Source organism: Stenotrophomonas sp. 57, assembly GCF_030291075.1.
Classification (GTDB): Bacteria; Pseudomonadota; Gammaproteobacteria; order Xanthomonadales; family Xanthomonadaceae; genus Stenotrophomonas.
Genome location: NZ_CP127407.1, coordinates 4071050 through 4183895, shown reverse-complemented (window position 1 = coordinate 4183895; position 112846 = coordinate 4071050). Strand labels below are relative to the sequence as shown.

The window sequence follows — 112846 nt, the reverse complement described above, 5'->3', positions numbered from 1 at the left end:
CAGTTCACGGCCCAGTGCATTGGCCGGGGTCGCCCACAGCGCGCCCAGCCGCGCACGCTCGGCGGCGACGGCGGCCTGCTTGGTCTCGAACGCGCTCCAGCGGCGGTCATCCACCAGGCCCATCTCGCGGCCGGCCGGGGTCAGGCGCTGGTCGGCATTGTCCTCGCGCAGCTGCAGGCGGTATTCGGCGCGGCTGGTGAACATGCGGTACGGCTCGTTGGTGCCGTGGGTGATCAGGTCATCGACCAGCACGCCCAGGTATGCCTCGTCGCGACGGGGGCACCAACCGTCCAGCCCACGCACCTGGCGTGCGGCGTTCAGGCCGGCCAGCAGGCCCTGCGCGGCGGCCTCTTCATAGCCGGTGGTGCCGTTGATCTGGCCGGCGAAGAACAGGCCGTTGACCAGCTTGGTCTCCAGCGAAGCCTTCAGCCCACGCGGATCGAAGAAGTCGTACTCGATCGCATAGCCGGGGCGGGTGATGTGCGCGTTTTCGAAGCCGCGGATGCTGCGCACCATCTCCAGCTGCACGTCGAATGGCAGCGAGGTGGAAATGCCGTTGGGGTAGATCTCGACGATGCCCAGGCCTTCGGGTTCGACGAAGATCTGGTGGCTGGCCTTCTCGGCGAAGCGCACCACCTTGTCTTCGATGGACGGGCAGTAGCGCGGGCCGATGCCTTCGATCTGGCCGCTGTACAGCGGCGAGCGGTGCAGGGCATCGCGGATGATCTGGTGGGTCTGCTCGGTAGTGTGGGTGATCCAGCAGCTGACCTGCTGCGGATGCTCGTCCACCGAGCCGAGGAAAGACATCACCGGCCGCGGCGAATCGCCCGGCTGCTCGTCCATCACGCTGTAGTCCAGGGAGCGGCCATCGATGCGCGGCGGCGTGCCGGTCTTCAGGCGGTCGACCTGGAACGGACGCTCGCGCAGGCGCGCGGCCAGCGTGGTGGCCGGCGGGTCGCCCATGCGGCCGGCGGCGTACTGGGTCGGGCCGACGTGGATCTTGCCGGCCAGGAAGGTGCCGGCGGTCAGCACCACCGCCTCGGCGTCGAAGCGCAACCCGGTCTGGGTGATGACCCCGCGCACGGCGTCGCCTTCGATCACCAGGTCATCGACCGCGGCCTGGAACACGGTCAGGTTGTCCTGGCCTTCGACGATGGCGCGGATCGCCATGCGGTACAGGTTGCGGTCGGCCTGGCAGCGGGTGGCGCGCACGGCCGGGCCCTTGGACGCATTGAGGGTGCGCCACTGGATGCCGGCGCGGTCGGCGGCATGCGCCATCGCACCACCCAGGGCGTCGATTTCCTTGACCAGATGGCCCTTGCCGATGCCGCCGATGGCCGGGTTGCAGCTCATCGCGCCCACGGTTTCGATGTTGTGGGTCAGCAGCAGGGTGCGCACGCCGGTGCGGGCCGCGGCCAGCGCGGCTTCGGTGCCAGCGTGGCCACCGCCGATGACGATGACGTCGTAACGATGGAAGGACGGGTTCATGGGAGGCTGTTCAGCTGGGGGCGGGCGCGGCCCCGGGGGGGGCGCCGGGGTGGCGATTTTAGCGCCATTCGGGGCCGGGTCGTCGGGGCCGGCCGACCGGTGTCGAAATCAGCCCTAAAGTTGGCAGGATTTTTGCAGATAACCCAATAGCACCCATCGTGGCTGGCGCCGTGGGCGCCCGTGACCGGAATTGGAACAGGGGCCGGTACAGGCGCACGGTGGGGGAGCAGAGGGCCGGCAGTCGGGGGACTGTCCGGCCCTGTTTTTTTTGGAGCTGTCGGGACGGCGCCATCCACGCATGGCGTGGATCTACTGACGCTGGGGCCCTTGCCGGTCGGCGACCCAACAAAACAAACGGCCCCGCATTGCGGGGCCGTCTGCCTTCAGAGGTGCCGACATCCGACAGGGCCGGAACAGGGGGGATCCAGATGTTCCTGTCGGATATCGACGCAGAGCCTTTTGCGGCGGCCCGTGTCGTTTTTGTCACTTTGTGACGCGGGCCGTCACTGTCCGCGTAGAGTGCGGCTTAGACCGTGTGAAATGCAAGACGGTTCAGCGCTCAACTGTGCGCTGCGTCGCACGATCCATGTTGCGCCAAGGGGAACCGTTCATCCTCGGTGCGCTCGGTGCCGGGGCCGGACGGGCCTGCGGCGGCGGCGCCGACGGTTGCATGTTCGACTGCGGCGGGCGACGCATCGAATCCATGTTCCGCCACGGCGAGCCGCCGTTGTACGACGGCCGTGACGGCGGCGGGGGACGGTTCTCGCCGCCGTTGCCGGGCGGGCGCGGCGGCGGGCGGTGGTTGTGCGGCGGACGGTAGATCGGGCGCGAGTAGTACGGGTTGCCGTAGCCGCCGTAATAGCCGCCATAGCCACCGTAGTACGGGTAGCCGTAGTTGTAGGGATAGCCGGCGGGGTAGCGGTACTCCACCGACGGCGCACCGTGGTAGTAGCCGCCACCGCGGCTACCACCTACATAGTCGTAGGTGGTGCAGCCGGTCAGGGCCAGCAGCAGGCCACCGGCAAGCAACAGGCGCATTTTCATGGTGGGTCCCCCCAGAGGACGGGTTGTGCCGCCAGCTTCGGGCGCAGGCGTTGAATCGGCCCTTAATTCCGCTGGCCAGAATGAATGGAGGTGAAGGCCCTCATGCTGGCATGGCCTGTGCCGGGGTCGCCAGCGCGCGGCCATACGTTAATCTTGCGTCATGAGCGATTCACTGTTGCCCCGCGCCGACGACGTCCTGCTTGCTGCTGCGAGGATCGCCCCGCATGCCAGCGTGACCCCGGTGCTGCGCTCGCGCACGCTCGATGCGATGACCGGCGCGCAGCTGGCGTTCAAGGCCGAGCACCTGCAGCGCGGTGGCGCATTCAAGTTCCGCGGTGCCTGCAATGCGGTGTGGTCGCTCGATGCCGATCGCGCCAGTGCCGGTGTGGTGACCCATTCCTCCGGCAACCACGGCGCCGCGCTGGCCCTGGCCGCGCGCACCCGTGGCATTCCCTGCCATGTGGTGGTGCCGGAAGGGGCGGTGGCGGCCAAGCTGGCCAACATCGCCCGCCACGGCGCCACGCTCTGGCGCTGCCCGCCGACCATCGCCGACCGTGAGGCCACCTGCGCCAGGGTGCAGGCCGATACCGGCGCGACCCTGGTCCATCCGTATGCGGACCCGGCGGTGATGGCCGGGCAGGGCACGGCGGCCCTGGAACTGCTGCACAGCGACGGCCCGTTCGATGTGCTGGTAGTGCCGGTGGGTGGTGGTGGCCTGGCCAGCGGTACTGCGCTGGCGCTGCAGCACGCCAGCCCGCAGACCCGCCTGGTGCTGGCCGAGCCAGCCGGAGCCGACGATACCGCGCGCTCGCTGGCCGCTGGCGAGCGGCAGGGCGCGTTCACCCCGGACACGATCTGCGATGGACTGCGTACCCTGATCGGCGCGCCCAATTTCGAACTGCTGCGCGCCGCCGGTGCCGAGGTGATCGTGGTCGATGACACCGCGACGCTGGCAGCGATGCGCCTGCTGTGGGACATCCTCAAGCAGGTGGTCGAGCCGTCCTCGGCCACCGTGCTGGCGGCGGTGCTGGCGCAGCCGCAGCGCTTCGCCGGCCTGCGCGTCGGCCTGGTGCTGTCCGGTGGCAATGTCGATCTGCCCGCCCTGCGCTGGGGGGCGGCGTGAGCCGCGGGCGGCACCGCGAACGCACCGGCCTGCTGGGCTGGTTGTGGCGGCTGTTCGTGCTGCTGGTGATCTGGCTGCTGGGCGTGACCGCCTGGATCGTCTGGGTGGGTGAACGCGACCAGGCCGCCAAGGCCGACGCCATCATCGTGCTGGGTGCCGCCGCCTACGACGCCAAGCCGTCACCGGTGTTCGAAGAGCGCATCCGCCATGGCCTGGATCTGTACGACGCCCGGTACGCGCCGCTGTTGATCTTCACCGGCGGCTATGGCGGCACCGGTGCGCGCTTCTCCGAATCGCAGGTGGCGCGGCGCTATGCGCTGAAGCATGGCGTGCCGGATGAGGCGATCCTGATCGAGACCGCCTCGCGCAATACCGTACAGAACCTGGTGGAAGCCAAGCGCTTGATGGACCAGCGCGACCTGCACCGGGTGATCATCGTCAGCGACCCGCTGCACATGGCGCGCGCGCTGCGCCTGAGCAAGGCACTGGGCATCGATGCGCTGGCCTCGTCGACGCCCAGCACGCGCTTCCGCAGCTTCCACACCAGCTGGCGCTTCCTGGTGCAGGAAATCTATTTCTTCCACCGTGACCTGGTGCGCCCGCCGCTGAGTTCGCCGGCCAACACCTGAGGCGGAAGCCTGCATTGGGTGCGTGCCGACCTTGGTCGGCACAATCTGTCAGATCGCGATGCCGCCGGCATTGTGCCGACCAAGGTCGGCACCTACCAGAGCGGGTTCCGTGCATGAGTCGGTAGCCGCCGACCGTGGTCGGCGCATCACCCGTGATCGATCGATCAGGTCTGCTTGCGCCGGATCGGAATCGCCGATACCGGCACCGAGGCCACGTCATGCCCGCCTTCGCGGATCGGCGCGCCCGGGTCCGGGGCCCAGGCGTGGGCGTAGATCACTTCCCAGCTGCTGGGCAGCTTGCCGTCGGCACGGCGCATCGGCTCGTACGCCGCCGCCGCCGCCGCGAAACGTCCGCGCCCGGTCAGGGTATGGCGGCGGTCTACCCGCGCATTGGTCGCACCCATCGCGCGCAGCTCGCGCATCAGCGAGGGCAGGTCGTCGTAGGTCAGGGTGAACAGATCGCGGTCCAGCACCGGGTCGCGGAAGCCGGCCATCATCAGTGCGTCGCCGAACTGCGCGATCTGCGCGAAGCGGCTCACGTGCGGGCGGTCGTCGGCGGCGGCGAACGCCTCATTGAGTTCGATCAGCGTTTCCGGGCCGAAGGTCGAGCACAGCAGCAGGCCACCTGGCTTGAGCACGCGGCGGAAACCGGCGAACACTGCCGGCAGGTCGTCCACCCACTGCAGGCACAGGTTGCTGAAGATCACGTCCACGCTGTTGTCGGCCAGCGGCAGCGCAGCGGCATCGCCACACAGGCGCTGGAACGGCTTCCACCAGCCGGCCTGGCGCTTGGCCTGGTCCAGCATCGGCAGCGCCACGTCCAGCGCGATCACCTGCGCCTTCGGCCAGCGCTTCTTCATCAGCGCAGTGGCGTGGCCGGTGCCTGCGCCGATGTCCAGCACCACCTCGGGCTTGCGCGCCTCCAGGTAGTCCAGCGACTCGATCAGCCGCGACTGCACCTCGCGCTGCAGGGCGGCGGCAGCGTCGTAGCTGGTGGCGGCACGCGCGAACGCGCGACGGACATGGCGGGCATCGAAGTGGGACGGCATTGCAGAAGTCTCTTAGAACGTACCGGGGTAGGTGCCGCCGTCGATCAGCAGGTTCTGCCCGGTGAGGTAACCGGCCTGTGCACTGCACAGGAAGGCGCAGGCGGCGCCGAACTCGTCCGGCGTGCCAAAGCGGCCGGCGGGAATCTGCTGGCGGCGGCGTTCGGCCACTTCGCCTGCATTGCCGTCCTTGCCCGCACTGTGGGCGAAGTTGGCACGCAGGCGGTCGGTGTCGAACTGGCCGGGCAGCAGATTGTTGATCGTGACGTTGTAGGCCACGGTGCGGCGCGACAGGCCAGCGACGAAACCGGTCAGGCCGCTGCGCGCGCCGTTGGACAGCGCCAGGATGTCGATCGGGGCTTTCACCGCGGACGAGGTGATGTTGACGATGCGGCCGAAGCCGCGTTCCATCATCGCATCCACGGTGGCGCGGATCAGCGCGATCGGCGCCAGCATGTTGGCGTCCAGTGCGGCGATCCAGTCGTCGCGCTCGAAGCTGCGGAAGTCGCCGGGCGGTGGGCCGCCTGCGTTGTTGACCAGGATATCCACCTGCGGGCAGGCGGCCAGCGCGGCAGTACGGCCGGCCTCGGTGGTGACGTCGGCGGCGACGGCGCGCACCTCACCGGCACCTGGCAGTGCACGCAATTCGTCGGCAGCGACCTGCAGTGCAGCCTCGCCACGGGCCACGATCACCACGTTGACGCCCTCGCGCACCAGCGCGCGTGCGCAGCCCAGGCCGAGCCCCTTGCTGGCGCCGCAGACCAGTGCCCAGCGGCCATTGATACCCAGATCCATGCGTCAGTCCTGCGGAATTCGGAGGGGTCTCATTGTCCGCCATCGGCCGGTGACAGGCCGGCAACGAAGTGTTGCAGGGCGGCGGCCACCTCATCGGCATGGCCGAGGAAAGGCGCATGTCCACCGTGGGCAATGGTCAGCGCCTGCGCGCCCGGGGCCAGCGCCGCAGCGGCCTGCATCGCCGCTGGAGACACCAGGCGGTCACGCTGGCCGGCGATCCACAGGCTGGGCTTGCCCAGCGTGGGCAGCGCGCCCCGCAGATCGGTGCCTTCGAGCAGGCGCAGGCCTTCCAGCAGGGCGCGTTCAGTGGGGGCGCCGCGCTCGACCAGGCGCTGGCGCAGCGTGCGCAGCTCCTCGCGGGCGTGCGCCGAGCCCATCACGTCCAGTGCCAGGAAGCGCTCCAGCGTGCCGCCGAAATCGTTGGCCAGCTCTCGCCCGAACTGCTCGAACACTGCCGGCTCCACTGCGTGCGGCCAGTCCTCGCCACGCACGAAGCGCGGCGTGGCGGCGATCATCGCCAGCCCGCGCACCTTCGGCAGCGTGGCCGCCGCGTGCAGTGCGAACAGGCCGCCCAGCGACCAGCCGCACCACACCGCCGGCGGCGTGGCCGCGGCAATGGCACTGACCACGAACGGCAGGCGCAGCGGGGTGGCGTCTTCGCGGCTGTGGCCATGACCGGGCAGGTCGACCCGATGCAGGGTGAACTGGTCCGCAAGTCGCTGCACCAGCGGTGCGAACACGCCGCCCTGCAGGCCCCAACCGTGGATCAACACCAGGTCCGGCCCACGGCCGGTGACTTCAATATGCATGGGCAACGACACGGAACTCAGGCAAAAGCGGGCAGCGGCGGCGGAGCGGCTTCATGCAGGGCAAGATTGACGCGGTCGCGCGCGCTGGCGATGGCCTCGACCAGACCGCGCACCTGTTCCGGCGTGTGCAGCGCGGACAGCGTGACGCGCAACCGTGCCTTGCCTTCCGGCACGGTCGGCGGGCGGATCGCGCCGACCAGCCAGCCGGCCTGTTCCAGGGCCCTGGACATCGCCATTGCGCTGTGGTCATCGCCGCACAGCAGCGGCTGGATCGGCGTTTCCGAGGCCATCAGGTCCAGCCCGCGGCGGCGTGCTTCGCTGCGGAACAGCCCGATCAGGTCAGCCAGCTTGGAACGGCGCCAGTTGTCGCGGCGCGCCAGGCGCACCGCCTCGAGTGCAGCGGCGGCCATCGCCGGTGGCACGGCGGTGGTGTAGATGTACGGGCGCGCGGTTTCGGCCAAGTGCTCGACCAGGTCGTCGCGGCCCAGCACCAACGCACCGGAACCGCCCAAGGCCTTGCCCAGCGTCACCAGCTGCACCGGTACGTCGTCCACGCCCAGGCCGGCGGCAGCAACGGCGCCACGGCCGTCCCCCACCACGCCCACGCCATGTGCGTCATCGACGTAGAACAACGCCTGCTGCAGGCGCGCGACCAGCGACAACGCACGCAGCGGCGCGATGTCGCCATCCATGCTGAAGACACCGTCGGTGGCGAGCATCGCCGCGCCGTCGGGTGCGTGCTTGAGCTGGCGCATCGCGCCTTCCGCGTCCAGGTGCGGGTAGCGGCGCAGGCGTGCACCGGCCAGCCGCGTCGCATCGAGCAGGCTGGCGTGGTTGAGCTTGTCCTGCACGCAGACGTCGTTCTCTTCGCTCAGCAGCGCCTGCTGCACCGCCAGGTTGGCGGCGAAGCCACTGCCGAACAGCAATGCACGCGGGTAACCCAGCCACTCGGCCACCTCGCGTTCGAGTGCGTCGTGCATCGCGTGGTGGCCACAGACCAGATGCGATGCACCGGCACCGGCACCTTCGCGCGCAGCGGCGTCCTGCAGCGCATTGACCACGCTGAACTGCTGCGCCAGGCCCAGATAATCGTTGCTGCAGAAGCCGGTCAGCCACTGGCCGTCCACCTCAAGGCGCACGCCATCGCGACGGGCGACCGTACGTCGCGGGCGGCGACGGCCTTGGGCATCGCGCAGAGCGCGCTGGGCGTGGAGGCGGGCGGTCAGGTCGGGGCGGGCCATGGTGGCTGAATGCGTCGACGGGGCGGCTAGGGTAGCGCGTTGCCGCGGCGCCTGCTTGCCGCCCGTCTCAGGCCGCGTGAGCGCAGCCGCAGCCGGGCGCGTCGGCGCTGATATCGGCGTGCACGGTGCCGCCGTGGTCGTGGCCTTCGGCATCCACCTGCACCGCCATCGGCTGCAGCCCCAGCCGCGCGAACAGGGCCAGGTCGCGTTCGCTTTCCGGGTTGCCGGTGGTCAGCAGCTTGTCGCCGTAGAAGATCGAGTTGGCACCGGCCAGGAAGCACAGCGCCTGCAGTTCGTCACTCATCGCCTCGCGGCCGGCCGACAGCCGCACCATCGAGCGCGGCATGGCGATGCGCGCCACCGCGATCATGCGCACGAACTCGAACGGGTCAAGCTCGGCGCTGCCATGCAGCGGCGTACCCGCCACCTGCACCAGCTTGTTGATCGGCACCGAATCCGGATGCGCCGGCAGCGTGGCCAGCGCCAGCAGCAGGCCGACGCGCTGCGCGCGCGTCTCGCCCATGCCGACGATGCCGCCGCAGCAGGTCTTCAGGCCGGCATCGCGCACGTGTTCCAGTGTATCCAGGCGGTCCTGGTACTGGCGCGTGTGGATGATCGAATCGTAGTAGTCCGGCGCGGTGTCGAGATTGTGATTGTAGTAGTCCAGACCGGCATCCTTCAGCGCACGCGCCTGCTCGCCACTGAGCATCCCGAGCGTGGCGCAGGTCTCCAGGCCCAGCGCCTTCACCCCGGCGATCATCGCCGCCACCTTCGGGATGTCACGGTCCTTCGGCGATCGCCACGCGGCACCCATGCAGAAGCGCGATGCACCGGCGGCCTTGGCCTGGCGTGCCTTGGCCAGTACCGCATCGGTGTCCATCAGCTTCTGCGCGTTCACCCCGGTGCTGTAGCGCTGCGCCTGCGGGCAGTACGCGCAGTCTTCCGGGCAGCCGCCGGTCTTCACCGACAGCAGGGTGGATACCTGCACCTGCGACGGGTCGAAGTGCTCGCGATGGACCGCTGCGGCGCGGAACAGCAGCTCAGGGAGCGGCAGCTCGAACAGCGCTTGCAGCTCGTCCTGTTGCCAGTCGTGGCGGATGGCAGCAGCCATGGCGGGACCTTGGGTACGAATGGAGCGAGGGCGGCAGTGTGGGTGGGTTGATGAACGCTGTCAACCTAAATAGAGTTATGTTGGTTTACGGAAGGCCGCTCCGATCGCGCTTGTCAGAAGCGCCGCATTTCACCGCATCCTGCAAGGGCTTCGGCCAAAGTGGCCGCTGCCCAACGGAAGCGCTGGCGCGCAGACTCTTTCCCATGACCGATCTCCATCGTCTCCGCGGCCGCATCAGCGCGCTGGTCCTCAGCGAGGCCTGGCGCCGCCGCGCCGCGCTCTGGGGCGGTGCCGTGGCCGTGGCGCTGGTGGCGATCCTGTTCGCCAAGGCCAGCGATGCGGCCTTCCATCTGTTCCAGCGCATCACCGCGCACTCGCCGTGGTGGGCCCTGCTGCTTACGCCAGGCATTTTCGCGCTGCTGGCCTGGCTGACCGCTGGCGTGCTGAAGCCTACGCGCGGCAGCGGCATTCCGCAGGTCATCGCTGCGTTGGACAAGGCGGATGAGCCGTTCCGGAAGACCAACCTGTCACCTGCGGTTTCGGCCGGGAAGCTGCTGCTGACCTCGCTGTCGTTGCTGGGGGGCGCATCGGTCGGCCGCGAGGGCCCGACGGTGCATGTGGGCGCCAGCCTGATGTACCTGTTCGGCCGCTGGTTCGGCTTCAAGGATCCCCGCGAGCTCTCGCACTTCCTGTTGGCTGGCGGCGCTGCGGGTATTGCGGCGGCCTTCAACACGCCGCTGGCGGGCATCGTTTTCGCCATCGAAGAGCTTAGCGGCCGTTTCGAACATCGCTTCTCCGGCACCTTGTTGACCGCGGTGATCGTCGGTGGCGTGGTATCGCTCGGTCTGTTGGGCAACTACACCTATTTCGGTCATGTGAGCGCACGCCTGCCGCTGGGCCAGGGCTGGCTGGCGATCCTGCTGTGCGGCGTGGTGGCAGGCCTGCTGGGTGGGCTGTTCGCACGAGCGGTGCTGGCCAGCGCTGCGGGCCGCCCGCGCTGGCTGGGGCAACTGCGGCAGCGCCATCCGGTCCTGCTGGCCGCAGGCTGCGGTCTGGCGGTGGTCGTGCTGGCGATGGTGTTCGGTGAAGGCGCGTTCGGCACCGGCTACGAACAGGCGCGCAGCCTGGTGCAGGGCCAGGCAATGGTCGGCCACGAATTCGGGCTGATGAAGCTGCTGGCCAACCTGGCGTCGTACGTGGCGGGTATTCCCGGTGGTCTGTTCTCGCCGGCGCTGGCGGTCGGCGCGGGACTGGGCCACAACCTGTCAGTGCTGATGCCGGGCGTGGACCCGCGCGCATTCGTGCTGCTGGGCATGTGCGCTTACCTGACCGGCGTCACCCAGGCACCGCTGACCTCGGCGGTGATCTCGCTGGAACTGACCGACAGTGGTGACTTGCTGTTGCCGATCCTGGCCACGGTGCTGCTTGCTCGTGGTGTATCCGGGCTGGTGTGCCGCGTGCCGATCTATCGCGGTCTGGCGGAGCTGTTGATGGTGCCGGCCTTGGCGCCGTCGGATGCAGGGCATCGCGAACGCTCAGCCTGATGGACGGTGCGGCAACGGATAACGCCGACACCGCAGCAGGCATTCCGGTGATGGCGATGCCCGCAGCGCGGCGGAAAACTGGGGCATGCGCATCCCTCTCTGGCATACGGCAACCCGTGTCTCCCGCGCGCTGCTTCGCGTGCTGCTGCCGCTGCGATGCCTGGTCTGCAACGATGACGGCCACGATGGCCTGGATCTCTGCGCGGCGTGTTACGCGGAACTTCCGTGGGCCGGCCGTGCCTGCCTGCGTTGCGCGCTGCCACTGCCCGACAACGCGCTGATCGTCTGCGGTACCTGCCGTGAGGAAGTGCCGCCGCAGGCCGCCACCCATGCCAGCCTGCTGTATCTGCCGCCGGTCGACCAGCTGCTGGTGCGCTACAAGTTCCACCAGGACCTGGCGGCCGGCCGCCTGCTCGTGCAGCTGATGCAGCGCGCACCGCCGCCCTGGTCGTGCGCGCCACTGGTGCCGGTGCCGCTGCACAACCGCCGCCTGCGCCAGCGCGGCTACAACCAGGCCGCCGAACTGTGCCGGTTGCTACCGATGCCGGTCTGGCAGGGCCTGTATCGGCGCCGGCATACGGCACCGCAGTCGGAGCGCAGCGCCGAACAGCGCCGGGACAACCTCTTCGACGCATTCGCCACGCGCGGATCAGCGCCGGTGCGGCTGACGTTGGTGGATGACGTGATGACCACCGGCAGCACGGTGATGGAGATCGCCGAGACCTTGCGTCTGGTAGGGACTGAAGAGGTGCGCGTGTGGGTCTGCGCGCGCGTGCCGTGATCGCCGCTTTCATGCGCAGGGACTAGGATGGGGCCGATTCCGGATCGAAGGAGTGGCCATGAATTCCCCTTTGTCTCCCTTGCTGTCGGGGGTCGGGCGCAGCTGGTGGATCCTGCTGCTGTACGGGTTGGTTGCGCTTGGCTTCGGCATCATCGCCATTGGCTGGCCGCTGTCGGCGGCGATGGCACTGGCCTGGACGCTGGGCGTGATGGCCATTGTCGAGGGCGTGATCAGCCTGTTCGCCCTGGTCAGCGGCGGCAGCGGCGCGTCGCGTGGCTGGCTGGCGCTGTATGTCATCGCCTCGCTGGGCTTCGGCATCCTGGCGGTGATCAATCCGCTGGCAACGGCCAGCGTGCTGGTGCTGTTCCTGGCCGCGTGGCTGCTGGTGGCCGGCATCTATCGCATCGTGTTCGCGATCCGCGTGCGCAGGCAGATCCAGGGTGAGTGGCTGCTGATCCTCAGCGGCGTACTGGCGGTGGTGCTGGGCCTGCTGTTTGCCGCCAACCCGTATGCGGGCGTGGCGGTGACCACGCTGTGGATCGGCATCGGCAGCCTGCTGTACGGCCTGCTGCAGGTACTGGTGGCGTTCAAGCTGCGGAAGCTGAAGTGAGGGCGGCCTGTCCGCTGCTGTTGGCGACGGCGTTGGGCCTGACCGGATGCATGTCAGGCACCACGCCGGGTACGACCGGGGGAGCGGACCGTCCGCCGCTTCCCGGCGTGGACGTCCGCCTGAGTGCGGTTGACGTGGCCGGGAAGGACGCAGGGGTGCCGTGGCAGGACGAGTGGCTGACGCTTCGGCAACCCCCGATCGCGAACAGCGCGGACATCGCCGATGTGCGCGCGGTGCCGGATGGGAATGGTTTGACGGTGCTGCAGATCCGCTATCGTCCCGAGGCGCACCGGCGCATCCATGATGGCACGGCGGCGCTGGTCGGTCAGCGCATCGCCATCAGCGTGGACGGCCGTGTGGTGACGGTGGCAACGGTACAGGGACCATTTTCTGAATCGATGGGTCTGAGCGGGTTGCCGGGCAAGGACGAGGCGCGGGAACTGGCCAGGCACATCACCGGGAAATGACCGGAGGCGGTGGAGTCGACTGACAGTCGACTCTACCCAGTCGGCAGGCCATGCCTATCGGTAGGCCACACCTCGTCGGCAGGCAACATCCCATCGATACCCCACACCCGGTCGTCAGGCGCGCACGGTTGGCATGTCATGTGAGGGCATGGCCGACGCCAGGAACCGGTGCCGTCAGCTCCGCCTTCCCGCGAACCGTGCCTCGATCTCTTCCAGCGACTTGCCCTTGGTTTCCGGCAGCCACAACGCGGCCACCAGGAAGAACACGAAGGTGCACGCCGCCCAGAACACGAACATGCTGGCGTAGCCGTAGTGGCCCACCGTGGGCAGGAAGATCGCGGCGATGGTGGTTGAGACGAACTGGTTGATCAGCAGCGCGATGCTCATGCCGTTGGAGCGGATGCGGTTCGGCATCAGCTCAGACAATGCCAGCCACACGCACACGCCGGGCCCGACGGCGAAGAACGCGACGAACACCAGGATGCAGGTGGCCACCGCCCAGCCGTGTGCGGGCGGCGGCACCGGCCCGATGCGGGCCTGTTCGATGCGCAGCGGCGCCTGCTCGGCGCTGGCCGGGTCGGCGAACGGGTTGAGGTGCAGCTTGCGGAAGAACGCACCGATCACGCTGTCCGGCTGCACGGTGCCGGCGCGCTCGATGCGCAGCTCGCGATCGGTCAGGTTGTCGCTGCGCAGGGCGCGCACATTGGTGAAGTCACCGTAGGCATACGACACGGTCAGCTGCATCGGCCGGCCTTCGCTGTCGATGCCTGCGCCGAGGCGCTGCCACTGTGCGTCATCCAGCACCAGCTGCAGGCCATCGCGGCTGACCGCCGCCTGCAACTGCGGCTGCACATCGGCGCGGCCGCGCTCGGCCTGGAAGAACAGCGTGGCGGCGGCCAGCAGGGCCACGCAGATACCGCCGCTGCCCAGCATCAACAGGAACTTGCGGCCCTTGCGGTCGACCAGCAGCAGCGCGACCACGGTCATCACCGCGTTGAGCAGCTTGATCGCTACGTCGGCGCCGTTGGCCACCGAGCCGGACAGACCGGCCTGGTTGAGGATGTTGACTGCGTAGGCCAGCACCGAATTGATGCCGGTGGCCTGGGTGCAGGCCAGCACCACGCAGGCCAGCAGGAACGGCACCACGTAGCGGCGGCTGAGCAGCGGATCCCGCTTGCCGTCGCTGCTGCTCGATTCCGGGGCCTGGATCTGGGCCAGCGTGGGCTCGATCTCTGCGGCGGGAAGGACGCGCTGCAGGCTGCGGCGCGCTTCGTCGATGCGGCCGCGGCGCACCAGCCAGCGTGGCGATTCGGACAGCCAGAAGATGCCGGCGCAGAACAGCAGTCCTGGCGCCAGGCAGGTCCAGAAGATGGTGCGCCAGGCGTGGTCCTTCACCGTGAACAGTTCCTGCGCCTGCTCCGCGAACGGCAGCGAGCGCACGGCCTCGGCGGCGGCATCCACGGCATGGGCGTGGTACAGGCCGATCAGGGCTGCCAGCACCAGGCCAACGGTCAGCAGCAGCTGGAACATGGCCGCGCCTCGCCCGCGTCGTTCGGGGCTGAGCACTTCGGCCAGGTACAGCGGAATCACGACGCCGATCAAACCGCCACTGATGCCCTGCAGCAGGCGTCCCAGCAGCAGCGGCGTGTAGCCGGAGGCCAGTGCCATGATCGGAATCGAGGCGGTGAACAGCAGGCCGGCCAGCAGCATCGCGCCGCGGCGGCCGATCAGGTCGGCGATCATGCCGGCGAACAGCGAGGACAACACGCTGCCCAGCAGCACCGCTGCCACCACGAAGCCGAGCTGCTGGCTGCTGAGCTGCCAGGCGTGGCTGGCGGTCGCTTCAAGGTAGGGCAGGGCACCGGCGATGATGCCGATGTCGATGCCGTACAGCAGGCCGCCCAGGCCGCCGATGAAGAGCAGGTAGCGTACGGGCCAGCGCGGAGCGGTGCTTGCGGACATCGGCAGTTCCTGTGGTAGCGCCGGGCCACGCCCGGCGGCGGTTCGTCGCAGAGTGCTTTCTGTAGAGCCGAGCCATGCTCGGCTGCTTTCCGTTCCGATATCGAGGTCCCCCATGCCGCGCTTCGCGCGGTGAGCCGAGCATGGCTCGGCTCTACAGGGAGCCCGCGCGGCGTCCGGGCCGCATCGCGTGTGTCAGTTCAGATCAATCACATGCCCGCCGGCAACCACCTGCTGCAGGCGCAGCTCGGCATCCAGCACCACCAGGTCGGCGCGGGCGTCGGGCGCGATGCGGCCGCGATCGCCCAGGCCCAGGTAGTCGGCCGGGAAGGTGGAAACACGTTGCGATGCATCGGCCAGCTCCAGGCCCACCTGCACCAGATTGCGCAGCGCCTGGTCCATGGTCAGAGCACTACCCGCCAGCGAACCGGTTGCCAGGCGCACGCAGCCGCCGCACTTGTGCACGCGCTGTTCGCCCAGCGCGTACTCGCCATCGGGCATGCCAGTGGCGGCGGTGGCGTCGGTCACCGCGTACAGGCGCGGGATCGCGCGCGCGGCCAGCCGGATCACGCCGGGGTGGATGTGCTGCAGGTCGGGAATGATCTCGGCGTACTGCGCGTGCGCCAGGGCCGCCGCGGCGATGCCCGGTCGATAGTGGTCGACACCGGTCATGCCGTTGAACAGGTGGGTGAAACCGGAAGCGCCGGCTTGTAGGGCGGCCACACCGTCCTCGTAAGTGCCAGCGCTGTGGCCGAGCTGCACGCGGATGCCCATCGCGGAAAGCGCGGGAATCAGCGCGGTGTGCTCGCCGATCTCCGGCGCCAGCGTCATCACCCGGATCGGTGCCAGCGCGTGCAGCTGCTGCACCAGCGCCAGTGTTGCTTCGATGGTACGGTTGGGCTGTGCGCCCAGCCGCTGCGGGCTGATGAACGGTCCTTCCAGATGCACACCGGCAATGCAGGCCGCATCGGCATCGGGCGCCGCCATGGTGGCGGCCACGCCCTGCAGCGCATGCTCGATCTCGTCCAGGCCGGCGGTCATGGTGGTCGCCAGCAGCGTAGTGGTGCCGAAGCGCAGATGGGTGCGGGCGATGGTGCGCGCCACGTCACCGCCCTGCATCAGGTCCACGCCCGCCGCACCGTGCACATGCAGGTCGATGAAGCCGGGCAGGATCACCGGCAATTGCAGATCGCCAGCGCCGCTGTGGTCATCCACCTGCAGCTGGCGCACGTGGGAATCGAAGTGGACCTGGCCACGCCGCCAACCCAGCGGCGTGAGGATGCGGCCATGCAGGGAGCGGGTGTCGGTCATGCGGCGGGCTCGGCGATGATCACTTCAATGCCCAGCCGCTGCAGGCCCTCGCGCGAGGCGTCGTCGATGCCGGCATCGGTGATGATGGTGTGGATCTGATCCAGCAGTGCGATGCGGTGCAGGCTGACGCGCCCGAACTTGGAGGCGTCAGTCAGCACCACGATGCGGCGTGCGCGCTCGACCATGCGGTGGTTGAGGCGGGCTTCGGCTTCGTCGTGCGTGGTCAGCCCGAACTGCAGGTCCAGGCCGTCCACGCCCAGGAACAGGGTATCGAAGCTGTAGGAGTTGAGGCTGGCTTCGGCCTGGCTGCCCTGCAGCGACAGCGACTGCTGGCGCAGCAGTCCACCGGTCAGCAGCACGTTGATGCCGGGCGCGTTGGCCAGTTCCCAGGCGATGTTCAGCCCGTTCGTCATCACCGTCACGTCGCGCTGCGTGCGCAGGTGGCGGGCCAGGGTCATCGTGGTCGAGCCGGAGTCGATGATGATGTTGTCACCGGGCCGCACCAGGCGCGCGGCACACGCGCCGATCGATTCCTTCAGCGGCAGGTTCAGTGCGTCCTTTTCGTGGATGTCCTGTTCCTGCGGCGGCGTGCGCACCAGCGTGGCGCCACCGTGGGTACGGTTGGCCAGGCCCTGCGATTCGAAGTGGGTCAGGTCGGCACGGATGGTCACCGCCGACACGCCGAAGCGCTCGACCAGATCGGCCACCTGCACCGAGCCGTGCTCGATCAGCAGCTGCAGGATCTGTTGCCGGCGGGAGCGGGTGTTGCGCATGGCCATTCTCGGTGTCGCGGGGAAAGGTAGAGATTAGCCGTTCGCAGCAGCGGCAGCAGCCGAGCCTGCGTTCTGCGGGCGGGTTCCGGCCTGGTTGGCGCTGCATGCACGGGCGTACTCGTCCAGGCACAGGCCGACGCGATGCTGTGCCAGCGCGGCAGGCGTATTGGCCAGGGTGCCCTCGCGCACGGCGCGGTACTGCTCGGGCAGGTACTGGCTGAGCAGTACCAGCGGCGGCGCGTGTTGTTCCAGGTTGGCGAACAGGGTCTGCACCGCCTGTACCAGCGCCGGCTCGCCCCAGTAGTAGCGGCAGCGGTCGCTGAAGGAATAGCGGCGCAGCAGGCGCAGCGCTGCCTCATCGCCCTGGTAGTAGGACTGCCAGTACTTCGGCTGCGCCACCATCACCTCGTCCAGCACCTGCGGCAGGCGCGAGCACTGCGCTGCGGGCAGCAGTTCGGCTTCGATTGCGGCCAGCGCGAACAGCGCCTCGCGGTAGGCGAAGGTCGCGGCCGGGCCGACTTTGAGGATGGCGAAGTGGTCGCGCACTAGCGCGTGCAGGCCGTTTTCTCGCTGGTAATCGGTGGAATGCGCTTCGAACACGATGCGCGGCTGCTGTTCGAGGAAATCGGCCAGCGCCCCCGCGGCCGCTGCGTCGTACTCGTGCACGCTGCTGTGGTCGAAGTCCACGCCCGGCTGCACCACCATGGCGATCACGCGCTGCCACGCATCGCGCAGTTGCGGTGTATCGAACGCCTGCTGGTGGATGGCCAGGGTCTGCGCCGCAGCAGCGGGCGTGGTCACCTGTAGGCCTTCGGCCAGCGAGGCTTCACCGCCGGGAATCGGCACTTCGGTACCGATCACGTAGACCGGCGGCGGCAGGCCATGATCCGCAGCGGTACGCTCGGCGATCTCGGCCAGTTCCGCCGAACGCGCCGCGACGACGGCATCGGGCAGCGGCACCGGGTCATCGGCGCAGGACATGCTGCAATCGAGGTGGATCTTGTGGAAACCGGCGGCGACGTAGGCTTCGATCAGCACGCGCGCGTGGCTCATCGCCTCGGCGGCCGGGCGCTTCTGCCAGGCATTCGGGCCGAGGTGATCACCGCCCAGAACCAGCCGCTCGCGCGGGAAGCCTTCCTCATCGGCCAGCACGCCGACGTAGTCGCGGTACTGTGGTGGGGTCATGCCGGTGTAGCCGCCGAACTGATCGACCTGGTTGGAGGTGGCCTCGATCAGCAGCATGGTGCCGTGCGCCAGTGCCACGTGCATGGCCGCGCGCAGCACCTGTTCGTTGCTGCAGCAGACGCTGTACAGGCCGACATTGGCACCGGCGCGGTGGGAGGCAAGCAGGGTCTGCAACGGGGACATGGTCAGGCTCCGGTCGATCAGGAAAACGAGGGTTGGCAGGCGAGCAGGGCGGCACCGCGAGCGCCGCCGGCATCGCCGAAACGCGGCGGCACGATCGGCGGTACCTGCACGCCGTTGAACAGATGCGCGGAAATCGCGGCCGGCAGCTGCTGGTACAGCGGCGCGTACTGCGACAGGCCGCCGCCGAGCACGATCACGTGCGGGTCCAGCGCCAGCACCAGCGCGGCCAGGCTGTGGCCAAGCAGGTCGCGATGGATGTCCAGCGCCTTGCGCGCACGTGCATCACCGGTTTCGGCCAGTGCGATCACTGCGCTGGCATCGTTGGCGCTGCCACCGAGGTGACGCTCGATCATTGCCAGCCCGCTGCCGGACACGTAGCGCTCCACGCAGCCCTGCAGGCCGCAGGCGCAGTCGATCAGTGGCAGGCCGTGGCGCTGCAGCAGGTGGCCAGGCACGCTCCAATGGCCCCATTCGCCCGCCAGCCCGTTGAAGCCGGACAGCAGGCGGCCCTGCAGGCAGAAGCCACCGCCAGCGCCGGTGCCGAGGATGGCGCCGAACATGCTGGGGTAACCGGCGGCGGCCCCGCCACGTGCCTCGGACAGGGCGAAGCACTGCAGGTCATTGCCGAAGTGCAGCGGACGCTGCAGGCGAGCCTGCAGGTCGGCGGCCACGCTGTGGCCGGTCAATGCCGGCACATTCGCACTCAGCTGGCGGCCGCTGCGACGATCACGCACACCGGGCAGGGCGATACCGATGGCCGCATCGCTGCGACCCAGCGCGGCATCGGCCTCGGCCACCAGGGTCACCACCGCCTGCAGGAAACCGTCGTAGTCGCCCTGCGGCGTGCTGACCCGGCGGCGCCAGGTGACCTGCGTCGCCGCATCGCACGCCACCAGCTCGATCTTGGTGCCGCCGATGTCGATGCCGTAGCAGGCGTGGGCGATCAGCTCAGCCATGGTGGATGGTGACGCCCTTGACGACGCGGTTGACGGTGCCGTCCGGGAACGGGTTGTCCGGGGTCAGGCCGAGCGCGGCCGAGCGCTGCAGCGCGAACAGCTGCGCAAAGCCCAGCCACACCGGGGCCAGCCACGGGTCGTCCAGTGCCGGTACGGTGAGCGTGTACTCGTCTTCGGCACCGATATCCGAATGCGGGCCGATCGCCAGCACCTGGCCGGCCACGCCATCGCGGCGCAGTTCTTCCAGCAGGTCCTGTTCGTAGCGGCGCGCCAGCGGCTGCACGCTGCGCAGCACCACCACCAGGGTGTTGCCATCCAGCGTCGACTTGGGGCCATGGCGGAAGCCCAGTGGCGTATTGGCCAACGCCAGCACGCGGCCGGCGGTCAGCTCCAGCACCTTCAGCGCGCACTCGCGCGCCAGCGCTTCCAGCGGGCCGCTGCCGAGGTAGATGATGCGGTTGAACGGGCGCTGCGCCAGCTCCGCCACCGGTGCATCCCACTGCGCCAGGCCTTCGCGGGCCAGCGCGGCGATCTGCTTCAGGCGCGCCACGCGCGCATCCCACGGCGAACGATCGAACACGGTCAGTGCGGCCAGCAGCATGCAGGTCAGGCTGCTGGTCATGGCGAAGGCGCGATCGCAGCTGGCCGACGGCATCAGCAGGGTGCAGGTATCGGCGCGGCCGGCGCCACGACGGGCCAGTTCGCCGTCGGCGTTGCAGGTGATGTCGAGGAAGCGCGCGTCATCCACATCGCTGCGCACGCGGTCCACCGCGGCCACGCTTTCCGGGCTGGAACCGCTGCGGCCGAACGAGACCAGCAGGGTGGGGCGGTCGCGCTGCAGGTACAGCGCCGGGTGGGTCAGCAGGCTGGTGGTGTGCACCACGCGCACCTCGGCCGGCCACTGCGCGTTGATCGCGTCGGCCACCATTTCGGCGATGAAGCCGGAGCTGCCGGCGCCGGTGAACAGCACGCGCAGGCTCGGGTCATTGAGGCTGTCGCCGAGGAAGGCCTGCAGGCGGTCGCGGGCACGCGCCAGGTCTTGGGCGAGGGCGTCCCACAGCGCAGGCTGCTGGGCGATTTCGGTAGCGGTATCGGCTCCGCCCAGGCGCTGCCAGGCGGACACATCGGAAAGCAGGGTGACGTCCATTCGGAGGTTCCAGTTGGGCCAGCGCACCATCTGTGTTTTCTTTCGAAATGTCAAATACCGAAAGCAAAAAGAAAGAAAATATGGTGTGCGACTTCCCATGCATTGCCCGTCCATGGAAACGAAAGAAACGTCCGGATGCCGTATCGCACAATGCTTAACAGGCAGCTGCAAGCGATTACGCAAAGTACTGCGACGCACAAACTTTCGTTTCAACAGAATATATCTTCCTTTTTCCTTTCAATTTGTTGACATCTTTCGAATCGCTGCCCTAGAGTCGGCCCAATCGCTTTCGAAACGCCCGGTGAACGGGTTGGGAGTCCGCGTGGAAAACTGCGTTCGTCGCTCGCCGCTGCTGCTGGCCTTGTTGCCGGCGTTGATGCTGGCGTCCACGTCGGCCCATGCCGAGCCGGTCGGCAATCTGCGTTCGGTTGCCGCCAGCGCCAGCCGCGACGGCGTGCAGGGCTGGGACCTGCAGACCGACAAGGGCGCGCGCATCCGCATCGAACTGCCGGCCGCCGACATCATCCGCGTGCAGGCAGGCCGCAATGGCACGCTGACCGGTGCCGGCGACAAGGCTGCACCGATCGTGCTGCCGCAGCCCAAGGCCAACGTGCAGGCGAAGCTGGAAGAAGACGCGCAGGAGGTCCGCGTGCGGACCGAGGCACTGGTGCTGCACGTACAGCGTCAGCCGCTGCGCATGCGCCTGGAGCGCCTGGACAACGGCCAGCCGACCGCCCTGTGGCAGGAGCTTCAGTCGCTGGACCTGGATGCCTCGCAGAGCGTGCAGGTGCTGTCCTCGCAGGCCGATGAAAGCTACTTCGGCGGTGGCCAGCAGAACGGCCGCTACCAGTTCAAGGGCCGCGAGCTGGACGTGTCCTATTCCGGCGGCTGGGAAGAGGGCGACCGCCCCAGCCCGGCGCCGATGCTGCTGAGCAGCCGTGGCTGGGGCATGCTGCGCAATACCTGGAGCGATGGCAGCTACGACCTGCGCCAGAGCGACCAGGCCACGCTGCTGCATCGCGAAGACCGCTTCGATGCCTATTACTTCGTCGGCGCCGATCTGCCGAAACTGATCGAGCGCTACACCCAACTGACCGGCCGCCCGAACATGGTCGCGCGCTGGGCGCTGTCCTACGGCGACGCCGATTGCTACAACGACGGCGACAACAGCAAGAAGCCCGGCACCGTGCCCGAAGGCTGGAGCGACGGCCCGACCGGCACCACGCCCGACGTGATCGACAGCGTGGCCAAGCAGTACCGCGCCCACGACATGCCCGGTGGCTGGATCCTGCCCAACGATGGCTATGGCTGTGGCTACAAGCAGCTGCCGGAAACCGTGAAAGGCCTGGCCGGTTACGGCTTCCGCACCGGCCTTTGGACCGAGAACGGTGTCGACAAGATCGCCTGGGAAGTCGGCAAGGCCGGCAGCCGCGTGCAGAAGCTGGACGTGGCCTGGACCGGCAAGGGCTACCAGTTCGCGATGGACGCCAACCGCCAGGCGTTCAACGGCATCCTCGACAATTCCGATTCGCGCCCGTTCCTGTGGACGGTGATGGGCTGGGCCGGCATCCAGCGCTATGCGGTGGCCTGGACCGGCGACCAGAGCAGCAGCTGGGATTACATCCGCTGGCACGTGCCGACCCTGGTCGGGTCGGGCCTGTCCGGCATGGCCTACGCCAGCGGCGATGTGGATGCGATCTTCGGCGGCAGCGCCGAGACCTTCACCCGCGACCTGCAGTGGAAGGCGTTCACCCCGGTGCTGATGGGCATGAGCGGCTGGTCGTCGAACGCACGCAAGCATCCGTGGTGGTACGACGAGCCCTACCGCAGCATCAACCGCGATTACCTGAAGTTGAAGATGCGCCTGACCCCGTACATGTACGGGCTGGTGCACGAGGCCGCGCAGACCGGTGCGCCGCCGGTGCGTGGCCTGATGTGGGACAACCCGCGCGACCCGCACGCGCAGGATGAAACCTACAAGTACCAGTTCCTGCTCGGTCGCGACCTGCTGGTAGCGCCGGTGTACCGCAGCCAGGCCGCCAGCCGTGGCTGGCGTCGCGACATCCACCTGCCGGCCGGTGGATGGATCGACTACTGGGATGGCCGCCGTGTGCAGGCTGGCGCCGATGGCCGCCAGCTCGACCGCCAGGTGGACCTGGCCACGCTGCCGGTGTTCGTGCGTGCAGGAGCCATCCTGCCGATGTACCCGTCGATGCTGTTCGACGGTGAGAAGCCGCTCGATGAAGTGACCTTCGACCTGTACCCGCAGGGCGAGTCGCAGTACACGCTGTACGAAGACGATGGCAACACGCGCCGCTACCAGCAGGGCGAGTCGAGCACGCAGGTGATCCGCGTGCAGGCGCCAGCGCAGGGCAGTGGCCCGGTGCAGGTGCAGATCGATGCGGTGCAGGGCCAGTACAACGGCCAGCTGCCGCAGCGCCGCTACAGCCTGCGCGTGCTCAGCCGCCAGGCGCCGCGTGCGGTGCAGGCCGCCGGCCGCCCGCTGCCGGCGCTGGCTGATGCCGCTGCGTTCAACGCTGCGGCTGAAGGCTGGTACTTCGATGCCGCTGAACGACGCGGCACGCTGCATGTGCGCACCGCCAGCCAGGACATCCGCCAGCCGCTGCAGCTGCAGCTGGACTTCGCGGTCGCCGCCGCCGCTGCCGACGACGCCTATCCGGCGGCACCGGTGCTCGGCCGCGAACTGCCGGCCGACAGCCTGCTGGTGGTCAACCGCCCGGCCGAAGAGCCCGGCCACGCGCTGGAAAACGCCTTCGATGATGACCCCGGCACCTGGTTCCGCAGTGTGCGCAACCAGGCCGTGCGCACCGGTGCCCACGAATGGGTGATCGGGTTGGGCGAGCGCAGGATGATCGATGGCATCGACATTGCGCCGCGCAATGACAAGAACTGGAAACACGGCCAGGTACGCGACTACGAGGTGTACCTGGGTGACAGCAATGGCGAGTGGGGCGAGCCGATCGCCCGCGGCCGCCTGCAGTTGAAGGAAGGCGTGCAGCGCATCGCGTTCCCGGCCCATGCCGGCCGCCTGCTGCGCTTCCGCGTGCTGAGCGTGCAGAACCCCGAAGGCGACGGCGCCAGCAGCACCGACCCGATGGTCACGGCCGCACAGGGCAGTGCCCGCGCCTTTGATGCGCTGCAGCCGCGCGACGTCGGCCCGATCGCACTGTCCACCTTCCACATCCTCGAACACCAGGAACCGGAGCGACCGGCCCGGCAGCGCTATCTCTCCGAGCTGCCGGTGCCGGCCGCGCTGGCCAGCCAGGTGCGCGCCGACCAGTCGTTCCGTGGCGACGCCGGCATGCGCATGAACGGCCTGCAGTTCCGCCGTGGCCTGGGCGTCGGCGCCAACAGCCGCATCGACCTGCGCCTGCAGGGCGGCTGGCACCTGCTGCGTGCCGACCTAGGCATCGACGATGCCTGCCGCAGCGCCGGTGGCCTGCAGTTCCAGGTCTGGGGTGACAACCGCCTGCTGTACGACAGCGGCCTGGTGAAGGCACCCGGCGTGGTCAAGCCGGAGCTGGACATCCGTGGCCTTTCCAGCCTGAGCCTGCGCACGCTGGGTGCGCAGGGCAGCCAACCCGCCCAGGTCTGTGCCAACTGGGCCAACGCCGTGCTGATCGGCCAGGAGGGCGACTCCGCCAGCATCGTCGCCCCATGACCCCCTCGTAACACCGCTCCTCCCCCGCCCATTCCGACTACGGCCCTCATGGCCGTGGCCCGGGAGCGTTTTGCCCGCCGATTCACCATTCGCGCCGCACCCCTGCCAGGAGAGAACCCCGATGTTGCCCGTCCGCCACCACCGCCCCCCCTGTCGTTCGATCGCTCCGCTGTCGCTGGCCATCGCCGGCGTGCTGCTGTCGGTCGCCGTTCCTGCCTTCGCCCATGAGAGCAAGGACAAGGCCACCGACCTTGCCCGCATCGAGGTCACCGGCTCCAACATCCGCCGCACCGACGTTGAAACCGCCTCCCCGGTACAGGTGATCAGCAAGCAGGACATCCAGAACATGGGTGCGCGCACGTTGCTGCAGGTGCTGGACAACCTCCCAGCCGCACGTCCAGCGCAGCAGGACGCGCGTTCGCTGTTCACCGGTTCCGATGGTGCTTCGCAGGCCAACCTGCGTGGCTTGGGCGCGCAGGGCACGCTGGTGCTGCTGAACGGTCGTCGCCTGTCGTACTACGGCGCACCGGCCGGCTTCCAGACCCAGTTCGTCAACATCGATGCGATTCCGGCCGCGGCCATCGAGCGCATGGAAGTGCTGACCGACGGCGCCTCGGCGGTGTACGGCACCGACGCGGTGGCCGGCGTGATCAACGTGATCACCAAGCGCAACTTCCAGGGTGCCGAGGTCAGCTTCACCAACGACACCTCCTCGCGCATCGACTCCTACGGCGAGCGCCAGGCCAGCATCACCGCCGGTTTCGGTGACCTGGCCGAAAACCGCTTCAACATCTACGGCGCGGTGAACATGTACCGCCGCGACGCGATTCCGCTGAGCGACTTCTACGACAAGCGCCCCGACCAGTACTACGTCAACAACCCGAACTACCTCAACAACCTGCGCCTGGGCGTGGGCAGCAAGCCGGGCGAGTTCAACCCGGGCAGCTACTTCGCCTTCGATCCGGTCACCGGCCGCCGTGTGCAGGAAGCTGCGCCGGGCTGCAAGAACGTGCTGACCAGTGAAGCGGCCGGCCCGCGTTGCGTCTGGGAAACCTGGATGAACAACGAGATCGATGCCGGTGCCAAGTCCGAGCGCAATACCGCCTACCTCAACGGCACTTTCCTGGTGGGTGACAGCACCGAGATCTTCGCCGAGGCGACCTACACCGACATCGACCTGCGCGCCAACGGCGGTACGCCGCGCACCTACGGCACCACCACCGGCAACCCGACCAGCTGGTTCTCGCGCAACACCGGCAACACCGTCAACCAGTTCCTGTACCCGTTCCTGGGCCCGAACAACGAGTACAACCACGCCAGCGCGCAGATGAAGGCAATGATGGGCGGCGTGGTCGGCCTGACCTACCTGCTGCAGGATGCCGGCCCGAGCTACTTCGGCCAGCGCAACACCGACAAGAGCTACCGCGTGCTGGCCGGTGCGCGTGGCAGCCGCGGTGACTGGAACTGGGAGACCGCGTTTGCCAGCGCCGGTACCCACTCCACCACCTACCAGACGATCAACGTCAACACCAAGGGCTTCGAGAAGGCCTTCGGTCCGTACACGATCGATCCGGGCACCGGCCGGGTCATCATCTCCGACCACCCGGCGTACAAGTTCGGCGAGATCAGTGAAGCCAACGCCGCGCTGATCCGCGAAGCGTTCCCGACCTTCGACATCCAGTCGTGGACCCGCCTGCACACCCTCGACGGCAAGATCGAAGGCCCGCTGTTCCAGCTGCCTGCCGGTGAGATGCGTGCGGCCTTCGGCTTCAACGCCAGCCGCGAAACCTTCTACACCCCGGGCAACGCCGACGCCGCCAACGGCCTGATCACCCAGCAGGGTGGTTCGTGGTTCGATGGCAAGCGCAACACCTACGCGCTGTTTGCCGAGACCGTGGCGCCGATCACCGACAAGCTGGAACTGGATGCGGCGGTGCGCGTGGACAAGTACCCGAACTTCAGCGCCAACGTGGCACCGAAGATCGGCTTCAAGTACCAGGCCTTCGACCAGCTGATGCTGCGCGGTACCTACTCGACCGGTTTCCGTGCACCGAGCCTGGCCGAATCCGGCAACGGCGGCGTGTTCGCGCAGCTGGGTGGCTACCGCGACGAGCTGCGCTGCAACGAGACCAACGCCATCGCCAACCTGCTGCTGCGCTCGCAGCGTCCGGGCGATGTCGACCTGGGCAAGAACCTGCTGAACGTCGATTGCAGCCGCACCGTGGCCCGCATGACCCAGCCGAACAAGAACCTGAAGCCGGAGAAGGCCAAGATCGCCACCCTCGGCTTCGTCTACGAGCCGGCCACCTGGCTGTCGGTGTCGGCCGACTACTGGTTCATCTACCGCAACAATGAAATCGTTGCGCCGGACTACCGCCGCATGGAAGACATCATCTCGATGTCGCGCTCGCCGATCACCGACAGCGACCGCGCCAACCTGGCGCAGCTGGCTGCAATGTGTGCCGACCCGGCCAGTGGCGTGAGCTGCCCGTCGGTGCTGCCGGGCTACTCGGCCGGCAACGTGGCCAGCGTGGTGGGCCAGTACAAGAACCGTGGCAAGACGCTGATCGACGGCTTCGACATCGACGCGCGCAGCCGCTTCTCGCTGGGTGACTGGGGCAACCTGAACATCGGTCTGGCCGCCACCATCGCCAACCGCAACCGCTTCTACATGGACGCCGAGAACGGCTGGTACTACGGCGACGTGGTCGGCTACTACAACAACCCGCGCCTGCGTGCCACGCTCAATGCCGACTGGACCTACAAGCAGGTGACCACCAGCATGTTCGTCAACTACGTGGGCGGCACCAAGTGGGCCACCGACCAGGTCGATGAGGCAAGCAACAACAAGGAAACCTGCACCGGCGGCTACCTGGCCCTGCAGAAGAGCAAGTGTGATGGTGCGCCGTCGTGGTGGACCGCCAACATGAGCGTCACCTGGCGTCCGGATGATGCCTGGAACCTGAGCTTCACCGTCAAGAACCTGTTCAATCGCCTGCCGTTCTACGATCCGAACAGCTTCCTGGGTGACTCCAGTGACTACGCCACCATCTTCGGCCGTGGTTACAGTGTGACCATCGGCTACCGTTTCAAGTAATTCCGTTTGCGTGACCCGGCGGGCCGGCTACGGCCGGCTCGCTGCCAAGAGGAGAGATGTTTGCCATGAAGCGTAGGGAATTCATCGCGGCCAGTGCCGCTGTCGCCGCCAGCAGCCTGCTGCCGCAGACCCCGGCATGGGCGCGCGGGCGCACGGTGCGCCTGGCCATGATCGGTACCGGCATGCGTGGCCTGGTGCTGCTGAAGGAGCTGGTGCGCCGCGACGACGTCGAGGTGGTCGCCCTGTGCGACATCGAACCGATCATGCTCGGCCGTGCCATGGAGATGGTGGCCAAGGCCGGCAAGCCGGCCCCGAAGACCTACGGCCAGGACCGCGACACCAATGCGTGGAAGCGCCTGCTGGAACAGAAGGGGATCGATGGCGTGATCATCGCCACGCCGTGGGAGTACCACGCGCCGATGGCGATTGCCGCGATGCAGGCCGGCGTGGCCGTGGGCTGCGAAGTGGTGGCCGGCATCACCCTGCAGGACCACTGGGACGTGCTGAAGACCCAGCTGAGCACCGGCACCCCGTACATGCTGCTGGAGAATGTCTGCTACCGCCGCGACGTGATGGCGGCGCTGCAGATGGTGCGCCAGGGCCTGTTCGGCGAACTGGTACACCTGCAGGCCGGCTACCAGCACGACCTGCGCGGCGTGAAGTTCAATTCCGGCGACCCGAACCAGCCCTACGACAGCGGCGTGGAATTCGGGCCGAAGGGCTGGAGCGAAGCACGCTGGCGCACCGAGCATTCGGTGGAGCGCAACGGCGAGCTGTACCCCAGCCACGGCATCGGCCCGTGCGCGATGTACACCGGCATCAACCGTGGCAACCGCTTCACCCACATCAACGCCTTCGCGACCAAGGCACGCGGCCTGCACGAATACACCGTGGCCAAGAGCGGCGGCACCACCCACCCCAGCACCAAGGTGAAGTTCAAGCTGGGCGATATTGTGACCACCACGCTGGCCTGCGAGAACGGCGAGACCATCCTGCTGCAGCACGACACCTCGCTGCCGCGCCCGTACTCGATGGGCTTCCGTGTGCAGGGCACCAAGGGCCTGTGGATGGACGTGAACCACTCGATCCACATCGAAGGCCGCAGCCCGCCGCACCAGTGGGAAGAGTTCAAGAAGTACCAGGACGAATACGAGCACCCGCTGTGGAAGCAGAATGCCGACACCGCCGCCAGCGCCGGCCACGGTGGCATGGACTGGTTCGTCATCCATGCCTTTGTTGAAGCGCTGAAGGCCAAGGCGCCGATGCCGATCGACATCTACGATGCGGTGACCTGGAGTGCGATCACGCCGCTGAGCGAGCAGTCGATCGCCAACGGTTTCCAGACGCTGGAGTTCCCGGACTTTACCGCTGGTGCGTGGAAGCAGCGCAAGCCGATTTTTGCGTTCGACGGCAGATACTGATCTGCACACCAACGGCAACGCCGGGCCTTGCCCGGCGTTGCTGCATCCGCCGTATGCTTTGGCATCCATCAGGATGTGTAAGGGCAGACAGCGCATGCGATTGATGACCTTCACCTGCCCGCTCTGCGCCGCCGCAGGCCAGCGGTTTCCACTGCACTCCGCAGGGAAACGCCAAGCGAGGACGGCCTGCCGCGGGTGTGGTGTGGTGCTGCGCTCGGACCCACGTCTGGGCATGCACACGCTCTATCTGCTGTACGCACAGTTCATCGCCACGCTGGCTGTATTTCCCTTGATCTGGGCCTCCACCTTGGGTCGATGGTTCTGGCTGGCGGCGGTGCTGTGCTGGCTGCCCGGCATGATCAGGCACGCACGCAGCCGGATCTGCCGCGCCACACCGGATCCGAATCGAAGCTACGCTCGACGTATGCCCTAGGTGCAGGAACGGGGCGGAGCTGGGGAAGATGGCGCGCCCGGAGGGATTCGAACCCCCGACCAATGGCTTCGGAAGCCACTACTCTATCCGGCTGAGCTACGGGCGCGTTGTAGAACCGCCGCGCCGTCGACCTGAGCCGGGGCGGGCATCGCAGCGCCATGAGGCGGTGCGGGACGGGCATTCTATCCAGTTTCGCCGAACAAATCTCCCCCCGCCGGGCAAAGCCCCGCCGGAGGGGCAGGAGTATCCTATCGCCATGGCTGATACCCCCCTCATTTCGCCGCAGTCGCCGGCGACGCCGCGTTGGCGGCATTACTGGAGTCTGATGCGCGCTGATCGCCCGATCGGCACGTTGCTGCTGCTGTGGCCCACCTGGTGGGCGTTGTGGCTGGCCGCGGGCGGCCTGCCGCCGCTGTGGACCCTGTTCGTTTTCACCGCCGGCGTGTGGCTGACCCGCTCGGCCGGATGCGTCATCAACGACTACGCCGACCGCTGGCTCGACCCGCATGTGGAGCGGACCAAGGCGCGCCCGCTGGCCACCGGTGCGATCAGTGGCCGCGCCGCACTGGCGCTGTTCGCGGTGCTGATGCTGGTGGCGTTTGGCCTGGTACTGACCCTGAACGGGCTGACCATCGGCCTGAGCTTCATCGGCGTGTTCCTGGCCGCCAGCTATCCCTACCTGAAGCGCTACACCCATCTGCCACAGGTCTACCTGGGCATGTCGTTCGGCTGGGGCATCCCGATGGCCTTCGCCGCCGTGCAGGGCGAGGTGCCGATGCTGGGTTGGCTGCTGTACGCCGGCAACATCCTGTGGTCCACCGCCTACGACACCTGGTACGCGATGGTCGACCGCGAGGACGACCTGAAGATGGGCTCGCACTCCACCGCGATCCTGTTCGGTGATCTCGATCTGGTCATCCAGGGCGTGCTGTACGCGCTGTTCCTGGCCACCATGGCGCTGGTCGGCGTGCGCGGCGGGCTGGGCGGTTACTACCTGGCTGGCGTGGCCGTGGCCACGGTGCTGGTGGTCTACGAGTTCTGGATCTGCCGCAACCGCGAGCGCGGTCCCTGCTTCAAGGCATTCCTGCACAACAACTGGGTGGGTGCCGCGCTGTTTGCCGGCATCGCGGTGGACCTGGCGCTGCGTTGAGACGCGCAGTCGAGCGTGGGCTCGGCCCTACAGCTGACAGTGCTTCTGTAGCGCCCGAGCCCATGCCCGGGCGGCGTCGCACAGCGCCGGGCCTGTCGCCATCTACGACCAATAGGTGGCAGACAGCCCGCACCCTACCGCCCAGAATCGGGCGATCGAACCTGGGAGGGTAGGCGATGGCCTCGACGGCAGCAGTACAGGACGGCTGGATGGCGCGCGCAGCGTTGCGCTCGGCCGCCTGGGCGGAAAAATGGTTCCCCGATGCGTACGTGTTCGCGGTGCTGGGCGTGGTCATCGTCGCACTTGCTGCGATGAGCTTCGGCTCGACTCCGCAGGCCACCGCCAGTGCCTTCGGCGACGGCTTCTGGAGCCTGATTCCCTTCACCATGCAGATGGCCTTCGTGGTCATCGGTGGCTACGCCGTGGCGACCGCGCCAGTGGTCGCGCGCTTCATCGACTTCCTGGCCCGGGTGCCGCGCACCGGCCGTGGTGCGGTGGTGTACGTGGGCCTGGTCAGCATGCTGGCCTCGTTGCTCAGCTGGGGCTTCTCGCTGGTGTTTGGCGGCCTGCTGGTGCGCGCGCTGGCCCGCCGTACCGAGTTGCGCATGGACTACCGCGCGGCCGGTGCTTCGGCCTATCTGGGGCTGGGCGCGGTGTGGGCGATGGGGCTGAGTTCGTCGGCCGCACAGCTGCAGGCCAACCCGGCCAGCATGCCGCCCGGGCTGGTCGAAATCACTGGCGTGCTGCCGTTCACCGAAACCATTTTCCTGTGGCAGTCGATCGCGCTGACCGCGGTGCTGATCCTGGTCTCGCTGCTGATCGCCTGGCTGACGGCGCCGGCCGCCGGCAGCGCTCGTACCGCCGAAGACTTCCCCGGTGCCGCGCAGGCCGAACCGGAGCCACTGCAGCGCACGCGCCCGGGCGAATGGCTGGAATACAGCCCGCTGCTGACCGTGCTGCTCTCGCTGCTGGCGTTCGGCTGGCTGTTCAACGAGTTCGCCAGCAAGCCGGTGGTCACCGCCATCGCCAACCTCAACACCTACAACTTCCTGTTCATTTCGCTGGGCCTGCTGCTGCACTGGCGGCCGCGCAGCTTCCTCAACGCGGTGGCCAAGGCAGTACCGAGCACCACCGGCGTGCTGATCCAGTTCCCGCTGTACGGCGGCATCGCGATGATCCTCACCCACGCGGCCGGCGGTGATGGCCAGACGCTGGCGCACCGCCTGTCGAGCCTGTTCGTGCACGTGGCCAGCACCGACAGCTTCGCGCTGGTGATGGGGGTCTATTCGGCGGTGCTGGGCTTCTTCGTGCCCTCTGGTGGAGGCAAATGGATCATCGAGGCGCCCTACGTGATGCAGGCCGCCAACGAACTGAAGGCGCACCTGGGCTGGGCGGTGCAGGTCTACAACGCCGCCGAGGCGTTGCCGAACCTGATCAATCCGTTCTGGATGCTGCCGCTGTTGGGCGTGCTCGGCCTGAAGGCACGCGACATCGTCGGCTTCACCTTCATCCAGCTGCTGGTGCACATTCCGCTGGTGCTGGGCCTGTTGTGGTTGCTGGGCATGACCCTGGTGTATGTGCCGCCGGTGATGCCCTGAATGCAGGGCGGGCTTCCCTTCGCGCCCCGGTAAGCCAGCCACCTTCAGCGCGTGTTTCCGCCAGCGAGTGCCATGAATGCGCGCCGTGCTGACCACGGCATGAGCATATGCCGAACCTGCATGAATCCTTCAGGCGCTTGTGCCGCAAGGGTCTGCGCGGGTTCATTCACAGTCGTACACACGAATGTAGCCGGCCACCCACGCGTGATTAACCAATCGCTGCAGACGATGGCCCCGTCCACCGCATTCCGCGAGTGGCTTTCGGAGAACGGACATGGCACAGCAGAACCAGAACCCGAACCAGAAGCAGCAGGGCCAGCAGAACCAGCAGGATCAGCAGCAGGGCCGTGGCCGCGACCAGCAGCAGCAACAGCAGCAGGAACAGCAGAAGCGCAACCAGAACCAGCAGCAGGGCGGCCACGACGAAGAAGAATGACCGCGTTGCGTGTGCAACGTGACCGATGAAGCCCCGCCCCGTGCGGGGCTTCGCTTACTCCAGCACGCCGATGCGTTGCAGTACCGGTGCCGCGGACATGTCGTTCGGGTTGGTGCCGGGCTGGTCCTGTGGGACCTCCATGCCCATGCCGCGGTACAGATCAATCCAGTGCTGGGCGATCTGCCCGGTCTGCACGTTGCGGAAGTTCATCGGCTGCAGCTGGAACACGTGGTGCGCACGGAACGCGCGTTCGATGAAGTCGGAGCAGTAGTAGCTGTCCTCGTTCAATACATACGCCGTGTTGTAGGGTTTGCCCAGCATCGTGCGCGCGGTCGCGACAGCATCCTTGATGGCGGCCTGCTGCGGCGCACGCAGGCGATAGACCACGATCTGCCGCTGCTTGGCACGCGCGTCCTGGCGGAACTCGGCCAGCGACTGCCGGCGCGATCCCTCCTCGTCCGCATGCAGCACCTCCCAGCCCTTCGGCGCCGAAGCCACCAGGGCCACGTGATCGAAACTGGTCGAACCCTGCTTGCCGGTGGCATCGTCGATGGCCGCGCTCAGGCCGCTGCGGCCGGCGGTCACGAACAGCAGGTCGCCTTCGTGGACATCGACGGCCCTCGCCACGGCCGGCCACAGGGCGGGCAGCAGCAGGCCGATCAGGAGCAGGAGGCGATGCATGGACAGTCTCGGACAGGCGGAATGCCGGAATTGTAGGGTGCGCGATAGCATGGGGCGACCGAACCGGATTCAGGATGAGCCCATGCGTCGATACCCCTCTCTCGTCATGCTGATGCTCGCCTGCAGCGTGGCAGTGACTGCCTGCAAGCCCGCGCCGCAGGCCATGCCCGTCGATCCCGAACCCGCTGCGCCGGCCACCACGGCCGCAGCGGCCACGCCGGCTCCGGTGCCTGCGCGCAATGAATGCCCCTACCCGGAATTCGATGCCTTCCTGAAGCACTTCGGGAATGAGATCACGCTGCAGGAAAAGGCCACTGCCGATCCACTGCTGGACAGCTATATCGATGCTGAGGCCGAGCCGGAACCGCGCAAGGTGGAAAGCCGGCTGGCGCTGGCCGATGTCGAGTGGCCGGTGATGCCGGATCCCGCCGCACTGGCCGGGCAGGGCCGCGAGCTGCAGGTCAACACGCTGGCCGATGGCCAGCGGCAGGTGCAGATCCGTACCCCGGACAGCAGCGACCAGCAGACCTATACCTTCGCGCAGGTACCGTGCTGGACCTTGGTCAAGCGTGAGGATGAGTCGATCTGAGGCCTGATCCGGCACAGGCACGGTGGCGGAGCGGCTGCTACGCTCGAGGCCTGAACCAGGCAGGGAGAGGCCGATGCAGATTCGCACGATGCGTACCACCACCACCGCCATTGCCACACTGCTGGCGATGGTGCCTTTCACCAGCCTGCATGCGCACTCGCTGCACGCCGACGATCGCGTCTACTTCGCCAGCGCCGCGGCGGAACAGAGCGCGCGTGATGCGCTGGGCAGGCAGGCGGACGTTCTGCAGCACGCTGCCGGCATGGCGCCCGCGGAACGCTTCCAGCAGGCCGAAACCATGGAGGCGCAGTGCCTGCGCCACCACAGCTACCTGCACCTGCAGGCCGCCCGCAATGCGCGCGATCATCGACCGGCGCAGGCACTGGACCAGGTGATGGGGCTGTGCAGCCGCATTGCCCGCACCGGTCGCGCCGCGCTGCGCGAGGCGCCTGCGGACGCAGCCTGGGCCGCACCGTATGCCTTCCTGCGCACGCGCGCAGTGAAGGAGGCCGCCGCCCCAGCCAATGCCACGCTGGATGAAGCGGTGGATGCATTGGCGGATCCGGCGCTGGACAGTTTCGCGCGCCTGCGCGGGCAGATCCTGCGCACGGCCGCGTACCCGCAGGTCGAGCGCGATGGGCGGCGCTGGGATACGGGGCGCGACAGGCAGGCGCTGGCCCGGCATCCAGACCGTGCCCTGCGCGAGGCGGGCTGGAAGGGGTACTGGCAAGGCCTGCAATCGCGCCGCGAACCGATGGCCTCGGTGCTGCTGGGCCTGGTGCAGGTGAACGACGCCGCCTCGCGCCTGCAGGGGGACGGTCCGGCGCCGGCACGCGGCTATCAGCACATGGGCGTGGAAGCATCAACAGTAGACGCAACGTTGCTGGCGATCGAACTCCATGCAGGAGATCGAAGCGCCTACCAGGACATGCTGCTGCGCCACGCCGCGCGCGCTGGCATCGACGCGCCGCAGATCTGGGATACCACGGTGCCTGATGCCGGTTACGCGCCGCCGGTGCTGTCGCTGGCGCAGCTGCGCGACACCGCCGCCGACGCCATGCAGCACCTGGGGCCGGCGTACGTCGCCGAGCTGCGCGCGTTGCTTGATCCGGCCAGCCACCGCGTGGACCTGGCCACCGAACGTGGTGACCGGAGCCAGGATGCATTCCCGTTGAACGCCCCCGGTACACCCGCGATGTTGTTCGTTGGCGTGCGCAGTGGTGATCTGGAGAGCGATGTCGAGATCGCGCACGAAGCCGGGCACGCCCTGCATGGTGAGTGGATGCAGCGTGGCCATGCCTCGCCGTTGCAGCGCAATGGCAGCCCATGGCTGACCGAGGCGTTCGCCATCTACAACGAGCTGCGTTTCCGTGACCAGCTGTACCAGCAGGCACAGGACCCGCGGGCCAAGGCCTATTACCTGAAGTCGCTGCTGGACGACATGGTGCTGCAACTGTTCACCTCGTCCGAGGAAGCGCAGCTGGAGCAGTCGATCTATCGGGGCGTTGCCGCCGGCACGCTGGGCACGGCCGACGATCTGGATGAGCTGACCGGCCAGGTGCTGGCGCGCTTCGGCCAGCAGCCGGAGCGCTACCCGCAGCTGCGCAACAGCTGGATCGCCAAGCGCCTGATGTATGACGACCCGAACTATCTGGTGAACTACCTGTATGCGGGGCTGCTGGCGGTGCAGCTCTATGTACAGGACCAGCGCGATCCGGAAGGGTTCCGCCAGCGCTATCTGTCCGTGCTGGGTGAAGGCTTCGACCGCGCGCCGAACGAACAGGTGGCGCAGCTGCTGGGGCACACGCCGGACTGGACGGCCCTGGTGGATGCCGATCTGCAGGTGTTCAACCAGGCGGTTGCGCAGTTGCAGGCATTGCATGCGCGGATCGAAGTGGCGCAGAACCTGTCCGCGCCGTAGCGCGCCGTGTCAGATCGCCGCTACCTGCCAGCCCTGCGCCTCGTCGCGCAGCTCCCCTCGGCCGGTCACGTCGCCCACCTGCAGCGTCAGCCCCCGTCCATTGGGTAGATCTTTCTGCTCGGGGAACCAGCGCCTCTCCGCGGCGACCACGATCAGCAGACCCTCGTCATCGCCCATCGGTGCGAACTGCGGCGAAGGCGGACTGATCGGTTGCAGGCCGAAGCGCTGGCTGGCCTGCTCGCGCACTGCATCGACATCGTGGCTGGGCAGGCCGACTTCGCTGAGGCAGGTCAGTTCACTGCCATGGAACACGCCTTCGCGCGTGCTGGTGGGCAGACGGCGACGACCGATCAGTTCCAGGATCAGGCCGTCAGGCCCGGTGAAGTACACCGACTGCGACTGCCAGCTGCTTTCCAGCGCGAAGTAGTCCAGCCCGGCAGGATTGCGCTGCAGGGGCGTGCGTTCGCGCAACCAGGCCATCGCTTCGCCGAAACGGTTGTCCGGTACATTGAAGGCCAGGTGCACGCCACCGACTGGTCGCCCCTCGGCCGGTTGCAGTTGAATCGTGCTCCAGCCGATGTGTACATGGTGGCCGACAACGCGCTGTTGCAGCACGTCGTGGAAATACGCAGCGACCGCGACCACATCGGAAACCGGCAGCGTGAGGTGCAGCAGACGCATGGCCCATCCTCCCTGTATGCATCCACTGTAGCGCTGCACCCTGCCAATCGGCCACTAGCGCAGAGCGTCGCCGAAGAAACGTTCTGTCGCATCAATCGCCTGTGCGTGGGTCTGCGCCTTCGGCACGGCGGTGCTGCACAGCGCCGCCAGTCGTTGCCGGCCGGGCGCAGTGCACTCGGACAGGAAATCGTAGTGGCCAACATCTGGCAGGCGTGTCAGCGTCGCACCCGGAATCACTGCCTGCGCAGCGTCGCCATTGCTCGCCGGTGGGGCAACCTTGTCCGCGTCGCCCAGCAGGATCGACACCGGCTGCTGCAAGGAGGACAGCTGTTCAGGCGCGAATGCCTGCACGATGGCTGGAGCCAGCAGGAACACGGCCCGCACACCGGGAATCGCGCGTGACCTGTCGGCCTCGGCGATCCAGGGAGCGAGCGCGGGCGAAGACGCAGCGGCCAGGCGTGCTTCCATTGTGTGCGTGGCCGCTTCCTGCTGTGGTTGGCACACGCCGTCATCTGGATGCGCGCGACAGAACGCCAGCAGTCGTTGCAAGTCGGGGCGTGCGCCAGCGGCCAGCAGCGCCGTGTAACCGCCGGCGGAGAAGCCGACCACGCCCAGTCGTCCAGCGTCGACATGGGGTCCCAGATTCGGATCGGCCTTCACCGCCGCCAACGCGGTGCGCAGATCGTCCGCGCGCAGCCAGCTCAGCATGCTGCCGGTCAGCGTCATCTCGTCGGCACCGTTGTTGCCGGGATGATCCACCGCGATCACCAGATAGCCTTCCCGCGCCAGCGCCGTGCCCAACCAGCCCATCATGCGTGCACTGCCGCCGTTGCCGTGTGACAGCAGCAGCGTGGGCAGGCGATCACCCGCGACCGGTGCATCCTTGGCCGACCGGCCGACGTCGAAAAGCGGCGCGTCGGGTGGGCCGATGGTCAGCGCAGTCTCCCGGCTGCTGGCCGGTGCCGGATACCAGACCGTGTAGCGAAGCGCGTCGCGCTGCGCTGCGTCGCGCACGGCGGCACTGGCCACCGTCGTGGTGCCATGGCGCTCGCCGGCTGTCCAGCTGCCATCTGCGTGGGCGGAGGACGCCGCTGCCATCAGCAGCAAGCCGGTCATCGCCGTGGTCATGCGCATCTTCAACTCCATGTCAGCAGGGGCATTCGTCCACCGGCAACCAGATCTCCACGCCGCCGTTGCCGGTGTGCTCATCGAAGCGGGTGTCGTAGCGCTCCAGGTCCGGTGCCTCCGCGAGGGTAAGGCCGGAGCCGGGCAGGTAATGGTCCAGCAGCCAGAACCAGGTGGAGCGGATGGCCGAGATGTGCCCACCATGCCAAGCCACCAGGTAGCGCCGCCCGGGTACATCCACGCGCTGCCAGTGCGCAGGCACATGGCGAAGTGAACCGACCGGCAGCGCGGCGACATAGTCGAAGCCACCGTCGTCATCACTGTTGCAGCACACACCGAAACTGATCGGGGCCGGCGCCGGCCATTCGCGATTGAGCTGTGCCCACTGCCCGGGAATCGCACCGCCGCTGTCGCGCGTGTGGCGCCTGCCGATCCCGGCCACCTGGAACGCAGGGGTGTCGAGCAGGCGTGGTGCCTCACCGCAGGCCGCCGGCGCATCGTCCACGCGGATCGCCTGCACCAGGGCCAGTCCACCGGTGCCCTGCTCACGCACCCGCTCGGGCGTCTGCCCGAACTGCTCGCAGAAGGCGCGGGTGAACGCGGCGTGGGTGGTGTAGCCGGCGCCCAGCGCCACCTGCAGGATGTCGCCCGCGCCGCTGGCCAGGCGCTGCGCGGCAGCGGTCAGTCGCCGTCCACGCAGGTAGCGCATCACCGAGGTGCCGGTACGGGCCTGGAACAGGCGCGACAGGTGGAACGGCGACAGCCCGGCCGCTGCCGCGATATCAGCCAGTGCCAACGGCTGCTCCGCATGGGTCTCGATGTACCACAACGCCTTGCCCGCCGCGCTCATCCTGCCGTCCCCCAGTTCCAATGCGGGCACAGTAGCCGATCAGCGGGCGCGGCGTTTAGCAGTTCTTGCGCATGGCTGGCACCCAGCTGTCGCACTGACGTCATGCCTCCTTCACAGATCGCGCCGAGACTGCGCGCCTTGTCCAGCGCCGCACCGTCTGTACCGGCGCTGGCCCTGTCGCGTTCTCCCGGAGCCCTGCCGTGCATCGTTCGAAGCTTTCGCGTTCCATCCTCCTTGCCCTTTCCATGGCCGGCGCAGGAGGCGCGATCGCAGCGGAGGCCGATGCGGTCGATGCCAGCAGCGGCAGCCGCGCCATGCCCACCCAGCTCGATGCGATGCTGGTCACCGGCACCCGCGCGTCCAACCGTACCCAGTTCGAAACGCTGGCACCGGTGGACGTGTTCACCAAGGAAGACATCACGTCCGTTGAATCCACCGACCTGAAGGACGTGCTGGCCCAGCTGGTGCCGTCGTTCGTGGTGCAGCGCCTGCCGATGGCCGATGGCCAGGTGTTCGTGCGCCCGGCCACCCTGCGTGGCCTGTCGCCGGACCAGACCCTGGTGCTGGTCAACGGCCGCCGCTTCCACCGCAGCGCGCTGCTCGGCAACCGTGGCGCGCAGGCCGCCGACCTGGCGCAGATTCCGACCAGTGCAATCAAGCGCATCGAGGTACTGCGTGATGGTGCGTCCGCGCAGTACGGCTCGGATGCCATCGCCGGCGTCATCAACATCATTCTCGAAGACGGCCCGGGCACCGAGATCACCGCCGGTTACTCGCAGTACGCACAGGGCGACGGTGCCTCGCGCAACTTCAGTGCGCGCACCGGCTGGTCGCTGGGCGACTATGGCAGCCTGGTGCTGTTCGCCGAGTCGTTCAATTCCGATGCCACGTCGCGTACCCGCCAGCGCCCGGATGCCATCGCCTTCCAAGCGGCCCATCCGGAGCTGGACGTGCCCAACCCGGTGCAGCGCTGGGGCCAGCCGGACCTGGAAAGCCGCCGCGTCGGCTTCAACGTGAAGGCCAACGCCAGCGAGGCGCTGGAGCTGTACGCGTTCGGACTTTACAGCCACAGTGATGGCGTCAGCGATTTCAACTGGCGCAACCCGGACACCACCACCGGTGCCTACCGCACCACGTCGATCTTCCCGGGCTGGAACCTGCGTTCGCTGTACCCGGTCGGCTTCAGCCCGCAGTACGGCAACGTGCAGAACGATCTGCAGCTGGTCGGCGGCCTGCGTGGCGAGATCACGCCGAAGCTGCGCTGGGATGTCAGTGCTTCGTATGGTCGCAACGCCATCGACTACAACCTGAAGAACTCGATCAATGCCTCGTTGGGTCCGGCCAGCCCGACCGCGTTCGACCTCGGCCGCCTGACCCAGACCGAGAAGAACGCCAACGCCGACTTCAACTACGAATGGGACGTGGCCGCGCTGTCCAAGCCGATCAACGTCGCCTTTGGTGGCGAGTTCCGCCAGGAGACCTACAAGGTGCGTGCCGGTGATCCGGCCTCGTATGCGGTGGGTCCGGGCGCCGTGGCGGGCCTGGAGGCCAATTCCAATGGCGCACCGGGCTTCTCGGCCAGTCAGGCCGGGCAGTGGAGCCAGCGCAGCAAGGCCGCCTACGTGGACATGGAAGTGCCGCTGGGCGAGCGTTGGAGCATCGGCGCGGCCAGCCGCTACGAGGACTTCTCCAGCTTCGGCAGCACGCTGGATGGCAAGCTGTCGGCGCGCTTTGCGATCACCCCGGACGTGGCCCTGCGCGGCACCGTGTCGACCGGCTTCCGCGCACCGACGCCGGCGCAGCTCAACACCACCAGCACCAGCCAGGGCCTGGACACGCGCACGCTGCAGATCTTCACCAGTGGCCGCCTGTCGCCGAACGATCCGCTGGCGCAGCTGCTTGGGGCCAAGCCGTTGAAGCCCGAAGAATCGCGCACCGCCTCGCTGGGCCTGACCTGGCGCAGCGATCTGGGCCTGTCCGGCTCGGTGGATGTCTACCAGATCAAGCTCACCGACCGCTTCAGCCAGTCGGCCAGCTTCGCCATTCCGGCCGGTACGCCCAACCCACTGGGCTACACCTCGGTGAACTACTTCACCAACGACTTCGATACCACCACCACCGGCGTGGACGTGGTCGGCAACTACCTGCGCGATCTCGGCGCCGGCCGCATGACGCTGACCCTGGCCTACAACTACAACCGCACCCGTGTGGACAACGGCAGCACCTCGGTGGCCACCAACGAAACCCAGCGCGTGCTGTTCGAGGACCGCCTGCCCGAGCACAAGGGCAGCCTCACCGGCAGCTGGGACGTCGGCGCCTGGTCGCTGATGGTGCGCATGCGCTACTACGGCGCCTGGACCGATTCCAGCGGCAATGCAGTGGGCGACATCTACCAGCGCTTCGGTGCGATGAGCTTCCTCGACCTGGCTGTTGGCTATCGCATCAACGAGCACCACAGCCTGCGCGTGGGTGCCGACAACGTGTTCGATCGCTACCCGGATGAGGCCACGTTCCAGGCCAGCCGTGGCCTGGTCTACTCGCGCAACGCGCCGTACGACACCGACGGTGCCAACCTGTACGCGCAGTACCGGCTGACCTTCTGATGGACGCTTGTCGTCGCTCCCTGTTGCGCGCCGGTGCATTGCTGCCGGCCGCAGTGGCACTGTCTTCACTGCCAGCCATGGCTGCCACGCGTTACGCTGCGCCGATGGAGATTCCCGCAACGACCGTGGCGCCGGACGTGCTGGCCCGCGATGAAAACTACTGGGCCACCGTGGCCAGCCAGTTCGACATCACCGACGAAGTGAACCATCTGGAGAACGGCTACTGGGGCGCGATGGGGCTTGAGACGCTGGCCAGTTACCAGCGCCACACCGCTGACGTGAACCGTGGCAACGCCTGGTACGGCCGCCGTGAATTCCCGGCGCAGTACATGGCAGTACAGCGGCAGGTGGCCGAGCTGCTGGGCGTGGGTGCGGATGAGATCGCGCTGACGCGGGGCGCCACCGAGGCGATGCTGGCGCTGATCGGTGGCTACAACCGCCTGCAGCCCGGCGACCAGGTGCTGTACGCGGACATCGACTACGACAGCATGATCGGTGCGATGCGCTGGCTGCAGCAGCGCCGTGGCGTGCAGGTGGAGCGCATCGCGCTGCCGGCGGTGCCGGACCACGCGCAGATTCTGCAGGTCTACGAGACTGCGTTCGCGCGGTTGCCACGCCTGAAGCTGGTGTTGTTGACCCAGGTCAGCCATCGCCACGGGCTGGTGCTGCCGGTGGCCGCGATTGCCGAACGTGCACGTGCGCGCGGTATCGAGGTGATCGTCGATGCCGCGCACGGGTTCGGCCAGATCGACTACGCGGTGCCGCAGCTGAAGTCTGATTTCGTCGGCATCAATCTGCACAAGTGGATCGGCGCGCCGGTTGGTGTCGGCGCGATGTACGTACGCAGGGGACGTGTGGCGGACCTCGACCCGTACATGGGCGAGGCCGACGATGGCCGTGTCGGCAGCCGCGTGCACACCGGCACGGTCAACTTCGCCGCCTATCTGGCGCTGCCGGAGGCGATCGCATTGCACCAGCGCATCGGCGTGGCCAACAAGCAGGCGCGCCTGCGCTACCTGCGCGAGCGCTGGACCGTACCCGCGCGGCAGATGACGCACATCGAAGTGCTGTCCTCGCCGGATCCGGCGCTGGCCAGTGCATTGGCCAGTTTCCGCCTGCGCGGCCACACCTCGGTGGAACAGAACCAGGCACTGCAGAAGCGTCTGGTGGATGAACATCGGATTTTCACCACGTACCGCGATGGCCTGGAATCGGGTGCCTGTGTACGGGTGACGCCGTCGGTGTTCACCCGGCCAGCACAGATGGACGCGCTGGTGCAGGCCCTTTCCGTCTTGGCCTGACCCTGCTTCGGTAGGTGCCAACCAAGGTTGGCATCTACCGAAGCGGATCGCGTAGATCCACGCCCTGCGTGGATGCTCTCCACCTACCGTTCGATGGCCGGCAACGCATCCGACAACAGCAATCGGTCAATCCGTCGCAACGCGCTTTCCAGCTGCCTGCGGTCGGCTGCCAGCCCCAGTGACAGGCGCACCCCATTCGGGTGCGACACGCCGGGCGGGCAGAACGCCGATGACGGCGCAATCGCCAAGCCCTGCAGCTGCGCAGTGCGAACCAGGGTCGCGTCGGTCCACGGCGCCGGTATCCGGCACCAGGCATGCAGGCCTTCGGCACGCTGCAGCAGCGACGGTGCCAGCAGATAGCGTGCCATGCGCACGCGCTCGCGTGCTTCGCTGCGCACCTGCGCCAGCAACGATTGCGCCGAGCCATCCAGCAGCAGCTGGCTGGCCAGCGCCGACACCAGCGGATGGCCCATCAACCGCGTTGCCCGCAGCGCGGCCGTCATCGCCTCGGCGCGTGCGGCACTCGGGCAGTGCACGAAGGCAGTGCGCAGGCCGGGGCTGATCACCTTCGACAGCGTCGCCACGTAGAACACATGGCGCGGCGCCAGTGTCGCCAGCGGCGTTGGCGCGTCCTCGGCAAGGTGCCAGTACGGATCATCCTCGATCGCCAGCAGGCCTTCGCGTTCCAGCACCCGCGCCAGCGCCTCGCGCCGCTGCAGGGGCAGGGTAAGCGCGGTCGGGTTCTGGCAGGTGGGGTTGAGATACACCAGCCGCGCGCCGCTGTCGCGTGCCTGCCGCGCCAGCGCCTCGGGGCACATGCCGTGTTCGTCGCCGTCCACCGGCAGCAGCCGACGCCCCAGCGCCGCTGCGGCCTGCAGCAGGCCCGGATAGACCAGCGCATCGCACAGGATCGCATCGCCATCGCGGCCCTGGCTGACCAGGATCGCGGCCAGCGCCACCTGCGCGCCTTCGGTCAGCAGCAGGCAGTTGTCATCCACGGCGCCCAGCATCGGCTGCAGCCAGCGCGCCGCGGCATGGCGATCAGTGGGGTTGCCGCCCCCCAGGTGATAGGTCATCAGGTTCGGTGCGTTGCTGCGCGCAAGCACGGCGGCGGCGCCGCGACGCAGCGTCTCCGCCAGCGCGTCGGCATCGGGCACCGGCGGCACGTTCATGCTCAGGTCCACCACCTGGTCGAAGCCGGCCTTGGGCGGTGCGATGAAGCTGCCCTGTGGTCCACGCGCTTCGATCAGGCCACGCTTGCGTGCTTCATCGAAGGCGCGGGTGACCGTGGTCAGGTCGATGCCCAGCTGCTGCGCCAACGCGCGCTGCGAGGGCAGGCGCTGTCCGGGTGCCAGACCACCACGGCGCACCGTGCGCTCCAGCGAATTGACGATGCGCAGGTAGATCGGACCGCTGTGCGCGAGCACGTCCTGCACCCACTCGCGCGCTGCGACATCCGGTCGCGGCATGTACGGAGCATGTCGGGGCGTATCGTTGCGTCCAACGGCGGGCGCCTGTCCATAACCATCGGTCGGTTCGGACAGGTGACCGCCGTTGTTGTTTGCGGCGGTCGCGCCACCCAGAGCCAGTGATGTCATTGCGCGTCCTCAGCGCTTGGCCTGCCACGGGCAGTAGCAGCCCACGGCAAGCAGTCCTTTGGGGCGCACGGTTTCACCACGCACCAGTCTGTCCAGCAGCGGTTCGACGAAACTGTTGGCCGAGTTGCAGACCATGCCGATGCTGTACGGCCCTGCGTAGGCCAGATGGCCGTGCCGGTCCCAGATCGCCACGGCAGGGCTGGCCGGGATGTTCTCGATGCCGTCGATGGTCGGCAGGTTGATCACCTTGCTGCGCAACGGCTCGGGCAGCTCGCCCTGCGTGCCCGGGCGGCGGATCGCATAGAAGTCGATGCCGGCGCGGCGGTACATGCTGATCAGGTAGCTCAGGTGCGCACCGGTCTCGCGGTTGCACACCCCGCAGGCCGGGTCCCAGAAATGCACCACGCGGATGCGGCCCGTATCTCCGGCCAGATCGGCCGGCAGGCGCAGCTGCGAGTCGTCGAAGACGATGGCCTGTTCGGTGAACGTGGACTGCGCGCTGTAGCCGAAGTACTGCCACAGCGCAGCCGCCACGCCGGCCATGAACAGGCAGGCGAGGGCGATCATCGTCGGCAGCAGCCAGCGGCGACGCGGCGCGGCTGCGCCCATCAGGACGCGTCCCCGCCGAACTTGTGCTCGTACTGCTTGCGCATCTCGCGGCAGGAATCGGCCTGCGCACGGCGCTGGATCTCGCTACGCGACGGATCCTCGCTGCGCTGCACGCACTGCTCGATGGCATGGCGTTCGGCCGCCTGCACATCCACGGTCTGCGGCTGCAGGCAGACCCAGGCCAGCGCGGCCAGCATCAGCACGACAAAGCCACCGCAACCGGCCATCACCACGTGGAATTTCACTTTCTCGGTGCGCATTGACGCACGTCCCTTCATCCATACATTGCATACAAAATATCATCTTGTATGGATCTCGCGCCACGTCGACGACTCAGACGATGGCGCTGTGCCGGGCCTCGGGCGCTTCAGACAGGATCTCGTTCAGCTTGGACAACGCTCCGGCCAGCGCGCCCTGGTCAACCGCACCGCCCAGCGACAGGCGGATCGCGTTGCCCGGCGGCGGCTCTTCCACGCTGAAGGCATCGGAGCTGGCGATGCCCAGGCCTTGTTCCTGTGCGGCCTGGATCAGCCGGTACTGGTCCAGCCGTAGCGGTAGCGGCAGCCACACGTGCAGGCCGGCCGGGTGCGCCTGGGCACGGGACGGCAGGTACTGCGCGGCAATCGCCTGGCGCTCGCGCAGCTCCTGCTGGAAGCGCTGCACCATGTCCTGGGCCTGGCCGCTGCGGATCCACTGTGAAGCCACCGCCACCATCGACTGGGTCGGCATCAGGGCGATCGCGCGCAGGGCGTCCAGCACCGGCTCCATCGGCTCGCCGGCCGGCACCACCAGGTAAGCGGTGCGCAGGCCCGGGGCCAGGCACTTGGACAGGGTGGAGATGTAGTAGACAGGGCAGCCGGCGTCGCGATGCGCGGCCAGCGGCGGCGCGGCGTCCCCAGCCAGCAACCAGTAGGGATCGTCTTCGATCACGGTCAGATCGTGGCGCTTGGCGACGGCCAGCAGAGCCTGCCGGCGTTGTGCCGACATCGTTGCCGTGGTTGGATTCTGGATGGTCGGCACCAGGTAGAGCAGGCGCGGAGGGCGCACCTGGCAGGCTTCTTCCAGCGCATCGGGCAACATGCCTTCGGCGTCCATCGCTACCGGCACCACGCCCCGCTGCAGCACGCGCGAGGCGGCCAGCAGGCCCGGGTAGGTCAGCTGTTCGGCGGCGATCAGTTCGCCCGGCTGTGTGCGGGCCAGGATCAGCGCGCACAGCGCGGTCTGCGCGCCGGGGCAGATCACCACCTGGTCGGCGCCCACCGTGCCCAGCATCGGCGCCAGCCACTGCACCGCGGCGGCGCGGTCCTCGCGGGTACCGGCGCCGACGTGGTAGCTCATCAGTTCACCCTGGCCCAGCTGCTGCCCTACGTGCTGGAAGCCGGCCTCCATGCCCTGCGCGAACGGCGCGCTGCCCAGCAGCGGCGGGATGTTCATGCTCAGGTCCACCGAGGTGCTGCGGTTGCCGGCCGACAGCGCGATGAAGGTGCCGCCGGCGCCCTGCGCGTCGAGCAGGCCGGCCTGGCGCAGTTCGGCAAAGGCCCGGGTAACCGTGGTCAGGTCCACGCCCACCTGCTGGGCCAGGTCGCGCTGCGGCGGCAGCCGGTCGCCCGGGCGCAGCACGCCGTCATCCACCGCCTCGCGCACCTGCTGGGCGATCTGCAGGTACAGCGGGCCGGCGCCCTCGCGGAAGGGGCGAACCCAGGTGCGATTGGGGTGTTTCAGGCGGCGGCCGGCGGCAGGTGGTGTCATCGGTCAGGTTTTTCCATACGTGCAGGTGCACAAGTCCATACAATGATGTATCTTGTATGGGCTTGATTGGAGTCGTTCGCCCTCTTGTAGGCGACCTCGTACCCACAGTGTAGCCGCTCCACGCCCGGGCGCTGCGCGCAGGCGAGCCGATCAAGCGCGCTTCTTCAACAGGGTTGACCTCCAATGAATATCTGCTGGAACCGCATCCGCCTGGCGCTGGTCGCCCTGGCCTGCGTCGGCCTGTCGGGCTGTGACTGGGTGCTGCTGGATTCGAAGGGCATGGTCGGGCTCGCCCAGCGCGACCTGATCCTGATCTGCATCGGCCTGATGCTGATCGTGGTGATACCGGCCATCGTACTGACCTTCGTGTTCGCCTGGCGCTTCCGTGCCGGCAACACCAAGGCGAAATACACGCCGGACTGGTCGCACTCCACCAAGGTGGAGATCGTGGTCTGGGGCGTGCCGCTGCTGATCATTGCCGGCCTGGCGGTGATCGTGTGGAAGTCGACCCACGAACTGGACCCGTACAAGCCGCTGGACGTGGCCGGCGAACCGCTGCACGTGGACGTGATCGCCACCGACTGGAAATGGGTGTTCGTGTACCCGGACCTGGGCATCGCCACGGTCAACCAGCTCAACTTCCCGGCCAACCGCCCGCTGGCGTTCAACATCACCTCCAACTCGACGATGAATACCTTCTTCATCCCGCAGCTGGGTGGGCAGATCTACGCGATGGCCGGCATGCGCACGCAGCTGCACCTGATCGCCAACGAGCCCGGCCAGTTCCGTGGCATGTCCGGCAACTACAGCGGGCATGGCTTCTCGAACATGAAGTTCATCGCCACTGCCAGCAGCAACGAAGACTTCGATCGCTGGGTGGCCGAGGTGCGCAGCGCGCCCGACGCGCTCAGCTTCACGCAGTTCAAGGGGCTGGCCGCGCCGTCGAAGAACGCACCGGTGCAGCACTTCTCCAGTGTTGAACCGCTGCTGTTCAAGAAGGTCATCGACCAGTTCATCGGCGTCGGTGAGAACACCGCTGCTGCTACCCCGGCGGGCGCTGCCGGTGGTGCCCAGGTTTCCCAGGAGTAACGAACATGTTGGGTAAATTGACGTGGGAGGCCGTGCCGCTGCACGAGCCGATCGTCGTGGTCACATTGGCGGCCATGGTGCTGGGTGGCATCGCGCTGCTCGGCGCGGTGACGTACTTCAAGCTGTGGGGCCCGCTGTGGCGTGACTGGTTCACCACCGTGGACCACAAGAAGATCGGCATCATGTACGTGGTGGTGGCGCTGGTCATGCTGGTGCGCGGCTTCGCCGACGCGCTGATGATGCGCGCGCAGCTGGCCGCGGCCGGGCCGGGCAGTGACGGTTTCCTGCCGCCGGAGCACTACGACCAGATCTTCACCGCGCACGGCGTGATCATGATCTTCTTCGTGGCCACCCCGTTCGTGGTCGGTCTGATGAACATCATCGTGCCGCTGCAGATCGGCGCGCGCGACATGGCGTTCCCGTTCCTCAACGCCTTCAGCTTCTGGATCTTCGTGGTCGGCGCCGCGCTGATGATGATCTCGCTCGGCGTGGGCGAATTCGCCATGACCGGCTGGGTGGCCTATCCGCCGCTGTCGGGCATCGAGTTCAGTCCAGGCGTCGGTGTCGATTACTACATCTGGGCGTTGCAGGCTTCGGGCATCGGCACCTTGCTGACCGGCGTCAACCTGTTCATCACCATCCTGCGCATGCGTGCGCCGGGCATGACCCTGATGAAGATGCCGGTGTTCACCTGGACCGTGCTGGTCACCAGCGTGATCATCATCGCCGCCTTCCCGATCCTGACCGTGGCACTGGGTGCGCTCACCCTGGACCGCTACCTGGACTTCAACTTCTACACCAACACATTGGGTGGCAACCCGATGATGTACGTGAACCTGGTGTGGGCCTGGGGCCATCCGGAGGTGTACATCCTGGTGCTGCCGGCGTTCGGCATCTTCTCCGAAGTGACCGCCACGTTCGCGCGCAAGAAGCTGTTCGGCTACAAGTCGATGGTCGGCGCCACGCTGGCGATCGGCATCCTGTCGTTCATCGTCTGGCTGCACCACTTCTTCACCATGGGTTCCGGTGCCAGCGTCAATGCCTTCTTCGGCATCATGACGATGATCATCGCCATTCCCACCGGCGTGAAGATCTTCACCTGGTTGTTCACCATGTACGGTGGCCGCGTGGAGTTCAGCGTGCCGATGCTGTGGACCATCGCCTTCCTGGTCACCTTCACCATCGGTGGCATGACCGGCGTGCTGCTGGCCATCCCGGGCGCGGACTTCCTGCTGCACAACAGCCTGTTCCTGGTCGCGCACTTCCACAACACCATCATCGGCGGCGCGCTGTTCGGTTACCTGGCCGGCTTCGCCTACTGGTTCCCGAAGGTGTTCGGCTTCACCCTCAACGAGCGCCTGGGCAAGTGGTCGTTCGCCTGCTGGGTAATCGGCTTCTACCTGGCCTTCATGCCGCTGTACATGCTGGGCTTCATGGGCATGACCCGCCGCATGAACCAGTACGACAACCCGGCGTGGACGCCGTACCTGATCGCCGCCTTCATCGGCGCGCTGTTCGTGTTCGCGGGCATCATCCTGATGCTGGTGCAGATCTACGTGAGCGTGCGCGACCGCAAGCACAACCTGGACCTGACCGGCGACCCGTGGAATGCACGCACGCTGGAATGGGCCACGCCGTCGCCGCCGCCGTTCTACAACTTCGCCGTGGTGCCCAAGGCCGATGAGCTGGACGCCTTCCACGAAGCGAAGAAGCGTGGCCTGCCGCCGCCGCCGAAGACGTACGCGCCGATCCACATGCCGAAGAACACCGGCGTGCCGCTGATCCTCAACATCTGGATCCTGGTGCTGTGCTTCGCCCTGGTCTGGCACATCTGGTGGATGGCCGCGGCCAGCTTCATCGCGATGATCGTGACCCTGATCGTGCGGTCCTACGACGAGGACGTGGACTACTACGTCAGTTCCGAAGAGGTGGCGCGCACCGAAGCGGCCAACCTGGCCAAGCTGAAGGAGGTACGCGCATGAACCTGTTGACCCGCCCCGAGCTGGCCAGCGACACCCAGGCGCACGAGGACCACCACGCGCACGACCACGCCCACGAGCAGGGCGGCATGAAGGTGTTCGGCATGTGGGTCTACCTCATGTCCGACCTGGTGCTGTTCGGTTCGCTGTTCGCCTCGTATGCGGTGCTCAGCACCGCCTACGCCGGCGGCCCCACCGGCAAGGACCTGTTCTCGCTGCCGTTCGTGATGGCCGAGACCTTCCTGCTGCTGGTGTCCAGCATCACCTACGGCCAGGCCGTGCTGGCGATGCATCGCCACGATGCCTCGGCGGTGCTGCGCTGGCTGGGCGTGACCTTCGTGCTCGGTGCCTCGTTCATCGGCATGGAGATCTATGAGTTCTCGCACCTGATCCACGAAGGTGCCGGCCCGAGCACCAGTGCCTACCTGTCGGCGTTCTTCGCGCTGGTCGCCACCCACGGCCTGCACGTGGCCAGTGGCCTGATCTGGATGGCCGTGGTCATGCACCAGGTCTACCGCCGTGGCCTGACCCCGACCAACATCACCCGCGTTTCGTGCCTGAGCCTGTTCTGGCACTTCCTGGACCTGGTGTGGATCTGCGTCTTCACCTTCGTCTACCTGATCGGAGCCTTCTGACATGGCCCACGTCGAAACTTCGCGCGCCGGCAATGCGCACGGTTCCACCAAGTCCTACCTGATCGGCTTCGTGCTGTGTGCGCTGCTGACCGTGGTGCCGTTCGCGCTGGTGATGAACCCGGTGCTGTCGCGGCCGCTCACGCTGTTCCTGCTGGTCGGCTTCGCGGTGGCGCAGATCCTGGTGCAGCTGGTCTATTTCCTGCACATGGACCGCAAATCCGAAGGTGGCTGGAACCTGGCCAGCTTCGTATTCACCCTGGTGATCCTGTTCATCGTCGTCGCACTGTCGGTCTGGATCATCTGGAGCATGCACTACCACATGATGATCAACTGATCGTGGCCGGGGTGATCGGCATGGACCGCACGATCACCCCGGCACCTCAGCCTTCTTTCCCCACAAGGGCAGGCCTGACCGAGACCCCGCCCGCATCTGCGTTGGTGGTACCCGTGAAGCGTCCTGCTGCTGTTGCCCGTTCGTTGTTCTCTCCCCGTTTCCGTCTGCCGCTGCTGGCAGGCCTGGCCATCGGCCTGCTGGCCGGCTGCAGCGCGCAGTCGCGCATGGACTTCTATTCCAGGGACATCGCCTGCGAAGAACTTGGCCAGCACTGGTCGATGCCCGACAGCCACGGCACCGTGCGTGGCCCGAAGGACCTGCAGGGGCAGGTGACCTACCTGTTCTTCGGCTTCACCAGCTGCCCGGATGTGTGCCCGACCACCATGGTCGAGCTGAGCCAGGTGAAGCACCTGATGGGCAAGGATGCCGACCAGCTGCAGGTGGTGTTCGTCAGCGTCGATCCCGCACGCGACACGCCCGAAGTCGCCCGCACCTATGTGGAAGCGTTCGACCCCAAGGCGATCGCGCTGGTCGGCAACGAAGCGCAGCTGGCCACGATGGCCAGTGACTTCAAGGCGTTCTACGAAAAAGAGCCCGGCCAGGTACCGCATACCTACACCGTGAGCCACATCGCCGGTGGCTACGTGTTCGACCGCCAGGGCCGCCTGCGCCTGTTCGCGCCCTACGGCATGCCGGTGGACGAACTGTTTTCTGACGTGCAGCGCCTGCTGCTGGAACCGGCCCATCCAGCGGCAGGTAACGACGCGCTGGCCAGCTGCAGCCTCAAGCACAGCGACACGATCGCCGCGCGCTGACGCTGGTGTGTGCCGACCACTGCTCCTAGTGGGTTGGCACGTCTGGATCTGCTCTTGGTAGGTGCCAACCTTGGTTGGCACAGCTGTAGAGCCGAGCCCATGCTCGGCTCCGTGCTTACCGCGCAGCCTGCAAACAGCAGCCGAGCATAGGCTCGGCTCTACATGCTCGCCGCCCCGGTGGGTGCCGACCGTTGGTCGGCACATCTCCCCCAGTGTCAATCCCCGGCCGGCCAGGAGAGCCAACCGGCCGGGGCACCACTCAACGCTTTACTTGGTCTCTTCCCACTGCACCACGTCCGGCTCTGTCGCGCGGATACCGGCGGTGGACAGCAGCTTGGTGGTCGCATCCAGCGCCGCGTTCACCGACGGGTACTCCACGATGGCCTGGCCCGAAGCCTTCGACACCTTCACCACGGTGCCACCGGTGGCAGTTGCCGCGCGCTGGGCCGATGCTGCATCGGTGAAGAACACCTTGACCCGCGACGTCGCCACCACCGGCGCTCCGTCACGTGAGACCGCCGCCGCGAACTTGCCGGCGCCGGCATCAGCAGGCGCCGCCGCTGCGCCATCCAGCGAACGCTTGGTGCGCGAGCTGGTGGTCGCCGCCGCCTGCGGGGTGATCGTGAACTGGCCGCCGCTGGCCTGCTTCACGGTGGTCGAGGGAGACAGCTGGAAGCGCGTGCCGCCCACATCGAACGAGCGGCCGGTAGCGGACGCCTTCAGTTCCTGCGCATCCACGGTCGATAGAGTCCTGGCCGGAGGAGTCTGCCCCGAGCTCTGTGCCCAGGCAGGGAAGGTCATCGCCGCGAAGGCGAGCGTGCTCAACAGAATGGTCGTCTTCATCATCAGTGCCCCAGAACGCGGATCTTGAAGAATTCGAGGTTGCCGCGCGATGCTGCGGTCGCGGCCTGCCCCATGTCGGTGACTTCCAGCGTCCAGGTGCCGCTGGCATTCTCATCCAGGAAGGCATTGCTGGACAGCAGGTCCCAGCTGGTGAAATTGCTCTGCGCGCCACCCGTGCCTGAGCCGATCGCGGTGAATGCCGGTTGCACCACGCTGCGGGTACCGCTGGGCGACACCAGCACGAACTGCAGCTGGCGTGTGTTGCGGTGGTTGACCCGGAAGCCCAGTTGCACGCTTTCGATGTTGCGCGCGCCATTGGCCAACTGGAAGGTCAGGCGTGCGGCGGCGGCCGAGGTGTTGCCGATGGCCACGGTGCGCGTGGTGTTGCGCCAGCCGCTGTCGACCAGTGGTCCCAGCGACTGGAAGTTCTCGGCGACCTGCACTGCACGCGCAGCGTTGACCACACCAAAGCCGTACCAGTTGCTATAGGCACGGTTGGCCGCATTCACCGTCCAGCCCGGCACCAGCGTGCGGCCGTCGGCCAGCGTCACCGCCGGCTGGTTCGGATGGTTGCGGGTGGCGGTGGTGGCCAGGATGTACTTCACATCGCGATAGGACAGGTTCGGATTGGCTTCCAGCACCAGTGCCGCCACGCCCGATACCATCGGCGCCGACGCCGAGGTGCCGTTCATCTTGGCGGTGTAGTTGCAGGTGCTGTCGATGGCCGACAAGTTGCTGTCCAGCGTGTTCTGGCGGTTGGTGTTCTTGTTGCTGCCCTGCACGCACCCGGTCACGTCGGTGGTGACGATGGCCGGGTCGTAGGCGCGCGCCACCAGGCCGGGGGCGTACTGCGCCTGCAGGCCGTACTCGCCGCCAAAGGCCGACACCCACAGCGCCGGGCCGGTGGAGGAGTAAGACGAGCGCACGCCATCGGCGCGCACCGCGCCTACGGTGATCACGTTGAACAGGTTGTTGCGTGGATCGCGGCCGGCCGGCACGCAGCCGGTGTTGCGGTTCTTGGTGTCGGTGGTGCAGACATCCTGGGTCTGGCTGATCGAGGCATTGTTGAAGTTGTTGCCGGCCGACTTCACGTAGATGCCGCCGCGGCCACCACGCGTGCCCGACAGTGCCTGCTCGTACGAACGAATCGTGTTTTCGCTGTACGCCAGCGGCAGGTTCGGATTGCCCGGGCCGGCGCCCCAGCTGTTGTTGAACACCTGCACGTCGGCCGATTCCGCGCCGTCCCACCAGGCGTACTCGATGTTGCTCTGCTGGTTGCCCAGGGCCGAGCGCGAAATCGGGTTGAAACCCTTCAGCGTCGCCGCCGGGGCCACACCGCGCACGCCCAGGTTGTTGGCGCCCACCGCGCCGGCGATGCCACCGACCATGGTGCCGTGGTTATCAACGTCCGGGTTGGTCGGGGTAGGGTTGTTCGAGCCATTGGTGAAGTTCTTGCCGGCCACCGCCGCGATGTTGGCGGCCAGGTCCGGGTGGGCGATCTGCAGGCCATCATCGACGATGGCGATGGTGACGCCCTGGCCACGGATGCCATTTCGGAACAGGCCATCCACGTTCAGGTCGTTGCCGGCCACCGGCAGTGTGTCGGCCGGAACCGTCTGCCCGGTGTTGAGCAGGTGCCACTGGATACCCGCCAGCGGATCAGCCTGCTGGGCCTGGACGGTGGCGGCGAGGCTGCCCAGCACCAGGGCAGTGGCCAGGGCCAGGCGCGCGGAGCGCGGTGGCGCAGTGCGTTGCGTGTGTCGCTTCATACACGAATCCTTCTGTTGTGAATCGGCATGGCAGGACGGCGGGGCGGAACTGCCCCATCGCAACGAGCGAAACGCGACACAACGAAGAACCCCCTACCTCTTCACACACCCAATCTGCAGATGTGCCGATTGCGTCACAAACACTTATGCCGTGGGGTAATGACGACTGCGCATTCCTGTAGAGCCGAGCCCTTGCTCGGCTGATCGGACGGTCCCGTGTGTAAAGCAGCCGAGCATGGGCTCGGCTCTACACAAGCGGTGTCATCGCGTGGCTTCACACGCGGCTGTGCTACTACAGCCCGTGCACCCTTCCGCACGGAGCACGATGATGGTCAATCCGCTCGCCCAGGCCCATCGCGGCCTTGGCACCACGCTGTTCAGCCTGTTGAACCCGATACCTTTCGGCTTCTTCGTCGGCGCACTGATCTTCGACGCGATCTATCTCAACAGCGCCGAGGTGATGTGGGGCAAGGCCGCCGCATGGCTGATCACCTTCGGCCTGCTGATCGCCATCATCCCGCGCCTGATCAACCTGTTTGCGGTCTGGCGCCGCAACGGCACGGCCACCCGCATCGACCGCATCGACTTCTTCCTCAACCTGGTGGCGGTGCTGCTGGCGATCTGGAACGCGTTCGTGCACAGCCGCGATGCCTACGCCGTTGCAGTGCCGGGTACCATCCTGTCCGCGCTGACCGTGGCCCTGATCGCCCTGGGCCTGATCCTGCTGTCGCTGCAGCCGCCGGTGCTGCAGGGAGGTCGTCATGGCTAAGCACACCCTGCCCACCGTCGTCGCCTTGGCATTGGCCGTCACCCTGTCGGCCTGCGCGGGCAAGGCCGAATACCACCCCAGCGACCAGTCCGGCGCGAAGCCGCCGCTGCCGGCACCGAAGAACTTCCTCATGCCGCCCATGCAGGTTCCCAAGGGCGTCGGCTGGGCCGAGGGTCAATCGCCGTCGGTTGCCGAGGGCCTGAAGATCGAACGCATCGCCGCCAACCTGCAGCACCCGCGCCGCCTGCTGACCCTGCCCAACGGCGATGTACTGGTGGTGGAAGGCAACGGCCCCGGCGAAGAACCCGTCACCACGCCCAAGCAGTGGATCGCCGGCAAGGTGAAGGCGCGCTCGGGCAAGGCCGGTAAGGGCGGCAACCGGGTCACCCTGCTGCGTCGCACGCCGGGCACGAACACCTGGTCCCAGCACGTCTACATCGAAGGCCTGCATTCGCCATTCGGCATCCAGCTCATTGGTGACACGCTGTACGTGGCCAACACCGGCAACATCATGCAGTACCACTACGTGCCCGGTGAAACCCGCATGTCCGACAAGGGCCGCGAATTCACCGACCTGCCCAGCACCATCAACCACCACTGGACCAAGGAGCTGCTGGCCAGCCGCGATGGCCGCAAGCTGTACGTGGGCGTGGGCTCCAACAGCAACATCACCGAGAACGGCCTGGCCGTCGAGTACCGCCGCGCAGTGGTGCTGGAAGTGGACGTAGCCACCCGTGGCAGCCGCATCTTTGCCTCGGGCATCCGCAACCCCACCGGCCTGGATTGGGAGCCGAGCACCGGCCAGCTGTGGGCAGTCGCGAACGAGCGCGATGAGATTGGTGCCGACCTGGTGCCGGACTACCTCACCTCAGTGAAGGAGGATGGCTTCTACGGCTGGCCCTACAGCTACTACGGCCAGCACGTGGACGAGCGCGTGCAGCCGCAGCGGCCGGACCTGGTGGCCAAGGCGATCGTGCCCGACTACGCCATCGGCTCACACGTGGCGCCGCTGGGGTTGCTGTTCTACACCGGCCAGGCGCTGCCGCCGCAATACCACGGCGGTGCCTTCATCGGCGAACACGGCAGCTGGGACCGCTCGCCGCTGAGCGGGTACGAAGTGGTGTACGTACCGTTCAAGGACGGCAAGCCGACCGGGCGGCCGCAGACCGTGGTCAGCGGTTTTGCATCGAAGGATGAGAAGACGCTGATGGGCGCCCCGGTGGGCATGGCGATGGACGCCGAGGGTGCATTGCTGGTGGCCGACGACGTGGGTGACGTGGTGTGGCGTGTATCGGCCAAGTAGCTCTGTAGAGCCGAGCCCATGCTCGGCTTACGCGCGAAGCGCGGGGTTTCCGCGTACAGGTCGACGAGCAGCCGAGCGTGGGCTCGGCTCTACAGTTCCGCAGTACCGCTGCGGAACCCGCTGAACACCGACTCGGCAGCAAACCCGACGCCGCCCAGCAGCACGCCGAAATACACCATCGTGGCCACCACGAAGGCGTAACCGGCCGCCACCGCGGCACCATCGCGCTGGATGAAACCGATCGCGAAGGACATCAGCGCCAACGCCGGCAGGGTGTTGCTGAAGGGAATCGGCCCGGCAGGCGCCATCAGCAGCAGGGTGGCCACGACCAGCGCCAGGTTGTTCAGGCGCATCATCTTCTTCGAGCGCACCATCACCGCCAGCCGCATCGGCCGCGACAGCCGCTCCATGCGGTGCACCCATTTCAGCGCACGGCCCAGGTTGGCCTTCAGCTTGTCGGTGGCGATCTCACGGCGCGCCAGCTTCTGCGGCACCCACAGCGGGCGGTTGCGTACCCGGCTCAGGCCGATCAGCAGGATCGAGGCGCCGAACACGGTGCTCAGCCCGGGAATCGATACGGGAATGATGAAGATGGCCGAGAGCAGGATCACGATCAGCAGCAGGCCCTCATCACCCAGCGCGCTGAGCAGGGTGCCGACGCTGACCTGTTCGCCGGGCAGCTCGTCGATCATCTGCTCGATCTGCTGGGCTAAGGGCGCGCTGTCATTGGTTTCGGGGGCACGGTAGGTCATGCGTCGCAAGGTTCTCCAGGGAAGGGCGGTCAACGGGCCGTCCTGCGGTGGGGGACGCACAGGCTCCTGCAGTATCCCGGCCAGCGTGGGCAAAGAGGTGAACCGGGCATGAGGGGGTAAACTGGCGTGCCCCGCACGAGTTGACCGCAATGGACATGGGCCGCCGGCAATCGACCATCGAACTGGTCGCCATCGACATGGATGGCACCCTGCTGGACCCATCGCACCAGCTCACCCCCCGCGCCAGGAAGGCCATCGCGCAGGCGCGGGCGCTGGGCGTGCACATCGTGCTGACCAGTGGCCGCCCGGTTCCGGGCCTGGCGCCGTACCTGCACGAACTGGGCATCACCGGCGGCGACGACTACTGCATCGCCTGCAATGGCGGCCTGGTGCAGCGCGTCGGCACGCGCGAAACCGTGGTCGAGTATCCGCTCAGCTTCGACGATTTCCTGTTCTGCGAGCAGGTAGCCCGCGAAGTGGGCGTGCACTTCCAGGCGCTGGACAGCCAGCGCATGTACACGCCCAACCAGGACATCAGCTACTACACCGTGGCCGATTCGCATCTTTCGAGGATGCCGCTGTCCTATCGCCGCGTGGAAGACATGGACCCGTCGATGTCCTTCATCAAGCTGATGATGATCGACGAGCCCGAGGTGCTGGATGCTGCCATCGCGCGCCTGCCCAGCGAACTGACCGAGCGCTTCGCAGTGCTGAAGAGCGCGCCGTTCTTCCTGGAAGTGTTCGACCGCCGCGCCGGCAAGGGCCCGAGCCTGCAGAAGCTGGCCGAGCACCTGGGCATCGACCGCGCCAACGTGATGGCCATCGGCGACCAGGAGAACGACCTGACCATGCTGCAGTACGCCGGTACCAGCGTGGCGATGGGCAATGCCATCGACGCGGTGAAGGCGGTGGCGCGATTCGAAACCACCAGCAATGCCGATGAAGGCGTGGCGCGCGCGATCGAGCGTTTCGTCCTGCAGTAACCGCGCGTCCCTCTGCTCTGGTGGCTGCCCACCTTGGTTGGCACACGCAGGCCGTAAGCGCCGATCAGGGGCTATACCCGCGTATAGCCCACCTATCTCCACCGCCATCGGCGCTGTACCACGGTGCAATGGCGGATGCGGCAGTGCGATGCAAGAATTTCGCACGTCGAAATCACCCCGCCGAGTCTCACGGCAGATGATCGTCTTCATCTGCTGACCGGCGCGCGCTGCGCCGTCACTCCCTCAACGCAATCGCACCGCCAGCCAGGGCGCCGACACCGGTGCTGCACCGCGCTGGGCGTGCGCCTGCGCTGCTCTCCCCCTGCACCCTGGATCTGCTCATGAACACCCCGCCCACGACGCGCCTCGCCCTGGCGATCCTCGCCGCCATTGCCGCCCCTGCGTATGCCGCCGACTCGGCCGAGACCTCGCACGACACGCCCACGACCTTGAACGCCCTGCAGGTGATCGCCACACCGCGCGGCGCCGCCGTTGCACCGACCCAGGTGGTTGGCCCGAACCGCTACATCATCAAGGCCGAAGACCTTGACGCGGTGGTCACCGGCAACAACGGCCTGGCCATGCTCAAGCAGGTACCCGGCGCCAGCTACACCGCCACCGATGGGCTGGGCCTGGATATCTCGGCCACCAGCCTGTTCGTGCGCGGCTTCCGCATGAACGAAATGGGCATCACCTTCGAAGGCGTGCCGCTGAACGACAACGGCTTCCTCTCGCTTACCGGCACCAGCGTGGTGAACGTGGGCGTGCCCGATGGCATCGGCGCGATCACAGTCAGCCCCGGGGGGGCGCCGGTCAGCGTGTTTTCCAGCAGCGTCAACGGCGGCAGCCTGGAATACCGCCTGCGCGACCTGCAGGACACACCCAGCCTGCGCGTGAAGCAGGGCGTGGGCAGCAACAGCACGTTGGTCACCACCGTATCCGGGCAGAGCGGCCAGCTCGGCGAGCAGGGCCCGAAAGTGCTGGTCGACCTGCAGCGCGTGTCCGCCGACAAGTACCAGGGCCAGGGCACCCAGAACTTCCTGCGCGGCGACCTGAAGCTGCAGCAGGACGTGGCCTGGGGCGACTTCACCGTGTTCCTCTCCGACAGCAAGGCCAAGGTCTGGGGCTACAACAACATCTCCTTCGACATGATCCGCAAGCTGGGCTGGAAGGCCGACATCTTCTATCCCGATTATGCGTGGGCGTGGTACGTGGCCTCGCCGGAGAACGCGGACAAGTCCTGCGGCGCCTACACCTGCGGTGAGCTGTCCGAACTGATTCCGTACGACACCGGCCAGATCACCCGCGACCGGGTGTCCTCGATCAATCATCGTTTCCAGATCACCCCGGCACTGAGCGGCAACGTGCAGCTGTACAACGCCAACAGCCACACCCAGGCCACGCTGACCGACCCGACCGTAGCGTCGCCCAACGGCGCGCCGTTCTCCGAACAGGTGCAGACACCGCGTGTGAATCGGCTGGGGTGGCATGCTCAACCTGCAGTTCGAGACCGGCGCGCACACCTTCACGGCCGGCTTCTGGCAGGAGAAGAGCAAGGCTGCGGCCAAGACCGAGTGGTACCAGCAGCCGCTGCTGGGCGAAGGCCCGCCGCTGAAGGCCACCGGCCCGTTCGACGTGTATGGTCCCGCGTTCAAGACCGACAACGCATCGAGCTGGGTGACCCGCTCGCGCCAATTCTACCTGCAGGACGACATCGTGTTGAACGACACGCTGAAGCTGGGTGTCGGCTTCAAGGCCGTGGACTTCCGCACCAGCGGTGGCGGCCTCGGCGATGCCGAGGACCGGCCGGTGAACGGCACGCTGCGCGCGAAGAGCAACTTCCTGCCGCACGTCTCGCTGTTCTGGAGCCCGACTGAATCCACCGATGCCTTCATCGATCTGGCCAACACCATGAACGGCTACCGCGTCGCCCAGCGCGGCAACATCGGCTACACCGCCTCGGCGTGGACCATCACTGACCAGGAAGAGTTCGACCGCGTGGCGGGCACCTTGCGTCCGGAAAAGAACTGGAACCTGACCGTGGGTGCATCGCATCGCTTCGACCGGCTGACAATCACCGGTGACGTGTTCTACAACGACATCCGCAACCGCCTGCTGTCGGCCGCCATCGGTACCCAGTTCGCGCAGATCAACACCGTGCGGCTGATGCCGAAGATGCACGTGATCGGCGCCGACCTTGGCATCACCGCCGACCTGACCGACCACCTGCAGTTCTACCAGGGCGTTGCCGTGGCGCGTTCGTACTACGACAGCGACTTCGTGGTGGGCGACACCGTGTACCCGATCAAGGGCAACGCCCAGCCGGGCTACCCGCAGATCTCGCTGGTGAGTGATCTTTCCGCGCGCTTCGGCGACTGGCGTTTCGGCGCCACCAGCACTTCGTACCTGCGCCAGCCCTTCACCTACGAGAACGACATCCGCGTTCCCACGTTCTGGCAGGTCAACACCTACGCCGCCTACCGGTTCGGCGCGGACAGCGCGGTGCCGGGACTGGAGCTGCGGCTGGACGTGAGCAACCTGTTCAACCGCCACAACATCGGCACCGCCACCATCGCCGGCTCGTCGTTCTCGGGCGATTACCAGACCCTGCAGCGCAGTGCGCCCCGGCAGCTGATGTTCAGCACGTCGATGGCGTTCTGATGCCACCAGGGACGGGGTCAGAGCCCTCTGCTGCGCAGAGGGATCCGACCCCGCTGCCATCCCGTGATCGGGGTCGTGATCGGGGTCAGATCCCTTTGCGCAGCAAAGGGCTCTGACCCCAAAACCCACCCGGAAACCCGCCTTGCGCAATCAACAGGGATTTTCTGGCGGCGGCGCAAGGTTCCCACAATGTTGCTGCGTCATCCTGTTGGCATGGCACAGCACCACACGCAATCACCGCTGTTCGGCATCCGGGGCCCAGGACGGCCCCGGCAGGCGCTGTCCGTGGCGCCTGCGATCGACCTGCGGGCCGAATACCAGTTCTGGCAGGTGTACGAGCGTGTGGTGCAGCCGCTGCCCGGTGGCGGGCTGCGGCTGGCCTGGCTGGTCTGCCAGAAGGTCTATCGCGACCGCTGGCAGTACCCGCACGACAGTGACGAGGTGGCACTGTCGCGCGTGGTGTTCGGCGGGAACATGACGGCTGACCGCGCGTCGGAGCTGGCGGAGCTCCACGCGCTGGTCAGCCGTCGGGTGGCGGTGCTGGCCAGACGTGGGCGGCTGGGTACGGCCGCGTGATGCCGGGATGGCGCTGGCGTCGCCGGACCGCCGTGAACCGCCCTGGCACCCTCGCACCATCCGCTGCCATGACCTGTGCTGGCATTGCCTATCCGCTGGCATGACCTGCTCTTGGTAGAGTCGACTGTTAGTCGACTGCACTTCGCATCCACCTCGCAGGCGATCGCGCTTCGCGCGCGAGTCGACTAACAGTCGACTCTACCAACGCCCTCTCCAACCAGTGCTGCTAAGGCTTCCCCCGATCCAACTGCCGATACCCGATCGCCTCAGCCAGATGCGCGGTCTGGATCACCTCGCAACCGGCCAGATCCGCAATCGTGCGCGCCACCCGCAGAATCCGGTGCATCGCCCGCGCGGACAGTTGCAGGCGTTCAATCGCCTGCTCCAGCAAGTCCTGATCGGCCTCGCTCAATCGCGTGCACGCGCGAAGCGCGGCGGGCGGTAGATGCGCATTGAGCCCGCCGCGCGCCTGTTGCCGGGCATGGGCGGCTTCCACCCGTACACGCACCGTTGCACTGGGCTCACCCAGCGGTGTGCTCTCGCGCAGCTCCACCGCATCCATGCGCGCCACGCTGATATGCAGGTCGATACGGTCCAGCAGCGGCCCTGACACCCGTGCACGATAGCGGTTGATGCGCTCATCACTGCACAGGCAGCGATTGCTGCGGTCACCGGCCCAGCCGCAGGGGCAGGGGTTCATCGCCGCCACCAGCTGGAAGCGCGCGGGGTACTGCACACTGCGCGCCGCGCGTGAAATCCGGATATGGCCCGACTCCAGCGGCTCGCGCAGCGTTTCCAGCGCGCTGCGGTTCCACTCGGGCAGTTCATCCAGGAACAGCACGCCGTTATGGGCCAGCGATATCTCGCCGGGGCTGGGCGGGTTGCCGCCGCCCACCAGCGCCGCCGCGCTCGCACTATGGTGGGGAGAGCGGAACGGCCGTTGCCGCCAACGCTTCGGGTCCAACCCCTCGCCACTCACCGACGCAATCGCAGCCAGCTGCAGCGCTTCGGCCTCTTCGGCATCCGGCAGCAGCCCGGGCAGGCGTGAGGCCAGCAGCGTCTTGCCGCAGCCCGGGCTACCGATCAGCAGCAGATGATGGCCACCGGCCGCCGCCACCTCCAACGCACGCCGCGCATGCCCCTGCCCGCGCACGTCGGCCAGATCGGGCAGCGGCAGCGGTGGGGTGTCCACGCGTTCCACGGGCGGCAGCAGGCGCGGGTTGCCCAGCCCGGCGCAGCATTCCAGCAACGTGCGCGCCACCCGCACATCGGCGTGCTCGGCTAGCGCCGCCTCGGCGGCATTGCCGGGCGGCACCACCAGAATGCGCCCGGCGTCAGCGGCGGCAATCGCGGCGGGCAGCGCACCGGCCACCGGGCGTAGTTCGCCGGTCAGGCCCAGCTCGCCCAGGAATTCGTATTGCAGCAGCGACTGCGGATCGACCTGTCCGCTGGCCGCGAGGATGCCCAGCGCGATGGCCAGGTCGTAGCGCCCGCCTTCCTTGGGTAGATCGGCGGGGGCGAGATTCAAGGTGATGCGCCGCTGCGGGAAGTCGAAGCGTGCGCAGAGCAGGGCGGCACGTACACGTTCGCGCGATTCACGCACGCTGGTTTCGGCCAGGCCCACGATCTGGGTGGCGGGCAGGCCACCGGAGAGATGCACTTCCACCCGCACTAGTGGGGCATCGACCCCGGCGCGGGCACGGCTGTGGACCAGCGCCAGGCTCATGAAGGGATTCCTGCGGAGGGACGCTTGATGGTGGGGCAGGGGCCCCTAGGGCGCCATCGGGAATCGCCGCTGAAACGGCTAGGGAATTCCGGCCAAATGGGTATTCGGCAGCACACAGACGTGAGGCCAGCAGCATCTTGCCGCAACCAAGGCTGCCGGTCAGTGGATGGGTGGGGTTGATAAAAAAGCAAATAAATCAATGCCATAGATCTTGTGTTGTCGCGCGAGGCCCAACAACCGATGCTGGTCGCGGTTGGTGAGACTGCGGTTTGGAAAATCGAGACGGGCAACATGCAGCGGGCGAGTCAGGCGAAGATGCGAACTGGACACCACGAGGGGGGGAGCAGATGGAACAGCTATCAGTTGATCTGGAGAACTGCTACGGCATTAGGAAGCTGCAGGCGACGTTCAATTTTTCGGAAACGCGCGCTGTTGCGATCTATGCGCCTAACGGCGCTATGAAATCATCCTTGGCGGAGACGTTCAAAGACGTCGCTACGAATAAGAAGACGGTTGACCGCATCTTCCCTGACCGCGTGACGAAGAGAGAGATAAAGGACGAGGGCGGCGCTGACATTGCTGCGTCGGAGCTAGTAGTCCTGAAAAGCTATGAGGAAGTGGTGCCAAGCGAGCGCACTTCGCTTCTGCTAGTCAACAGTGACCTCAGGCTTGAGTACGAGAAGCTTCTGAAGGACGTTCAGCAATCGACAGAATCGCTTGTCAAGACGCTGAGGAATTTGTCCGGGTCGAAGATGATCGAGCGGGATGTCTCAAATGCCTTCACGAGATCGAACAGTCAATTCCTAAAGGCGTTGGCGCGTGTCAAGGACGAAGTCGCCAAGCAGGAAGGTGCACCTTTCGCTGGAGTTGACTACAGCAAAATATTCGACCAAAGAACGCTGTCTCTGCTTGCGACGAAAGATTTCAAGCAAGCCATCGAGGCTTACGTAAAGAGCTACAACACTCTGATCGATAAGTCCAAATACTTCAAGCGCGGTGTTTTTAACTACTACAATGCCTCGACCATTGCCAGGAACCTTGCTGACAATGGCTTCTTCAACGCAAAGCACGCGATCCGTCTAAATGGCGCTGAGGTCGTGGAAATTAACGATGTGAAGCAGCTTGAAGGAATTATTCAAGCCGAACGCGACGCCATTTCTGGCGACCCGGACCTGAAGAAGAAGTACGCCGAGATTGAGAAGAGCTTTAACAAGAACCAGGAACTGAGAGGCCTACAGGAATATCTGTCGGCAAACGAAGATGTTCTTCCTCATCTCGCGAACATTGAAGAGTTCCGTGAAGAGGTTATCAAGTCCTATCTTAAGAAGTGCTTCGATCAGGTGGAGGCGCTACTGAACCTCGTTGATAAAACTAACGAAAGAAAGGAGCAGATCGAAGAGGCGGCATCGAAAGAAAGGACGCAATGGCAAGATGTCATCGCAACGTTCAATGATCGCTTTACCGTCCCGTTCCGATTGGAGGTCAAGAACCTCGTTTCAGCCATTTTGGGGGCGGAAGCGCCAACACTTGGTTTCACTTTCGTCGATGGAGACGAAGAGGCGGTTGTCGAGGAAGAGCAGCTAATGTCTGCGCTTAGTACCGGTGAAGCGAAGGCGTTCTACATACTAAATGTGATGTTCGACATGAATGTCAGGATGAAGTCGGGAGAGGATGCTCTGTTCATTATTGATGACATTGCTGACTCGTTTGACTACAAGAACAAGTACGCGATCATCGAGTATTTGCGAGATGCGGCAGAGCACAGTCACTTCCAACAGATCGTCCTGACTCACAACTTCGACTTCTTTCGGACCGCGTGTTCACGATACGTAGGGCGAGACAACTGTTTCATGGCGGTGAAGAGTAAAGAGGGGATCTCGCTGGAGGCACCATACGGCGTCAGAACCAACGTGTTCGAGCACTGGAAGGACCATTTCTACAGGAACGAGGTCATCAAGGTTGCGACTATACCGTTTATCCGAAATGTCGCCGAGTACACGCAAGGAACTGGGTCTGACGCGTACAAGGTCCTAACCAAGATGCTCCACTTCAAGCCGGACACTAGTGCGCTGACGGTTGGGCAGTTGGATCAGCAGTTCAATCTCGTCTTGAATAAACAGGGTGCGCATTCGGAACCGGATAAGAACTTTGTTGATTTCGTGTTCGAGGTCGCTGATCACTGTCTAACCATGCCGGAAGGCGTGAACTTTGAGAACAAAATTGTCCTCTCGATTGCGATCCGATTGGCCGCAGAGCAGATCATGATTCGCAAGATCAATGACGCAGAGTTGGTTGAAGAGATCGCAAAAAAAGGCAATCAGACTGCGCGTTTGAGTGATGCTGTTCGTGACACGTACCCAGAAGACGACGATCTTCACAAGTTGCTGAGGCAGGTCATCCTCATTACGCCTGAGAGCATTCATCTCAATTCCTTCATGTACGAACCGATTGTCGATATGTCAGATGAGCGGCTTCGGCGTCTATATCAAAGCGTCAAAGCTCTGATCTAGATGGCATAGAGCCGGCGCTCCCGGCTCTATATTTTCAGTGGCATAGCCAATTGCATCACGACATTCCATAGTCCCGTTGCCGTCCACTTGCGCACATGCCGATTTACCTCTGGTTTTGAGCGCCACCACAATCTGGAACTCAACTCCCAAAGAGACACCTCTGCTTATCCGGCATCGACCCATCGAAGCGCCTCAGCCGCGTCTCAACCCAGGATGGCCCCGCACGCTCCACCAGCAGCCGCCCCTCAATCTGCTGCACAAACAGCCAACGCTCGAAGCTCATACGTAGGCGTTCGATATCCGGCGCCCTCCACGCGGCATCGGCAGGCATCCGGATCAGCACACGCGAGGGCGCACTCTCTACCTCCATCACCACAACGCCATTACACCGGATCTCGAAAGACGTCGCGCCAGCATAGCGCGTGTGGAATTCAAAGCCTTCGACGGCCTTCGCTGTGACGAAGCCCAGCGCGTCGCCGTGCAGCAACCGGTAATCGAAGGGCTTCAGATTCTGGTAGGCCCACTCCCGATCACTCGCTGGCTCGGGCCACGCGGCCCATACCACGGCGATCACCACGATGCAGGCCGCCGCAGCGACAAAGCTGTGCTTTTTCATCGCTCACCCCAACTTCAGGCCCTGGGTCGCATGCGCTCGTGGATGAATGCTGTGAGCGCCATATCGGCCATCACCAGCCCTTCCATCACGCGGTCGCCCACGTACTGCTCGGGCTCACCGTTCTGTCGCGTGCGCTCGGCCGCCAGCAGGATCTCCTGCACGATGCGCTGGCCGGTTGCCGCGCAGTCGGCGTCGGACATCGCCATCCGTCGGCTGCGCAGCAGGTGGCGTTCGGGCCAGGGCTGGCCGTCGGCCGCAGCCCCGGCACTGATGGCGTGTAGGGTGGCAATGAGGCTGTTGGGGTCCAGCGCGGGCGCGGGTGACGGCGCTTCCTGGATGGGGCGCGGGGGCGGGGAGTGCGGCGTGGTCATGGCAGGCTCCGTGCAAGCAGGCGGAAGCCGCCACCGATAAAGGTGGCGGACAGGGCGTGGCTCGAAAACCGGTTGCTAGACAAAGCCGGCGGGCACGAGGCCCCCACGCCCCGCCCGCCATAGCCGGCAGACGGATTGCCAGCCGGCACCACGCGCGGTGGTGCCGGCTGGCAAGCGCAAACTTACGTCTAGCAATCCGGGTTTTCGAGTCCCGACCACCGATGCACGGTGGCGCAGTAACGATTACCTGCCGTTGTACGGAATGCCAAGGGGTAGGGGTCAATGCCGCCAAAACCCGAGACGTTTTCGGCATTGTCGCATAGCGCGAAAAGGGGCGAGAGCCTTGGCGGGCTAGGCGTACAGGCACTTCTGGAACGGAGTCGTCAAATTCTTCCGCCAGAGACGCCAAGCGCGGCAAATGCGACAGCATTGGTTCGACGGCAATGTGTGATCCCCCATGTGATGGAACAAGAAGACGCCGCAAGCTTGCTCGGAAGCGAGCCAGTGCGGCGCCCAGTTCTGGGCCGAGGTGGAGCGCTGCAGATCAAGCCGCTTAGAATCGGTGATGCAAGGCAGGCTTGGGAGTAGCAATGCAACCTTTCAGTTCGGCCGTTGTCACCTACTGGGATGGGCTCTTCCGCTACGGCATCCCCGTGCCGACGGCAAGCGGCTTCAGTCTGGTGATAAACCCCCACCTCACCACCGAGCGTCGGGCAATGGTCTTGGTGACCCCCAATGGCACCATGCGTGCCGCAGTGTCTCCCTGCATTGCCTCCACTATGGGAATCACCTCGGACAGTCCTGCGATCACACTGCAATGGCTACGCGAGGCGCTCCACGCAGCAGGCGTCGAGATGCATGCGCCAGATGTCATATACCACGTGCCAGGCACCGGACTTTCTGAAACGCAGGGCAACGCCTCGGCTGAGGTACGCCAGTTGAGGCCTGAAGATGCTGTGCTGTTCGATGGATTCATGGCACAGATATCTCAGAGCGACCAGGACGATGCGTCCGTGGAAGCCGGGCACTGGGCGGCATTTGGCGCATTCGCGGAGTCGGAACTATTGGCTGTCTCCAGCCTTTACCCATGGGGCGGCGCGTCCATTGCCGATATGGGCGTGCTGACCATGCCCCGAGCACGCGGCAAGGGTCTCGCGGCGTCTTTGGTGCGCGCGATGATCGAGTATGCCAGCAAGTGCGGATATGAAGCCCAGTACCGCTGTCAGTTCGACAACGTGGCGTCGAACAGGCTTGCGGCATCTCTCGGGCTGGGTTCGTACGGAAAGTGGGAGGTGGCGTGCTCGCCCTAGAATTGCTGGCGTCTTGACGTGAGGTCATGCGATGGAACCGCTGTGACACCGGCTAGAGGGTTTAAACGACTTCCTGCCTATTGAACCTACCGGGTGCCGCGCGCAATCTGACTACCGCTGTAGTCATTCAAGACCATCCTGCCCGCAGCAGCAAGGTTCTGCAGCGTTCGAATGGATTCCACCCACTGGCTCAGGCCAATACAAGGATCACTGCACGTGCAACGCCGCAGCCGACTGCTTCTCTGCGCGGGTCTGATCCCGCTTCCGTGGTTCCTGTTCTGGACCAGCGTTGCCGCCGTGTTCGCGCCGGGCTACAACCCGCTCGCACAGCACGCCAGTGAACTGCTGCAGGCGCCCACGCTCGCAAGCATCTGCGCCAGGATCGCCGCCATCGGCTCCGGTGTGGGGTTCGTGGTGTTCTCCGTTGGGGTGTGGCGCGAGTCCGGGCGTCGTATTGCATTGGGTGCCATCTGCTGGATGATCTTTGGCGTCTCGATGCTGACCAACGGACTCTGGCCCATGGGGCATCCGATGCACGGCTTCTACACCATCGGTATCGCCAACATCATCGCGCCGGCGATGTCGCACATCGAGTTGAGCGCGTGGTCTGCCAACCGAAGGGCGTACGCCGTGACCGCTCTGGTGAGCATCGCGAGCGTCGTCTATCTATGGTTGAACGTGGTGGGCGCGGACCCGGAGGGCTACAGAGGGCTGACTCAGCGCGTGTTCTCGTCCATCAACTCGCTCTGGCCATTCCTGGTTGCGCTGTATTTGCTGCGCAGGGGGTCAAGCGCGCTGAAGGTGCAGCCCGCGCGTTGATGGGGGCCCGCGACAGGAACATAGAGGACCGATCAAGGACTTCTCGATTTTCCGGCCTCAGCTCAAGATGATCTTCTCGAGATTCATGCCAGGGTGCTGACTGTTCAAGCCGTGGGCGCTCTTCAACTATCTGTTCCTTGATGCTGGCACCTCGGGTGGCAAGAGGGAAAAGGTCGTGCGCGCCTTCTGCTATAAGTAGCGCAACCGCGCCCAGAGGGCCTTTGGGAAGATTATGAACTCATGGAGTTGTACTGGCGCTTGTTCACCAATTGCACATCGCAGCAGGCGGCTCTCAAGGTCGCGGCGCGGACGTTTGAGCAAGCAGGTCTTGAGGTCAGCAATCTCCACGCCGAGCCGTATCACAAGGGCGGCTTCATGGTGAGTGCCCGCTCCCATCATGCCGCGCAATCGTGGCATGAATTTGTGGTTCTTGCCCTGGCTTCGGCTCAGTGCATTGGCCGCGGATGGTTCCTGAGTGGCTCAATTGCAGAAGAGTTGGATGCTTGGTCCAATCATTCCTTGGTTTCCGGTGTTTCGTCTATCCATATCCAGGCGGAAAGGCGGGAGTGACGAATCGCTGGAGAAGATGCCGAGTTCTGGCATGAAGCAGCCCCATAGACCGAGGCTGCTAGCCGGTAATCATCTTGCAGTGGCGCGGCAAGTGTCGAGCTTGAGAATCGCGGATTCAGCTGGCCTGACGGGCTCATACTCTCGCGCCGGTGTTCCGCGATCTGGAACGCTCCTGCTCTTGTGATTACTGTCCGCTCCTGGCCGAAAGCGGACGCAACCGGTGCCGCAGAACCCTACCAATGATGCTAGCGTCCGCTCTCGACCCTGAGCGGGCACCCGACGGAACGTACACTCGGCACATTGCCGGACCCGGTTATACATCGGCTTGTTAGCCGGACCCAGTCGCCCTAAGATCGAGTCGCATCAAGGGAGTAGCCGCCGCTGGGCCTCTGCTGCTGGCCGCGCAAGGCACTGGGTCTGGGGGGCTTAGGGCCGTGGGCTGTGCGCCCGGGTGGCATGCGCTGACCGTTCCCGCCGCCCGTGGCAATGGCCTGGCGGCCCCCTATTGTGGGGCCAGTCCTTTGAGCTTGGCGTACATGAAGACCCCCACCAGTAAGACCACGCCCACCTGTACCGCCTTGGCAATCCAGCGGTTTCGCTCTCGTCGTGTCAGTCGGCCGCAGCCGTCGCACTGCGTATCGCGCTTGAGCTGCAGGTAGCCGCAGTGGTCGCAGGCAATGGTTCGATAGCGGGGCATGGTCCGGCTTCGGGATGATGGGCTTACAGCCTCGCGCTGAGCGGTCTCACAGGTTGAGACAAATACTCGTACATTAGGAGCCACAGCCGCTCCAAATGAGAGGGATATCAATGGGACTGTATGACCAAAGGGGATACCTTTTCTCCGATATTGACCTGCGCGCAACTATGGAGCACCAGCGAAGTGTCTTGCAGGCGGAAGTCGATTCGCTGGAGCAGAACCGCCTACTGAACACGTCAGAGCAGGACCTGATCGACTACTTCGTCGAAAAGTACACAGTTGAGCCGCCCATTTTGCTTCGTGATGACATGACCGCAGATCAGCGCGAAACGAAAGTTGATGCGCGTCACCATGGACATCGCTGGATAAGTGACACAAGCCGCCCCTTCTACATTCCAGGCCAGCAGATAGATATCGAGATTCCGTTCACTGGGGAAGCGAATTTATTCAAAGCCCAGGCCAGCACATTCTCCAGTGCACCCCCGCAAGGCCGAGTGTCGAACCAAACGCTGATCCTTTCCTATCAGATTCCCCACGATATGGATCGGGATATAAAGCCGCAGCTGGAGCGCCAGCTCCAAGAGATCGAGAAGCACCTCGAATGGATTAGAAACGATCTAAGAGGCTACAATAACTCGATCGCCGGCGTTGCAGAAACCGCGATAAGAAAACGAAGAGAACGACTTCTTGCCAATCAAGGTCGCGTTGCGGCGCTCGGGATTCCTTTAAAAGTACGTGGGGAAGCTCCCAAGACATATGCTGCGCCTGCTATTCGCAAGAAAGTAGCCCCAGTACTTCCCAAGGCCTCCACAGCACCCTTCGAACCAGAACCCACCATGAGCATGGAGCACTACGAACACGTGCTAACAGTGGTCCATAACATGACTCAAATGATGGAGCGCAGTCCATCGACATTCGCAACAATGGGCGAGGAGGTCCTTCGCGATCACTACCTCGTGCAGCTCAACGGCCAGTTCGAAGGGCAAGCTACGGGCGAGACATTTAATGCCGCTGGCAAAACAGATATTTTGCTCCGCATTGAAGGAAAGAATGCCTTCATTGGCGAATGCAAGTTCTGGAAAGGAGCGAAGGCCTACGGCGAGACCATTGACCAACTGCTTAGCTATCAATCTTGGCGAGACACAAAGACCGCAATCCTTGTCTTCAGTCGCAACCGCGACACATCCAAGGTTCTTGAGGAGATAAAGAAGGCGACGGAAAGGCACCCCCACTACAAGCGCACTATCTCTTGGAAAAAAGAATCAGGCTTCCGGTTTGTTATGCACCACCCTTCAGACGCCAATCGAGAACTAATCATGACTGTTCTCGTATTCGACATTCCTGATAACACTACCGACGACCCACCAAAGAAAGATAGCCCCGCGAAGAAGAAGCGCTACCCCCTTTCAAGCCCACATGATGACAGCCATGCGAAACAATGATGACCCATCCACCAAAGAGACAGCCTTTAGCTGCCCCCATTGTGGGCGCTGACAACGCAGCATTGGTGCAGCCTTTTCATGGGGGTTTATAATCAATCCAAGCAATGGCCCGTTCTTCTACTTTATCGGCTTGCTGCTGCAGTTTGGAGCAACCTGTCTATGCCACGTCCTGGCATAAAGTGTCTGGTCTAACCGTCCTGTTGGGGTCTGACAGATAACTAAATGTGGCTTCGCCAGCCGACTCAGCTCAAGTGTTGCCGTCCGCTTCTGGCCGAAATATGACATCATCGATGCCTGCGCGCGGGAATATATTCCGATAAGGAAAACTGGATTCCAATGGCAGCATTCGATCATTCCTTGGTAACTCTCAGATTCTTCGGGGATGACCTCAATCCAGCCGCGATCACTGCCTTGCTTGGCGCGAGCCCAACCGCCGCGCATCACAAGGGCCAGCAGCTCACAGGCAACCAACCCGGCGCCGTGCGTACCGCCAGGACCGGAAACTGGCGACTCAGCGCGCTCCGGCGTGAGCCTGAAGATCTGGAAGCGCAGATCTTCGAGATCCTCGATCAGCTCACCGGCGATCTCGCTGCATGGAAGTCTCTGGCACCGTTCCGGCCGAACCTGTTCTGCGGCCTTTTCATGGGCAGCGGCAATGACGGTGTCTCGCTTTCGCCGCGCGCGATGCTCGCGCTGGGGCAGCGCGGCATCGAGCTCGGGCTGGACATCTACGATGCCGTTGAAGAAGAGTCCGCCGCTCCGCGCGCAGCGCCCATCAGTTGATGATCTCCCCACTGCCCGAAGCAACAAACGCCTTCAACTGCCGAACGAACTCCGCGTCGTAGAGCTCCCACTCCGTAATCTCCCCCACCACCCGTAACGGTTGCGCACTGCGATACGACCGCGTCGGGTTGCCGGGAAACTTCTTGTTGGTCACATTCGGGTCGTCTTCAAACGGACCGGTCGGCTCCACCACATACACGCGCGGCCGCCCGTCACCCCGGGCCATCTCCGCAGCCAACCCGGCGCCCTTGGCGATGCTGGTGAAGTAGATGTGGTTCATCACCACGCTGTCGCGATAGTTGGACCTGAAGCCCGCGCTCAGCAGTTCGCCCACCGCCAGATCGGCGCGGGTGCCGTGATAGAACGGCCCGGCGACCTGGCTGCAGGTGTCATGCGTAACGGGTGTCCATTCGGTGTCCTGTGCCATCGGCACTGCCCCTGACTGTGCTGCCGGATCGACAGGCCGGCGAGTCTAGGACGCCGCACGGGCCTTGCGGCAAGGCCCCATCCGCGAAATACTCTGTAAGTGGGAGGCGCCGTGCGCCTCCTTTTTTCATTCTGCGGCGCTGCGGCCTTCCAGCTCGCGTACGGCCTTTTCCAGCGCGTCCAGCCCCGCGGCCACCAGTGATGAGGTTCGTGCCACAGAGCGGAGTGCTTACGGCACGGAGGCGGTTGTTGCGAAAGGCCTTGGGATCAACATCAGCAAGAGTGAACAGGCCAAGGGGGTGGAGGGTTCTGTTGCAAACTGGGAAGCACGTCAGCCCAAGACCGAGAAGGACAAATGACTATGAAATCAGCGTCATTAGTGCCCATGCTGGGCTTGCTGCTATCTGCATGTGCCAGTGGGGGGGCGACAACCGTAAACGACGATCCTCATGATGAAGTGCTGTGTGCCATCGCTAAGAATCCCGGCGAATATGATCGGGAAGAGGTCGTGTTGTCAGCTCGATATGTAACGGATAACCGCCACGAAGAGGTTCTGCGCAACTCCCGCTGCAGCGATGGCGCACGTATCCTCGATATCGGCAAGCATGGGGCCGCCAGTTCGGTCGCACGTTTTTACGCTGAACAGAAGCGCATATGCCTGGAGCGTAACAGTCCTGGCCTGTGCAATATCTCTGCCAGCGTGCAGGTGTCCGGGCGGATTCGGCTGACGCAGGATCGTGCCGTGTTCGATCTCGAGGACGTGAGGCACTTCGCGTTTGACGATGAGCGGTAGTCTGCTTTTCGCCTCGCCGTCTGGCGAAAGTGGCGTCAACTCAATCTGATGTCGAGCGCCCTTCCAGCTCGCGTACGGCCTTTTCCAGCGCGTCCAGCTTTTCGCGGGTCTTCAGCAGCACGGCGCGCTGCACTTCGAACTCCTCGCGGGTAACCAGGTCGAGCTTGGCCAGGCCGGCCTGCAGCGCGCTCTTGAAGGTGGCCTGCAGTTCCTCGCGCGATTCGCGCAGGCCCGGCGGCACCATGTCGCTGAGGCGACGCGCCAGGTCATCGATTTGGTTCAGGTCGATCATGGTGTGCTCCGTGAGGGTGGGCCCGTGCATCCTGCGCGGGCAGGGCGTTCAGGCATAAGGATACTGCTGGCCCCATGGCTGCGAACAGGCGGCAGGGGTTTCGCACGGGCCGCGTTCAGGCGCTATCCTCCACGCCGGAATACAGGAGATCGACGATGAAGATGGTCATGGCGGTGATCAAGCCGTTCAAGCTCGACGACGTGCGCGAAGCGCTGGCCGAGCGCGGGGTTACCGGGATTACGGTGACGGAAGTGAAGGGCTTTGGTCGCCAGAAGGGCCATACCGAGCTGTACCGCGGCGCGGAGTACGTGGTCGATTTCCTGCCGAAGGTGAAGCTGGAAGTGGCGGTGACCGACGACCAGGTGGAGGCCGTGGTCGAGGCCATCGTGAAGGCGGCCGGCACCGGCAAGATCGGCGATGGCAAGGTGTTCGTGTACGACCTGGGCAGCGTGGTGCGTATTCGTACCGGTGAGTTGGACGCGGACGCGTTGTAACCCGTTCGGCAGCATGTTGTAGAGCCGAGCCTATGCTCGGCTGCATTTCGCGCGATGCAAGAACAGCAGCCGAGCGTGGGCTCGGCTCTACAAAGAGCGGTAAAGCGGTCGAGCGAGCTCGACCCCTACCGGCGCTTCGCCCACTTGTAGAACCGCTTCCAGCCCTGCCGCACCGCAGCCACCCAACCCGGGTCGGCCACCAGCGCGGCCTGCGCGGCACTCGGAGCCTGGCCGGTCACGCGCTGGCGGATCTTCAGCAGGTTCTTCATGTCGCTGCGGCGCATCTGCCGGCTCAGCGGGTTGCGGCGCAGCCAGCGCGGGGCGCGCCAGGCCGAGGTGAAGTCCAGCAGCACCGGCACGCCGCCGCTCACCACCACATTGGTGCCGTGCAGGTCGTTGTGGGTGATGCCGGCGGCATGCAGGCGGCTGAGCGCGTGCTGCAGCTGCTCGAACACGTCATTGCCCACCGCCTGCGCGGTGCTGAGGGTCTGGCCGGGAATGAATTCCATGCCCAGCGCCAGGCCACCCAGGGTGCCGAGCAGGGCCGGGGCGTGCTTCCAGCCGCCCAGGCGCTGCAGCATGCGCGCTTCGCGGCGCACCATCAGCCGGGCGACGGGCGACAGCGGGGTGCCGCGATAACGGGAGTAGTCCTTGATGACCGCCTCGCGCCCGTCCAGGCAGGTGCGGTAGACATCGGGGGCCAGGAAACGTTCGCCGCGCTTGAGCAGCAGCGGCGTTGCGGCGTCATCGCCGCAGGAGGAGGGGGGCGTAGCAGGGAGGTACATATCAGGGTCTCGGGCGACCCGGTGGGCGGCGCTGAGCGTCAAGCGAACCGGTAGTGCAGGGGAAGTACTAATGTTTTGTTAATTTTAGTACTCACCAGTTCGCTATTCCACGATTTGTCGGAGAAATGTCGGGGTCGTGGCTGGAACAGTTCGTCACGCTCAATCGGACAATTCTGTCTCACTTATGGGGGCGGCCATTTGAAATCAATCAGTTACAGCTTCCAATCGCCCATTCATTGGCAGCGCGCTGAACGTCGTGCACGCTCGACTTGACCCCGGCGCACGGCCTGCCGACCATAAGCTGTTAACCCGCGACATCGGCGGCCGCCCCTCTCCGGCACGTCCCCGTCCCCTGCCGCGTTCCCCACCGGTGCTGGCCGCCTGGCCGTGCATCGCCCCCGTTTCCCGATCCGGCCGCGGCTGGAGGAAAGTGCTTTGACTATCAAGATCGTACTGGCAGTGCTGTTCGTGGCCTGCGTGCTGTACATCCACTTCCGTGGCAAGGTCCGCGCGCGCTGGTCGCGCCAGCTGCTGGACCACTCCAGTTTCATGGCCCCGATCAACGTGGTCATGTACATGTTCTCGAAGGTGCCGACCACGCCGTTCCTGGACCCGGGCAAGGAGTTCCCGCAGCTGGAACCGCTGCGCCAGAACTGGCAGATGATCCGCGACGAGGCGCTGGCGCTGCGCGATGCGCAGAAGATCGCCGCCTCCAGCAGCTTCAACGATGCGGGCTTCAACTCGTTCTTCCGCCGTGGCTGGAAGCGCTTCTACCTGAAGTGGTACGGCCCGTCGCACCCGTCGGCGAAGACGCTGTGCCCGAAGACCGTGGCGCTGATCGAGTCGATTCCGGACGTGCGTGCGGCGATGTTCGCGCAGCTGCCGCCGGGCAGTGAGCTGCGCCCGCACCGCGACCCGTTCGCCGGTTCGCTGCGCCTGCACCTGGGCCTGACCACGCCCAACAATGATGGCTGCTACATCGAAGTGGACGGCATCAAGAAGAGCTGGCGCGATGGCGAGTGGATGATGTTCGACGAGACCTACATCCACCATGCGCACAACGAGACGCAGGAGGATCGCGTGATCCTGTTCTGCGACATCGCCCGTCCGCTGCGCTTCGGCCTGCCGGGCCTGTTCAACCGTGCGGTGGCGGCCACGCTGCTGGCCGGAGGTGCCTCGCCGAACCTGCCGGGTGACCCGACCGGTGGCGTCAACAAGGCGTTCGGTGGCCTGTACAAGGTGCGGCTGAAGGCCAAGGCGCTGCGCGAGCGCAGCGTGGTGGCCTATCAGGTCATCAAGTGGGGCCTGGTGGTGGCGGTGATTGCCGGTATCTGGGCGCTGTAACTGTAGAGCCGAGCCCATGCTCGGCTTGATTTATCGCAACCTGTCCGAAGAGCAGCCGAGCGTGGGCTCGGCTCTACAGAAGGCAAGAGCCCGCGCTGCTGCCAGCGCGGGTTCTTGTTTTTGGGCCCTGCGCGTTCTGTTGTAGAGCCGAGCCCATGCTCGGCTGCATTTCGCGCAGAAGCAGCCGAGCATGGGCTCGGCTCTACAGGATCAGCCCTTCAGCGCCGCCTGCACGAACGGCGGGGTCACCAGCACGCCGGTGTGCAGCGCGGCGGTGTAGTACAGGGTGTTGAAGGTCTTGGCGGCCGAGTCGGCCTGGCGGAAGTCGAAGCTGCTGTCGCCCTTGCGCGCCATGGTCACGCTCCACCAGCCGGTGGGGTAGCACGGCTGCGGGAACGGCAGGGTCTTGAACGAACCGAAGCCGGCCTTGCCCATCTCGGTGCGCATTTCGTTGATCAGCTCCAGCTGCATCAGCGGCGACTCGGACTGCTGCACCAGGATGCCGTCGTCCTTCAGGGCCTTGAAGCAGCTCTCGTAGAAGGCCTTGTTGAACAGGCCTTCACCCGGGCCGACCGGGTCGGTCGAATCGACGATCACCACGTCCACGCTGCCGGCCGGGCAGTTGGCCATGTAGGCCACGCCGTCGTCGAACAGCAGCTCGGCGCGGGCGTCGTCGTTGGAATCGCACAGTTCCGGGAAGTGCTTGCGCGCCATCACCGTCACCTGCTCGTCGATATCGCACTGGGTCACGCTCTCCACGCCCTTGTGCTTGAGCACTTCGCGCAGGGTGCCGCAGTCGCCGCCACCGATGATCACCACGCGCTTGGGCGCGGCGTGGGTGAACAGCACCGGGTGGCTGATCATCTCGTGGTAGAAGAAGTTGTCCTTGCTGGTCAGCATGATGGCCCCGTCGATGGTCATCAGGTTGCCCCAGTCGGTGGTCTGGAAGATCTCGATCTTCTGGAACGGCGACTGCACCTCGTCCAGCTTGCCGGTGATGCGGTAGCCGATGGCCGAGCCGGTGCGCTCGAAGTGTTCGATGTACCAGTTGTTGCTGTCAGTCATGGAAGTACGGTCCTGTTCGGAGGGAAGTGAAGCCGGGCTGGCGGCGCGGTGCCGCGTGGCGCAAGCCACATCCGGACGGATCGGCCTGTTCAGGTCCGGCAGGAGCCGGGGTCACGGGCGCGGGCGCGCATGATAACGAACCTGTGGGCATATAGGCGTTATCATGCCCCCCCTTTTATTGCCAACAAGGCCGACTGAAATGACCGATTGGTCCCTCGACCAAGCCCGCAAGACCTACTCGATCCCGCATTGGGCGGATGGTTACTTCGACGTGGATCAGGCCGGGCACATGGTGGTGAGACCGACCGGGGCGGACGGCCCGGTGGTGTCGCTGCCCAAGGTGGTGGACGCCGCGCGTGCTGCCGGCGCCAAGCTGCCGCTGCTGGTGCGCTTCCCGGACATCCTCGGCCAGCGCCTGGGCAAGCTGCAGGCGGCCTTCGCCCAGGCCCAGCAGGACTGGGACTATGCCGGCGGCTATACCGCCGTGTACCCGATCAAGGTCAACCAGCACCGCGGCGTGGCCGGCACTCTGGCCAGCCACCACGGTGAGGGCTTCGGCCTGGAAGCGGGCAGCAAGCCGGAACTGATGGCCGTGCTGGCGCTGTCGCGCCCGGGTGGCCTGATCGTCTGCAACGGTTACAAGGACCGCGAGTACATCCGCCTGGCCCTGATCGGTCGCAAGCTGGGCCTGCAGACCTTCATCGTCATCGAGAAGCCGTCCGAGCTGAAGCTGGTGCTGGAAGAGTCCAAGGCGCTGGACGTGAAGCCGGGCCTGGGCGTGCGCATGCGCCTGGCGTCGCTGGGCGCCGGCAAGTGGCAGAACAGCGGTGGCGACAAGGCCAAGTTCGGTCTGTCGCCGCGCCAGCTGCTGGACCTGTGGAAGTCGCTGCGCGATACCGAGTACGCCGACTGCCTGAACCTGCTGCACTTCCACATGGGCTCGCAGATCTCCAACGTGCGCGACATCGCCAACGGCATGCGCGAAGCCACCCGCTATTTCGTCGAGCTGTCACAGCTGGGCGCGAAGATCACCCACGTCGACGTGGGTGGCGGCCTGGGCGTGGACTACGAAGGCACCCGTTCGCGCAGCTTCTGCTCGATCAACTACGGCCTGAATTCGTATGCCAGCAACATCGTGCAGCCGCTGGCCAACGCCTGCGAAGAGCACGGCCTGACTCCGCCGCGCATCGTGACCGAGTGCGGCCGCGCGATGACCGCGCACCATGCGGTGCTGATCGCCAATGTCTCCGAAGTGGAGCAGGCGCAGGAAGGCCGCGTGCCGGACCAGCACGACGACGAGCCGGCGGCGATCCGCCACCTGCGCGAGATCCATGAGGAACTGGACGTGCGCCCGGCGGTGGAACTGTTCCAGGAAGCGCAGCACTTCCACGCCGAAGGTCTGGCCAGCTACGCGCTGGGCCAGATCGACCTGCCGCAGCGTGCGCGCATCGACGACCTGTTCTACGCCATCGCCCACGGCGTGCGTGCGCGCCTGAGCTACGACGAAAAGAGCCATCGCCCGGCGCTGGACGAATTGAACGAGCGCCTGGTCGACAAGTACTTCGTCAACTTCAGCGTGTTCGAATCGATTCCCGATGCGTGGGCGATCGACCAGGTGTTCCCGATCGTGCCGATCGAGCGCCTGAACGAAACGCCGGACCGCCGCGGCATCATCGCCGACATGACCTGCGATTCGGACGGCATGGTGAAGACCTACGTCGAGAACGAAAGCCTGGATACCTCACTGCCGCTGCACGCGATCAAGCACGGTGAAAGCTACCGCATCGGTTTCTTCATGGTGGGTGCCTACCAGGAGATCCTGGGCGACATCCACAACCTGTTCGGCGATACCGACGCGGTGGAAGTGGTGGCCGATGCCGATGGCTACGCGATTACCCAGCAGCGCCGTGGTGATACCACCGACGTGATGCTGGACTACGTGGGTTACAAGCTGGACGACCTGCGTGCGGCCTACGCCCAGCGCGTGGCGGCGGCCGAGCTGTCGCCGGAACGTGCGCAGGAACTGTCCGAAGCGCTGGAAGCGGGCCTGACCGGCTACACGTACCTGTCCGACGAACCGCTGGTCTGATGATTACGGGAACGCCGGGCATGTCGTGGCGCTACCGGTGACCATGAGCGCCCGCGCGATCTTCCACCTGTTCCTGCATGCCGCCGTGCCAGCCTTGCTGGCATGGCTGTTCTGGCGCAAGCGTTTCGCCTCGGCGTGGTTGCTGATGCTGCTGGGCTGGATCATCGATCTGGACCATCTTCTGGCCGACCCGATCTATGCGCCGAACCGCTGCAGCATCGGTTTCCATCCGCTGCACACCGCACCGGCCATCGCCGTGTATGCGGGCCTGTGCGTGCCGAAGAAGACGCGGTTGTTCGGCATCGGTTTGATCATCCACATCGTGCTGGACGCGATTGATTGCTGGTGGATGCATCACCGTTGATGGCCGAAGGCGGTAGAGTCGACTGTTAGTCGACTGCTCTTGGCTGCGGCGCTGGGAAATTCCGCGCTACGCGCGAAAGTCGACTAACAATCGACTCTACCCGCCTGGCCTTCCAGCGCCAACGAGTCATCCCACCGGCAACCATACCGTCGCACGCAACCCTGGCTGCGCATTCTCCAACGCCAACCGCCCGCCGTAGCTGGCGGCGATATCGCCCACAATCGCCAGGCCCAATCCACTGCTGCCCTCGCGCTCATCCAGACGCACGCCGCGCTGTGTGACCCGTTCCAGCGCATCTGCAGCCAGGCCAGGGCCGTCGTCGCGGACTTCGATTCGCAACTGGCCTTCGTCGGCTTGTGCGCTGACGTGGACCTGCTGTTGCGCCCATCGTCCTGCGTTGTCCAACAGGTTGCCCAGCATCTCTTCCAGATCCGCACTGGCACCGGCGAACTGCAACGCTGGATCGATACCTGCGGCCGTGAACGCAATGCCGCGTTCGCCATGCACGCGTGCCATCAACCGGCATAGCGCTTGCGCGACAGTCGCAACGTCGCTGCGCTGGCGATGGTCTGCGGCCAACCCTGCCGCCAGGTAACGGTCAACACTGGCCTGCATGCGGGCGCTCTGCTCGCGCACGGTGGTCCGCCAGTCCGCGCCGTCGCCGTCAGCCTCGGTGGCCAGCACGCTCAATGGGGTTTTCAATGCATGCGCCAGGTCCTGTGCACTGGTGCGCGCGCGCGCGACCATGCGTTGCTGGTGCTCCAGCAGCGCGTTGAGTTCTTCGCCCAGTGGTGCGACCTCTGCCCCCAGTCCCTGCGTGTCGATGCGTTGCGCGTCGCCGCGCCGCACCCGTTCCAGCTGTGCACCGAGGCGATGCAACGGGCGCAGCCCGAAGTGCACCTGGCTGGCCAGCACTGCCAGCCATGCCGCAACCAGCACGCCCAGGGCGATGGCGGTACGCTGCCGGAACGCGGCAACATCGGCATCCAGCGCGCTGCGGTCGGTGGCGACCACGGCCACGAACGGTTCACTGGCACGTGGCAGGCGCACCTGCTGCACACGTGCGCGCAAGGATTGCTGCAGCGGCCCGGTCAGGTTGCGCGTGGCCGGGCCAGTGGCGGTGGCGGGAAGCGTTTCATCCCACAACGAGCGTGACTGCAGCAGCACGCTGCCGTCGGCACCGGCGATCTGCCAGTACGCACCAGAGAACACCCGCTGGAAGCGCGCATCGTTCGGTTCCTGGCGCAGCTGCAACTGGTTGTCAGGGGTGACCTCCATCTGCGCGACCAGGGTCAGCATGTCCTGCTGCAGTTCGTGGTCCAGCCGATCACGCGCGCTGCGCTTGAACAGTTCACCCAGCAGTGCACTGGCCAGCAGCGAGACCAGCAGCAGTCCGACGCCGCCGGCCAGCAGCAGCCGCCGCCGCAGCGAGGGCTGCCGCGTCACGGCGCCGCCAGCCGCCAGCCCTGGCCGCGCACGGTCTGGATCAGCTCGGTGCCGAGCTTGCGGCGCACGCGCCCGAGCAGCACATCCAGCGCGTTGGAGTCGGGATCCAACCCGCCCTCGAACACCTGCTCACCCAGGCGATCACGGCCGATCACCTGGCCGCTGTGGTGGATGAAGTAACTGAGCAGGCGGAACTCCTGCGGGCTCAGCGCCAGCGGCTGTCCTTCCAGTTCGAAGCGGCCAGCGTTGACGTCCAGCTGCAGCGGGCCGCAGTGCAGGCGCGGGCTGGCGTGGCCATGGCTGCGGCGGATCAGGGCGCGCAGGCGCAGCACCAGTTCGTCGGCCTGGAACGGTTTGGTCAGGTAGTCGTCGGCACCAGCATCGAAGCCGGCCAGCTTGTCGTGCCAGCGCCCACGCGCGGTCAGCACCAGCACCGGGAAGGTGCGGCCGTTGCCGCGCCAGCGCTCGATCACGCTCAGTCCGTCCAGGCCGGGCAGACCCAGGTCAACGATGGCCGCCTGCAGGTCGTCGATCTGGCCGATTTCCTCGGCCTGGCGGCCATCGGCAACCACATGCACCACGTAGCCGGCCTGCTCCAGCAGGGGCATCAGGCGCTGCGCCAGCGCGGCATCATCTTCGGCCAACAGGATGCGCATCAGTCGTCCAGCTCCGTCTTCAGCAGCTTTCCGCTGCGCGCATCATAGTCCAGCTCGACCACCACGCCGTCAGCGCGCAGGATCTCCACTTCGTAGACGCCGTCGTCCAGCTCCACTTCCAGCAGCTGCCCCGGGTAGCGTTTGAGCGCGTCGCGCACCACGCTTTCCAGCGGCACGTAACGGCCCTGCTGGACGGCACGGCGCGCGACCTGCTGCGCCGGATCCTGTACGGGCGCAGCGGCGGTCGGGGCGTTGGCCAAGGCCAGCAGCAGAGGCAGGGTGGCGAGCATCGCGAGCGTGTGGGGGGAAGGGGGACCAGGCGTGAGTGTGCAGCGGCCGACTAACAGCGGGCTAACAGCGCCGGCTAAGGGGTTGTTAACCACCCCGTGCATCGTGGCGTTGCCGGGATGGTCCGGCAATGAACACGAACAGGAGAACCCCCATGTTGAAGTCGCTTACCCTCGCCACCGTCGCTGCCTTGGCCATCGTACCGGCCGCTCAGGCTGCACCGCTGGGCATGGCCCAGGTTGAACAGACGCTGCGCAAGGCTGGCTACACCCAGATCCACGAGATCGAGCGTGACGACAGCCTGTGGGAAGCGGACGTGAGCCGCGCCGATGGACGCTTCAGCGAGGTCTATGTGGACCCGAAGACCGGCGAGATCTTCGACGAACACAATGGCCGTGCGCTGCTGGGCACCGAGCAGGTGCTGGCACGGGCACAGGCACATGGCCTGCGCGAGATCCATTCGTTGGAACGTGATGGTGCGACCTGGTCGCTGGAAGCGCGCAATGCCCGCAACCAGAAGGTGGAGGTGCGCCTGAGCGGTTATGACGGCCGCATCCTGCACAGCGAGCGCGATGGCTGGCTGGATTGACGTAGGCCCATGTAGAGCCGAGCCCATGCTCGGCTTTGCGGCCAACCGTAGCCGAGCATGGGCTCGGCTCTACGGGAACTGGCTTACCAGCCAAACGGCGGCGGGTAGTCCCAGTAGCCCGGGCCACGGCCGTAGTAGCCGCCATACGGACCGAAGAAGCCCGGGCCCTTGCCCTCGCTCACGTGGATGTTGACGTTGACCCCGTGGGTCTTGCCCTCATCGGTGGTGTAGTTCTTGCTCAGGTTCAGCGTGGCGGCGTTGTAGTGGCTGTTGCCGCCATTCTTGGAATAGCCGATGCCGGTGGTGAAGCTGCCGGACACCTTGACCTTGTCGTCGGTCACGTCGGCGATCTTCGCGTCGTCGTGCACACGCGGGCCGCTCTTGTCGCCGTAGTACGTGCCCGGCGGGTCCTGCTGCAGGGCGGGGTCGTTGAGGTAGCGCATCGGCGCCTGCGGCAGCGACAGGTCCAGGCCGGCCGCCTGCGGCGCGGTAGCACCGGCAGCGGACTGGGCCAGTACGGTTCCCGGCAGGGCCAGGCACAGCAGCAGGGTCAGGGGGCGGATCATGACAGCGCTCCAGCGGACAGGTGGCCGCGCAACACGCGGCGGTACAGGCCGACGCTAGCAGGGGCTGCTTGAATGATGCCTGTCGGTGCCGGATTGGGGTAGAGCCAGGCCATGCCTGGCTGCAGGTTACAGCCGCCCGAACCCGAACAGCTCTGCCAATGGGTGCCTGCGCCGCTCGATCCCGGCCCGCAGCAGCTGCGCGCCGATCATCGAATAGGTGATGCCGTTGCCGCCGTAGGCCATGGCGAAGTGCACCCGTGGGCCCCATTGTTCGTGCGGGCCGAAAAACGGCAGGCCGTCGGCAGTTTCGGCGAAGGTACCGCCCCAGGAGAACGCCGGCACCGGCCCCAGCCGTGGAAACCAGTGCTGCAGCTGCTTCATCAGCTGATCGGCCTTGCGCTGCACGCGCCGGTCGCGGCGGGCCGGAATGTCGATGGCATCGTCCAGTCCACCCACCAGCAGGCGCCGGTCGCCGGTGGCGCGCAGATACAGGTATGGGCGTGCGCTCTCCCAGACCATCGTGTTGCGCAGCCGGCCCAGCACGTCCGCATCGATGGGGTCGGTGATGAAGGCATAGCTGCTGCGGTTGCGGGCGACGCGTTGATCGAGCCAGCGCTGGTTGGCATAGCCCATGGCCAGCACGACGTGGCGTGCGCGGACCGTGGCACCGGCTTCGGTACGGGCGGTCACCCCGCGCGCGGTGGCATCGAGGCTGTGCAGTACGGTGCGGTCATGCACGTGGCCGCCGCGCCGGCGCACGCGCTGCAGCAGCGCATAGGTCAGCCGATACGGATCGACCCGGGCCGCCTGCCGGGTCAGCAGGGCGCCGCCGGCCTCAACGTCGAAGCGTTCCCGCAGTGCCTCCGGGCCCAGCCAGCGGGCATCCAGGCCGATGCCGCGGCGGGCATCGCCCTCGGCCATCAGGCGCGGCACGTCGCGATGGCGGCTGGCCAGGTACAGGCTGTCCATCCGCTGGAAATCCACGTCCTTCAGGCCGCGCGCCACCTCGCCCAGTGCCGGGATTGCCTCGGCACAGGCAAGGTAGGCCCGTGCGGCGGCGTCATGGCCGTAACGCTGTGCCAGTTCCAGCAGATGGGTATCGATCTCGTACTGCAGCAGCGCGGTGCTGGCGGCGGTACTGCCCCAGCCGATGTCGCGCTGCTCGATGACCGCCACTTCGTGGCCGTGGGCGGACAGTTCATCGGCGATGAGCGCACCGGTGATGCCACCCCCAACCACCAGCACGTCGCTGTGCAGGTCCATTTCCAGCGGTGGGAAGGCGTGGATCAGGCCGTTGCGCACCGCCCACCACGGGTAGCCACTCTTCAGGTCCATGCGCAGCTGCTCAGGCGGTCGGGTGGCCGGTATGCGGGGTCTGGATCAGTTCGGACAGATCGAAGCCCTGCAGGCGCGCGGCCGCCAGATAATGGTCCTGCACGGTGGCGTCCAGGCGCGGTTCGCGCGCCAGCAGCCACAGGTACTTGCGATCCGGACTGCCGACCAGCGCGACGCTGTAGTCCGGAGCGACCTGGATCACCCAGTAGTCGCCCTTGGCGAACGGCAGCCAGCGCAGGCCCTTGGGCAGGAAACTGACCTCCAGGCGCGCGCTGTCGTTGTCGACGGCACAGGCCTCGCCGGTGGCTTCCTCGACCTCGCCGTCCATGCGGCAGCGGTTGGTGACGCCGACGTTGCCGTTGTCGAGCAGGGTGTAGTGCGCCGACACGTCGGTGCAGCCCTCTGGCTCGTGGCGCATCGGCAGGCGTGCGATCTCGTACCAGGTGCCCAGGTAGCGGGGCAGCTTGAGGTCGGCAACGGTCTTCAGCGGCGGGTGCTCGGTCATCGGCGGTCGTGGCAGGGGTGGGCCTCCACGATGCCGATGGCCTTGCCATGGGCGGGTGAAGCCGGGGCGATGGCCGTGTCCAGAACGTTCCGTCGCCGCTGCGGCGTGCCCGTTGTCACCGGTGCGGCGGTATCCTGCAGCCAGCGCCGTGTTTTCCTGATCCAACCGAAGTGGAGGTGCCGATGTACCAGGTGATCCTGTTGAAGAGTGAATCCGCGTTCGCACGCGAGCAGTGGCCGCAGGTCGACGACCTGGTGGACTACGAGGGCGTCAGTTACAGCCTGCGTGCCGGCCCGCGCCAGCCGTTGCCGACCGACCACGACTGGCACCCGGTGGCGGTGTATGCGCCCGATGAGATCACCGAGGAAGAGTTCCAGGACTGGTACGCGCTGCAGCAGCCCACGGTGGAAGAGCTGCGGTTGAAGTACTGATTTCGCCGGGGTGGCGTGCGGGCGCGCGGAAACGTGGGCTGGGTGAACTGACCGGGCGAATCGACGGGAAAACCGGCGGGACAAACCGGCGGGGAAAACCGACTGGGTAGAGTCGACTGTTAGTCGACTGCTCTTCGCTGGACGCTGTGCAAAGCCCGCGCTGCGCGCGATAGTGGACTGACAGTCGACTCTACCCAGTCGATTCGCCCGGCCACGATCACCCCGCCGCAATCGCCAGACCGTCATCGCCCAGTGGTGACCACCAGCGCCATCACCCCGCCGAAGCCCCATCCACGCGGGTGCAGTCCTCCGCGCCACGCATCCGGCCTTTACCGCCTGTGCCGTATAGTCGCGCGCAGGCGCGGTGGTCCGCGCGAAACGGTGTGGCTGGCGTGTCTTCTTTCCTGCGATCGATCCGTGCACGGGGGCCTTGGCTGGCCCTGCTGCTGTGCACTGCCTTCCTGCTGTCCGCACCGGTGCTGGCACAGGATGAGGACCCCACGCCGAAGCAGCAGCTGGCGGATATCGATGCGAAGCTGAAGGAAGTCGACCGCAAGCGTGGTGATGCCGCGGCCATCGAAACATTGGCCATGCTGTCCGAGGATGCTTCGAAGGCCCGGCGTGACGCCGAGGCGGTGGAGAAGTCGCTGCAGCCGCAGCTGGACCGCCTCGACGAACAGCTGGCGCAGCTGGGCACGCCCGCCGAGGGCGCCACCGAGCCGCCCGAACTGGCGGCGCAACGGCGCACCCTCAACAAGCAGCGCGATGGACTGGCCGCATCGGTGGCGCAGGCCAAGACCAGTGCGGTGCGTGCGCAGCAGCTGGCGACCGACATCGACCAGCAACGCGCCGCGCAACGTACCGAAGAGCTGGGGCAGAAGGTGGCCTCGCCGCTGTCGCCTGCGCTGTGGAGCAAGGTGGCCGAGCGCCTGCCGATCGATGTCGCGCGCGTCGCGCCGCTGGCCGAGCAGGGGCGTGACACGCTGGTCGCCGGCATCCGCGCCAATGGCTGGGGCACGCCGCTGCTCGGCCTGGTGGCCGCGCTGGTGATGATGTTCCCGCTGCGGCTGTGGTTGCGCCGCCTGGGGCGGCAGTTCGCCGCCTCCGACCGCGCGCCTGATGGCCGCCTGCGCCGGTCTGGGCTGGCCATGTGGCTGCTGCTGGTGGGCACGTTGCTGCCCGGCTATGCCGTAGTGGTGCTGATGGCGGCGCTGGATGCCGTTGATGCCATTGCGCCGCGCCTGCAGGTGGTGGCCGACGGGTTGGAAACCGCGACGTTCCGCGCCGCGTTCATCGCCGCACTCAGCGCCTGCCTGCTGGTGCCCAAGCGCCCGTCGTGGCGATTGTTGAACCTGGACGACACCGCCGCACTCAAGTTGCGCAAGTACGCCTGGGGCGCGGCGGCGCTGGCCTGGCTGAGCACGGTGCTGGTCGCCCTCGATCAGGCCACGCGCACCAGCGACGTCACCACGGTGGCGCTGGATGGACTGATTGCCCTGACCTACCTCGGCCTGATCATGGCCATGCTGGTGACCCTGGCGCGCCTGCACCGTCGGCAGACCGCCGAAGCCGAAGCCAAGCTGGAGGCGCAGGCCGATGGGGTCGGCGCAAGTACGCCGATTCGCCGCAGCAGCTGGCTGGTACTGGCCCGGGTAGCGGGCAACATCGCCGTGGTGGCAGCCATCATCGCCACGTTGCTGGGCTACCTGAATTTCGCCAAGTTCGTGAACCAGCAGTTGATTGGCGGCAGCATAGTGGTGCTGGCGGCGACCCTGCTGTTCAAGTTTTTCGATGACTTCAGCACGTGGATGCTCAATGCCGACAGCAAGGTCGGCCAGACCATCCTGCTCAGCACCGGCCTGAGCGTATCGCGCCTGGAGCAGGCCGGTGTGCTGCTGTCGGCGATGCTGCGCACGCTGGTCGTGCTGATCGCACTGCTGGCCCTGGTGGCGCCGTTCGGCAACATCGGTGCAGTGGTCGAACGCTTCTCCTCGCTGCTTACCACCGGCATCCCGTTGGGCGGTACCACGCTGAAGCCGATGCGGATCGTGCTGGCGGTGGCCGTGCTGCTGGCCGGCCTGGCGGTGACCCAGCTGGTGCAGCGCTGGTTGACCGACACCTACCTGCCGAAGACCGAGCTGGACCTGGGCGCGCGCAATTCGGTCAGTACCGTCGCCCGCTACCTGGGCATCATCATCGCGGTGATCTGGGCGCTGACGGCGATGGGCCTGGAACTGACCAAGCTCGCGCTGCTGGTCAGTGCATTGTCGGTCGGTATCGGCTTCGGCCTGCAGGTGATCACCCAGAACTTCGTGTCCGGCCTGATCCTGCTGGCCGAGCGCCCGGTGAAGATCGGCGACTGGGTGAAGCTGGGCGACCAGGAGGGTGACATCCGCCGCATCAGCCTGCGCTCGACCGAGATCCAGGTGGGTGACAAGTCGACCCTGATCGTGCCCAACTCCGAGCTGGTCACCAAGACCGTACGCAACATGACAATGGGCAACAACCAGGGCCGCATCCAGATCCAGTTCGCGGTGCCGCCCAGTACCGACGTCGGCAACCTGCGGCAGGCGCTGCTGGATGCGTATACCGCGCACACCAACGTGCTGAAGCAGCCGGCACCAGCGGTCTACATCGACAGCATTGCCGGTGGCCAGATCACCATCAACAGCTTCGCGTACGTGGCCAGCCCGCGGCAGGTCTATGCCACCCGCAGCGATCTGTACTTCAGCCTGCTGCAGATCCTGGCGGAGCGGAACATCCCGCTCTCGACCCCGACCGACATCCACATCACCCGCGATTCGCAGGAGTAGGGGTGTTCTGCAGGGCTGCGCCCTGCACCCGCCGAAGCAACGGCAACCGCGAGAGCAACAGCGTGCATTCCGTGGTTGGGCGGGGCGGTGCCGAAGTGCGGGGACGCCGCAAGTACGTCCCTGTAGGCTTGGCAGCCGCATCCATGCGGCTGACACCCCACACTCCGGCACCGCCCCGCCTTCGACAGATTTCCGCGATCTGTTGGAATTGCTTTTGGGATCAGATCCGTTTTCCGGAGGAAAACGGATCTGATCCCATTTTGATTTTCGATATCTGACAGATTGTGTCGACCAAGGTCGACACCTACCGACAGCCGCAGGAATCTGTCAGAGGTGGGGCGGTGTCGGAGTGCGGGGTGTCAGCCGCATGGATGCGGCTGCCAAGCCTCCAAGGACGGATTCACGGCGTCCCCGCACTCCGACACCGCCCCACCCAACCACGGAATGCACGCTGTTGCCGTTGCTGTTTCTCCGGCTTGTAGCGGGTGGCAGGGCGCAGCCCTGCAAAGAAACCCTACCCCCGCGGTCGGCTGCGCGAGGGCACCAGTGCGAACGTATCCACCGCCAACTTCTCGGCATGGTTCAACCACGCACGGATCTCCAGATCGTCCACTTCGTGGTCCAGCCCGAACGATACGTTGATCTTGCCGTTGGCATCGGGCTGCACCCACTGCTGGGCCAGCACCACCTTGCGCTGCGACGACACCGCCTCGATCCAGAAACCGCGATCCGGGCGCGTGCTCGCCACCAGCTGCAGCATGTACTGGCCGGCGCGGGTGCGGCGGCCCTTCTGCGTGATCATGTGCGCCTGGCGCACGCTCGGGCGCGGGCCCTGGAAGGCGTCCAGCGGCGCATCCACGGCAATGCCGCCACGCAGGTCGTTGTCGCGGTAGAGCTTGATGCCGTTGTCGCGGTTGACCAGCAGGGCGCACCAGTCGCCATCGGCCGAGCCGTCCTCGAACGCGGTACAGCGGTCGACATAGGCCAGGGTGTTGTCCGGGTCGGCATCATCGAACTGGCGCGAGGTGTTTTCCAGATACACCGACTTCAGACCCCAGTCCTTGTCGTACTCCAGCAGAACCGGTGGCTGCACATGCTGCAGACCGACCACCACCTGGTCGTCGCCGTCGATCTTCAGTTCGCGGGTCGGTTCACCCAGCCACAGCGAACGGGCGAAGGCCAGATACTGGGGGTAGTCGCGGCCACCGTCGCGGCGTGCGGCGACGCTGGCGCTCGGCGCGCGCTTGTCATCCAGCAGCGAACGGCCGAAGCCCATGGTCTGCAGGTTCGGGTCGAGCAGGCTGAGCAGGGTGGCGCCGGAATCCAGCGTTGAACCGTCTTCCACCGCCAGCTGGCGAGGGGCCACGCCGTCGCCGAGGAACAGCAGCAGGTTTTCGCGCTTCTGCTTGGCCAGCACATGGCTGAGGTCGTTGGGCATCGCCAGATGATCGGAAGCGATCACGATCAACGTGTCCTTGCCATACGGGCTGGCCTGGATGCGTTCGACCAGTTGCGAGATCAGTCGATCGGTGCACTTGAGTGCATTGAGCAGGCCGATGTTGCCGTACTGGCTCTGGTAGCGCTCGCCCTTGCACGACACTGGCAGGTGCCCGGCCGGGTGATGGGTATCCATGGTCAGCGTGGTCAGCATGAACGGCGAACCGGCGCGCGAAAGTTGTTCGAAGCGCTGGTAGGCGGTGTCCAGCAGCACATCGTCGTGCACGCCCCAGGCCGAGTAATGGATGCGGCCGATCTTCTTCTGCTGCTCGAACCAGGCCAGGTCATGCACTTCATCGAAACCGTGGCTGGCCAGGAACTGGCCCTTGCCGGCGAACTGGCCGTTGGCACCGCCCAGATAGTGGTTGGTGTAGCCCTGCTGCTTCAGGTAGTCGCCCAGGCACACTGCCTTGGGCAGGAAGCTGCCCATGCGGTCCATGCTGTTCTCGTCGCCCTGCGAGGTGGTCAGCGGCACGCCACACATCGACGACACCAGCCCGGCGATGGTCCAGCCGCTGCCTTCGGCCGAGGCCAGGCCACGCACGTCCAGCGACTGGCTGGCGAGGCGATTGAGATTGGGCATCAGGCCCGGGAACACGTCCTCGTCCAGATAGGTGCGTTCCAGGCTTTCGCCGTAGATCCAGACGATGTTGCGCGGGCGCTGCAGCGGCTGCGTCGGCACCTGGTATTCGGGTGCGATGCGGGCGAAGTCGACCGGGCGCAGCTGCTGGTACAGGCGCTGGCCGTCGCGGGCCAGCGGGCTGATCATGATCGTGGCCACCCACACCGCAGCGAAGCCCGCGAACCAGGCAGCGCCGTGGCCGGGCCGGCGCCAGCGCTTCACCCGCGTGGCGAACAGCGGCAGCAGCGAGACCAGCGCCAGCACGATGAAGCCGGCGATGTAGCCCTTGAAATCGGAGACACCGGCGCCTTCCATGTCGGCGCCCAGGTGGTACAGGGTGGCGGCATTGAGCCCATCACCGGACAGCTTGTCGATCAGCCACCATGCGCTGAGCGTGAGCAGCAGCAGGGAGAACGCACCGGCCTTCCACCACACCCACTTGTCGGACGCGAGGAACAACCAGCACAGCAGCAACAACGACAGCAGCAGTATCCAGAGCATAGGCAGCTTCGGCAGTGACGGGGTGGTGGTGATGGACGTCGTACCGACGCGTGTCCATCCGACCGGCGCTGCCGCAAGCACATGCATGTGACAGGCCGATGACCCGATAGTGCATGCACGAACCTGACTGAAATGTTTGTTGAAATGACGCGCGCGGGATCGCGCTCAGAAGGTAAAACGAGCGTGAAAGCCTGCGTTGGATTGCATTAAAAAACCGGATGAATACGGGATTTTTCGATGAGGCGCTAGCGATGTCCGCGTTCTTCGCGTGCCCGCGCGCGACGGTCGAACAGCAGTGCACTGGTCACGATGCCGAGGCCGAGCACCACGCCGATGAACAACAGAATCAGCGCAATCAGCGGGTAGCCGAACAGATGCCAGCCGGTGTCGATCTTCATCATCATTGCGGCGGCCATGATCAATGCCGCGCTGATGATGCCGGCCGCGACGCGGTTGGCGATCTTCTGCAGGTTCTCCATAAGCCGCGATTCCTCCAGCCCGGTCACCTTCATCTGCAGGCGGTTCTCGGCCAGCAACGCCATGATGTCCGACAGCTTGCGCGGCCCATCGCGCAACAGCTGCTGCAGCTCCATCGCCTCGCTGGCGATGTTGGCCGCAGACAGTGACTTCTTCAGGCGGGCGCGCATCACGTGCTGCAGCTGGCGCTCGACGATGCGGCGGGTATCCAGCTCGGGTGCCAGCAAGCGGCATACGGTTTCCAGGTTGAGCAGTGCCTTGCCCAGCAGGCTCAGTTCCGGCGGCGTGCGCAGCCCGCAGGCGGTGGCGATGCGCACCATGTCCAGCACGACGCGGCCTTCGGAGAACGTGCCGCTGGCGGCGTAACGCGCGATCAACTGGCCGGTCTCGCGCAGGTAACGTTCCTCGTCGAACGCCTCCAGCCGCGTGCTGATGCTGATCAGGTCGTCGGCCACTTCCTCGCCACGGCCATCGACGGCGGCGAACAGGATCTTCAACAGGCGCTCGCGCAGGCGCGGCGGCATGTGCGCGACCATGCCCAGGTCGAAGATCGCCAGACGGCCATCGGGCATCACCCGCAGGTTGCCCGGATGGGGGTCGGCATGGATCTCGCCATGCACGAAGATCTGGTCCAGGTAGCCGCGGATCAGCGCGGCCGCCAGTGGATCCATCGATTGCTCGGTGCGGCGCACATCGGGAATCGCATCCACGCGCACGCCGGTGGCCAGTTCCATGGTCAGCACGCGCTGGCTGCTGTAATCCCACAGCGGCTGCGGAATCCACAGGCGGCGGAACGGCTTGAGGTGGCGGCCGAAGCGGGCCAGGTTCTCGGCCTCGGCGTGGTAGTCCAGCTCCTGCATCAGGGTCTTGGCGAACTCGTTGAGCCAGTCGCGCAGGCGCACGCGGCGGCCGACCTGGGTCAGGTGGTCGGCGGCCAGCGCGAAGCTGCGCAACGCCTCCAGGTCCGAGCGCAGCTGCGCAGCCACTTCAGGCTTCTGCACCTTCACCGCCACCTGGCGGCCATCGTGCAGCACCGCGCGATGCACCTGCGCGATCGAGGCGCAGCCCAGGGGTTCAGGGTCGAACGAGGCAAACAGCTTGTTCACCGGTGCGCCCAGCTCCTGCTCGACGATCGCGTGGATGCGTTCAACCGGGATCTCGGCCACTTTCTCCTGCATGCGTTCCAGTGCGGTGGCGAACTCCACCGGCACCATGTCCGGGCGCGTGGACAGCATCTGGCCCAGCTTGACGAAGGTGGGCCCCAGCGCTTCCAGGTCGCTGACGAACTGCTCCGGGTTGCCGTCTGCGGGAACGTCGGCCGGATTGCCCGCGGCATCCAGGTTCATGCCCGAGAACACGCCTGAATGGCGATAGCGCATCAGCAGGCGCAGGATCTGGCTGCGCCGGTTCATGCCTTTGACCAGCGGAGGATTGCCATTGGCGGTGGACGGGTTGCTCAAGCGGAACTCCCATGCGGCAAAGACGGTCGTGCCGGCCGTTGGCCGGCAGTGTCCGGGTTCCGCAGTGTCGCCGGGGGGCGGTAGGCACGCAGTGAATCCACCCGCTTCCGCAGGTACCCCGGTATCGGTCAGAATCCGCCCATTCCCTCTTTGGATGTGCCATGGCCGGTGCCAGCCTGTTCGCCCTGCTCGACGATATCGCCTCCCTGCTCGACGATGTCTCGGTCCTGACCAAGGTCGCGGCGAAGAAGACCGCTGGTGTACTCGGCGACGATCTGGCGCTGAACGCGCAGCAGGTCACCGGGGTCAACGCCAACCGCGAACTGCCGGTGGTGTGGGCGGTGGCCAAGGGCTCGCTGGTCAACAAGGTGATCCTGGTGCCGGCGGCACTGGCGATCAGCGCGCTGGAGGCCTGGCTGCACAGCCGCGGCTGGAACGTGCCGCTGATCGTGCCGCTGATGATGATCGGCGGTGCCTTCCTGTGCTTCGAGGGTGTGGAGAAGCTGGCGCACCGCTACCTGCATTCCTCCGACGACGATGCCGAGCGCCAGGCCGAGCGTCGCAAGGCGCTGGCCGATGCGCAGGTGGACATGGTCGCGTGGGAGAAGGACAAGGTGAAGGGCGCGATCCGCACCGACTTCATCCTCTCGGCCGAGATCATCGTGCTGACCCTGGGCGTGGTCGCCACCGCACCGTTCACCAACCAGCTGATCACCCTGGCCGTGGTTGCGCTGGCGATGACGGTGTTCGTCTACGGGCTGGTCGCGGGCATCGTGAAGCTTGATGACGTGGGCCTGTACCTCTCGCGCAAGGGCGGGGCTGTGGCGGCCTTTGGTCGCGGCCTGGTGGCCTCGGCGCCGTGGCTGATGAAGTTCCTGTCGGTGGCCGGCACCATCGCCATGTTCCTGGTGGGCGGCGGCATCCTGGTGCACAACGTGCCGGCGCTGCACCATGCGGTGCAGGCATTGGGCGGCGAAGGGCAGTGGGGCTGGCTGATCAGTGCTGCGGCCAACATGGTGGTCGGCATCATCGTCGGCGCCATCGTGCTGGCGGCGGTGACCGGGTTCCAGACGCTGCGCGGGAAGTAATCTGTAGAACCGAGCCCACGCTCGGCTGTTCTACGGCGCTGGACGCCGCCGCCCGAGCATGGGCTCGGGCGCTACAGCGTCCGCATGCTGGATCATCACCCCGCCTGTACCCGGTTCTTGCCCTGCCGCTTGGCGGCATACAGCGCGTCATCGGCGCGGCGCAACAGGGTCTCGGTATCGTCGCCGGGCTGCCATTGCGCCAGCCCGGCGCTGAAATGCACCGGCACGCGCTGGTCCTGCACGGTCAGCACGCGATGTGCCAGCGAACGCTGCAGGCGCTGCACGGTGGCCATGCTGTCGGCGCCCTGGGTTTCCGGCAGTACCAGTACGAACTCATCGCCGCCCAGCCGCGCGATGCCGTCGGTGGCGCGCAGCAGCAGCTTGCACACGGACACCAGGTGCTGCAGCAGCGCATCGCCACCCGCGTGCCCGTGCGCGTCGTTGGTCTGGTGGAAATCATCCAGGTCGATCACCGCCACGCCCAGTGGTGAGTTGTTGCGCGCGGCGCGCGCCAGCTCGCGCTGCAGCAGTTCGTCCAGGCCGCGACGGTTCAGCGCCTGGGTCAGCGGATCAATGCGTGCCAGGTCTCCGGCGGCACGCAGCTCCTGCTCAAGCTCGGCGATGCGTTGCTCTGCACGTTCCACTTCCTGCCGCGCATTGGCCAGGTGATCGCGCGCCTGTGCGGCCTGCTGCTGCACCTTGCCGGTGTCGCGCATCACGTCCTGCAGCAGCTGGTTGAGGTCGGCGATGCTGCGCGCCTCGCGCAGCTGCAGCGCGTAACTGCCGATGCGATCGTGATATTCACCGGTGCTGGTGGCCATGCCATCCATGCGCTCGATGAACTCGCCCATCAACCCGCGCATCGCGGCCTTCGAATCGTCGATGCCCTGGCGCAGCAGGCCCTGCTTGTAGATCACTTCGCGCAACTCGGCGCGGGTGCGTTCGACCGCTTCGGCTTCCAGCGGACCATCCAGCAGCTGACGCACCGCGGCGATCTGGCCCTGCAGCCAGCTGCGGTCGTCCAGCAGCTCGCTCACGTTCTCCAGCAACAGCGCGAACAGCTCCAGCAGCAGCGCCTGCTGCTCCTGCCAGCTTTCGGCGCGCACGCCAACCTGGTAGCCGAGCTCGCGCACGCCCTGTTCGATGGGTTCCAGTGCCGTGCCCGGCTGCCACTGGCGCAGGCGCGTGGCCAGCGCCTGCGCCTGCTCGCGCAGGTCCGGGTCGTGCTGCAGCAGGGCCACCACCGCGCCGCCCAGCAGCAGCCGCAGCTGCTCGGACAGGCGCAGGCTTTCCGGCTGCCCGTCCGGCGAATGCTGCTCGATGGTGCGGATGTACTTGTCGATCAGCTGCCGCATCGCGCGGCCGTAACGTGGCCAATCGGCGCTGGCCTGCGCCGACTGCAGGCGGTCGCCCATGTCGCCCAGCTCGCCGGGCAGGGTGGCCATGCCGTTGGCGAACGCCGCCAGCAGCGGTTCCGGCGCGTCGGCACCGGCGAACAGCTGCTGCAGGGCCACGCCACCGCCGCCCTGCAGCACCACGCGGTCGCCCAGGCCATCGTCCACCACCGCGCGCACGCGTGCCGGCGGCCCAAGGGCAGTACCGGGGGCAGGGCGGTGGTCGGGCTGGTCCGTCATGGAGCGAATCCTGGGGCTGGCAGGGGGCAGGTTCCAGCATATCGGCGCGGCTGCCGATGGCTTGAACGGCTACGATGGGCGACAGGATGCCGCAGTGGAGGTGGTGATGCGCGTGATGTTGCTGGGGGCGACCGGCCTGGTCGGTGGGCTGACCCTTCCCAGGCTGCTGGACGACCCACGCTGCAGCGCCGTGGTGGCGCCCACCCGCCGCCCGCTGGGGTTGACCCGCGGGAAGCTGGAGAACCCGGTGCTGGCCTTCGATGCGTTGCCCACCTCGCCCGAATGGGCGCGCGTGGACGCGGTCATCTGCGCGCTGGGCAGCACCATTGCCCAGGCCGGCAGCCGCGAGGCCTTCCATCGCATTGATCATGACTACCCACTTGCGTTCGCCCGCCTGGCACAGGCGCAGGGTGCGCAGGCCTATGTGCTGAATTCCGCCGCCGGTGCCAACCCGCAGTCGTCGATCTTCTACAGCCGCGTGAAGGGGGAGCTGGAGCGTGACCTGCGCGCGCTGGGCTTCAACTCGTTGACCCTGGTCCGCCCAGGGCTGATCGGTGGGGAGCGCAGCGAGGTGCGCCGCGGTGAGCGCCTCGCGTTGAAGGTGCTGGGCGCGCTGGGGCCGGTATTGCCGCGGGCGTGGCGGATCAATCCGGCCAGCGAAATTGCCAAGGCGCTGGTCGAGGCCGCGTTGGCCCCGCAGCCGGGCGAGCACGTGGTGGCATCGAGCGCGCTGGTCGGCTGATGTCGCGTGCGCTGCGCCTGACCCAGTTGCTGCAGCTGCTGCGCCGTCATCGACGTCCGGTGGCCGGGCAGGCGCTGGCCGACGCGCTGGGCATCAGCCTGCGCACGCTGTACCGCGATATCGAGACCCTGCGCGAGCAGGGCGCTGACCTGCGTGGCGAGGCCGGCGTCGGCTACCAGTTGGCGCCGAGCGATACCTTGCCTCCCATGACCCTGCCACCGGCCGAGATCGATGCGCTGGTGCTGGGCCTGCGCTGGGTCGCCGCCCGCACCGAACCGGCGCTGGCCGAGGCCGCACGCGACGCCCTGGCGCGTATCGCGCATGTGTTGCCTGCAGCACGGCGCGAAGCGCTGCGTGACAGCGGCCTGCGCGTGGGTCCCTCGCGTGCGGCAGCCAAGGTGCCGGCTGCGCGTCTGCAGGCCGTGCGTGAAGCTGTGGGTTCGCAGCAGCGCTTGAAGTTCGCTTACGAGGACGCGCACGGCCAGCGCAGCGAGCGCATCGTCTGGCCGTTCGCGCTGGGTTACTTCGATGAAGTACCGATGCTGGCGGCGTGGTGCGAAAGCCGCGGGGACTTCCGGCATTTCAGGCTGGACCGCATCCGTCAGGTGCGCGTGCTGGAGGATCGCTATCGGGTGCCACGCGCCACCCTGCTGCGACGCTGGCAGAAAGCGCAGGGCATCGCGCCGGACTGGTTGGATCGCTCATGACCACAGCAACAGCGGGACGCGGGCGCGGGTAGAGTCGACTGTTAGTCGACTATCGCGCGCAGCGCGGGGTTTCAAGCAGGCTGAAGGAAGAGCAGTCGACTGACAGTCGACTCTACCGACAGTCGACTATCGCGCGCAGCGCGGGGTTTCAAGCAGGCTGAAGGAAGAGCAGTCGACTGACAGTCGACTCTACCGACAGTCGACTCTACTGACAGAATCTGTCAGCAGGCCCGTACCACCATGAAGGCTCCCAACAACGGAGCCTCCCCATGTTCACGCCCAGCACCCTGCTGCAGTACGTGCGCGACATCGCCACCAGCGCCACTTTCTACAGCGGCATCCTCGGCAAGCCGCCGGTCGAACAGTCGCCCGGGTTTGCGCTGTTTCTGCTCGGCGATGGCGCCGCACTGGGCCTGTGGCAGCGCGACGATGTGCAACCGCCGGTGTCCGCGCAGGCCGGCGCCGCGGAACTGGCGATGGTGGTCGCCAACCCCGACGTTGTGCAGCAGACGCACGATGCGTGGCGCGCGCTCGGTGTGCACATCCTGCAGGCACCGGTGACGCTGGAATTCGGCCATACTTTCGTCGGCGCCGATCCTGATGGGCACCGCCTGCGTGTCTACAGCCGCGCCGAGGGTATGGTCGCTCGCGATTGATCGCGGGCATTTTGTGGATCCACGCGATGCGTGGATGCGGGCACAAGAAAACGCCGGGCAGTGCCCGGCGTTTCTCCAATTCATGTGCCAACCAAGGTTGGCACCCACCGATCAGCTGGATCAGCTGGCCAGCGCCAGGTCGTCCATCATCGCGCGCAGGAAGCGGGCGGCTTCACCACCCGTAGCCGCGCGGTGGTCGAAGGTGACCGACAGCGGGATTACCTTGTGCGCTTCCACGCCGCCCATCACCGGGGTCATCTGGTGGCGGGCACGGCCGGCACCGACGATGGCCACGCACGGCGGCACCACGACCGGGGTCGCGTAGCGGCCGGCGAACATGCCGAAGTTGGACAGCGAGATGGTGTAGCCGCTCAGTTCCGAGGCGGCGATCGAACGCGATTCCACCTGCTCGCGCAGGCGATTGACGCCTTCGCGGATGCCGCGTGCATCGAGCATGTCGGCATTGCGCAGGGCCGGCACGAACAGGCCGTCGTCGGTGTCCACGGCGATGCCGATGTCCACCTGGGCGTGCAGGGTGCGGGTCAGCGCTTCACCGTCGAACCAGGCGTTCATGGCCGGCACCTTCTGTGCGGCAACGACGATGGCGCGAACCAGGCGGGCGGTGACGTCGTTGCCCGGCAGCCAGGCGTGGATGTCGGCGTCATCGTTCAGCGTGGTCGGCACGACCTTGCTGTGCGCGTCGGCCATGACGCGCGCCATGTTGCGGCGCACGCCCTTCAGCGGTTCCGGCTGACCCTTGGCGACCACGCCCGGCGGCTGGGTGCGCATCGGCTTGCCGGCGGCGGACAGCGGGGTGCGCGCTTCGCTCTGCACCGGGGCAGACACCTGCGCCGGGGCTGGCGCGGCATAGGCGGCAGCAGCGACCGGTGCCGGAGCAGCGCCGAGCTTGGCACTGCCGTTGGCGGCGGCCTGCTTGACGTCGGCCATGGTCACGGCGCCATCGGTGCCGGTGGCCGGCACGCGGCTCAGGTCCACGCCCAGCTTGCGCGCCATCGCACGCACGGCCGGCACGGCCTTGACGCCACCGACGGCCAGCGCCTGCTCGGCGTGCACGGCATTGGAGCTCTGCATCGCGCCGACCACGGTACCCGCGTCATCGCGCTCGGCTGCGGCGGGCTTGGCTTCTTCCGCAGCGACCGGCGCGGCCGGCAGCGGCGGCGGGGTCGGTGCGGCAGCCGGCGCCGCCGGTGCGGCGTGGCCGTGGCTGTGGCCGGTGTCCTGGCCATCGGCGCGCTGCGGCAGGTTCGGGTCCAGTTCGAAGCTGGCCAGCACCGAGCCGGTCGGGATGATGTCGCCGGCGCCGCCGGACAGCTTCAGCACCTTGCCGGAGAACGGCGAGGGCACTTCCACCACGGCCTTGGCGGTCTCCATCGAGACCAGCGGCTCGTCCAGCTTGATCACATCGCCTTCCTTGACGAACCACTCGACGATGGTCGCGTCCGGCAGGCCTTCGCCCAGGTCGGGCAGGTTGAAGTTCTTGGTCTGGCTCATTTGCAGTTCTCTTCCAGCAGTTCCAGTTCGCGGGCCGGCAGCCAGCCCGTCGCGCCATTGGCGCGCTCGGACCACCACCACCCACCGTGTTCGTGATGAAGCTTCACCATCTCGCCACTTTCCACATCCAGCTCGCGGGCATCGTAGTCGCACAGGGCTTCGGCGCGACCCTCGTCCAGCAGCTGCAACCAGGCGATGGGCGCCCATCCAGCGCGCCCATCGTTGGTGCGTACCCAGGCAAACGCCGGCCATTCCTCGTCACGGACACCTACTTCGACGATCTGGCCGGTGTGGAACCGGAGCGGGTTGGGATACTGGCTGCGGTAAGCCCCCAGAAGGCGGGCCCGCATGTCAGCCGGCCGCCACCGCGCGCTTGGCCGCCGCCACGATCCGCTCAACGCTCGGCAGGTACTTCATTTCCAGGCGGAACAGCGGAATGTGGGTGTCGTAGCCAGTAACGCGTTCGACGGGCGCCAGCAGGTCGTAGATCGATTCCTCGGCCAGGCGCGCGGCGATCTCGGCGCCGAAGCCCGCGGTCTTCGGGGCCTCCTGCACGATCACGCAGCGGCCGGTTTTGGCCACCGATTCGGCGATGGTGGCGAAGTCCAGCGGGCGCAGCGTGGCCACGTCGATGACTTCGGCACTGATGCCTTCCCCGGCCAGCTTGTCGGCCGCTTCCAGCGCTTCCTTCACCTGTGCGCCCCAGGTCACCAGGGTCACGTCGGTGCCGTCGCGCAGCACGAAGCAGACGTCCAGCGGCAAGGCTTCGCCGTCGTTGACGACTACTTCCTTGTACTGGCGATAGATGCGCTTGGGCTCCATGTAGATCACCGGATCCGGTTCGCGGATCGCAGCCAGCAGCAGGCCGTACGCACGCTGCGGCGAGGACGGCAGCACCACGCGCAGGCCCGGCACGTTGGTGAAGATCGCCTCGTTGGCTTCGCTGTGGTGTTCCGGCGCGCGGATGCCACCGCCCCACGGCACGCGCAGCACCATCGGGCAGTGCAGGCGGCCACGCGTGCGGTAGCGCAGGCGTGCGGCGTGGCAGACGATATGGTCGACCATCGGGTACATGAAGCCGTCGAACTGGGCTTCGGCCACCGGCTTCATGCCCTGCGCGGCCAGGCCAATGGTCAGGCCGGCGATGGTGGTTTCATCCAGCGGGGTGTCGAGGATGCGTTCGGAGCCAAAGCGCTGCTGCAGGCCGGCGGTGGCGCGGAACACGCCACCGTTGACGCCCACGTCCTCGCCCAGCACCAGCACCGACGGGTCGTGCTCCAGCTCCCAGGCCAGCGCCTGTGTGATGGCTTCGATGAGGGTGATCGGCGTGGTGGTCATGCTCTCTTCTCCGCGCGCGACAGCAGCGCTGTCGGCGGCGTTGGTGTGCGCGCCGGGCGCGCCGTTCTTGATCTCATCCATGGCGCTTCTCCAGGGCGATCGCCTGGGCGCGCTGGGCCAGCAGGTCCGGCGGCGGATCGGCATACAGGAAGTCGAACATCGCCTCGACCGGCTGCACCGGCGTGTTGAGGTACAGGTTCACTTCTTCGTCCACGCGCGTGCCGCACTCGGCGATCCAGGCGGTTTCTTCTTCTTCGCTCCACACGCCGGCGGCGGTCAGGTACTTGCGCAGGCGCAGCATCGGCTCGCGCTGCCAGGCATCCTTCACTTCGGCGTCGTCGCGGTAGCGGCGCGCGTCATCGGCGGTGGTGTGGTCGGACAGGCGGTAGGTCATCAGTTCCAGCACGGTGCCACCGTCGCCGGCCAGCGCACGTTCGCGCGCCTGCTCCATCGCCGCCAGCACCGCGATGAGGTCGTTGCCGTCCACCTGCAGGCAGTGCAGGCCGCCGGCCAGGCCCTTCTGCGCCAGCGTCTCGGCGCCGGTCTGGGCCGAACGCGGGACCGAGATGGCCCAGCCGTTGTTGACGATGCACAGGATCAGCGGGAGCTTGTAGGCGCCGGCCGAGTTCAGTGCAGCGTAGAAGTCGGTCTTGGAGCTGCCGCCGTCGCCGCACACGGCCACGGCGATCTGCGGTTCCTTGTTGAGCTTGAACTTCAGCGCGGCACCTGCGGCATGCAGGCACTGGGTGGAGATCGGCACGCAGAACGGGAAGTCCTTGGCTGCGTCGCCGCCGTAGTCGTTGCCGCGCTCGTCGCCGCCCCAGTACATCAGCACGTCGTGCGGACGCACGCCACGCATGAACATCGCGCCATACTCGCGGTACGACGGGGCGAACACGTCGTCCTTCTGCATTGCGGCACCGATGCCCACGTGCGCGGCTTCATGGCCCAGGCAGGCGGCATAGGTGCCGAGCTTGCCGGTGCGCTGCAGCGCGATGGATTTGCTGTCGAACGTGCGTACGTACAGCATCTGCTTGAACAGCGGTACCAGGACCTTGGGGTCGCGCAGCGACGCGGGCAGGTCATCGCGGACGAGCTTGCCGTCCGCGTCCAGGTACTGCAGGTATTCGATCTTGAATTCAGCGGCAACCGTCATTGCGTACTGCACCTTCGACAGAGAAGTTACAAATGATATGAATCCCCATGTTAAGGAACGCGTACGGAATAGCCTTCCTGCGCCGCAACACGGCGATTCCCCGTTTTACCCCTGCCGGCGGGTGGGGGGCCAATAACAACAACGTATTCAGTCGTTGCTGCAAAGCATCAGAATACGCCTCTGGCTGACCGCCAGTACAACGGCATGGGCGGTTCCACGCGCAGGCCCGGCATCGGCCGATGCTCCACGGCCAACCGGACGCCCCGGTATGGACGTGGCGGCTGCCAGCATGGCGGCAACGCGCTACCCTTGCCGCCCCCGATCTGGCCGCACCCATGTCCGTCGACAACAACCAACGCGATCTCGAAGCCGGCATCCACACCGACCTGCAGGGGCGCCTGACCTACGGCGGCTACCTGCGGCTGGACCAGCTGCTCAGCGCGCAGCAGCCGCTGTCCAACCCGCCGCACCACGACGAGATGCTCTTCATCATCCAGCACCAGACCTCGGAGCTGTGGCTGAAGCTGCTGGGCCACGAACTGCGGGCCGCGATCGGTTTCCTGCAGCGCGATGAAGTCTGGCAGTGCCGCAAGGTGCTGGCGCGCAGCAAGCAGGTGCTGCGCCAGCTGACCGAGCAGTGGTCGGTGCTGGAAACGCTGACCCCGTCCGAGTACATGGGCTTCCGCGACGTACTGGGTCCTTCGTCGGGCTTCCAGTCGCTGCAGTACCGCTACATCGAGTTCCTGCTGGGCAACAAGAACGCGCAGATGCTGCAGGTGTTCGAGCACGACGCGGTGGGCCAGGCGCAGCTGCGCACCGTGCTGGAAGCGCCCAGCCTGTACGAGGAATTCCTGAAGTACCTGGCCCGCTTCGGCCACGCCGTACCGGCCGTGTATGAAAACCACGACTGGACCCAGCCGCATGTAGCCGACGACGCACTGCAGCCGGTCTTCGAGCGCATCTACCAGGACACCGACCGCTACTGGCGCGAGTACGCGCTGTGCGAGGACCTGGTGGACCTGGAGACCGCCTTCCAGCTCTGGCGCTTCCGCCACATGCGCACGGTGATGCGGGTGATCGGCTTCAAACGCGGCACCGGCGGCTCGTCCGGGGTCGGCTTCCTGGCCAAGGCGCTGGAACTGACCTTCTTCCCCGAGCTGTTCCAGGTGCGCACCAGCCTGCAGGCCGGACCCCCGCCAGCACAGGGCTGATCCGTATTCAGCTTGGATCCCGACCCTTGGCTGGATCGTTTCAGATGCAAGTTCAGCGAGCAGGCCGGCACCTGCCTCAAACGGCGTGTATTTGACGTGAACGCCAGAAGTCGGTGATCCTCGCGCGTTGCTCCAACTGCACAGCGGACGTGCTCGTCATCCACCGAACCAGGAAACCCGCATGAGCGTAAACGCCACTGCGAACACCCCAGAGCCGGCCCTGCCGGACTTCAAGACCACGCTGGGCCATCCGCGCCCGCTGTGGATGCTGTTCATGACCGAGTTCTGGGAACGCTTTGCGTTCTATGGCATCCGCTGGGCCTTGGTGCTGTACATCGTCGCCCAGTTCTACAACGGCAGCGCTGCCGGTGAAGGCGACGCCAGCCGCATCTATGGCGCCTACCTGGCCCTGGTGTACGCCGCGGCGATCTTCGGTGGCTACGTGGCCGACCGGGTGCTGGGCTACCAGCGCTCGATCCTGACCGGCGCGATCATCATGGCCGCCGGCCTGTTCATGATCTCGCTGCCGCAGGAGCACATCTTCAAGCTTGGCCTGGCCACGATCATCGTCGGCAACGGCCTGTTCAAGCCGAACATCTCGACCATGGTCGGCAAGCTGTACGGCCTGAAGGACGAGCGCCGCGACTCGGGCTTCACCATCTTCTACATGGGCATCAACATCGGCGCGATGATCGCCCCGGTGCTGACCGAGTACCTGGCCCGCAAGGTCTTCGGTACCTCGGAAATGCCGTCGTACAAGGTCGTGTTCATCGCCTCGGGCGTGGGCATGCTGATCTCGCTGGTGTGGTTCTACATCGGCCGTGCCGGCCTGAAGGGCATCGGCGCACCGCCGGCCGGCGCTGAAGGTTTCGGCCGCATCATCATGGTGCTGATCGGTGCCGTGGTCGCCATTCCGATCGCCTACTTCCTGCTGGCCACCGGTGCCACCGCGCTGGCCTGGATCCTGGGCGCGATGTTCACCGCGCTGGCCGTGGTGCTGCTGGTGGAGGGCATCCGCGAGGGCAAGGTGCAGCGCGACCGCGTGATCGCCATGCTGATCATCTTCGCCTTCAACGTGATGTTCTGGATGTTCTTCGAACAGGCCGGCAGCTCGTTCACCTTCCTGGCCGAGAACATCGTCAACCGCCAGTTCGGTGACTGGACCTTCCCTACCGCGTGGTTCCAGTCGGTCAACTCGGTGGCGATCATCACCCTGGCGCCGATCATCGCCTGGATCTGGGTGGCCATGGGCCGTGCCAATCCATCCATCCCGCGCAAGTTCGGCCTGGGCCTGCTGTTCAATGGCGCCGCCTTCGCGCTGCTGATGTTCGCCCTGTCGCAGATGGTGGTGGACGGCAAGATCCCGTTCTGGACCCTGTTCATGGTCTACGTCATCCAGTCGATCGGTGAGCTGTGCCTGTCGCCGATCGGCCTGTCGATGGTGACCAAGCTGGCCCCGGTGCGCCTGGTCGGCTTCGGCATGGGCGGCTGGTTCCTGTCCACCGGCATCGGCAACAACCTGTCGGGCATCTTCGCCGGCGTGGTCAGTGGTGAAGGCGGCATGACGGTCGAGTCGGCCCTGAAGGGGTATACCTTCGGGTTCTGGGCCCTGATCGGCTCCGGCGTGGTGCTGTTCCTGATCGCCCCGCTGATCAACAAGCTGATGCACGGCGTCAAGTAACGATGAGAGGGTAGAAGGCATGCGCATGAAGCTCGGTGGAGCAGTGGTGGTGGTCTGTGCGGCGCTGATCGGCGCCTGTTCCCAACCGCAACCGCCTGCCGCCGCCGAGCCCACGCAGCCCCTGGATACCCGACCCACCGAGCCACCGGTCGCTGACCCCAGCGAGCCGGTGGCCTCGGGCAACACGCCGGTGGCGGCGGATATCGCCGCCATCGCCGGGCTCGGCGCGCAGTTCGACCCGGCCCGCGACCCCGCCGATGATCTGGCCACCGCCAAGGTGGAAGCCCAGCGCGGCAGGAAGCGCATCCTGCTGGAGGTCGGCAACGCCGCCTGCGACCGCTGCCATGCGCTGGATGAGATTGTGGAAGGCAACGGCGACCTGCGCCGCTTCCGCGATGCCCACTTTGTGTGGGTGAAGGTCAACGCCAGCGACGAGCAGCCCAACACGGCCTTCTTCGCCCAGTTCCCCGAGATGGAGCGCGACTATCCGCGCCTGCTGGTGCTCGATGCCGATGGAAGCCTGCTGGTGTCGCAGGCCACCGGTGAGCTGCGCCGGGGCGAGGCGTTCCAGCCTGCGCGGGTGAGCGCCTTCCTGAAGCAATGGGCACCTGACCGGTAGTGCCGGCCGATGGCCGGCAGGGTGGGTCGGGACTGATGCCGGGTCGCATCCACGCATGGCGTGGCTCTACTGTGGGTGCGGTCACATTCCCGGAAGCGGCATCTCAATTTCGCTACGCGCTCGCCGCTACCGGCAAGGACCTCAGTCGACATCCCGTCGATGCACCCTACCGGAACGCCCATGCACAGCGACCACGCCGAACGATTGCCCGAACCCGCCAGCGACCTGGCCGAGGGCGGAGCAGGCGAGGGCGTGACCCTGCCGCCGCAGGAAGCGCTGCTGGATGACGCCGGTACCGGCGAGGACGCTGTTGAACTGGCACCGCCCCGCCACCGCCTGCCGCAGATCGCGTTGCCCGACAACGTGGTGCTGAAGGGCGCGGTACAGAAGCTGGTCGAGCAGAAGTCCCGGCTCGACGCATTGGCCGCCGACGGCCAGCTGGCCGGGCTGTTGCCGCCGGAATGGCAGGGCCCCGGCGTGCGTGCAATCGAGCTGTCCACCTTCATCCAGGGGGTGCTGCCGTTCCTGCAGCCGGGCGAGCGTGGTGAGACCGCTCCCGCGCGCCTGCCGGTGCGCCATGTGCTGGGCGACGACAGCCGTTGGGGCCTGGACGATGTGTCCGAACCGAAATCGCTGGCCTGGTACCTGGCCAGTGACGAACGCGCCACCGCTGGCAGCAAGGACGTGGCGGAAGCCTACCTGGTGGGCGCGCTTGGCCTGGCCTGGATGCAGGAAGGGCGCAGCCGCCCCGGCTTCCTGCGCGCGATGGGCCAGGACAGCCTGGCGGCGCGGGTGACCATGCTGGGCTATCCGCCGGCCAACGAACTGGCGCTGTACAGCGTTACCGCACATGGCCAGCAACAGATCTGGTGCGTGCATGGCCGCCGCCGCATGCGCCCGCTGGTGGCGCCCTGGCTGAGCGTGCCGCTGCTGACCGCCTACGGCGTGCCGGCACCGGTGGCGTGGCCGTCCAGCTTCCCCCCGGTGGACGCCGTGGCCGAACTGCTGGCCACCGCACGCCTGGGGCGCGCGCTGCCCGAAGTGGATCTGGCCAAGGCGGTGGCAAAGATTGCCGAGGATGCCGCGTCGCAGGCGTGGCAACCGGTCAGCCTGCTGCAGCTCAACACCTGGTCGCCGCGCTGGCACTTCTTCCTGGGCACCTTCGTCGGCCTGCCGTCGCTGTTGCTGGTGGCTGCGGCGCTGGCGTTGCCGGGGGCGGTCGAAGCGGCCACGGTTGCCGCCTCGCTCGGCTTCGCCGGTGGCGCCATCGCGGCGCTGGCCGTGCCGTGGATCCACGCGCGCCGCAAGCATCTGAGCTGACCCCGCGCACGCCGGGGTCGGATCCCTTTCCGCAGGAAAGGGCTCTGACCCCACCGAAGCCACACCGGCGCGTCGCCATCCACGCATGGCGTGGATCTACCAATCGCCGCGCTCGGCATGGTTACGCCCCTTCGCCCATCCGTTCCAGGCCATCGCCGGCCAGGCGCAGGATCAGCTTTTCCAGCAGCTGCTCCTCCTCCTCGCTCAGCACCGACATCAGCTTGCGGGTGATCTCGATCACCATCGGGGCGATGGTCTCGTACACCTCGAAGCCAGCCGCCGACAGCGCCAGCACCGAGCGGCGGCGGTCGTCGCCGTGGGTCTCGCGCTTGATGAAGCCGCGTTCCAGCAGGCGGGCCACGGCGCGGCTTACCGCCACCTTGTCCATCGCCGTGCGGTCGGAGACCTCGCTGGCCGAGGAGCCCGGATACAGCGCCAGGATGGTGATGACCCGCCATTCGGGAATCGCCAGACCGTAACGATCGCCGTATAGCTTGGCGATGTTGCCGCTGACCCGATTGGACAGCACGCTCAGCCGGTACGGCAGGAACTGTTCCAGGTCGAGCAGGACGTGCGAGGCACGCAGGCGGGTCGAGGCGGGATCGGGGCTCATGTTGCGGTGCACCTTGCTGGTGGTTTCAAGTGTAACTATAAGGGGTAGGTCCAGACCCTGCATTCTCGCCGGGTCCCTACCTGCCCGCACCTGGTTTGTACCGATGCGGTACCGATTCGGAGCCACGCCATGAATACCGCAGTCCCGACCGCCTCGCACCCCAACCCCGGCATGCAGGTCACCACCTTCGAGAACCCGATGGGCATCGACGGCTTCGAGTTCGTCGAATTCGCCGCCCCGGCCGGTCGTGGCCGGGAACTGCACGAGTACTTCCGGAAGATGGGCTTCAGCGCGGTGCTCAAGCACAAGCAGCGTCCGATTACCGTCTATCGCCAGGGCGACGTCAACTTCCTGGTCAATGAAGACCCGGATTCCTTCGCCGCCGACTTCGCCGAGAAGCACGGTCCGTGCGCCTGCGGCTTCGCCATCCGCTTCAAGAAGCCGGGCCAGGAGGTCTATCAGACCGCGCTGGGCAACGGCGCCGAAGCCATCGCCTTCAAGCCGGACAGCAAAGCGGTCAGCGCGCCGGTCATCAAGGGCATCGGCGACTGCATGCTGTACCTGGTCGACCGCTATGGCAGCGCTGGCAGCATCTACGACGGCGACTACGAGCCGATCGCCGGTGCCGACCTGCACCCGGTGGGCTTCGGCCTGACCTTCATCGACCATCTGACCCACAACCTGTACTTCGGCAACATGCAGCAGTGGTCGGACTACTACGAGCGCCTGTTCAACTTCCGCGAGATCCGCTACTTCGACATCAAGGGCCTCAAGACCGGCCTGGTGTCCAAGGCGATGACCGCGCCGGACGGCATCGTGCGCATTCCGCTGAACGAATCGTCCGACCCGAAGAGCCAGATCAACGAGTATCTGGATGCGTACAAGGGCGAGGGCATCCAGCACATCGCCTGCTTCACCGAGAACATCTACGAGACCGTCGAAGCCATGCGCGCGCAGGGCGTGGATTTCCTCGACACGCCGGAGACCTACTTCGACGTGATCGACCAGCGCGTGCCGAACCACGGTGAAGACGTACCGCGCCTGGCGAAGAACAAGATCCTGATCGATGCCGATCCCGAAACCCACCAGCGCAAGCTGCTGCAGATCTTCACCCAGAACTGCATCGGCCCGATCTTCTTCGAGATCATCCAGCGCAAGGGCAACGAGGGCTTCGGCGAAGGCAACTTCACCGCGCTGTTCGAGAGCATCGAGCGCGACCAGATCCGCCGCGGCGTGCTGTAAGGTCATCAGCAGCGCCGGGCCAGTCCCGGCGCCTGCCCCTCTGTAGAGCCGAGCCGTGCCCGGCTGCTTTCCGTTCCGGTTTTGCCGTATCCAGGAGCCCCCATGTCCAGCGCCATCACCGCCCGCGGCTACCAGTCCGGCTTCGGCAACGAATTCGCCACCGAGGCCGTTGCAGGTGCGCTGCCGGTCGGGCAGAACTCACCGCAGAAGGTGGCCCACGGCCTGTACGCCGAACAGCTGACCGGCACCGCGTTCACCGCGCCGCGCGGCAGCAACCGCCGCAGCTGGCTGTACCGGATCCGCCCGGCGGTGGCCCATGGCGAGTTCACCCCGTTCGCGCAGTCGCAGCTGCAGTGTGATTTCGGCTCGCAGCCGGCCTCGCCGAACCAGCTGCGCTGGAGCCCGCTGCCTCTGCCGGAACTGCCGACCGACTTCGTCGAAGGCCTGTACACGATGGGCGGCAACGGTTCGCCCGATGCGCATGCCGGCGTGGGCATCCATTTGTATGCCGCCAACCGCGACATGGTCGGCCGCTATTTCTACAACGCCGACGGCGAGCTGCTGATCGTGCCGCAGCTGGGCGCGTTGCGCCTGCTGACCGAGCTGGGCGTGATCGAGATCGAACCGCAGCAGATCGCGGTGATTCCGCGTGGCGTGCGCTTCCGCGTGGAGCTGCCCGATGGCCCGAGCCGCGGCTACATCTGCGAGAACTACGGCGCGCTGCTGAAGCTGCCCGACCTGGGCCCGATCGGCTCCAACGGCCTGGCCAATCCACGCGACTTCGAGACCCCGCATGCGGCGTTCGAGGATGTGGATGGCGATTTCGAACTGATCGCCAAGTTCGAAGGCCGCCTGTGGCGTGCGCCGATCGACCATTCGCCGCTGGACGTGGTGGCCTGGCACGGCAATTACGCGCCGTACCGCTACGACCTGCGTCGCTTCAACACCATCGGCTCGATCAGCTACGACCACCCGGACCCGTCGATCTTCCTGGTGCTGCATTCGCCCAGCGACACGCCGGGCACCAGCAACATGGACTTCGCGATCTTCCCGCCGCGCTGGCTGGTGGCGCAGAACACGTTCCGCCCGCCGTGGTTCCACCGCAACATCGCCAGCGAGTTCATGGGCCTGGTGCACGGTGCCTACGACGCCAAGGCCGAAGGCTTCGTGCCGGGCGGCGCGTCGCTGCACAACTGCATGAGCGGCCACGGTCCGGATGCACCGACCTTCGACAAGGCGTCCAATGCCGATCTGTCCAAGGCCGACGTGATCAAGGACACGATGGCCTTCATGTTCGAGACCCGCGGGGTGATCCGCCCGACCGCGCAGGCGCTGGCTGCCGGCCATCGCCAGGGCGATTACCAGCAGTGCTGGAACGGCCTGCGCAACAACTTCCGGTCGTCCCGCTAGGTAGGTGGGTGCCGACCGTTGGTCGGCACGGCTGCGCCGGAACCTGCGCTTACGCCACCTCGGCGAAGGCGTCGCAATGCTCCAGCGGCAACGCCTCCAGCAGGCGCTGGCGCACGCGCTGGCAATAGCCATCCGAAGTCAGCGCGGGCAGCAGCTGCATCGCCGACTGCAGCCGCTGCAGCACCTCATCCTCCGCACGCGCCTGCTGCAGATCGCGGAACAGCGCCGCTGCCTGCGGATGCCGCTGCATTTCCAGGATGCCCAGCACGTAGATGCGTGCCGCCACCAGCGAACGGCGACGTTCGACCGGCGTGGCGCTGGTGTTGGTTGGCACCTTCACCGGCGCTGCATTGGCCGGTTCGGCAGCGGCGTGAGGGGGGGCCGCCGCCGTTGCCGTGCCGGTCGCCAGATAGCCCGCCTGCACCAGTTGGATCACCATCGCCGGCGCCTCCTGGCCAAGCAGGCCGGTCAGGTCGGCAACGGTGCGCTGGCCGTCGCACAGGATCAGCAGCCGGCGCTGGCGCATGTCCAGCGGCGCACGGTGGGCCTGCAGCGCGGTTCGGGCGAGATCGGTCTTGCGCGGTTGCATGGAAGGGACAGCCAAGTCGGTGCACGCCGAGCCTGAACGAGGGCGATGAAACGGCGATGACAATGCAGCGCCTGCACGCGCGCTGCGCTAGCGTGCAGCCAACCACGTGCCCGGGAACCGCACCGATGAAGCATCTTCCACTCGCTGGTCTTCTGCTCCTGTCGCTCGCCGCCTGCGGCCGTGCGCCTGAAACACCCGCTGAGGCCCCGGCCAAAGACACGGCGCCGCCCACTGCAGCGGCCGATGCCGATCTGGCGAGCCGGTCGCCGGCCGATCCCCGCACCGACAGCCCTGCGCGGCTGGATGGCTACGCCGGCGCGACGCTGGGCGCCGGCATCGCCGAGGTCCGCAGTGGCTTCGGAACACCGCTGCAAGGGCTGGGCACCGACGCTGCCGGCAAGCCATTGCCGGCCGACGACAGCAACGACGGTTGCTACTTCCTGCGTCCGCAGGATGCCGAGGATCCACGCCTGATGATCGAGGCGCGCAAGCTGGTGCGTTACGACGTACGCAGCGCGGCCATCACCGCCCCGGGTGGCGGCAAGGTCGGCATGACGCTGGGTGAGTTGCAGGTACTGTACCCGGAGCGGGCCGATGTCGGCCCTGACAAGTACGACGACAAGGCCCAGCACCTGCGCGTGCGCCCGGCGCAGGAAGGCGCTGCGGTGATCGACTTCGCGCTCGGTGCCGACGGCCGCGTGAGCGCCTGGCGGGTCGGAAAGACCCCGCAGGTCGATTACGCGGAAGGCTGTGGCTGATTCTTGATCGAGGGCCCAGCCCTGCGCGCGGGCCCAGCGTAGAATCGCGCCACGACCGCTGGGGGAGTGCTCGATGATCGCCATTGCCATTGCCTGGTTCCTGCTTGGCCTGCTGCTGCTGGCGCTGGGCGGGGACTCCATCGTCAAGGCCGTCTCCGGCCTGGCCCAACGCTTCGGGGCCACGCCCTTCACTGCGGGCCTGCTGCTGCTCGGGGTGCCCACCTCGTTGCCGGAACTGGCGGTCAACGCGCGCGCACTGGCGGTGGGTCAGCCGGAACTGGCGCTGGGCAATGCGGTGGGCAGCAGCATCGTCAACCTCGGCCTGACCCTGGCCATGGCGGCCATCGCCGCGCCGCTGCTGCTGCGCGCACGCCTGCAGACGGTGCTGTGGTGGTCGTTGCTGGCGGCCGGCGTGCTGCTGATCCTGTTCGGCCTGGATGGCCGCCTGGCGCGTTGGGAAGGTGGCGTGCTGGTGGCCGGCTTCATTGTCGTGCAGGTCGTGCTGCTGCGCCGTGGTCGCAGCGAGAACGCCGAGGTGCAGGCGGCCATCGCCGAATCCGCGCTGAGCCGCACCAGCCTGCCGTTGAACGTGCTGAGGGTGTTGATCGCGGCGCTGGCGCTGTACTGGGGCGCGCGCCTGGTGGTGGGGGCTGCCACCGACTTCGGTGCTGCGCTGGGCTGGACGCCGCTGCTGGTCGGCCTGCTGCCGGTGGCGATCGGCACCGCGCTGCCGGAAGTGGCCACCGCCATCGCCGCCGCGCGCCGCGGGCATGGCGACATGGTGCTGGGCCATGTACTGGGTTCCAGCGCGGTCAACCTGCTGCTGGTGATCGGTGTGATGGCACTGCTGCAGCCGTTGGCACTGCCGGCTTCGTTCGTACGCCTGGAACTGCCCGCGTTGCTGGCGTTCGCGCTGGTGCTGTACCCGATGCTGCGCGGCGACCTGAAGATCAGCCGAGGCGAAGGCGGGATCCTGCTGGTCGCATTCGTCGGCTGGTTCGTGCTGGAGCTGCTGCTGGTGGGCGCGGCATGAGGTAGTGCCGGCCGCTGGCCGGCAACCTCATTGCCTCTGACGGAACCCTTGCCATTGCCGGCCAGCGGCCGGCACTACCGGTTCTGCGTGGCTTCTTCTTCCCGCACCGGTTCCGGCGGCGGCAGCTGCTCTTCGGCGGCCGGCTCGTTGCCGGGCAGGCTGGGGCGGGTTTCCATCAGCAGCGACAAAGCGGCCTTGGCCATCATGTGCGCGCTGATCGGTGCGGTGATGAACAGGAACACGGTGATCAGCAGCTCGCGCGGCTGCGGGTCCTGGCCCAGGAAGATGTGGTAGCAGACCGAGCACACCAGCACGCAGCCGACGCCCAGCGTGCTGGCCTTGGTTGGCGCGTGCAGGCGCTTGAAGAAGGTGGACAGCTTCACCAGGCCCAGTGCGCCGACCAGGATGAAGAAGCAGCCGAACAGCAGCAGGATCGACAGGCCGATCTGGATCGCGGTGATCATTCGACGATGTCCCGGCGCAGCACGAACTTGCTCAGCACCACGGTGCTGCCGAAGCCGAGCATGGCGATGATCAGCGCGGCCTCGAAGTAGATCGGCGAGTTGAGGTACATGCCGAACAGCATCAGCTCGGCGATCGCGGTCACCGACAGGGTGTCCAGCGCGAGGATGCGATCGGGCACGGTCGGCCCGCGCAGCAGGCGCCAGGTGGCCAGCAGCATCGCCAGGCCGACCACGTGCATGCACACCACCAGGGTGGTCTGGATGACTTCAAAACCGGTCATGGGAAGATCTCCATCAACGGCGCCTCGTAACGGCGCTTGATCGTATCGATCAGGTCCTGCGGGTCCTCCAGGTGCAGCACGTGCACCAGCAGGTACTTGCGGTCGTCGCTGAGCGCAGCCGAGACCGTGCCCGGAGTCAGCGTGATCATGCTGGTCAGCGCGGCGATGCCGTGGATGTTGGCGATGTCCAGCGGCAGCCAGATGAAGCCCGGATGGATGTTCTTCTCCGGGCCGAGCACCTGCAGGGCGACGCGGATGTTGGACATCAGGATGTCCCACAGGGTCACGCACAGCAGTTTGGGCAGCGGGCGCAGCGTGCCGATGCGGGCGAACTCGCGGTCCAGGCGTGCGGCGAACAGCGGCACCACCACGCCCAGTACCAGCCCCAGCACGATCTGGCCGAGGGTGAAGCTGTCGGACATCAGCAGCCAGAACGCCACCACCATGATGCTGAGCATCGGTGAGGGAATGACGCGGCGGAACAGGGAGCGCTGGGCGGTCATGGCTGGCGGATCTCCGGCGTGGTCGCGCGCAGCTGCTGCACGTACTCACTGGGGTGCAGCAGCTGTGCAGCGGTGGCGTCGGTGTAGCGCATCAGCGGGGCGGCGGCCAGGGTCATGCCGATGCCGTAGCCCAGCAGGATGCAGGCGGCGTACAACTCGACCCGGCGCAGGCGTGCCTTGCGCGGCTTCGGTGCCTCCGGATCGACCGGCGGCACGCGCCAGAACAGGCGGATGCCGCCGCGGGTCAGGCCCATGATCACCAGCAGGCTGCTGACCAGCACCGCGGTCCAGACCGGGCCGGTGTACTGCGCCGGCATGCCGGCCAGCAGCGCGGCCTTGGCCAGGAAGCCGGAGAGCGGCGGCAGGCCGGCCA

At 66.4% G+C, this 112846-nt stretch carries 103 protein-coding genes, 1 tRNA gene and 1 pseudogene (2 of these 105 cut by a window edge); 53 read left to right on the top strand and 52 right to left on the bottom strand.

The features are described 5' to 3' along the window. Both mnmG and QP512_RS19235 read right to left on the bottom strand, forming a co-directional pair. Positions 1 to 1488 carry the 5' portion of a tRNA uridine-5-carboxymethylaminomethyl(34) synthesis enzyme MnmG gene (mnmG, locus tag QP512_RS19240; protein WP_286070281.1) on the bottom strand. The gene continues 402 nt to the left of window position 1, outside the view, so only the first 1488 of its 1890 coding nucleotides appear in the window; its start codon is at positions 1486 to 1488; the stop codon falls past the left edge of the window. Positions 1489 to 2040: 552 nt separating this feature from the next. Beyond that, on the bottom strand, positions 2041 to 2532 hold the full coding sequence (locus QP512_RS19235) for a hypothetical protein (RefSeq protein ID WP_286070280.1): 492 nt from the start codon (positions 2530 to 2532) through the stop codon (positions 2041 to 2043). A gap of 160 nt (positions 2533 to 2692) precedes the next feature. On the opposite strand from QP512_RS19235, the gene QP512_RS19230 reads away from it, so the two are divergent. Together QP512_RS19230 and QP512_RS19225 are read left to right on the top strand one after the other, a co-directional pair. After that, entirely contained in the window at positions 2693 to 3655 is a 963-nt protein-coding gene (locus tag QP512_RS19230; RefSeq protein ID WP_286070279.1) for a pyridoxal-phosphate dependent enzyme, read from the top strand. Next, positions 3640 to 4284 carry a YdcF family protein gene (locus QP512_RS19225; protein WP_286072071.1) on the top strand — a complete coding sequence of 215 codons (645 nt, stop codon included), beginning with the start codon at positions 3640 to 3642 and terminating at the stop codon, positions 4282 to 4284. Before QP512_RS19230 ends, QP512_RS19225 begins: the two co-directional genes overlap by 16 nt. Positions 4285 to 4448: 164 nt before the next feature. Here the strand turns inward: QP512_RS19225 and bioC are convergent, their stop codons facing one another. The 5 genes from bioC to bioB all read right to left on the bottom strand — a co-directional run bounded on the left by bioC (position 4449) and on the right by bioB (position 9286). Further along, complete coding sequence (gene bioC / locus QP512_RS19220) at positions 4449 to 5333, bottom strand: malonyl-ACP O-methyltransferase BioC (protein ID WP_286070278.1); 885 nt, start codon at positions 5331 to 5333, stop codon at positions 4449 to 4451. A gap of 12 nt (positions 5334 to 5345) precedes the next feature. Beyond that, positions 5346 to 6125 (bottom strand): SDR family oxidoreductase, encoded by a 780-nt coding sequence (locus tag QP512_RS19215; protein ID WP_286070277.1) that lies wholly within the window; start codon positions 6123 to 6125, stop codon positions 5346 to 5348. A 29-nt stretch (positions 6126 to 6154) separates the two neighbouring features. Continuing rightward, entirely contained in the window at positions 6155 to 6934 is a 780-nt protein-coding gene (bioH, locus tag QP512_RS19210; RefSeq protein WP_286070276.1) for a pimeloyl-ACP methyl ester esterase BioH, read from the bottom strand. A 17-nt stretch (positions 6935 to 6951) separates the two neighbouring features. After that, on the bottom strand, positions 6952 to 8175 hold the full coding sequence (gene bioF / locus QP512_RS19205) for an 8-amino-7-oxononanoate synthase (protein ID WP_286070275.1): 1224 nt from the start codon (positions 8173 to 8175) through the stop codon (positions 6952 to 6954). A 67-nt stretch (positions 8176 to 8242) separates the two neighbouring features. Then, entirely contained in the window at positions 8243 to 9286 is a 1044-nt protein-coding gene (bioB, locus tag QP512_RS19200; RefSeq protein WP_286070274.1) for a biotin synthase BioB, read from the bottom strand. Between the two features lie 203 nt (positions 9287 to 9489). Between bioB and QP512_RS19195 the strand changes: the two genes are divergently transcribed. The 4 genes from QP512_RS19195 (at position 9490) to QP512_RS19180 (ending at position 12688) form a co-directional block, all read left to right on the top strand. Beyond that, on the top strand, positions 9490 to 10830 hold the full coding sequence (locus QP512_RS19195; protein WP_286070273.1) for a chloride channel protein: 1341 nt from the start codon (positions 9490 to 9492) through the stop codon (positions 10828 to 10830). 85 nt (positions 10831 to 10915) lie between these two features. Beyond that, positions 10916 to 11611, top strand: a complete 696-nt coding sequence (locus QP512_RS19190) for a ComF family protein (RefSeq protein ID WP_286070272.1) — start codon at positions 10916 to 10918, stop codon at positions 11609 to 11611. 58 nt (positions 11612 to 11669) lie between these two features. Then, positions 11670 to 12221 (top strand): HdeD family acid-resistance protein, encoded by a 552-nt coding sequence (locus tag QP512_RS19185; RefSeq protein ID WP_286070271.1) that lies wholly within the window; start codon positions 11670 to 11672, stop codon positions 12219 to 12221. Between the two features lie 107 nt (positions 12222 to 12328). Next, positions 12329 to 12688 (top strand): hypothetical protein, encoded by a 360-nt coding sequence (locus QP512_RS19180; protein ID WP_345783092.1) that lies wholly within the window; start codon positions 12329 to 12331, stop codon positions 12686 to 12688. 174 nt (positions 12689 to 12862) lie between these two features. On the opposite strand, the gene QP512_RS19175 is transcribed toward QP512_RS19180, so the two are convergent. The 6 genes from QP512_RS19175 to QP512_RS19150 form a co-directional block, all read right to left on the bottom strand. Beyond that, a complete protein-coding gene (locus QP512_RS19175) occupies positions 12863 to 14650 on the bottom strand; it encodes an MFS transporter (protein ID WP_286070269.1) in 1788 nt (595 codons plus the stop codon). Positions 14651 to 14842: 192 nt separating this feature from the next. Next, positions 14843 to 15958 carry an amidohydrolase family protein gene (locus QP512_RS19170; protein ID WP_286070268.1) on the bottom strand — a complete coding sequence of 372 codons (1116 nt, stop codon included), beginning with the start codon at positions 15956 to 15958 and terminating at the stop codon, positions 14843 to 14845. Then, on the bottom strand, positions 15955 to 16731 hold the full coding sequence (locus QP512_RS19165) for a DeoR family transcriptional regulator (RefSeq protein WP_286070267.1): 777 nt from the start codon (positions 16729 to 16731) through the stop codon (positions 15955 to 15957). Before QP512_RS19165 ends, QP512_RS19170 begins: the two co-directional genes overlap by 4 nt. Before the next feature lie 33 nt (positions 16732 to 16764). Further along, positions 16765 to 18099 carry a D-tagatose-bisphosphate aldolase, class II, non-catalytic subunit gene (locus QP512_RS19160; RefSeq protein ID WP_286070266.1) on the bottom strand — a complete coding sequence of 445 codons (1335 nt, stop codon included), beginning with the start codon at positions 18097 to 18099 and terminating at the stop codon, positions 16765 to 16767. A 17-nt stretch (positions 18100 to 18116) separates the two neighbouring features. Next, on the bottom strand, positions 18117 to 19055 hold the full coding sequence (locus QP512_RS19155; RefSeq protein ID WP_286070265.1) for an ROK family protein: 939 nt from the start codon (positions 19053 to 19055) through the stop codon (positions 18117 to 18119). After that, positions 19048 to 20202 (bottom strand): SIS domain-containing protein, encoded by a 1155-nt coding sequence (locus tag QP512_RS19150; protein WP_286070264.1) that lies wholly within the window; start codon positions 20200 to 20202, stop codon positions 19048 to 19050. Before QP512_RS19150 ends, QP512_RS19155 begins: the two co-directional genes overlap by 8 nt. 322 nt (positions 20203 to 20524) lie before the next feature. Here QP512_RS19150 and QP512_RS19145 point away from each other — a divergent pair, with 322 nt between their 5' ends. The 4 genes from QP512_RS19145 (at position 20525) to QP512_RS19130 (ending at position 28835) form a co-directional block, all read left to right on the top strand. Continuing rightward, positions 20525 to 23884 carry a TIM-barrel domain-containing protein gene (locus QP512_RS19145; protein ID WP_286070263.1) on the top strand — a complete coding sequence of 1120 codons (3360 nt, stop codon included), beginning with the start codon at positions 20525 to 20527 and terminating at the stop codon, positions 23882 to 23884. A gap of 121 nt (positions 23885 to 24005) precedes the next feature. Beyond that, positions 24006 to 26981, top strand: a complete 2976-nt coding sequence (locus QP512_RS19140; protein WP_286070262.1) for a TonB-dependent receptor — start codon at positions 24006 to 24008, stop codon at positions 26979 to 26981. Between the two features lie 65 nt (positions 26982 to 27046). Then, positions 27047 to 28402 (top strand): Gfo/Idh/MocA family oxidoreductase, encoded by a 1356-nt coding sequence (locus tag QP512_RS19135; protein ID WP_286070261.1) that lies wholly within the window; start codon positions 27047 to 27049, stop codon positions 28400 to 28402. Positions 28403 to 28496: 94 nt separating this feature from the next. Beyond that, on the top strand, positions 28497 to 28835 hold the full coding sequence (locus QP512_RS19130) for a hypothetical protein (protein WP_286070260.1): 339 nt from the start codon (positions 28497 to 28499) through the stop codon (positions 28833 to 28835). Between the two features lie 29 nt (positions 28836 to 28864). Here the strand turns inward: QP512_RS19130 and QP512_RS19125 are convergent. Next, a tRNA-Arg gene (locus QP512_RS19125) sits at positions 28865 to 28941 on the bottom strand. 150 nt (positions 28942 to 29091) lie between these two features. Here QP512_RS19125 and ubiA point away from each other — a divergent pair. From ubiA to QP512_RS19110, 3 genes are all read left to right on the top strand, one after another. After that, positions 29092 to 29985, top strand: a complete 894-nt coding sequence (gene ubiA, locus QP512_RS19120) for a 4-hydroxybenzoate octaprenyltransferase (protein WP_111178112.1) — start codon at positions 29092 to 29094, stop codon at positions 29983 to 29985. 176 nt (positions 29986 to 30161) lie between these two features. Then, on the top strand, positions 30162 to 31583 hold the full coding sequence (locus tag QP512_RS19115) for a TIGR00366 family protein (RefSeq protein ID WP_286070259.1): 1422 nt from the start codon (positions 30162 to 30164) through the stop codon (positions 31581 to 31583). Positions 31584 to 31857: 274 nt separating this feature from the next. Beyond that, entirely contained in the window at positions 31858 to 32019 is a 162-nt protein-coding gene (locus QP512_RS19110; protein ID WP_010482135.1) for a hypothetical protein, read from the top strand. A 54-nt stretch (positions 32020 to 32073) separates the two neighbouring features. Here QP512_RS19110 and QP512_RS19105 read toward each other — a convergent pair whose 3' ends face one another. Further along, on the bottom strand, positions 32074 to 32700 hold the full coding sequence (locus tag QP512_RS19105) for a YiiX/YebB-like N1pC/P60 family cysteine hydrolase (RefSeq protein ID WP_286070258.1): 627 nt from the start codon (positions 32698 to 32700) through the stop codon (positions 32074 to 32076). An 82-nt stretch (positions 32701 to 32782) separates the two neighbouring features. Between QP512_RS19105 and QP512_RS19100 the strand changes: the two genes are divergently transcribed. Together QP512_RS19100 and QP512_RS19095 are read left to right on the top strand one after the other, a co-directional pair. Beyond that, positions 32783 to 33289, top strand: a complete 507-nt coding sequence (locus tag QP512_RS19100) for a hypothetical protein (RefSeq protein ID WP_286070257.1) — start codon at positions 32783 to 32785, stop codon at positions 33287 to 33289. A gap of 73 nt (positions 33290 to 33362) precedes the next feature. Beyond that, positions 33363 to 35210, top strand: a complete 1848-nt coding sequence (locus QP512_RS19095; protein WP_286070256.1) for a M3 family metallopeptidase — start codon at positions 33363 to 33365, stop codon at positions 35208 to 35210. Positions 35211 to 35219: 9 nt separating this feature from the next. Here QP512_RS19095 and QP512_RS19090 read toward each other — a convergent pair whose 3' ends face one another. Genes QP512_RS19090 through QP512_RS19080 form a run of 3 tightly spaced genes read right to left on the bottom strand, consistent with a single transcriptional unit; the run spans position 35220 to position 37866 of the window. Further along, positions 35220 to 35891 (bottom strand): VOC family protein, encoded by a 672-nt coding sequence (locus tag QP512_RS19090; protein WP_286070255.1) that lies wholly within the window; start codon positions 35889 to 35891, stop codon positions 35220 to 35222. 54 nt (positions 35892 to 35945) lie between these two features. Next, on the bottom strand, positions 35946 to 37025 hold the full coding sequence (locus QP512_RS19085; RefSeq protein WP_286070254.1) for an alpha/beta fold hydrolase: 1080 nt from the start codon (positions 37023 to 37025) through the stop codon (positions 35946 to 35948). Between the two features lie 13 nt (positions 37026 to 37038). Then, complete coding sequence (locus QP512_RS19080) at positions 37039 to 37866, bottom strand: AraC family transcriptional regulator (RefSeq protein WP_286070253.1); 828 nt, start codon at positions 37864 to 37866, stop codon at positions 37039 to 37041. A gap of 200 nt (positions 37867 to 38066) precedes the next feature. Between QP512_RS19080 and QP512_RS19075 the strand changes: the two genes are divergently transcribed. Further along, a complete protein-coding gene (locus QP512_RS19075) occupies positions 38067 to 40469 on the top strand; it encodes a TonB-dependent receptor (protein ID WP_286070252.1) in 2403 nt (800 codons plus the stop codon). Then, a complete protein-coding gene (locus QP512_RS19070) occupies positions 40469 to 41770 on the top strand; it encodes an aminotransferase class V-fold PLP-dependent enzyme (protein ID WP_286070251.1) in 1302 nt (433 codons plus the stop codon). Before QP512_RS19075 ends, QP512_RS19070 begins: the two co-directional genes overlap by 1 nt. Before the next feature lie 83 nt (positions 41771 to 41853). On the opposite strand, the gene QP512_RS19065 is transcribed toward QP512_RS19070, so the two are convergent. The 4 genes from QP512_RS19065 to QP512_RS19050 form a co-directional block, all read right to left on the bottom strand. Further along, positions 41854 to 43368, bottom strand: coding sequence for a PLP-dependent aminotransferase family protein (locus QP512_RS19065; RefSeq protein ID WP_286070250.1), 1515 nt, complete (start codon positions 43366 to 43368; stop codon positions 41854 to 41856). 9 nt (positions 43369 to 43377) lie between these two features. Next, positions 43378 to 43977 carry a DUF6436 domain-containing protein gene (locus tag QP512_RS19060; RefSeq protein ID WP_286070249.1) on the bottom strand — a complete coding sequence of 200 codons (600 nt, stop codon included), beginning with the start codon at positions 43975 to 43977 and terminating at the stop codon, positions 43378 to 43380. After that, positions 43977 to 44237 carry a hypothetical protein gene (locus tag QP512_RS19055; protein WP_286070248.1) on the bottom strand — a complete coding sequence of 87 codons (261 nt, stop codon included), beginning with the start codon at positions 44235 to 44237 and terminating at the stop codon, positions 43977 to 43979. Before QP512_RS19055 ends, QP512_RS19060 begins: the two co-directional genes overlap by 1 nt. A gap of 73 nt (positions 44238 to 44310) precedes the next feature. Beyond that, positions 44311 to 45726, bottom strand: a complete 1416-nt coding sequence (locus QP512_RS19050; RefSeq protein ID WP_286070247.1) for a PLP-dependent aminotransferase family protein — start codon at positions 45724 to 45726, stop codon at positions 44311 to 44313. A gap of 183 nt (positions 45727 to 45909) precedes the next feature. On the opposite strand from QP512_RS19050, the gene cyoA reads away from it, so the two are divergent. From cyoA to QP512_RS19025, 5 genes are all read left to right on the top strand, one after another. After that, positions 45910 to 46815, top strand: a complete 906-nt coding sequence (cyoA, locus tag QP512_RS19045) for a ubiquinol oxidase subunit II (RefSeq protein ID WP_286070246.1) — start codon at positions 45910 to 45912, stop codon at positions 46813 to 46815. Between the two features lie 5 nt (positions 46816 to 46820). Next, complete coding sequence (gene cyoB, locus QP512_RS19040; protein WP_286070245.1) at positions 46821 to 48797, top strand: cytochrome o ubiquinol oxidase subunit I; 1977 nt, start codon at positions 46821 to 46823, stop codon at positions 48795 to 48797. Continuing rightward, positions 48794 to 49429, top strand: coding sequence for a cytochrome o ubiquinol oxidase subunit III (cyoC, locus tag QP512_RS19035; RefSeq protein ID WP_286070244.1), 636 nt, complete (start codon positions 48794 to 48796; stop codon positions 49427 to 49429). Before cyoB ends, cyoC begins: the two co-directional genes overlap by 4 nt. Position 49430: 1 nt before the next feature. Next, positions 49431 to 49763 (top strand): cytochrome o ubiquinol oxidase subunit IV, encoded by a 333-nt coding sequence (cyoD, locus tag QP512_RS19030; protein ID WP_006399830.1) that lies wholly within the window; start codon positions 49431 to 49433, stop codon positions 49761 to 49763. A gap of 143 nt (positions 49764 to 49906) precedes the next feature. Beyond that, entirely contained in the window at positions 49907 to 50578 is a 672-nt protein-coding gene (locus tag QP512_RS19025; protein WP_345783122.1) for an SCO family protein, read from the top strand. A 267-nt stretch (positions 50579 to 50845) separates the two neighbouring features. Here the strand turns inward: QP512_RS19025 and QP512_RS19020 are convergent, their stop codons facing one another. Further along, complete coding sequence (locus tag QP512_RS19020; RefSeq protein WP_343229519.1) at positions 50846 to 51424, bottom strand: DNA breaking-rejoining protein; 579 nt, start codon at positions 51422 to 51424, stop codon at positions 50846 to 50848. After that, positions 51424 to 53190 (bottom strand): S8 family serine peptidase, encoded by a 1767-nt coding sequence (locus tag QP512_RS19015; protein ID WP_286070241.1) that lies wholly within the window; start codon positions 53188 to 53190, stop codon positions 51424 to 51426. Before QP512_RS19015 ends, QP512_RS19020 begins: the two co-directional genes overlap by 1 nt. A gap of 328 nt (positions 53191 to 53518) precedes the next feature. On the opposite strand from QP512_RS19015, the gene QP512_RS19010 reads away from it, so the two are divergent. Next, a complete protein-coding gene (locus QP512_RS19010) occupies positions 53519 to 53959 on the top strand; it encodes a DUF2231 domain-containing protein (protein WP_121504203.1) in 441 nt (146 codons plus the stop codon). Next, positions 53952 to 55262, top strand: coding sequence for a sorbosone dehydrogenase family protein (locus QP512_RS19005; protein WP_286070240.1), 1311 nt, complete (start codon positions 53952 to 53954; stop codon positions 55260 to 55262). The genes QP512_RS19010 and QP512_RS19005 overlap by 8 nt, the downstream gene beginning before the upstream one ends. Before the next feature lie 89 nt (positions 55263 to 55351). Here the strand turns inward: QP512_RS19005 and QP512_RS19000 are convergent, their stop codons facing one another. Further along, positions 55352 to 56014, bottom strand: coding sequence for an exopolysaccharide biosynthesis protein (locus tag QP512_RS19000; RefSeq protein ID WP_049431964.1), 663 nt, complete (start codon positions 56012 to 56014; stop codon positions 55352 to 55354). A 149-nt stretch (positions 56015 to 56163) separates the two neighbouring features. Here QP512_RS19000 and yidA point away from each other — a divergent pair, with 149 nt between their 5' ends. From yidA to QP512_RS18985, 3 genes and pseudogenes are all read left to right on the top strand, one after another. Beyond that, complete coding sequence (gene yidA / locus QP512_RS18995; RefSeq protein ID WP_286070239.1) at positions 56164 to 56997, top strand: sugar-phosphatase; 834 nt, start codon at positions 56164 to 56166, stop codon at positions 56995 to 56997. Positions 56998 to 57338: 341 nt separating this feature from the next. After that, a pseudogene (locus QP512_RS18990) lies at positions 57339 to 59658 on the top strand (TonB-dependent receptor). A 189-nt stretch (positions 59659 to 59847) separates the two neighbouring features. After that, on the top strand, positions 59848 to 60234 hold the full coding sequence (locus tag QP512_RS18985) for a hypothetical protein (RefSeq protein ID WP_286070238.1): 387 nt from the start codon (positions 59848 to 59850) through the stop codon (positions 60232 to 60234). A 226-nt stretch (positions 60235 to 60460) separates the two neighbouring features. On the opposite strand, the gene QP512_RS18980 is transcribed toward QP512_RS18985, so the two are convergent. Continuing rightward, the gene (locus QP512_RS18980; protein WP_286070237.1) at positions 60461 to 61960 is read right to left on the bottom strand and encodes a YifB family Mg chelatase-like AAA ATPase; all 1500 of its coding nucleotides are present in this window, start codon (positions 61958 to 61960) and stop codon (positions 60461 to 60463) included. Positions 61961 to 62307: 347 nt separating this feature from the next. Between QP512_RS18980 and QP512_RS18975 the strand changes: the two genes are divergently transcribed. Continuing rightward, entirely contained in the window at positions 62308 to 64470 is a 2163-nt protein-coding gene (locus tag QP512_RS18975; protein WP_286070236.1) for a phage infection protein, read from the top strand. 139 nt (positions 64471 to 64609) lie between these two features. Here QP512_RS18975 and QP512_RS18970 read toward each other — a convergent pair whose 3' ends face one another. Continuing rightward, a complete protein-coding gene (locus tag QP512_RS18970) occupies positions 64610 to 65086 on the bottom strand; it encodes a cold-shock protein (protein ID WP_286070235.1) in 477 nt (158 codons plus the stop codon). Between the two features lie 14 nt (positions 65087 to 65100). Continuing rightward, on the bottom strand, positions 65101 to 65457 hold the full coding sequence (locus QP512_RS18965; RefSeq protein ID WP_286070234.1) for a hypothetical protein: 357 nt from the start codon (positions 65455 to 65457) through the stop codon (positions 65101 to 65103). Between the two features lie 590 nt (positions 65458 to 66047). Between QP512_RS18965 and QP512_RS18960 the strand changes: the two genes are divergently transcribed. The 3 genes from QP512_RS18960 to QP512_RS18950 all read left to right on the top strand — a co-directional run bounded on the left by QP512_RS18960 (position 66048) and on the right by QP512_RS18950 (position 68156). After that, a complete protein-coding gene (locus tag QP512_RS18960) occupies positions 66048 to 66767 on the top strand; it encodes a GNAT family N-acetyltransferase (RefSeq protein WP_286070233.1) in 720 nt (239 codons plus the stop codon). 216 nt (positions 66768 to 66983) lie between these two features. Further along, positions 66984 to 67586, top strand: a complete 603-nt coding sequence (locus QP512_RS18955; protein ID WP_286070232.1) for a DUF998 domain-containing protein — start codon at positions 66984 to 66986, stop codon at positions 67584 to 67586. 240 nt (positions 67587 to 67826) lie between these two features. Beyond that, complete coding sequence (locus QP512_RS18950; RefSeq protein WP_286070231.1) at positions 67827 to 68156, top strand: hypothetical protein; 330 nt, start codon at positions 67827 to 67829, stop codon at positions 68154 to 68156. 502 nt (positions 68157 to 68658) lie between these two features. Here the strand turns inward: QP512_RS18950 and QP512_RS18945 are convergent. After that, the gene (locus tag QP512_RS18945) at positions 68659 to 68853 is read right to left on the bottom strand and encodes a hypothetical protein (RefSeq protein WP_286070230.1); all 195 of its coding nucleotides are present in this window, start codon (positions 68851 to 68853) and stop codon (positions 68659 to 68661) included. A gap of 110 nt (positions 68854 to 68963) precedes the next feature. Here QP512_RS18945 and QP512_RS18940 point away from each other — a divergent pair, with 110 nt between their 5' ends. Next, positions 68964 to 70295: a hypothetical protein gene (locus QP512_RS18940; protein ID WP_286070229.1), complete on the top strand. Its 1332-nt coding sequence runs from the start codon at positions 68964 to 68966 to the stop codon at positions 70293 to 70295. Positions 70296 to 70631: 336 nt separating this feature from the next. Beyond that, positions 70632 to 71078 (top strand): DUF4279 domain-containing protein, encoded by a 447-nt coding sequence (locus QP512_RS18935; RefSeq protein WP_286070228.1) that lies wholly within the window; start codon positions 70632 to 70634, stop codon positions 71076 to 71078. Here QP512_RS18935 and arr read toward each other — a convergent pair. Beyond that, on the bottom strand, positions 71071 to 71505 hold the full coding sequence (arr, locus tag QP512_RS18930; RefSeq protein ID WP_286070227.1) for an NAD(+)--rifampin ADP-ribosyltransferase: 435 nt from the start codon (positions 71503 to 71505) through the stop codon (positions 71071 to 71073). The two genes, QP512_RS18935 and arr, sit on opposite strands and share 8 nt — an antisense overlap. A gap of 384 nt (positions 71506 to 71889) precedes the next feature. Between arr and QP512_RS18925 the strand changes: the two genes are divergently transcribed. Continuing rightward, positions 71890 to 72297 carry a hypothetical protein gene (locus QP512_RS18925; RefSeq protein WP_286070226.1) on the top strand — a complete coding sequence of 136 codons (408 nt, stop codon included), beginning with the start codon at positions 71890 to 71892 and terminating at the stop codon, positions 72295 to 72297. Between the two features lie 40 nt (positions 72298 to 72337). Here the strand turns inward: QP512_RS18925 and QP512_RS18920 are convergent, their stop codons facing one another. Beyond that, positions 72338 to 72589, bottom strand: a complete 252-nt coding sequence (locus QP512_RS18920) for an accessory factor UbiK family protein (RefSeq protein WP_286070225.1) — start codon at positions 72587 to 72589, stop codon at positions 72338 to 72340. Positions 72590 to 72744: 155 nt separating this feature from the next. Between QP512_RS18920 and QP512_RS18915 the strand changes: the two genes are divergently transcribed. Continuing rightward, positions 72745 to 73083, top strand: a complete 339-nt coding sequence (locus tag QP512_RS18915; RefSeq protein WP_005411374.1) for a P-II family nitrogen regulator — start codon at positions 72745 to 72747, stop codon at positions 73081 to 73083. Positions 73084 to 73208: 125 nt separating this feature from the next. Here the strand turns inward: QP512_RS18915 and QP512_RS18910 are convergent, their stop codons facing one another. Next, on the bottom strand, positions 73209 to 73868 hold the full coding sequence (locus QP512_RS18910; RefSeq protein ID WP_286070224.1) for an RIO1 family regulatory kinase/ATPase: 660 nt from the start codon (positions 73866 to 73868) through the stop codon (positions 73209 to 73211). A gap of 435 nt (positions 73869 to 74303) precedes the next feature. On the opposite strand from QP512_RS18910, the gene QP512_RS18905 reads away from it, so the two are divergent. Continuing rightward, positions 74304 to 75212 carry an aspartyl/asparaginyl beta-hydroxylase domain-containing protein gene (locus QP512_RS18905; protein ID WP_286070223.1) on the top strand — a complete coding sequence of 303 codons (909 nt, stop codon included), beginning with the start codon at positions 74304 to 74306 and terminating at the stop codon, positions 75210 to 75212. Between the two features lie 210 nt (positions 75213 to 75422). Here QP512_RS18905 and speE read toward each other — a convergent pair whose 3' ends face one another. After that, positions 75423 to 76277, bottom strand: a complete 855-nt coding sequence (gene speE, locus QP512_RS18900) for a polyamine aminopropyltransferase (protein ID WP_103282140.1) — start codon at positions 76275 to 76277, stop codon at positions 75423 to 75425. 199 nt (positions 76278 to 76476) lie between these two features. Between speE and speA the strand changes: the two genes are divergently transcribed. Beyond that, a complete protein-coding gene (gene speA / locus QP512_RS18895) occupies positions 76477 to 78366 on the top strand; it encodes an arginine decarboxylase (RefSeq protein WP_286070222.1) in 1890 nt (629 codons plus the stop codon). A 43-nt stretch (positions 78367 to 78409) separates the two neighbouring features. Next, positions 78410 to 78730, top strand: a complete 321-nt coding sequence (locus tag QP512_RS18890; protein WP_005411369.1) for a DUF6122 family protein — start codon at positions 78410 to 78412, stop codon at positions 78728 to 78730. A gap of 126 nt (positions 78731 to 78856) precedes the next feature. On the opposite strand, the gene QP512_RS18885 is transcribed toward QP512_RS18890, so the two are convergent. Genes QP512_RS18885 through QP512_RS18875 form a run of 3 tightly spaced genes read right to left on the bottom strand, consistent with a single transcriptional unit; the run spans position 78857 to position 81122 of the window. After that, on the bottom strand, positions 78857 to 80176 hold the full coding sequence (locus tag QP512_RS18885; RefSeq protein WP_286070221.1) for a sensor histidine kinase: 1320 nt from the start codon (positions 80174 to 80176) through the stop codon (positions 78857 to 78859). Next, positions 80173 to 80832, bottom strand: coding sequence for a response regulator transcription factor (locus QP512_RS18880; RefSeq protein ID WP_286070220.1), 660 nt, complete (start codon positions 80830 to 80832; stop codon positions 80173 to 80175). Before QP512_RS18880 ends, QP512_RS18885 begins: the two co-directional genes overlap by 4 nt. After that, positions 80832 to 81122 carry a PepSY domain-containing protein gene (locus QP512_RS18875; RefSeq protein ID WP_286070219.1) on the bottom strand — a complete coding sequence of 97 codons (291 nt, stop codon included), beginning with the start codon at positions 81120 to 81122 and terminating at the stop codon, positions 80832 to 80834. The genes QP512_RS18880 and QP512_RS18875 overlap by 1 nt, the downstream gene beginning before the upstream one ends. Positions 81123 to 81274: 152 nt before the next feature. On the opposite strand from QP512_RS18875, the gene QP512_RS18870 reads away from it, so the two are divergent. Beyond that, the gene (locus QP512_RS18870; protein WP_286070218.1) at positions 81275 to 81709 is read left to right on the top strand and encodes a PepSY domain-containing protein; all 435 of its coding nucleotides are present in this window, start codon (positions 81275 to 81277) and stop codon (positions 81707 to 81709) included. An 83-nt stretch (positions 81710 to 81792) separates the two neighbouring features. On the opposite strand, the gene QP512_RS18865 is transcribed toward QP512_RS18870, so the two are convergent. The 3 genes from QP512_RS18865 to QP512_RS18855 form a co-directional block, all read right to left on the bottom strand. Beyond that, positions 81793 to 82275 carry a hypothetical protein gene (locus tag QP512_RS18865; RefSeq protein WP_197595463.1) on the bottom strand — a complete coding sequence of 161 codons (483 nt, stop codon included), beginning with the start codon at positions 82273 to 82275 and terminating at the stop codon, positions 81793 to 81795. Between the two features lie 126 nt (positions 82276 to 82401). After that, on the bottom strand, positions 82402 to 83610 hold the full coding sequence (locus tag QP512_RS18860) for an FAD-dependent oxidoreductase (RefSeq protein ID WP_286070217.1): 1209 nt from the start codon (positions 83608 to 83610) through the stop codon (positions 82402 to 82404). Positions 83611 to 83620: 10 nt separating this feature from the next. After that, the gene (locus tag QP512_RS18855) at positions 83621 to 84115 is read right to left on the bottom strand and encodes a lipocalin family protein (RefSeq protein ID WP_286070216.1); all 495 of its coding nucleotides are present in this window, start codon (positions 84113 to 84115) and stop codon (positions 83621 to 83623) included. 182 nt (positions 84116 to 84297) lie between these two features. Here QP512_RS18855 and QP512_RS18850 point away from each other — a divergent pair, with 182 nt between their 5' ends. Together QP512_RS18850 and QP512_RS18845 are read left to right on the top strand one after the other, a co-directional pair. Further along, positions 84298 to 84546, top strand: coding sequence for a hypothetical protein (locus tag QP512_RS18850; RefSeq protein ID WP_006474562.1), 249 nt, complete (start codon positions 84298 to 84300; stop codon positions 84544 to 84546). Between the two features lie 383 nt (positions 84547 to 84929). Then, a complete protein-coding gene (locus QP512_RS18845) occupies positions 84930 to 87359 on the top strand; it encodes a DUF3772 domain-containing protein (protein WP_286070215.1) in 2430 nt (809 codons plus the stop codon). 514 nt (positions 87360 to 87873) lie between these two features. On the opposite strand, the gene QP512_RS18840 is transcribed toward QP512_RS18845, so the two are convergent. Both QP512_RS18840 and QP512_RS18835 read right to left on the bottom strand, forming a co-directional pair. Then, positions 87874 to 89979 carry a phosphoglycerol transferase I gene (locus QP512_RS18840; protein ID WP_286070214.1) on the bottom strand — a complete coding sequence of 702 codons (2106 nt, stop codon included), beginning with the start codon at positions 89977 to 89979 and terminating at the stop codon, positions 87874 to 87876. A 245-nt stretch (positions 89980 to 90224) separates the two neighbouring features. Further along, positions 90225 to 91916 carry an AarF/UbiB family protein gene (locus tag QP512_RS18835; RefSeq protein WP_345783091.1) on the bottom strand — a complete coding sequence of 564 codons (1692 nt, stop codon included), beginning with the start codon at positions 91914 to 91916 and terminating at the stop codon, positions 90225 to 90227. A 161-nt stretch (positions 91917 to 92077) separates the two neighbouring features. Here QP512_RS18835 and QP512_RS18830 point away from each other — a divergent pair, with 161 nt between their 5' ends. Then, positions 92078 to 93004, top strand: coding sequence for a DUF808 domain-containing protein (locus tag QP512_RS18830; protein ID WP_286070213.1), 927 nt, complete (start codon positions 92078 to 92080; stop codon positions 93002 to 93004). Between the two features lie 95 nt (positions 93005 to 93099). Here the strand turns inward: QP512_RS18830 and QP512_RS18825 are convergent, their stop codons facing one another. After that, positions 93100 to 94638: a GGDEF domain-containing protein gene (locus QP512_RS18825; protein ID WP_286070212.1), complete on the bottom strand. Its 1539-nt coding sequence runs from the start codon at positions 94636 to 94638 to the stop codon at positions 93100 to 93102. A gap of 106 nt (positions 94639 to 94744) precedes the next feature. Between QP512_RS18825 and QP512_RS18820 the strand changes: the two genes are divergently transcribed. From QP512_RS18820 to QP512_RS18810, 3 genes are all read left to right on the top strand, one after another. Further along, the gene (locus QP512_RS18820) at positions 94745 to 95380 is read left to right on the top strand and encodes an NAD-dependent dehydratase (protein WP_286072069.1); all 636 of its coding nucleotides are present in this window, start codon (positions 94745 to 94747) and stop codon (positions 95378 to 95380) included. Next, positions 95380 to 96087, top strand: coding sequence for a YafY family protein (locus QP512_RS18815; protein WP_286070211.1), 708 nt, complete (start codon positions 95380 to 95382; stop codon positions 96085 to 96087). The genes QP512_RS18820 and QP512_RS18815 overlap by 1 nt, the downstream gene beginning before the upstream one ends. A gap of 269 nt (positions 96088 to 96356) precedes the next feature. Next, positions 96357 to 96743: a VOC family protein gene (locus QP512_RS18810; RefSeq protein ID WP_286070210.1), complete on the top strand. Its 387-nt coding sequence runs from the start codon at positions 96357 to 96359 to the stop codon at positions 96741 to 96743. 120 nt (positions 96744 to 96863) lie between these two features. Here QP512_RS18810 and QP512_RS18805 read toward each other — a convergent pair whose 3' ends face one another. Genes QP512_RS18805 through pdhA form a run of 4 tightly spaced genes read right to left on the bottom strand, consistent with a single transcriptional unit; the run spans position 96864 to position 100749 of the window. Continuing rightward, entirely contained in the window at positions 96864 to 98255 is a 1392-nt protein-coding gene (locus tag QP512_RS18805) for a dihydrolipoamide acetyltransferase family protein (RefSeq protein ID WP_286070209.1), read from the bottom strand. Then, positions 98252 to 98605, bottom strand: a complete 354-nt coding sequence (locus QP512_RS18800) for an SH3 domain-containing protein (RefSeq protein WP_005411349.1) — start codon at positions 98603 to 98605, stop codon at positions 98252 to 98254. Before QP512_RS18800 ends, QP512_RS18805 begins: the two co-directional genes overlap by 4 nt. A 1-nt stretch (position 98606) precedes the next feature. Beyond that, complete coding sequence (locus tag QP512_RS18795) at positions 98607 to 99674, bottom strand: alpha-ketoacid dehydrogenase subunit beta (RefSeq protein WP_019338598.1); 1068 nt, start codon at positions 99672 to 99674, stop codon at positions 98607 to 98609. Next, entirely contained in the window at positions 99667 to 100749 is a 1083-nt protein-coding gene (pdhA, locus tag QP512_RS18790; RefSeq protein ID WP_286070208.1) for a pyruvate dehydrogenase (acetyl-transferring) E1 component subunit alpha, read from the bottom strand. The genes QP512_RS18795 and pdhA overlap by 8 nt, the downstream gene beginning before the upstream one ends. 335 nt (positions 100750 to 101084) lie before the next feature. On the opposite strand from pdhA, the gene QP512_RS18785 reads away from it, so the two are divergent. The 4 genes from QP512_RS18785 (at position 101085) to QP512_RS18770 (ending at position 105580) form a co-directional block, all read left to right on the top strand. Continuing rightward, positions 101085 to 101960, top strand: coding sequence for a tryptophan 2,3-dioxygenase family protein (locus QP512_RS18785; protein WP_286070207.1), 876 nt, complete (start codon positions 101085 to 101087; stop codon positions 101958 to 101960). Between the two features lie 181 nt (positions 101961 to 102141). Then, complete coding sequence (locus QP512_RS18780; RefSeq protein WP_286070206.1) at positions 102142 to 103641, top strand: oligopeptide:H+ symporter; 1500 nt, start codon at positions 102142 to 102144, stop codon at positions 103639 to 103641. A 19-nt stretch (positions 103642 to 103660) separates the two neighbouring features. Next, positions 103661 to 104260 carry a thioredoxin family protein gene (locus QP512_RS18775; RefSeq protein WP_286070205.1) on the top strand — a complete coding sequence of 200 codons (600 nt, stop codon included), beginning with the start codon at positions 103661 to 103663 and terminating at the stop codon, positions 104258 to 104260. Between the two features lie 180 nt (positions 104261 to 104440). Then, a complete protein-coding gene (locus tag QP512_RS18770; protein WP_286070204.1) occupies positions 104441 to 105580 on the top strand; it encodes a hypothetical protein in 1140 nt (379 codons plus the stop codon). A gap of 121 nt (positions 105581 to 105701) precedes the next feature. On the opposite strand, the gene QP512_RS18765 is transcribed toward QP512_RS18770, so the two are convergent. Beyond that, positions 105702 to 106193: a MarR family transcriptional regulator gene (locus QP512_RS18765; RefSeq protein WP_286070203.1), complete on the bottom strand. Its 492-nt coding sequence runs from the start codon at positions 106191 to 106193 to the stop codon at positions 105702 to 105704. A 129-nt stretch (positions 106194 to 106322) separates the two neighbouring features. Here QP512_RS18765 and hppD point away from each other — a divergent pair, with 129 nt between their 5' ends. Next, positions 106323 to 107435 (top strand): 4-hydroxyphenylpyruvate dioxygenase, encoded by a 1113-nt coding sequence (gene hppD / locus QP512_RS18760; RefSeq protein ID WP_286070202.1) that lies wholly within the window; start codon positions 106323 to 106325, stop codon positions 107433 to 107435. Positions 107436 to 107537: 102 nt separating this feature from the next. Next, positions 107538 to 108845, top strand: coding sequence for a homogentisate 1,2-dioxygenase (hmgA, locus tag QP512_RS18755; RefSeq protein WP_286070201.1), 1308 nt, complete (start codon positions 107538 to 107540; stop codon positions 108843 to 108845). A 49-nt stretch (positions 108846 to 108894) separates the two neighbouring features. Here hmgA and QP512_RS18750 read toward each other — a convergent pair whose 3' ends face one another. Then, positions 108895 to 109434, bottom strand: coding sequence for a hypothetical protein (locus QP512_RS18750; protein WP_286070200.1), 540 nt, complete (start codon positions 109432 to 109434; stop codon positions 108895 to 108897). A 125-nt stretch (positions 109435 to 109559) separates the two neighbouring features. On the opposite strand from QP512_RS18750, the gene QP512_RS18745 reads away from it, so the two are divergent. Together QP512_RS18745 and QP512_RS18740 are read left to right on the top strand one after the other, a co-directional pair. Then, a complete protein-coding gene (locus QP512_RS18745; protein ID WP_286070199.1) occupies positions 109560 to 110192 on the top strand; it encodes a hypothetical protein in 633 nt (210 codons plus the stop codon). A gap of 73 nt (positions 110193 to 110265) precedes the next feature. Further along, entirely contained in the window at positions 110266 to 111225 is a 960-nt protein-coding gene (locus QP512_RS18740) for a sodium:calcium antiporter (RefSeq protein WP_286070198.1), read from the top strand. A gap of 74 nt (positions 111226 to 111299) precedes the next feature. Here QP512_RS18740 and QP512_RS18735 read toward each other — a convergent pair whose 3' ends face one another. The 4 genes in view from QP512_RS18735 to QP512_RS18720 are tightly spaced (each overlapping or abutting the next) and all read right to left on the bottom strand, a layout consistent with a single transcriptional unit that may run on beyond the window. After that, complete coding sequence (locus tag QP512_RS18735) at positions 111300 to 111689, bottom strand: Na+/H+ antiporter subunit G (RefSeq protein ID WP_154264657.1); 390 nt, start codon at positions 111687 to 111689, stop codon at positions 111300 to 111302. After that, a complete protein-coding gene (locus QP512_RS18730; protein ID WP_005411334.1) occupies positions 111686 to 111970 on the bottom strand; it encodes a K+/H+ antiporter subunit F in 285 nt (94 codons plus the stop codon). The genes QP512_RS18735 and QP512_RS18730 overlap by 4 nt, the downstream gene beginning before the upstream one ends. Continuing rightward, positions 111967 to 112473, bottom strand: coding sequence for a Na+/H+ antiporter subunit E (locus QP512_RS18725; RefSeq protein WP_043399391.1), 507 nt, complete (start codon positions 112471 to 112473; stop codon positions 111967 to 111969). The genes QP512_RS18730 and QP512_RS18725 overlap by 4 nt, the downstream gene beginning before the upstream one ends. Continuing rightward, on the bottom strand, positions 112470 to 112846 hold the 3' portion of the coding sequence (locus QP512_RS18720) for a monovalent cation/H+ antiporter subunit D (RefSeq protein WP_286070197.1). Its footprint extends 1159 nt past the window's final position; the window shows 377 of its 1536 coding nt (coding positions 1160–1536); its start codon lies beyond the right edge, outside the window; its stop codon occupies positions 112470 to 112472. Before QP512_RS18720 ends, QP512_RS18725 begins: the two co-directional genes overlap by 4 nt.

Bases quoted from the DNA above. Each gene is read 5' to 3' on its own strand.
- QP512_RS19235 (WP_286070280.1), bottom strand. From the start codon at position 2,532: ATGAAAATGCGCCTGTTGCTTGCCGGTGGCCTGCTGCTGGCCCTGACC.
- QP512_RS19230 (WP_286070279.1), top strand. From the start codon at position 2,693: ATGAGCGATTCACTGTTGCCCCGCGCCGACGACGTCCTGCTTGCTGCT.
- bioC (WP_286070278.1), bottom strand. From the start codon at position 5,333: ATGCCGTCCCACTTCGATGCCCGCCATGTCCGTCGCGCGTTCGCGCGT.
- QP512_RS19215 (WP_286070277.1), bottom strand. From the start codon at position 6,125: ATGGATCTGGGTATCAATGGCCGCTGGGCACTGGTCTGCGGCGCCAGC.
- bioH (WP_286070276.1), bottom strand. From the start codon at position 6,934: ATGCATATTGAAGTCACCGGCCGTGGGCCGGACCTGGTGTTGATCCAC.
- bioF (WP_286070275.1), bottom strand. From the start codon at position 8,175: ATGGCCCGCCCCGACCTGACCGCCCGCCTCCACGCCCAGCGCGCTCTG.
- bioB (WP_286070274.1), bottom strand. From the start codon at position 9,286: ATGGCTGCTGCCATCCGCCACGACTGGCAACAGGACGAGCTGCAAGCG.
- QP512_RS19195 (WP_286070273.1), top strand. From the start codon at position 9,490: ATGACCGATCTCCATCGTCTCCGCGGCCGCATCAGCGCGCTGGTCCTC.
- QP512_RS19190 (WP_286070272.1), top strand. From the start codon at position 10,916: ATGCGCATCCCTCTCTGGCATACGGCAACCCGTGTCTCCCGCGCGCTG.
- QP512_RS19185 (WP_286070271.1), top strand. From the start codon at position 11,670: ATGAATTCCCCTTTGTCTCCCTTGCTGTCGGGGGTCGGGCGCAGCTGG.
- QP512_RS19175 (WP_286070269.1), bottom strand. From the start codon at position 14,650: ATGTCCGCAAGCACCGCTCCGCGCTGGCCCGTACGCTACCTGCTCTTC.
- QP512_RS19170 (WP_286070268.1), bottom strand. From the start codon at position 15,958: ATGACCGACACCCGCTCCCTGCATGGCCGCATCCTCACGCCGCTGGGT.
- QP512_RS19165 (WP_286070267.1), bottom strand. From the start codon at position 16,731: ATGCGCAACACCCGCTCCCGCCGGCAACAGATCCTGCAGCTGCTGATC.
- QP512_RS19160 (WP_286070266.1), bottom strand. From the start codon at position 18,099: ATGTCCCCGTTGCAGACCCTGCTTGCCTCCCACCGCGCCGGTGCCAAT.
- QP512_RS19155 (WP_286070265.1), bottom strand. From the start codon at position 19,055: ATGGCTGAGCTGATCGCCCACGCCTGCTACGGCATCGACATCGGCGGC.
- QP512_RS19150 (WP_286070264.1), bottom strand. From the start codon at position 20,202: ATGGACGTCACCCTGCTTTCCGATGTGTCCGCCTGGCAGCGCCTGGGC.
- QP512_RS19140 (WP_286070262.1), top strand. From the start codon at position 24,006: ATGTTGCCCGTCCGCCACCACCGCCCCCCCTGTCGTTCGATCGCTCCG.
- QP512_RS19135 (WP_286070261.1), top strand. From the start codon at position 27,047: ATGAAGCGTAGGGAATTCATCGCGGCCAGTGCCGCTGTCGCCGCCAGC.
- QP512_RS19130 (WP_286070260.1), top strand. From the start codon at position 28,497: ATGCGATTGATGACCTTCACCTGCCCGCTCTGCGCCGCCGCAGGCCAG.
- ubiA (WP_111178112.1), top strand. From the start codon at position 29,092: ATGGCTGATACCCCCCTCATTTCGCCGCAGTCGCCGGCGACGCCGCGT.
- QP512_RS19115 (WP_286070259.1), top strand. From the start codon at position 30,162: ATGGCCTCGACGGCAGCAGTACAGGACGGCTGGATGGCGCGCGCAGCG.
- QP512_RS19110 (WP_010482135.1), top strand. From the start codon at position 31,858: ATGGCACAGCAGAACCAGAACCCGAACCAGAAGCAGCAGGGCCAGCAG.
- QP512_RS19105 (WP_286070258.1), bottom strand. From the start codon at position 32,700: ATGCATCGCCTCCTGCTCCTGATCGGCCTGCTGCTGCCCGCCCTGTGG.
- QP512_RS19100 (WP_286070257.1), top strand. From the start codon at position 32,783: ATGCGTCGATACCCCTCTCTCGTCATGCTGATGCTCGCCTGCAGCGTG.
- QP512_RS19095 (WP_286070256.1), top strand. From the start codon at position 33,363: ATGCAGATTCGCACGATGCGTACCACCACCACCGCCATTGCCACACTG.
- QP512_RS19090 (WP_286070255.1), bottom strand. From the start codon at position 35,891: ATGCGTCTGCTGCACCTCACGCTGCCGGTTTCCGATGTGGTCGCGGTC.
- QP512_RS19085 (WP_286070254.1), bottom strand. From the start codon at position 37,025: ATGCGCATGACCACGGCGATGACCGGCTTGCTGCTGATGGCAGCGGCG.
- QP512_RS19080 (WP_286070253.1), bottom strand. From the start codon at position 37,866: ATGAGCGCGGCGGGCAAGGCGTTGTGGTACATCGAGACCCATGCGGAG.
- QP512_RS19070 (WP_286070251.1), top strand. From the start codon at position 40,469: ATGGACGCTTGTCGTCGCTCCCTGTTGCGCGCCGGTGCATTGCTGCCG.
- QP512_RS19065 (WP_286070250.1), bottom strand. From the start codon at position 43,368: ATGACATCACTGGCTCTGGGTGGCGCGACCGCCGCAAACAACAACGGC.
- QP512_RS19060 (WP_286070249.1), bottom strand. From the start codon at position 43,977: ATGGGCGCAGCCGCGCCGCGTCGCCGCTGGCTGCTGCCGACGATGATC.
- QP512_RS19055 (WP_286070248.1), bottom strand. From the start codon at position 44,237: ATGCGCACCGAGAAAGTGAAATTCCACGTGGTGATGGCCGGTTGCGGT.
- QP512_RS19050 (WP_286070247.1), bottom strand. From the start codon at position 45,726: ATGACACCACCTGCCGCCGGCCGCCGCCTGAAACACCCCAATCGCACC.
- cyoA (WP_286070246.1), top strand. From the start codon at position 45,910: ATGAATATCTGCTGGAACCGCATCCGCCTGGCGCTGGTCGCCCTGGCC.
- cyoB (WP_286070245.1), top strand. From the start codon at position 46,821: ATGTTGGGTAAATTGACGTGGGAGGCCGTGCCGCTGCACGAGCCGATC.
- cyoC (WP_286070244.1), top strand. From the start codon at position 48,794: ATGAACCTGTTGACCCGCCCCGAGCTGGCCAGCGACACCCAGGCGCAC.
- cyoD (WP_006399830.1), top strand. From the start codon at position 49,431: ATGGCCCACGTCGAAACTTCGCGCGCCGGCAATGCGCACGGTTCCACC.
- QP512_RS19020 (WP_343229519.1), bottom strand. From the start codon at position 51,424: ATGATGAAGACGACCATTCTGTTGAGCACGCTCGCCTTCGCGGCGATG.
- QP512_RS19015 (WP_286070241.1), bottom strand. From the start codon at position 53,190: ATGAAGCGACACACGCAACGCACTGCGCCACCGCGCTCCGCGCGCCTG.
- QP512_RS19010 (WP_121504203.1), top strand. From the start codon at position 53,519: ATGGTCAATCCGCTCGCCCAGGCCCATCGCGGCCTTGGCACCACGCTG.
- QP512_RS19005 (WP_286070240.1), top strand. From the start codon at position 53,952: ATGGCTAAGCACACCCTGCCCACCGTCGTCGCCTTGGCATTGGCCGTC.
- QP512_RS19000 (WP_049431964.1), bottom strand. From the start codon at position 56,014: ATGACCTACCGTGCCCCCGAAACCAATGACAGCGCGCCCTTAGCCCAG.
- yidA (WP_286070239.1), top strand. From the start codon at position 56,164: ATGGACATGGGCCGCCGGCAATCGACCATCGAACTGGTCGCCATCGAC.
- QP512_RS18985 (WP_286070238.1), top strand. From the start codon at position 59,848: ATGTTGCTGCGTCATCCTGTTGGCATGGCACAGCACCACACGCAATCA.
- QP512_RS18980 (WP_286070237.1), bottom strand. From the start codon at position 61,960: ATGAGCCTGGCGCTGGTCCACAGCCGTGCCCGCGCCGGGGTCGATGCC.
- QP512_RS18975 (WP_286070236.1), top strand. From the start codon at position 62,308: ATGGAACAGCTATCAGTTGATCTGGAGAACTGCTACGGCATTAGGAAG.
- QP512_RS18970 (WP_286070235.1), bottom strand. From the start codon at position 65,086: ATGAAAAAGCACAGCTTTGTCGCTGCGGCGGCCTGCATCGTGGTGATC.
- QP512_RS18965 (WP_286070234.1), bottom strand. From the start codon at position 65,457: ATGACCACGCCGCACTCCCCGCCCCCGCGCCCCATCCAGGAAGCGCCG.
- QP512_RS18960 (WP_286070233.1), top strand. From the start codon at position 66,048: ATGCAACCTTTCAGTTCGGCCGTTGTCACCTACTGGGATGGGCTCTTC.
- QP512_RS18950 (WP_286070231.1), top strand. From the start codon at position 67,827: ATGGAGTTGTACTGGCGCTTGTTCACCAATTGCACATCGCAGCAGGCG.
- QP512_RS18945 (WP_286070230.1), bottom strand. From the start codon at position 68,853: ATGCCCCGCTATCGAACCATTGCCTGCGACCACTGCGGCTACCTGCAG.
- QP512_RS18940 (WP_286070229.1), top strand. From the start codon at position 68,964: ATGGGACTGTATGACCAAAGGGGATACCTTTTCTCCGATATTGACCTG.
- QP512_RS18935 (WP_286070228.1), top strand. From the start codon at position 70,632: ATGGCAGCATTCGATCATTCCTTGGTAACTCTCAGATTCTTCGGGGAT.
- arr (WP_286070227.1), bottom strand. From the start codon at position 71,505: ATGGCACAGGACACCGAATGGACACCCGTTACGCATGACACCTGCAGC.
- QP512_RS18925 (WP_286070226.1), top strand. From the start codon at position 71,890: ATGCTGGGCTTGCTGCTATCTGCATGTGCCAGTGGGGGGGCGACAACC.
- QP512_RS18920 (WP_286070225.1), bottom strand. From the start codon at position 72,589: ATGATCGACCTGAACCAAATCGATGACCTGGCGCGTCGCCTCAGCGAC.
- QP512_RS18915 (WP_005411374.1), top strand. From the start codon at position 72,745: ATGAAGATGGTCATGGCGGTGATCAAGCCGTTCAAGCTCGACGACGTG.
- QP512_RS18910 (WP_286070224.1), bottom strand. From the start codon at position 73,868: ATGTACCTCCCTGCTACGCCCCCCTCCTCCTGCGGCGATGACGCCGCA.
- speE (WP_103282140.1), bottom strand. From the start codon at position 76,277: ATGACTGACAGCAACAACTGGTACATCGAACACTTCGAGCGCACCGGC.
- speA (WP_286070222.1), top strand. From the start codon at position 76,477: ATGACCGATTGGTCCCTCGACCAAGCCCGCAAGACCTACTCGATCCCG.
- QP512_RS18890 (WP_005411369.1), top strand. From the start codon at position 78,410: ATGAGCGCCCGCGCGATCTTCCACCTGTTCCTGCATGCCGCCGTGCCA.
- QP512_RS18880 (WP_286070220.1), bottom strand. From the start codon at position 80,832: ATGCGCATCCTGTTGGCCGAAGATGATGCCGCGCTGGCGCAGCGCCTG.
- QP512_RS18875 (WP_286070219.1), bottom strand. From the start codon at position 81,122: ATGCTCGCCACCCTGCCTCTGCTGCTGGCCTTGGCCAACGCCCCGACC.
- QP512_RS18870 (WP_286070218.1), top strand. From the start codon at position 81,275: ATGTTGAAGTCGCTTACCCTCGCCACCGTCGCTGCCTTGGCCATCGTA.
- QP512_RS18865 (WP_197595463.1), bottom strand. From the start codon at position 82,275: ATGATCCGCCCCCTGACCCTGCTGCTGTGCCTGGCCCTGCCGGGAACC.
- QP512_RS18860 (WP_286070217.1), bottom strand. From the start codon at position 83,610: ATGGACCTGAAGAGTGGCTACCCGTGGTGGGCGGTGCGCAACGGCCTG.
- QP512_RS18855 (WP_286070216.1), bottom strand. From the start codon at position 84,115: ATGACCGAGCACCCGCCGCTGAAGACCGTTGCCGACCTCAAGCTGCCC.
- QP512_RS18850 (WP_006474562.1), top strand. From the start codon at position 84,298: ATGTACCAGGTGATCCTGTTGAAGAGTGAATCCGCGTTCGCACGCGAG.
- QP512_RS18840 (WP_286070214.1), bottom strand. From the start codon at position 89,979: ATGCTCTGGATACTGCTGCTGTCGTTGTTGCTGCTGTGCTGGTTGTTC.
- QP512_RS18830 (WP_286070213.1), top strand. From the start codon at position 92,078: ATGGCCGGTGCCAGCCTGTTCGCCCTGCTCGACGATATCGCCTCCCTG.
- QP512_RS18825 (WP_286070212.1), bottom strand. From the start codon at position 94,638: ATGACGGACCAGCCCGACCACCGCCCTGCCCCCGGTACTGCCCTTGGG.
- QP512_RS18820 (WP_286072069.1), top strand. From the start codon at position 94,745: ATGCGCGTGATGTTGCTGGGGGCGACCGGCCTGGTCGGTGGGCTGACC.
- QP512_RS18815 (WP_286070211.1), top strand. From the start codon at position 95,380: ATGTCGCGTGCGCTGCGCCTGACCCAGTTGCTGCAGCTGCTGCGCCGT.
- QP512_RS18810 (WP_286070210.1), top strand. From the start codon at position 96,357: ATGTTCACGCCCAGCACCCTGCTGCAGTACGTGCGCGACATCGCCACC.
- QP512_RS18805 (WP_286070209.1), bottom strand. From the start codon at position 98,255: ATGAGCCAGACCAAGAACTTCAACCTGCCCGACCTGGGCGAAGGCCTG.
- QP512_RS18800 (WP_005411349.1), bottom strand. From the start codon at position 98,605: ATGCGGGCCCGCCTTCTGGGGGCTTACCGCAGCCAGTATCCCAACCCG.
- QP512_RS18795 (WP_019338598.1), bottom strand. From the start codon at position 99,674: ATGGATGAGATCAAGAACGGCGCGCCCGGCGCGCACACCAACGCCGCC.
- pdhA (WP_286070208.1), bottom strand. From the start codon at position 100,749: ATGACGGTTGCCGCTGAATTCAAGATCGAATACCTGCAGTACCTGGAC.
- QP512_RS18785 (WP_286070207.1), top strand. From the start codon at position 101,085: ATGTCCGTCGACAACAACCAACGCGATCTCGAAGCCGGCATCCACACC.
- QP512_RS18780 (WP_286070206.1), top strand. From the start codon at position 102,142: ATGAGCGTAAACGCCACTGCGAACACCCCAGAGCCGGCCCTGCCGGAC.
- QP512_RS18775 (WP_286070205.1), top strand. From the start codon at position 103,661: ATGCGCATGAAGCTCGGTGGAGCAGTGGTGGTGGTCTGTGCGGCGCTG.
- QP512_RS18770 (WP_286070204.1), top strand. From the start codon at position 104,441: ATGCACAGCGACCACGCCGAACGATTGCCCGAACCCGCCAGCGACCTG.
- QP512_RS18765 (WP_286070203.1), bottom strand. From the start codon at position 106,193: ATGAGCCCCGATCCCGCCTCGACCCGCCTGCGTGCCTCGCACGTCCTG.
- hppD (WP_286070202.1), top strand. From the start codon at position 106,323: ATGAATACCGCAGTCCCGACCGCCTCGCACCCCAACCCCGGCATGCAG.
- hmgA (WP_286070201.1), top strand. From the start codon at position 107,538: ATGTCCAGCGCCATCACCGCCCGCGGCTACCAGTCCGGCTTCGGCAAC.
- QP512_RS18750 (WP_286070200.1), bottom strand. From the start codon at position 109,434: ATGCAACCGCGCAAGACCGATCTCGCCCGAACCGCGCTGCAGGCCCAC.
- QP512_RS18745 (WP_286070199.1), top strand. From the start codon at position 109,560: ATGAAGCATCTTCCACTCGCTGGTCTTCTGCTCCTGTCGCTCGCCGCC.
- QP512_RS18740 (WP_286070198.1), top strand. From the start codon at position 110,266: ATGATCGCCATTGCCATTGCCTGGTTCCTGCTTGGCCTGCTGCTGCTG.
- QP512_RS18735 (WP_154264657.1), bottom strand. From the start codon at position 111,689: ATGATCACCGCGATCCAGATCGGCCTGTCGATCCTGCTGCTGTTCGGC.
- QP512_RS18730 (WP_005411334.1), bottom strand. From the start codon at position 111,970: ATGACCGGTTTTGAAGTCATCCAGACCACCCTGGTGGTGTGCATGCAC.
- QP512_RS18725 (WP_043399391.1), bottom strand. From the start codon at position 112,473: ATGACCGCCCAGCGCTCCCTGTTCCGCCGCGTCATTCCCTCACCGATG.